Here is a 112,859-nt window from a genome sequence, read left to right as displayed (position 1 = left end):
GCATCGTCCACGCCGGCGTGGGCGACGGCAGCCTGGCCGCTCCCGTCAAGGCGGCGCTGATGGCGGCCCGCAAGCAGGGCGTGCTGATCGTGCGCGCCAGCCGGGTCGGCCAGGGCATCGTGGCGCGCAATGGCGAAGCCAACGACGATGAGCTGGACTTCGTGGCTTCCGACACGCTGAACCCGCAAAAAGCCCGTATCCTGCTGATGCTGGCCCTGACCAAAACCAGCGACACCAGCCAAATCCAGCGCATCTTCGCCACTTACTGATTTGTTAAGGCCAGCTGGGCCGCGTCATGCGGAACAGCTCGCCGATCTCGAAGTAGTCGGCCGGGCCGCCGCCCCGCAGTATGGGGTGCGCGGCCGCCGTATCATATACGCCATCGACCAGCAGTTCGTGCGCGATGTGCACCCCCACCACCTCCCCCAGCACCAGCCAGGCGCCCACGCCATGGCCGGACCAGCCTTGCAGTTCGATGATCTGGGTGCGCCGGCATTCGAAGGACACAGGACTTTCCGCCACCCTCGGCACTTCGACTACCCGGGACGGCGCCGGCGTCAGTCCGGCCAGAGCAAACTCATCGACCTCGGGCGGCGCCGCCGCGCAGCTGGCATTCATGGCTGCGGCCAGGGGCCGGGTGGCCAGGTTCCATACGAACTCGCCGTTATCCTCGATATTACGCAGGGTATCCTTGCGGCCCAGGCTGGCGAAGCCTATCAGCGGCGGCGTGTAGTTAAAGGCGTTGAAAAAACTGTACGGCGCGAGGTTCAGCACGCCATCGGCGGCGCGGGTGGCGATCCAGCCTATCGGGCGCGGCCCCACAATGGCATTGAATGGGTCATGCGGCAGGCCGTGGCCCTTTGCAGGCTCATAAAAATAGCGTTCATCCATGATGAAATATCATTAAAAAGCAGATAACTGTCTTTATTTTCGGGAAATTTGATACAAATTCGACCTTGTAGTTCAACCGTGCGCGCCATATGCTGGGCTTTGCGCCGTGGCCCCGCCCCTGTCACGGCATGTTCAACCCTGACCCATCCCCTGTCAGACATGCCCATAGAATCAACGCTTTCCTTCCGGCCGCTGCCCGGCCCCCTTCCGCCCAAGAAATTGCTGGCTTACCGCAAGGATGCAGGCTGGTCCGCCTCATCGCCCAACGATAACACGCCACACCATCCGCTCGGCAAAGTCCAGTGGGTCAGTGTGGAATCGGGCAAACAGCAAGTCGGCATCGCCAGGCTGGAGCTGGCTCCGCCGGAGTTTTGCTGCGTCGCCGACCTCATCATCAACAGCAAATACCGCGGGCGCGGCATAGGCAGCTGGTTCCTGCGGCACATCGAACAGTACTGCGCCGATTTTGGCATCCGCCGCCTGCTGCTGCAGCCCGAACGCGGCACGCAGTCGTTCTATGCGGCGCACGCCTACCAGAGCGATCCCATGGTACCGTCTTTCGTGAAGAAAGATCTCAACCCGTTCCAGCGCAAGCTGTTTTTGCGCCAGGCATAAAAAAACGCGCCGTAGCGCGTTTTTTGCACAGCCCGGGTATCAAGCCTGTTTGCGTTTGCGGCGGGCCAGGAAACCAACCACGCCCATGCCGGCCAGCATCATGCCGTAAGTTTCGGGTTCCGGCACGGCGGCCATCACGCCCAGGTCGGTGGTGTAGCTGCCGCCGGCGTTGCCCAGCACATTGCCGGTGACTTGTACGTAGTAGGAGCCTGCCGACAGGCCGGTGGCGTCCAGGCTCCAGGTATCCTTGGCGCCTATGCCCGAGCCGCCGGTGTTGACACCGTTGTAGGTGGCCAGCACGGTGCTGCTGGACGGATCGTATTTGACCAGGCTGTAGCCGGTGATTTCCAGGTCCTTGACCCTGGTGGTGGACTGGAACAGGGAGGTCAGCGAGCCCGACGAGTCGAAGGGGTTGCCCACGTCGAACTTGAAGGTGTCGATGAAGGACTGGCCGGTGTAGCTGCTGCTGAAGATGTTGCCGAAAGTGGCGCTGCCGCCGCCCACGCCATCATCTTCCAGGACCACGGTGACCGACTTGGTCACGGGAGCAGCGTAGGAAGCTTGTGCGACCATGCTCGCACCCACGATCATCGAAGCCAGCAGCAGAGATTTGAATTTCATTTTATTTCCCAATAGGTTATAAGTTTGAGTGGCAGGCAAGTCAGATATCGATCCGACAACACTGACTATAGGGAAACAATCTGGGATTGAATGTGCGATACCTAACACAGGTCGAAGTTATCTCTTTTTTACTACGTATTTTCATCTTGCCAACCCGCTCCGGCGATACATCGCTGATTTTTAATGGGATTTGTCCAGAACAAATCAGCGGCAGCGATGGGTTAAACTGTCTAATCTGCAATTTTTTCCAAACAGGAGTATTCATGTCCCCGTTCCCCTTGCGCAAGCTCGCCCTGGCGCTGCTGCTCGCAGCTTGCGTGCAACCCGCCCTGCAAGCCGCCGATGCTGCGCCGGCCGCCAGATACAGCCTGCGAGAGCACTACACCAAGTACGAATTCCGCATCCCCATGCGCGACGGCGTGCGCCTGTTCACCGCCGTCTATGTGCCCAAGGACAACTCGAAAACGTATCCTTTCCTCGTCACCCGCACGCCCTACAGCGCCGGCGTCAGCGTGCAGGGCGAACTGCACTACGGCGTGGACTTCTACCCGGAACAGATCGGCCCCTCGCGCGAGTTCGAGAACGCCGGTTACATCTTCGTCAAGCAGGATGTGCGCGGCCGCTATATGTCGGAAGGCAAATGGCAGGAAATGACGCCGCACGCCAAACGCGAGCGTGCCCAGGGGGAAGGCAACGAGAGCGAGGACATGCACGACACGGTGGAGTGGCTGCTCAAGCATGTGCCTGGCAATAACGGCAAGGTCGGCATCCTGGGTACCTCCTACCCGGGCTTCTACACCTCGGCCAGCATCATCGATTCCCACCCCGCCATCAAGGCCGCCTCGCCGCAGGCCCCGGTGACCGACCTGTACATGAACGACGACTCCTACCACGGCGGCGCCTTCATGCTGGCGGCGAACTTCGATTTCTACGCCGCCTTCACGGAAGCGCAGAATCCCACGCCGCTGCCCAAGACCTGGAACAACTTCGAGTATGGGGTGGCGGACGGCTACGACTTCTTCCTCAAGCACCTGACCCTGTCCAATATCACCGCCACGATGACGGACAAGCAGCGCGCCCTGCTGATGCCGACCATCGAGCACAGCACCTACGACGAGTTCTGGCAGAGCCGCGACATCTCGCGCCACCTGAAGAACATCAAGGCGGCCGTGCTGACCGTGGGCGGCTGGTACGACGCCGAAGACCTGCAAGGTCCGCTGACCACCTACCATGCCATCAAGCGCAACAATCCGGGCACCTACAGCGGCCTGGTGATGGGTCCGTGGTCACACGGCGCCTGGAACCGCGCCGACGGCAAGAGCCTGGGCCACGTGAAGTTCGATACGAAAACCGGCGACTACTTCCGCACCAACATCCTGTTCCCCTTCTTCGAGCAGCACCTCAAGGGCGCCGCCAACAAGGGCGCGTCGGAAGTGTATGCCTTCGAGACCGGGACCAACGCGTGGCGCACCCTGCCCGCCTGGCCGCCGAAACAGGCGCAGGCCAGGACCCTGTACTTCGGCGCCAACGGCACGCTGGGCTGGAAGCAGCCTTCCGGCGGCGCCGCGTTCGACGAATACGTGAGCGACCCGCGCAAGCCGGTGCCCTACACGGCTTATCCGGTCACCGGGGTACCCAAGGAATACATGGTGGGCGACCAGCGTTTCGCCGCCAGCCGTCCGGACGTGCTGACCTACACCAGCGACGTATTGGAAGACGATGTGACCCTGGCCGGGCCGGTCAAGCCGCGCTTGTTCGTGTCCACCTCGGGCACGGACTCGGATTGGGTGGTCAAGCTGATCGATGTCTACCCGGCCGAGTACCCGGGCGCCGGCGGCGACGACGAGGACCGCCCCTCGGACGTGCCGCCGCCCAAGCTGACCATGGCCGGCTACCAGCAGCTGGTGCGCGGCGATCCGATACGAGGCAAGTTCCGCAACGGCTTTGAAACGCCCCAGCCCTTCACTCCGGGCAAGGTGGAGGCGGTCAACTACAGCATGAGCGACGTCTACCACACCTTCCGGCGCGGCCACCGCATCATGGTGCAGGTGCAGAGCAGCTGGTTCCCGCTGGTGGACCTGAATCCGCAGACCTTCGCGGACATCCCCAAGGCCAGGCCGGAGGACTTCCAGAAGGCCACCCAGCGCGTGTATCACGCGCCATCGAACTATTCGGGGGTGGAGGTGCTGGTGATGCCCACGCCCTGACGGGCGCGTTCCAGCAGCTGGCGGAACGCGCCGAACACCTTGCGCATGGCCGGCTTCTTGTAGCTGAACATGGGTTCCGGGTCCATGCCGTGCACGATCATGGCGTTGTCGACCTCGAAGATCAGCAAATCGCCATTGGGCAGTTCGCCACAGTCCATGCCGAGGTAGGGCAGCTGCATGCGCTGCGCGATGGCGCGCAGCGCGGCCGCATGGCGCAGCGCGAAGCCCTGCTCGAAGCCGGCCATGCAGGCCGCCTCCTCATCGCGCTTGTGCTGGTCCTCGGTCATGCCGGCGTTCAGGTAGTGGATCATCCAGCGCTGCGAGATCGCGTAGTGGCAGATATAGGCCGCGCCATCGATCAGCACCACGCGGTACTTGCGGAACAGGCCATCGGCGCTGCGGTAATCGACAAAGCGCGAAATATAGTACTGCCCGCCCGGCACCTGCTGCAGGTAGGCGGCCAGGGGCGCCAGGTCGTCCACCTTTTCCAGGTTGGTGCCGGCGTGCGAGCCGAGCGGACGCACGATCAGCGGGAACACGCCGTCGGCCAACAGCGCAACCAGTTCAACCCGGCCATCGGCCAGCGCCTCCAGGTCGGCGCGCTGCACGCGCGCCGTCAGCGGCATGGCCACGCCGGGCAGGCCGCGCAGGGCGGCGCAGGCGCCATCGCGCGACAGCACGGCTATGTGCTCGGGACGGTTGATCACCGGACGCGGCCAATCCTTCACATATTCCACCAGACGGCGCAGCAGCTCGCGGTTGGCGTCCGATTCGGCCACGCCCACCAGCAGCACGTCGTGCTCCGGCACTTCGGTGGGGAAAGGCCGGTCGGCCGTCAGGTACAGCAGCTCCAGCGTCACATCCGAGTCCTCGACCAGGAATTCCACCGGCGTGTTGGACATCAGGTCGCCCGGCCCCATCAGCACCAGCAGGCGCAGGCCCGGCCCTTGGCCCAGGGCCGGCAGCGTGTAGTGCGGCTGCACGGCAATGGCCTCGGCCTGCACCGCCAGCGCGTTGTCGCGGTTGCCCGTCAGCTGCAGCACGGTGGAAAAATCCAGCAGCGCGTGGGCGTCGTCCGGGTTGGCGGTGGCGCGCCGCAGCAGCGCCTCGCCGATGGGCACCATGTCCTCGCCGGCGAAGGCCTTGCGCATCAGGGGCGCCACGCCGATCAGGGGCGGCAGGTCGGAGACATGGGTCATGGCAGCCTCGCTAGGGTTGGGGGCCGGCCGCGGCTCGGGCCGCGCCCAGGCGCAGCACGGCCTCCAGCAGCGCGTCCAGCTCGGCCTCGCTGCTACGGTGGTTGACGATGGCGCAGCGTATCGCCAGCTTGCCGGCCACCGTGGTGACGGAGGGCGCGGCGATGCCGGATTCCTGCAGGTCGGCCGCCAGTTCGGCGTTCAGTGCGTCCAGATCGGCATCCAGGTCGCCGTCCTCGCTGCGGTAGCGGAAGCACACGATGTTGAGCGACACCGGCGCCAGCAGCTCCAGCTCCGGGCGCGCCGCCACCTTCGCTTCCAGGTAGCGCGCCAGTTCGCAGGTGCGGGCGATGACCTGGCCCAGCTTGTCCGCGCCGTAGACCTGGATGGTGAACCAGGTCTTCAGGGCGCGGAAGCCGCGCGACAAGTCCGGCCCGAAATCATGCGGCCATGGCGAGTTGCCGGCCATGCCACGCTCGTCGCGCCGCAGGTAGGCGGCCGGCGACACGAAGGTGGAGCGGTGCAGCTCGCCGTCGCGCACCAGCACGAAGCCGGCGTCGTACGGCACCTGCGCCCACTTGTGGAAATCGAAAGCAATCGAGTCGGCCAGTTCGATGCCGGCCAGGCGCGGCGCCAGTTGCGGCGACAGCATGGCCAGCGCGCCAAAGGCGCCGTCGATGTGGAACCAGGCGCCGTTCCGGCGCGCGATGTCGCCGATGGCCTGCAGGTCGTCGATGGCGCCCACATCCACCGTGCCGGCCGTGCCGGCCACGAAGAAGGGCCGCAGGCCGGCCGCCAGGTCCGCCTCGATGGCTTGCTCCAGGGCGGCAGGATCCATGCGGAATTGCGCATCGACGGCGATGCGTCGCAGCCTGGCGCGGCCCATGCCGCCCAGGTCCAGGGTCTGGGCCACGCAGCCGTGCGCGCCCACCGAAGTGTAGGCCACCAGGCGCGCGCCCTCCTCGCCCAGGCCGTGTTCGCGCACCTCCGGCCCCAGGGCGCGGCGGCGCGCCACCAGCATGGCGATGAAATTGGCCATGGAAGTGCCGGTCACCAGCACCCCGCTGGCGCCTTCCGGGAAGGAGAACAGTTCGCGCATCCATTCCACGATCTGGCGCTCGACCTCGACCGGGGCCTGCTGGCGCCCGCCCACGTTGGAATTGAGGCCGGCCGCCAGCATCTCGGCCAGCATGCCGACCGGATTGCCGCCGCCCTGCACCCAGCCGAAGAAGCCGGGATGGGCGTTGCCTATCGAGTAAGGCAGCACTTCGCGCATGAAAGTGTCATGGGCCTCGGCCAGCGGCGAACCTTCCCTGGGCAGGGGCCGGCGGAAGCTGGCGCGCACCGATTCCGGCGGTTTTTGCCACACCGGCCGCTCGCGCAGGCCGCTCAGGTAATCAATCATATCGTCGAGCATGCGATGGCCCTGGGCCCGCAGCTCGTCCCAATTATCGGGATCTAGGGAGGTGTGTTGAGACATGTGCGCAGCATACTGCAAAAGTGGCGCGGGCACAAAAATGCGGGCGCCCCCCTCATCTTTTCCGAAATGCTGCCGTTACCGTGGATAACGGGGCCATCCGTCCAAGCGCGGCCCGGGACAAGGACGAACATATGAATATCAATCCGACAACCAGCAAGACGAGCGCCACGCCAGATTACCTGACGGCTGTGCAGACGCGCGCCGCGCGCACGCCGGCCGAGCCGGCGGTCCAGACCGAGACGGTGCAGTCGGTCACGCCTGGCAAGCAGGCGCAGGATGTCAACAAGACTGACTTGAAGAATTCCGTTGATGCTATCAACAAATTTCTTAAAGTCAATAGCCAAGTCCAGTTCAGCATAGACGACGACACCGGCGGCACCGTGGTCAAGGTGGTCGATACCGAAACCAAACAGGTGTTGCGCCAATTCCCGTCCGAGCAGGCGCTGGAAATCAGCAAGGATTTGCAAAAGCAGGAAGCCTCCGCCATGAAAGGCCTGCTGATCAAGGGCGAGGCCTGAAGATCTTCACTGTCTGATTCAGACCGGCCGGGAGGCGCGCGGCTGCAAGTTCAGTGCGGGCGCAGCGGCGCGCGCCGGCGGCCTGACAGCTTCTTCCGCCCGGGGCGCACGCTCCACCAGCACGTGATAAGCCGGGCTGCTGGCAGCCACCCCCATCTCCTCGATAGACTCCATGGCCGCCAGCAGGATCGCCTGCTGCACGTCCATGTAGTCCAGATAGGATGAATTCAGCACGAAATACACCACCTCGAACTCCAGCGCATCCTGGGCCACGGCCTTCAGGTGGGCGCGGTCGAAGCGCACCTGGTCCTGGCGCTCGATGATCTGGCGCAGGGCGCCCGGCACGCGCGCCGCCAGCGCGGGCGGGGTGGCTGGATTGACCTTCAGCGAAAACTGCACTCGGCGGTTCTGCATGCGCTTGTAGTTGCGCAGGGTGTTCTTCAGCATCTCGGTATTGGAAATGACGATCTGTTCGCCGCTGTCGGCGCGGATGCGGGTGGTTTTCAGGCCCACGTGCTCGACGCTGCCCGACACGCCCGCCACCGCGATCGCATCGCCCACCTCGAACGGCTTGTCGACCGCGATAGACAGCGAAGCAAACAGGTCGCCCAGGATGTTCTGCACCGCCAGCGCCACGGCGATGCCGCCTATGCCCAGGCTGGCCACAAAAGTGGTCACGTTGATGCCCAGGTTGGACAGCATGGCCAGCAGGAAGATCACCCACAGCACGGTCTTGACGGCCCAGACGATCAGGGTGTGCGCCATGGGCGCGGGCGTGTGCGCGTCAGTGGCATGGCGCTGGAAATAGCGTCCGGCGCCGACCGCCACCGCGCGGTCCAGGTACAGCACCAGCTGCAGGCCCAGGGCGATGAACCACAGGTGGCGCACCCGCTCGTCCCAGGGCGAGGGCAGGTCCAGCAGCGTCAGTCCGATCAGGAGCGCCAGCATGAAGACGGCCAGGTTGCTGGTGCGGCCCAGGACGGCCTTGGCCATCTGTGCGGCCGGGCTGCGGGTGTGCCCCTGCTCTTCCACGCGGTCGAGACGGCGGCGCACGAAGGCCACGCAGGCATGCACGGCGACGAAGGTGAGGACGGCGGCGGCGATGGCCAGGAGCCAGTTTTCGCCATCGATGGACGAGAGCATACTGCTGAAGTGTTGGGAATTCATTCCATCTCCTTTCTACGGCGGAGCCGCCACCGTGCCACGGCGCGACCGGCCTGTCGGCGCGCCAGCTAACAGAAAGGCCGCACTTCCGGGTGCTATGTGAGCCAGCGCACCACGGTCGCCCGCCGCGCTTGCTACCTTGGCGGCTACACCCACGCCACCAGGATGTCCCATGGATACGCCCGTCCCCCATTACCCGGTCACGCTGACCGTCAACGGCCGCCAGCACCAGCTGCAGGTGGCGGCCTGGGTCAGCCTGCTCGACCTGCTGCGCGAGCAGCTGGCCCTGACCGGCACCAAGAAAGGCTGCGACCACGGCCAGTGCGGGGCCTGCACCGTGCTGGTGGACGGGCGCCGCATCAACGCCTGCCTGACCCTGGCCGTGATGCAGGATGGCCGCAGCATCACCACCGTAGAGGGCCTGGCGCAAGATGGACAGCTGCACCCGCTGCAGCGCGCCTTTATCGAATGCGACGCCTTCCAGTGCGGCTACTGCACGCCGGGCCAGCTGTGTTCCGCCATCGGCATGCTGCACGAAGGCCATGCGCACGATGCAGATCAGGTGCGTGAACTCATGAGCGGCAATGTGTGCCGCTGCGGCGCCTATCCGCAAATCGTGGAAGCCATCAGCCAGGTGATGGGCATCTCCCCTGCCGGCGATGAACGGGCCGTGGTCGGCACGGTGCCGGCATGAGGCCCATGACCTTTGCCGCGCCGGACAGCGCGCGTGCGGCCCTTGATGAGCTATCGGGATTGTCCACCCCTGGGCGCCTGGTGCGCCTGGTGGCCGGCGGCACCAACCTGATCGACCTGATGAAGGAAAACGTGATACGCCCGGCGCACCTGGTGGACATCAACCGCCTGCCGCTGGACGCCATCGCCGAACAGGCCGATGGCGGGCTGCAGCTGGGCGCCCTGGCGCGCAACGCCGACACCGCCTACCATCCGCTGGTGCGCGCGCGCTATCCGCTGCTGACTGCCGCCATCCTGGCCGGCGCCTCGCCGCAGATACGCAACATGGCCAGCAATGGCGGCAACCTGCTGCAGCGCACCCGCTGCGTCTACTTCTACGACACCGGCGTACCATGCAACAAACGCGCGCCGGGCAGCGGCTGCTCCGCCATCGGCGGCGTGACGCGCGCGCACGCCATCCTGGGCGCCAGCGAACTGTGCATCGCCACCCATCCATCGGACATGTGCGTGGGCCTGGCGGCGCTGGACGCCTGCGTGCACGTGGCCAGCCGGGACGGCGAACGCACCATCCCGTTTGCGGACTTCCACCGCCTGCCCGGCATGACGCCGGAACTGGACACCAACCTGGCTGGCGATGAACTGATCACCCATATCAGCCTGCCGCCCGCGCCGCACTACGCCGGACACAGCGCCTACCTCAAGATACGCGACCGCGCCTCGTATGCATTTGCGCTGGTGTCGGTGGCGGCCGCGCTCGATCTGGGCGAGGATGGCACGGTGCGTTCGGCGCGGGTGGCGCTGGGCGGCGTGGCCCACAAGCCCTGGCGCGATCCGGCCGCCGAAGCGCTGCTGCAAGGCGCGCCGGCCGGCCCCGCCAGCTTCCAGCGCTTGGCGGACGCGCTGCTGCAGGGCGCGGTCGGACAGGGCGAAAACGACTTCAAGATCAACCTGGCGCGGCGCGCCATCGTGCGCGCCCTGCAGACCGCGCAGGCGGGAACAATGGACAACACAGGAGAACGGCATGACTGAGCTGATACCGGAACTGCGCGCCCCGCGCGCCGACGCGGGTACAGGACCGGTCAGCATAGGCACGCCGCAGCCGCGCATCGACGGCCGCGCCAAGGTCACCGGCGAGGCGCGCTACGCCGCCGAGTACTTTGCCGATGGCCTGGTGTACGGCGTGGTGGTCAGCAGCACCATCGCGCGCGGCCGCATCAGCGGTTTCGAGCAGCAGGACACGCTGGCCGCACCGGGCGTGATCGCCATCCTGACGCACGAGAACCGCCCGCGCCTGCGCTCCTTCGACATCTTCTACAAGGACATGACGGCGCCGGCCGGCTCGCCGTTCCGGGTGCTGTACGACGACCAGGTTCACTACAGCGGCCAGCCGGTGGCGCTGGTGCTGGGCGAGACTTTCGAGGCCGCCCGCAACGGCGCCGCCCTGCTGCGCGTGCGCTACGACGCCGAGGCCCATGCCACCGATCTGCGGGCGCACCTGGCCGGCGCGCACGAACCCAGCCACCTGAAGGCCGGCTACACGCCGCCGCCGGGAGAGCGCGGCCATCCGGACCCGGTCTGGCACGACGCCGCCGCCAGGATACAGGCCGACTACTACAGCGGAGTCGAACACCACAATCCGCTGGAGCTGTTCGCCTCCACCGTCATACGCGGCGAGGATGGCCATCTCACCATCTACGACAAGACCCAGAGTTCGCAGAACAGCCGCTGGTACGTGTCGCACGTGTTCGGCATCGCCAAGGACAAGGTCACGGTGCGCAATCCCTACGTGGGCGGCGCCTTCGGTTCCGGCCTGCGCCCCAACTACCAGCTGCCGCTGGCGGTGATGGCGGCGCTGCAGCTGGAGCGCTCGGTGCGGGTGGTGCTGACGCGCCAGCAGATGTTCACCTTCGGTCACCGCCCCGAGACCCTGCAGCGCCTGCGCCTGGCGGCCGACGCCGACGGCCGCCTGCGCAGCATGGTGCACGAGGCGGTGGCGGAAACCTCGCGCAACGAGGATTACGTGGAAGTGGTGGTCAACTGGGGCGCCCAGCTGTACCAGTGCGACAACGCCCGCTTCGGCTACAAGCTGGTGTCGCTGGACCGCTACAGCCCCATGGACATGCGCGCTCCCGGCGCCGCCCACGGCGTGTTCGCGCTGGAGACGGCCATGGATGAACTGGCGTGGGAGCTGGGCATGGACCCGCTGGCACTGCGCCTGAAAAATTATGCGGACTACAATCCCAACGACGGCCTGCCCTACTCCAGCAAGGAACTGCGCGCCTGCTACACGCTGGCCGCCGAGCGCTTCGGCTGGAGCGCGCGCGATCCGCGTCCGCGCGCCCGCCGCGAGGGCACGGAATGGGTGGGCTGGGGCATGGCCACCGGCATCTGGGACGCGCTGCAGATGTTCGCCCGCGCCAGCGCCGTGCTGCATGCGGACGGCCGCCTGGTGGTCAGCAGCGCCGCTTCCGACATCGGCACCGGCACTTATACCGTGATGGCCATGATCGCGGCCGACGCGCTGGGACTGCCGCTGGAACGGGTCACTTTCCAGCTGGGCGACTCCACCCTGCCGGTGGCGCCCATCGAGGGCGGTTCCTCGCACGTGGCGACGGTCGGCTCGGCCGTGCAGGGCGCCTGCGACAAGCTCAGGAAACGGCTGCTGCGCCTGGCCCGGCGCGCGCCCGGTTCGCCGCTGGCCGGCGCCAAGGCGCACGAGGTCGAATTCGCCGAAGGCTATATCCGCCTGCGCAAGCGGCCCGCCGCCAGCCTGGCCCTGTCCGAGCTGGCGGGGCTGGAGGACGGCCGCATCGAGGAAAAATACCTGATGCTGCCGAATATGCTCAAGCAGCGCAAGTACACGCGCCTGACCCATTCCGCCGTGTTCTGCGAAGTGCGGGTGGACGAGGAACTGGGCACGGTGCGCGTGACGCGCGTGGTGAGCGCGGTGGCTGCCGGACGCATCATCAATCCGCAGACGGCGCGCAGCCAGGTCAGCGGCGGCATCGTGTGGGGCATCAGCCAGGCCCTGCACGAGGAAACCCATACCGACCACCGGCTGGGCCGCTTCATGAACCACAACCTGTCCGAATACCATGTGGCGGTGCAGACCGACATCCACGATATCGACGTGATCTTCGCCGACGAACATGACGAGGTGGTCAGCCGCCTGGGCGCCAAGGGCGTGGGCGAAATCGGCATCGTGGGCGTGCCGGCGGCCATCGGCAACGCCATCTACCACGCCACCGGCCGCCGCCTGCGGGCCACGCCATTCACCCCGGACAAGGTGATGGCACCCTAGACCGCATTCATGTTGAACCTCCGTCCGCGTCTTTTTCGTTCTTGAAGATGCCACGCACGTTGGTCACCCCCAGCAGCGTGTTGAGCACGATCAGGGCCCAGGCCCCGTCGTGCACGCCCCACACGATCCAGCCCACGTTACTGGCCAGGAAAACCCAGAACCCGGCCAGGCGCCGGCGCGCGTCGCGCGAGCCCACCAGCCAGGCCGCCAGCAGCGAGGCCGCCATGGCCGGCCATTGCAGCAATGCTATCCAGTCATCCATCATGCGCCTCCTTTACAGGCCAATGTAGCGGCGTTGCGCAGCGCGCTATGTAAGCGCACGTACATACCGGCGCGGCGCGCGGTAGGATGATGAGTCCGACCATACAACCTCGACCATACCACCTGGACCAGCACCGCACCATGAGCAAAGCATCCAGCCACTCCGGCTACGTACACGTGCGCGGCGCGCGCGAGCACAACCTGCGCAACGTCGACCTCGATATTCCGCGCGATGCGCTGGTGGTGTTTACCGGCGTGTCCGGCTCCGGCAAATCCTCGCTGGCCTTCGGCACCCTGTATGCCGAGGCGCAGCGGCGCTACCTGGAATCCGTGTCGCCCTACGCGCGCCGGCTGTTCCACCAGATGGCGGTGCCGGAAGTGGACGCGATAGACGGCCTGCCGCCGGCCGTGGCCCTGCAGCAGCAGCGCGGCGGGACCAGCACGCGCTCCTCGGTGGGCAGCGTCACCACGCTGTCCAACCTGCTGCGCATGCTGTATTCGCGCGCCGGCGACTATCCGGCCGGCCAGTCCTTGCTGTACGCGGAATCGTTCTCGCCCAACACGCCGGAGGGCGCCTGCCCGGAATGCCACGGCCTGGGCCGCATCTACACCGTGACGGAACAGTCCATGGTGCCGGACGACAGACTGACCATACGCGAGCGCGCCGTGGCCGCCTGGCCGCCGGCCTGGCATGGCCAGAACCTGCGCGAGATCCTCATGACCCTGGGCCACGATGTCGACACGCCCTGGCGCGAGCTGCCGAAAAAGACGCGCGACTGGATCCTGTTCACCGACGAGCAGCCCACGGTGCCCGTGTATTCCGGCTTCACCATGGCCGAGGTGCGCGCCGCGCTCAAGCGCAAGGCCGCGCCCAGCTACCAGGGCACTTTCACCAGCGCGCGCAAGTATGTCATGCAGACGTTTGCCACCACCCAGAGCGCGCAAATGAAAAAGCGCGTGGCGCAGTACATGATAGGGGCCGACTGCCCGGTATGCGCGGGCAAGCGCCTGCGGCCGGAAGCACTGTCGGTCAAGTTCGCCGGCCACGACATCACCTCGCTGGCGCGCCTGCCACTCAAGCAGCTGGCCGCCACCGTGCAGCCCTACGCCGACGGCGGCAAACAGCCGCGCGACCATCGCAAGCACCCGGAAAAAGCCGTGGTGGCGCAGCGCATCGCAGCCGACCTGGCGGGCCGGCTGGCAGTGCTGCTGGAGCTGGGCCTGGGATACCTGACCCTGGAGCGCAGCACGCCCACCCTGTCGCCCGGCGAGCTGCAGCGCCTGCGGCTGGCGACCCAGGTGCGCTCCAACCTGTTCGGCGTCGTGTACGTGCTGGACGAGCCGTCCGCCGGCCTGCACCCGGCCGACACCGAGGCCCTGCTGGACGCGCTGCAGCGCTTGAAGGCAGGTGGCAACAGCCTGTTCGTGGTCGAGCACGACCTGGATGTGATAGCCCGCGCCGACTGGATCGTGGACGTGGGACCCGGCGCCGGCGAGCTGGGCGGCCAGGTGCTGTACAGCGGTCCGCCGCAGGGACTCAAGAAGGTCGAGGCCTCGCTCACCCGGCGCTACCTGCACCACGAGGCCGAGGCGCCGGCATCCCGTGCGCGCCAGCCGCGCGCCTGGCTCACGCTCAAGGGCGTCACCCGCAACAACCTGCGCAAGCTGGACGCCAGTTTTCCGCTGGGCGTGCTGGCCAGCGTGACCGGTGTCTCCGGGTCCGGCAAATCCACGCTGGTGAGCCAGGCCCTGGTCGAGCTGGTGGGCGCCGCCCTGGGCCAGCCGGCCGCCAGCGAGGAGCAGGACGATACGCTGGAACAGCCGGCGCAGCCCACCGGGGGCCGCATCGCGTGCGGTATCGAACACCTGCGGCGGCTGGTGCAGGTTGACCAGAAACCCATAGGCCGCACGCCGCGCTCCAACCTGGCCACCTACACCGGCTTGTTAGACCACGTGCGCAAGCTGTTTGCCGCCACCCCGGCCGCGCGCAAGCAGCGCTACGACGCCGGACGCTTTTCCTTCAACGTGGCCAAGGGCCGCTGCCCGGCCTGCGAGGGTGAGGGCCAGGTGATGGTGGAACTGCTGTTCCTGCCCAGCGTGTACACGCCCTGCCCGTCCTGCCACGGCGCGCGCTACAACGACGCCACCCTGGCGGTGCGCTACCGCGAGCGCAATATCGCCGAGGTGCTGGGCATGACGGTGGACGCGGCCCATGATTTCTTCGACGGCGAGGCGGCCGTGCAGCGTCCGCTGGCGGTGCTGCGCGACGTCGGCCTGGGCTATTTGCGCCTGGGCCAGTCGGCCACCGAGTTGTCCGGCGGCGAGGCCCAGCGCGTCAAGCTGGCCACCGAGCTGCAGCGTCCCCAGCACGGCGACACCTTGTACATCCTGGATGAACCCACCACCGGCCTGCACCCGTCCGACATCGACCGCCTGCTGGCCCAGCTGCAGGTGCTGGTGGACGCGGGCAACACGGTTATTGCTGTTGAGCACGACATGCGGGTGGTGGCCGCCAGCGACTGGGTGCTGGACATCGGCCCCGGCGCCGGCGACGAGGGCGGCCAGGTGGTGGCCAGCGGTACGCCTGCGGAAGTGGCCGCCAGCGCGGCCAGCCGCACCGCGCCCTACCTGACGCGGCAGCTTGCAGGACGCTAGTGTTGTATCCGTGTGGTGGCGCACCACATTTTCAAGCGCTCGCTGGCAAACTTCAAAACACGGTCTATATTGGAGTGGTAGCAAGGAGATTGATTATGTTCAGCAAGCGCACGCACCGTCCCGACTTCGCTTCATCCGAAGTGGTGGAAACCGGCATTTCGTTGGCAGACCGTCTAGGCATCGCCAGCGCGGTGGCCTACCTCAGCGGGCGGGGCATCCCTGAACGCATCATCGCCCGGGTCCTCACGGCCCCTTGGCGCCGCCGCAATCCCGGCCGCCTGCGCAGCCGCGAAGAGCACCTGTGCGAGGAAGCCTCGCGCTTCAAGTTCCTGCTGTAGCCCGATCACACGCGCTCATGGCGCCTCGCGCGCGCCGCCGCGCTGGCGCACGGCTGGCGGCACGGCGCCTAGTCCTGGCCGGGTTCGACACGGGTGAGCAGCGACGCATACTTGCGGCAGTGCTCCAGGTAACCTGCCTCATGGCTGGCCAGCAGCTGCACCACGCTGCTCCACAGCCAGGCCGGCGCGCCATGCGACTTGCTGGCGCTGGCGCGCAGGGCCGTCAGCCATTCGCGCCGGGTCTCCGCATCCATTTGCCGGGCATGGGCCTGGCCGACCACCGCCGCCAGGTAGCGCGCCGTGCGCGTGGCTTCGTCGACACTGAGCAGGTCGATCTCCAGCTTCAGGTCCTGCGGCAATAGCTCGCGCGCGAACACGCCATGGCCCAGGAAGCGCGCCGCGAACATGCGCTGGCCCAGGGCTGGCGCCAAATTCAGCGCGCCCGTATGCACCCGGCGCGCATTGTCGCGCGGGATGCTGACCCGCTGGTAGCGCGGCGCCGAGGCCTGCACTGCTTCCTTGATGTCGACCAGGCACACATCCGTTTCACCCACGCCCACCAGCAGCGCATAGCGCAGCAGCCCGAGCGAGCTGCAGCCCTTGACCCAGTAGGCGGCGTCCAGCAGCCTGATATCGGCGTCGCGGTTGCGGCCCTTGAGCTGCGTCACCAGCTCGGCCATGGCGGGCGTTTTGCACAGCTCCTTGATGGCCTGCGATTCCTCCCGGGACAGCGGCCAGAAATTCTTCCCCAGCGGGATGGCCGGCGTGGTGCCGGCGATGCGCTCCTGCGCCAGCTGCTTCCACGAGCGCTTGCTGGCGCGCCGCACGGCCGCCTGCGCCACCTCCGGAATGGGAACGCCGACCGGCATGTCCTGGGGATGGAAGGCGCTGGTGTAGCCGTCCAGCAGGTGCTCCAGCATTTGCGCCGTCACCACGCCGGGCAGCAGCGAATTGCGCGCCGCCGTCGCCAGCGACAGGGCCAGCCGCACCAGGTCGTGCACCGGATTGCCGATGGTGGTCTGGTCGAAGTCGCGCATGCGCAGGCTGACATGGCCCTCGCCATCGGCCAGGGGCCCCAGATTGCCCAGGTGGCAGTCGCCGCATATCCACACCGGCGGTCCCTTGGGCAACGCATGGCCGCGATGGCTGTGCAGCCATTCGTAATAGCGGATGGTGTTGCCGCGCACGTAGGCGTGCGGCGAGCGCGCCATTTTTTCGTTGCGCCGCTGTATCAGCAATTCATGGCGCTGGTCGGGACTGGGATGGGAACTGGAACCGGGCTTTTTCACGTGGCGCTACCTCCTGTGCAGCAACCTTAGCGCGCCACGCCTTGCCCCATGGTGCGCTGGCGTACCAAGTACACCGGCATGCCGTAAGGCAATGACAAATCTAAATGAGAAGTGTTATCATTCCCTCCCTTTTAAGCACGTTTCCAAGGATAGCCATGTCCCGCATCGCCACGCCCACCCTGAACACTTGCGCCGCCGCAGTAGCGGCCGCCCTGCTGGCGCTGCCCGCCATTGCGCAAGAGGCGGCGCCGCAGGAGCAGCAGGTACTGGAAAGCATACAGGTGACGGGCAGCTGGCTGGGCAGCGGCCTGCAGAACAGCGTCAAGAACTTTGCCGGCGCCCGCACCGTGGTGCAGAAGCAGGATATCGAGGATACCGGCGCCGCCACCATCGGCGACGTGATGCGCCGCATCCCCGGCGTGCAAAGCACGGACAACTCGGGCACGGCCGGCAGCGCCATTTCGCTCAACATCGGCGTGCGCGGGTTGAGCGGGCGCTACTCGCCGCGCTCCACCGTGCTGCTGGACGGGATACCCATGGCGGTCGCGCCGTATGGCCAGCCGCAGCTGTCGTTCGCGCCGGTCAGCCTGAACAACATCGAATCGGTGGACGTGGTGCGTGGCGGCGGCGCGGTGCGCTACGGCCCGCAGAACGTGGGCGGCATCATCAACTTCAGCACCCGCGCGATACCGGATACGCCGGGCCTCCACGGCGACGCCTCGGTACGCTACAACGACTTCGGCGGCAACGGTGGCCACAACACCCAGTACAGCGCCTTCGTCGGCAGCCAGCTGGACAATGGCCTCGGCATCGCCCTGCTGTATGCCGGCATCGACGGCGGCGAGTGGCGCGTGGGCAGCAATGAGCGCGTCAACGACGTGGCGCTGAAACTGCGCTACCAGCTCAGCCCGACAAGCCAGGTGTATGGCAAGCTGTCCTATTACGACGTGCTGTCGCGCACCCCTGGCGGCCTGACCGTGGCCCAGTACCAGGCCAACCCGTTCCAGAACACCCGCCCCACCGACTTCTGGAGCGGCGACCGCAAGGGAGCCGACATCGGCTACCTGAATACCCTGTCAGCCACGCAGGAAGTCGAAATCAAGGCCTATTACAACGAGAGCTTCCGCCAGAGCGCCCTGGTGAACACGGCCAGGACCCAGCTCACCTGGCAGCCGCGCAATTACCAGGTGCTGGGCATAGAGCCGCGCTACACCCAGCGCCTGGCGCTGGGCCCGGCCACGCACGACATCACGGTCGGCTACCGCTACCTGCGCGAACGCGGCGACGACAACAACTATGTGCAAACCCTGGCCACGGGCGTGAAAGGCGCGGTCACCACCTTCGACAACGCCACCGACGCCCACGCAGTCTACATCGACGACCGCATCGCGCTGGGCGCGTGGCGCATCACGCCGGGCGTGCGCTACGAGCGCATTGCCTCGGACCGCAACGATGCTGCGGCCGGCAAGACCTACAGCACCGACAACAACAAGGCCCTGCCCTCGCTCAACGTGGCCTATCTGCTGACGCCGGCGCTGACCGTGTTCGCCAACTACGGCACCTCGTTCGGCCCGGTACAGAACACCCAGCTCAATTCGCAGACCGCCGCCAACCCGCTGCAGCCGGAACTGGCCAAGACCACCGAGCTGGGCGCACGCTGGAAATCACGTACGCTCAGCGCCGAGCTGACCGCCTTCCAGCTGCGCTTCGACAACCAGATCCTGCAGATCGCCGGCAGCAATCCGCCCGTGTTCCAGAACATAGGCGCGACCAAGCATGACGGCATCGAGAGCGCGCTGGACTACCGCTTTGCCGACGACAGCCTGCTGGCCGGGCTGGGCCTGTACGCCAACTACAACTACACGCGCGCCATCCAGGAATCCGGCAGCACGGCCGGCCTGGACGTGCCCTTCTATTCACGCAACACCGGCACCCTGGGGGCGCGCTACCGCGTGAGGAACTGGAGCTTCAACGCCTCGGCCACGCAGCAGAGCGCGCAATTCTCGGACACCGCCAACACGGTGGCGGAAAACGCGGCGGCCGCCGTGGGACGCATACCCGGCTACCGGCTGGTCAACCTGCAGGCCGGCTACAAGCTGCCGGGCAGGCCGGGGGTCGAAGTACTGGCCGGCGTGAACAACGCCAGCGACAAGCGCTACTACACCCGCAACGTGGATGGCAACGCCGGCCGCATGGTGGGCGCGCCGCGCCTGGCTTACCTGCAGCTGCGCTCCACTTTCTGAGGCGCCGCAGGCGCATGGGTGCACACCAGCGTCAGCAACGCTGGGCAGCTGCGTGCATCAACCCTGGGCAGTGCGGCGGCGCACCAGCGCCGCCACCAGGCCCAGGCCGCCCAGTAGCATGCCGTAGGTGGCTGGCTCCGGCACCGCCGTCACGCTCCAGCGCGCCGTGCTGTATGCCGAGCCGGAGAAAGGCTCGAAATCATAATAGACAGCACTCGAAGAGGGCGTGGTCCCCACCAGCGCAGCCGTTGCCGCTTCGGAGGCGGAAAATACGCCAAATATCGCGGTGCCTGGCGTGCTGTTTCCCCACAATGCCGAGTTAGAAAAGATGAAGCTGCTAGCCGTACCGGAGATCGAGACGACCGCCGTGCCTGCGATAGGTGGATCGTCGGCGCTGTCGCCCTCGCCATAGGCAACAATGGTGCCGCCGATCGCCGTACCGCCTATGCTCAAGCTGATATTGGTGATGCCGGTGATCAGGTCACCGCTGGCGTTGCCGTCAAATGTACCCGTTACCGTGTGGCTGTCGGCAAACGAGTATGAAAAAGTGTAAGTGGCGGCGTGGGCGCCGCCACTTGCCGCCATCAGTGCGGCTAAAACCGTCGCGCGTAGGAATTTGTTCATGTCCCCAGTCCCCTTGATAATAAATTCGCAGTATATTTTTATCATGGGAACTTGTCTGTCGCACAAATGTGCTACACGGCGCCCAGCCAGTCCAGTAGCGCGGCTGCCTCCAGCGGCCGGCTGTACAAATAGCCCTGGCCCTTGTCGCAGCCCTGGCGCCGCACCACCGCGGCCTGGTCTTCGGTTTCTATGCCTTCGGCCACGGTCTTCATGCCCAGGCTGCGCGCCACCTTGACCGTGGCCTCGATCAGCACCTCGTGGTGCGGGCTGGTGTCGGCCAGGCTGACGAAGGAGCGGTCGATCTTGACCGTGTCCACCGGCAGCAGGTGCAGGCTGGACAACGATGAATAACCGGTGCCGAAGTCGTCCAGCGCCAGCTTCACCCCCAGCGCCTTGAGGCGGCGTAGCTGCTCCTGCACGTCGGCGCCCTGGGCTGCCAGGCTTTCCGTGATTTCCAGCTGCAGCTGGGCGGCCGCCATGCCGTGTTCATCCAGGATGGCTTGCACCGTGTTGCACAAGCCCGGTTGCGCCAGCTGGGCACGCGACAGGTTGACCGCCAGCAGGCGCGGCGCGCGCTTGCCGAGCCCGGCCTGCCACTGCATGAAATCGCGGCAGCCCACGCGCAGCATGTGCTCGCCCAATGCGCCTATCAGGCCGCTTTCCTCGGCTATCGCGATGAACTCGCCCGGCCCCACCACGCCGCGCTCGGGATGGCGCCAGCGCACCAGCGCTTCCACTCCGGCGGCGCGATCGAGTCCGCCGCCCTGCACGCCCACCACCGGCTGGTACACCGGGAACAGCTGCCCCAGCTCCAGCGCCGCACGCAGCTCGGCCTCGATGCCGGCGCGGCGCGCGGCTTGCTCACGCATGTGCGGCTCGAACACCACGCACTGGCCCCCGCCCGCCGCCTTGGCTGCCGTCATGGCGATGCTGGCGTCGCGCAGGGCGTCGTCGGCATCGGGCGGCAGGTGCGCGGGCGGCACCAGGCCGATGCTGAAGGTGCAGTTGATATCGTGCGCGCCGATGCGGTAGGGTTCACCCAGCACCTGCAGCAGGCGCGCCGCGATCACGCCGGCCACGCCAGGGCCGTCCACGCCGTCCAGCAGTACGGCGAATTCGTCGCCGCCCACGCGCGCCGGCAGTTCGCCCAGCGCATTGGGTGCGCCGCGCCCGGCGCCGCGCAGGGCCAGGCGCAAACGGCCCGCCACCATGCAGATCACCTGGTCGCCGGCCGCGTTGCCCAGTGTGTCGTTGACCTGCTTGAAGCGGTCCAGGTTGATGAACAGCAGCGCGCAATCGTCGCCTTGCGGCGCGCGCTCGCGGCTGGCGGCGCGCTGCAGCAGCTCATGCATGGCGGCGCGGTTGGGCAAGCGGGTCAGGTTGTCGGTGCGGGCCGCGCTGCCCAGGCGGCGCGCCAGGGTGCGCTGCTCGCGTTCGACTTCCCCGGTGGCGTCTGCCAGCACCGCCATCAGGCGGTCCGCTCCGGCTTTCATGAGCCCCAGCGACAGCACCGCCGGCGCGCCCGGACGGTTGGCCACGGCCGGCGGCAGCGCGATGCGCAGGGCCTCGCAAATCACGCCGTGCGGTGCGGAATAGCGGGCGCACAGCTCACGCAACTGCGGCGCGCAGGCCTCCAGCACGGTGAACAGGTTGGACAGGCCGCCGTCGGACGACAGCGGCATCAGCAGCTGCGACGACATGGGATTGATCATCTCGATCTCGCCATCGGCGCGCATCTCGATCAGTCCCACCGGCGCACGGTACAGGAACTGGATCAGGGCCTGGTAGGCATCTTCGGCGTCCGCCATCTCAGGGCGTCCCCGGCCAGCTGGCCACCTGGTTGCGGCCGGCGCGCTTGGCCGCGTACAAGGCCTGGTCGGCGTGCTTGAGCAGCCGCTCCAGCGCGTCGGCGCCTTCCATCTCGGGCGCCATGGCGGCCACCCCTATGCTCAGGGTGCAGGCGATGGCCTGGTCCTCGTAGCGCGCCGGATGGGCCTCCACATGCTCGCGCAGGCGGTGCGCCACCGCTTCCGCGTCGCCCAGGCCGACGCCGGGGAGGATCACCGCGAACTCCTCGCCGCCCACGCGCGCTACCACGTCCACCTGGCGGAATACGGCCCGCATGGTGGCAGCCAGGTGGCGCAGCACGGCGTCGCCGCCCGGATGGCCGTGGCGGTCGTTGATGGCCTTGAAGTGGTCGGCATCGACCATCAGCAGCGACAGCGGGCGCGCCGCAGGCTGGCGCAGGCGGCGCCGCAGCTCCAGCTCGGCCGCCTCGTAGAAGGCGCGGCGGTTGGCCAGCCCGGTCAGGTGGTCGGTGTAGGTAGCCTGGCGCAGGCTGTCGCGGGCTTCCTGGCGGTCGCTCATGTCGCGGATGATCATACAGTAGGCCGGATCACCGTCCGACTCGCGGTGCGGCAGCGGCGCAATCATGGAGCTGCCCCAGAAATGGCTGCCGTCGGTGCGCAGGCGGCTGCCCTCGTCCAGGCTCCAGCCATTGTCGTCGGCCTCGCGCAGCCGCTCGCGCTGGCGCTGCGGCGAGATGGCGCCATCCGGATAGAACAGGCCGTAGGGCTGGCCGACCACGGCGGCCGCGTCGAAACCGGTGACCCGGCCTATGCTCTCGTTCCAGGCCCGCACCCTGCCCTCGCCGTCCAGGCTGACCAGGGCATAGTCGGCGATGTTGGCCATGATGGCGTTCATCCAGGCATCCATGGTGCGCAGCTCGCGTTCGCGCCGCTCCTGTTCGGTGATGTCGCTCAGCACCGCCATCAGGCGCGACTGGTCTAGCTTGAGCACGGTCAGGGACAGCACGCGCGCCTCGCGCTGGCCAGGCTCCCCGGGCGCATGCAGGCGCAGGGCGTCGCACACGGTGCCGTGTGCGGCCGCGTGTGCGGCGCAGCGCTGGCGCAGGTCGGGCGCCAGGCCGGACAAGGCGTCAAACAGGTTGTCCAGGCCGCCGTCCCGGCTGACGGGCAGCAGCAGCTGGGCCGAGACCGGATTGAGCATGGTGATGGCGCCATCCATGCCGGCCTGGATCAGGCCGACCGGGGCCAGGTACAGGAACTGCAGCAGCGCCTGGTGCTCGCCCTCGGCGGGCGCGTCTACCAGTCCGTTCATGCGCGCCGCACCAGCACGTAGCGCAGCGCGGCGCCGGGCTGCGCCAGCAGGCGCAAGGCCACCTTGGTGGGCCGCATGCGCAGGGTCAGCACGTAATCGATGGTGACGTCCAGCGCGCCGCCCTGCTCCTGTGCATCCTCGAAGCGCTGCGCCACCAGGTAGTTGTTCATGCACGGCGCCACGTGGGTGAACACCGGCTGGCCCAGCACGCGCTCGGGTGCCAGGCCGGCGGCCTGCGATTCGTAGGCGTTGTAGCGGCGCACGATGGTGTCGTCGTCGAAGGCGATCACGCCGAACATCAACGCGTCCAGCGCCGCCTCATCCAGGCCGGCCAGGCGCAGCGCCAGGTCTGGCTGGTCAAAGGTCAATCCGGGTTGTTCGCTCATGCTGGGCTCCTGTGGTACGTAGCCGGTATTGTAGCGAGGATTTTGGTGCGCACGATAAATATTTTTCCACAGAGAAATATTTATCGTGCCTAGGCGGCCGGCTGCAACAGCGTCTGGCGCAAGCCTTCCTCCATCTGGCCGACACCCCCTGCGGCGCCGCACCAGGCGGCAAACACCTCGGCCTCCAGCGGCCGCGCGTACAGATAGCCCTGGGCCTCGTCGCAGCCGGCCGCGCGCAGCAGGTCCTGGACGACGGAGGTTTCCACGCCTTCGGCCACGACCCGGAAGCCCAGGTCCTGAGACAGGCTGATCATGGCTTGAACCAGGGCCTGCTTGCGGCCGTCGCGCATCAGCTCGCGGATGAAGGACTGGTCGATCTTGACCACGTCTGCCGGCATGGTCTGCAGGTAGGATAGGCTGCTGTGTCCGGTACCGAAGTCGTCGATGGCCAGCCGCACGCCGGTGGCGGCAATGGCTTCCAGCATGGCGTGGGCCCGGGCCGGATGGGACATGATGGCGCTTTCCGTGATCTCCAGCTCAAGGCTGGCGGCAGGCACGCCGTACTGTTCCAGGCCGGCAGCCAGGCGCACGGCGAAGTCCGGCTCCAGCAGATTGGCGGCCGACACGTTGACCGACAGCTGCAGCGCCAGCCCGGCTGCACGCCAGGCGCGCAGCTGGGCCAGGGCCGCGTCCAGCACCCAGGCTGTGGTCGCCTGGGCCAGGCTGGTGCGCTCGACCACCGGCATGAACTCTCCCGGCGAAACCGCCCCCAGCACGGGATGGTTCCAGCGCAGCAGGGCCTCGGCGCCGACGCAGCCGCCGCTGGCCAGGTCCACGCGCGGCTGGTACACCAGGCGCAGCTGGCCACCCTGCTCCAGGGCCGCGCCAAAGTCGTTGACCAACTGGAAGCGGCGCCGGTAGCGGGCGTCGGCCGCTTCCGAATACACGGCCACGTGGCTGGCACTGTCGATGGCGTCATGGGCCGCGCTCTGGGCCTGGCGCAGCACGTCCAGGCTGTCGGCCTGGCCCGGTTCGAAAGGCGCCACCCCGGCCGAGGGCGTGGCCACATAGCGCGACTTGGCGATGCGGGCGGCGCGCACCATCTTGCCCTCCACCAGCGGCAGGTAGGACGCCAGTTCCGCGCCGGCCGGCGCGAAGAGGGCGAACTGGGCGGCGGCCACATGGTAGACCTTGCGGCCGCTGCCGATTTCCTTGCGTATCCAGCGCGCGGAGTCGCTGACCAGCTCATCCAGGTAGGAGGAACTCATCACGCGGACGGCGTTGCTGAGCTGCTCGGGCGTGGCCAGGTTGATCAGCACGGCCAGGCGCTGGCCGCCAGCACTGTCGCGCTGCAGGTCCTGGAAATCCTCCAGGAACTGGTTGCGGTTGGGCAGCCCGCTGATGGGGTCGATGCGGCCCAGGGCGTGCTGCATTTCAATTTGCGCCATCACCATGCCGGCCAGGTCGGCCAGCATGGCCAGTTCCTCGTCCGACACCGCGCGCGGCTCGGTGCCCAGCACGCACATCGCGCCCAGGCAATGTCCGTCCTTGGTGATCAGCGGTGCGCCGGCGTAGAAACGGATACCGCTGGCCGCCAGCGGACTGTCGCGGAAGAATTCATCATGGAGCAAATCGGTCACCACCAGCACGTCGCTGCTGTCAGCCACCTGGCCGCAGGGAGCGCGCAGGCGCGGGATGGACCAGTGCTCCACGCCCACGCGCGACTTGAACCACTGGCGATCCACATCGGTCAGCGATACCGCCGCGATCGGCAATGAAAACAATCGCGCGGCCATGCGCGTGATGCGGTCGAAAGCCTCGCTGGGCGGCGTATCGAGAATATTGAGCTTGTAAAGCGCGTCAAGACGGCGCGCCTCGCCTAACTGGCAAGTGGTAGTCATGGAGTCCTCAGTGCGTTAACCGAAAGTAGCTGGACAATGCGTGGGTTGGGCACTGGGCGGGCCCTCGGACAGGCCCCGGAAAAAGTTAATACAGGATAACATGGCTCATCGTGCCGTCACGCAACAAAACTTTCTATCCTGCGCATGAGGTTTTTTTATGACAGCCTTGGCCTGCGCCGCGAAGGTGTCACATCCGCAACAGCCGACGGCCGGCCCGAGGCAATCTCGCAACCCCGTCAATCCGGATTGCCGGCTTCAAGCTACCGGTCGGCGCCGCTGCACGGCGGCCTGATGCTCAATTGTGGCGCCAGGCGCCGCGTCGCGAGGTGATGGGCAGCTCGGCCACCGGGGCGCCATTGTCCAGGGCCTCCTGGTCGGCGGCGCGGATCTTGGCGTCCGGCGCCAGCACGCGGGCAATCACCTGAGGACTGATGCCGCTGCTTTGCATGAATTCCACGGCGCCGGGTGTACCAACATCGCGCTGCACCTCTAGCGCCTGGCGCACCAGGAATTCCAGCGAATGCCAGCCTGCGGTATCGGAAGTAGCCGGCTCAGTCCGGCGTCGGTCTAGCTCTGGAGTCATGTCCGTAATCCTCGCGAGTAAGTTGGATAAGCAAGCGGATAAGCAAATGGAAAATAATATCCTTGTCTTGATATTAGCACATGGTGCACGGACTTTTGAGGCCGGTCAAAGACGATATTGTTATCTGTCCGGTTCCCCACCAAGGTTCATTTGCGACTAGCTCTTGGGCTTGTCGCCCCCCTGCCGCTCGGACGTTTCTTGTTGCATGCTGGCCGAGAACGTGCTGCTGGAATTGGCCGGCAGGGTCCAGCTGCCGCCCGAGATTTCGGACGCGCTCTCCACGGTCTGGCCAAGCTGCACGCCAAAGCTGTAGCGCAAGTCAGGATTGCGCAGCGACAGCCGTTCCAGCGCCTCGAAGATGATCTTGATATCGAGTTCATTGGAACTTTCCGTCAGGCTGCGCTCCAGCCGGCCGACCAGTTCGGCATTGACGCTGCGGCCGGACTTGCCGGCCTCCGCCTTCAGCTTTTCGAACAGCTTGAAGGGCATACGGAATTGACTGCGGTAAATTTCTGACATGCCGCTATCTTGGCATCAACACTGCAACGTGGCTAGTGACAGAAAAACTGGGGGTAGTGACAAAGACGCGAAAATGGTGAAATACATTGGCCTGCCCAGCTGGGTTCGAACCAGCGACCCTCGGCTTAGAAGGCCGATGCTCTATCCAACTGAGCTATGGGCAGTAGGAGCGCCGGGACGAAGGTCCGGCGGGCATAAAAAAACGGGTTGTCACAGACAACCCGTTTTTACATTCTTGGTCGGAGTACAAGGATTCGAACCTTGGACCCTCTGGTCCCAAACCAGATGCGCTACCGGGCTGCGCTACACTCCGATACCGTCATTATAGCCGCCGCGAGCAGGTGGGTCAAATTAAGCCCTTTCAGGCGGCCAGCTGGGCGTCGACCTTGGCGGCAATGCGGTGCGCCATGGCCGCAGCGGCCTCGGCGTTGCGCGCTTCCACCATCACCCGTATCAGCGGCTCGGTGCCGGAAGCGCGTATCAGCACCCGGCCGCTGCCGCCCAGCTCGGCCTCGACCTTTTCCTTCTCGGCCACCATGGCGGCGTTGCGGGTCCAGTCGAAACCTGCCGGCACCCGCACGTTGACCAGGGTTTGCGGGAACAGCACCAGTTCCTCGCCATACTGCTCCAGGCTCTTGCCGCTGCGCTGGAAGGCCGACAGCACCTGCAGCGCCGAGATGATGCCGTCGCCCGTGGTGTGCTTGTCCAGCGCCAGCAGGTGGCCGGAGCCCTCCCCGCCCAGTATCCAGCCGCGCTCCTGCATCACTTCCAGCACGTAGCGGTCGCCCACCTTGGCGCGCGCGAAGCCGATGCCCTTCTCCTTGAACGCCACTTCCAGCGCCATGTTGGTCATCAGGGTGCCCACTGCGCCCGCTACCGGGCCGGTGGCCAGGCGGTCCAGCACCATTACGTACAGCAGCTCGTCGCCGTTGTACAAACGGCCGGTGGAATCGCACATGATGAGGCGGTCGGCGTCTCCGTCCAGCGCGATGCCAAGGTCGGCGCCATGGGCGCGCACGGCGGCGGCCATGGCGTCCGGTGCGGTGGCGCCGTGGCCGGCGTTGATGTTGAAGCCGTCCGGCTTGTTGCCGATGGCGATGACTTCGGCGCCCAGCTCGTGGAACACGTGCGGCGCGATGTTGTAGGCGGCGCCGTGGGCGCAATCGACCACCAATTTCAGGCCACGCAGATCCAGTTCGTTGGGGAAGGTGCTCTTGCAGAATTCGATGTAGCGGCCCTGGGCGTCGTCCAGGCGCTTGGCGCGGCCCAGCTTTTCCGAGGGCACGCAAGCCATGGGCAAGTCCAGCGCCGCCTCGATGTCGAGCTCGACGGCGTCCGGCAGCTTGGTGCCCTGGCTGGAGAAGAACTTGATGCCATTGTCCTGGAACGGGTTGTGCGAGGCCGAAATGACCACGCCAGCCGACAGCCGCAGCGCGCGCGTCAGATAGGCAATGGCGGGCGTGGGCATGGGGCCGGCCAGCATCACGTCCACCCCGGCCGCCGAGAAACCGGCTTCCAGCGCCGCTTCCAGCATGTAGCCGGAAATGCGCGTGTCCTTGCCGATCAGGACGGTGGGACGGGCATTGCCGCTGCGGCTGCCGGCCAGCACCTTACCGGCCGCATAGCCCAGGCGCATGACGAAGTCGGGGGTGATCGGCGCCTCGCCAACCAGGCCGCGGATACCATCGGTACCGAAATATTTACGTGCCATAATGCTCTCTCATGTCTTTATAGTGGGTGGGCCGCCTGCCATACGGCCAGGGCGTCCACGGTCTCCGCGACGTCGTGTACGCGCACGATCAGGGCGCCGTGCGAGACCGCCGCCAGCGCGCCGCCCAGGCTCGCCGCCAGGCGCTGCTCGACCGGCTTGCCGGTCACCGCACCCAGCATGGACTTGCGCGACAGGCCGGCCAGCAGCGGCTGCTGCAACTCGGCAACCAGCTGGCGCCCGGCGCGCAGCAAAGCATAATTATGCTCCACCGTCTTGCCGAACCCAAAGCCGGGATCGATGCAGATTCGACGCGTATCAATGCCGGCGCTGGTCAGGGCGTCTATCCGTTCGCGCAGGAAATCGCGCACCTCGGCCACCACGTCGGTATAGGCCGGCGCCTGCTGCATGGTTTCCGGCTGGCGCTGCATGTGCATGATGCACAGGGCGCAGTCGCTGTCGCGCACGGCCTCGATGGCGCCGGGGACGCGAAAACCGTTGATATCGTTGATCATGTCGACCCCGGCAATGACCGCCTCGCGCATCACCTGCGGCTTGTAAGTGTCGACCGAAATGGCCTTGCCGCAGTCGCGCAGCGCATACAGCACCGGCATCACGCGCTGCAACTCTTGCTCGAGCGGCAGCGGCGGCGCGCCGGGGCGGGTCGATTCGCCGCCCACGTCTATGATGTCCACGCCGTCGCGCATCATCTGCTCGGCGTGGGCCAGCGCGAATTCCAGGCCGGCATGCTGGCCGCCGTCGGAAAAGGAATCGGGGGTGACGTTCAGGATGCCCATCACGCGCGGGCGTCCGTTCAGCGGATAGTTGAAACGGCCGAATTGTAGTGTCTGTCGCATGCAATCGTAGAAATAAAAAGGGCGAGGATTGCTCCTCACCCTAGTGGGCCTTGCCTTCCGCCGCCGTTTAAGCTGGAGCGGTCACGCTGGGGGTCACACCCGGGCCGCCATCGCTGGGATGCTTGCGCAGGCTGACGCCGGCCTTGGGCGGACGCGGCTCCAGGCCGGCCATGATGTCGTTGATCTGGTCGGCGTCTATGGTTTCCCAATCCATCAGGGCCTTGGTCATCATTTCGACCTTGTCGCGGTTTTCCTCGAGCAGCTTGCGGGCCAGCTGGTATTGCGTATCCAGGATGTTGCGGATTTCCGCATCCACCTTCTGCTGGGTCGCTTCCGAGATGGTCTTGTTGGTGCCGCCCATGAAGCCTTCGTTCTGGCTGTCCTCGTACACCATCACGCCCATCGCATCGGACATGCCGAAGCGGGTCACCATGGAGCGGGCCAGCTTGGTGGCGCGCGAGAAGTCGTTGGAGGCGCCGGTGGACATCTGGCCAACGAAGATTTCCTCGGCGATGCGGCCGCCGAACAGGATGGAGATTTCCTCCAGCATCTTGTCCTTGTAGCCCGAGATATTGTCGTGCTCAGGCAGTTGCCAGGTCAGGCCCAGGGCCCAGCCACGCGGCATGATGGTGACCTTGTGCACCGGATCGGCCTTGGGCAGCAGCTTGGCCACCACCGCGTGACCCGACTCGTGGTAGGCCGTGTTGCGGCGCTCTTCTTCGCGGATGACCAGCGACTTGCGCTCCGGACCCATGAAGATCTTGTCCTTGGCGTCCTCGAAGTCCTGCATGTCCACCAGGCGCTTGCTGCGGCGGGCGGCAAACAGGGCGGCCTCGTTGACCAGGTTGGCCAGGTCGGCGCCGGAGAAGCCGGGGGTGCCGCGCGCCAGGATGTCCGCTTTCACGTCGGTGCCGATCGGCACTTTGCGCATGTGCACGTTCAGGATCTGTTCGCGGCCACGGATGTCCGGCAGGCCCACCGAGACTTGGCGGTCGAAGCGGCCCGGACGCAGCAGCGCCTTGTCCAGCACGTCGGCGCGGTTGGTGGCGGCAATCACGATCACGCCGGACTGGGCTTCGAAGCCGTCCATTTCCACCAGCAGCTGGTTCAGGGTCTGTTCGCGCTCGTCGTTGCCGCCGCCCATGCCGGCGCCACGGTGGCGGCCGACGGCGTCGATCTCGTCGATGAAGATGATGCAGGGCGAATGCTTCTTGGCGTTCTCGAACATGTCGCGCACGCGGGAGGCGCCCACGCCGACGAACATTTCCACGAAGTCGGAACCGGAAATCGAGAAGAACGGCACCTTGGCTTCGCCGGCAATGGCGCGCGCCAGCAGGGTTTTACCGGTACCCGGGGGGCCGACCATCAGCACGCCGCGCGGGATGCGGCCACCCAGCTTCTGGAACTTGGTGGGGTCTTTCAGGAAGTCGACGATCTCGGCGACCTCTTCCTTGGCTTCGTCGCAGCCGGCGACGTCGGCAAAGGTGACGTTGTTGTTGGTTTCATCCATCATGCGCGCCTTCGATTTGCCGAAGGAGAAGGCGCCACCCTTGCCGCCACCCTGCATCTGGCGCATGAAGAAGATCCACACGCCAATCAGCAGCAGCATGGGGAACCAGGACACGAACACCTGCTGCAGGAACGAGGGCTCTTCCGGCGGACGCACGTCGAAGCGCACGCCGTTGTCGCGCAGGTCGCCGATCAGGCCACGGTCCAGGATGGTGGCGGTGGTGCGCACCTTGGTGTCGTCGGTACGGGTGGCCGTGATGTTGCCGCCTTCGATGATCACATCCTTGATGCGCTTGGCCTTGACGTCATCGAGCAGCTCGGAATAAGCGATCGGTTTGCTGCCGCCCGCGATGCCATGGTTGTCGAATTGCTTGAACAGCATGAATAAGAGCAGTGCGACGACCACCCAGATGGCAGATTTGGAAAACATGTTATTCACGAAAACTCCTTGGATGCGGGGGCGCATCTTTACCAATAGGCTAAGAACCCGTTTCAAAATGACCATGGCGTCGTTACGGCTCCTCGCCGTGCAGTCGCACTGCCTTCGTCGCCGTGCCTTGCCCTGCTCATTTTGAAACAGGTTCTGAGAACCCGATTTTACTCGCATTAGGCAGGCGGTGCCACAAACCTGCCGTGCGCCAGCGGTGCAACGGGCCGGCGCACGGGTTAAAGCACATTATTTGACCAAAAAAACGGTACGATCAAGTCAAATGTGGTTTTCCTAGGCTGAAAATGCGGTCTGGATGCTAAATATCAAGGGGAAAATCGCCAAAGTTGTCTTTTTGGCCCGTCAGCATGCTCGGCGCGTCAACCGGATGTTTCACGCCCCGCCCCAGCAGGAAGATTTCCGAGGATTTATCCCGGCTGGCCTTGGGCTTTTTCTGCACCACGGTCTTGAATTCCTGGCGAAAACGTTCGACCAGCTGGGTGAACCCCATATCCTTGAAGCATTTGACCAGCAGCGCGCCGCCCGGTTTCAAATGCACCTGGGAAAATTCAATCGCGATTTCAATCAGGTGCTCCATGCGCGCCGCGTCGGCGTCGGCGATACCGGACAGGTTGGGCGCCATGTCCGACAAAACAAGGTCGGCCTTGCGGCCCTGCAGCACTTCCTCCAGCTGGGCCAGCACGCTGTCCTCGCGGAAGTCGCCCTGGATGAAGTGGAAGTCGGCGATCGGTTCCATGGGCAGCATGTCCAGCCCGATCAGCGTGCCGTTGATGCCGCCGCCCTCCTTGCCGGCCAGCTTGCGCCGGGTGTACTGGGCCCAGCTGCCCGGGGTGCAGCCGAGGTCGACAATGACCTGGCCCGGCTTGATCAATTTCTCGTCCTCGTCTATCTCTTTCAGCTTGAAAGCCGCGCGGGCGCGGTAACCTTCGCGCTGTGCCAGCTTGACGTAGGGATCGTTGATATGGTCGTGCAGCCAGTTTTTGTTTAATTTGTTCTTAGCCATTCGCGTAGAATACTGCTTTTAAGAGAACCACCAAAGTTATTATGATCAAACTTACCCCTGTCGAGCGCGCCGCCCTGCGCGCCGAGGCGCATGGCCTCAAGCCCGTCGTCATGATCGGCGAATCCGGCCTGAGCGCCAACGTCCTGAAGGAAATCGAACTGGGCCTCGATGCGCACGGCCTGATCAAGGTGCGTGTGTTCGGCGACGACCGCGAAGCGCGCGCCGCCATGTACGACACCATCTGCGAACAGCTGGGCGCGGCGCCGGTGCAACACATCGGCAAGCTGCTGGTGCTGTACCGTCCCAAGAAGGAAGCCGTCAAGGAGCGCAGCGGCAAGGCCGGCAAGGGCTTGCGCGAAGTCACCATCGTCAAGCCCAGCGCCAGCGGCACCAAGAAGCCGAGCGTGACCAAGGTACTGCTGAAAGGGAACGAGCGCGTGACCGAAGGCGGCACCATCAAGCGCGCCAAGCCGCGCCAGACTTCGGCCAAGAAAAGCGCCCTGGGTAACTAAGCGGGCAGGTTCGCGGCCGGGCCGCGAACCTGAAGCGAAGCTCGGTTATTGCTTGAGAAGCAGCCAGCCTGCGAGCAGGCTCTGCACCAGGTAGATGCCGCTCGATATCCCATGCAGCATGCCAAAACGGCCCTTGGCGGCCGATTCCATCACCCCGCCCGGACCGGCCGCCTCGCGCAGCGCCGCCATCTGCGGCTGCAATCCGAAGTGCGACACCACGGTGCACAAGGCCATCGCCAGCACCAGCCACAGCAGCGTCCTGCGGCGCTGGCTATCATAGTCGCGCGCCTGCAGCACCAGCACCACCAGCGCCGCCGCGCAGCCCAGCGACAGCCAGGCTTGCACCGCGAACAGGCTGCCGGCAATGGTGCCGGCCAGCACCCGGTCGCTCAGGGTGGCGAACAGGGTGGGCGCCACCAGGTAGCCGATCGTCCACAGGCTGCCGGCCCACAGCGCGGCCACCAGCAAGCGTAACCGCGCCAGCTGCATCAGATGTAGCGTACGTCGAGGATTTCGTACTCGCGCGGGCCGGACGGCGCCTGCACTTCCACCACGTCGCCGGCCGACTTGCCGATCAGGGCGCGGGCGATGGGCGAGGTGACGGAGATCTTGCCCAGCTTGAGGTCAGCTTCGTCTATGCCGACGATCTGGTACGTGGCGCGGGTGCCGTTTTCCAGGTCTTCCACGTCCACGGTGGCGGCGAACACCACGCGGCCGTCGGCGTCCAGGGTGGTGGGGTCGATGATCTGCGCCGAGCTCAGCTTACCTTCCAGTTCCGCGATGCGGCCTTCGACGAAGGCCTGGCGCTCCTTGGCGGCATCGTATTCAGCGTTTTCCGACAGGTCGCCGTGCGAACGCGCCTCGGCGATCGCGTCGATCACGATGCGGCGCTCTTTGGTCTTCAACTGGTGCAGCTCTTCCTTGAGGAGTTCTGCGCCGAATTTGGTCAGTGGAACTGAAGTCATATGTCTCTACTCGGTTATTACAATGGAAAACCACAGAGGCCGCGCCATTGCTGCCGGCGCGAGCTCTGTGGTTGAGGTGTTGCGGACTACTGTTAAGGCTTAGTGTAAGGTTTTATGCAGCCCTTGTAAATCGTACACTTGCAATTCGTCCAGATGGCGTATGCCTTCCACCGCCGCCTCGGCGCCGGCAATGGTGGTGTAGGTGGTCACGCGCGCGGCCAGCGACGAAGTGCGGATGGCGCGCGAATCGACGATGGCGTTGCGCTTTTCCTCGACCGTGTTGATGACCAGGACGATTTCGTGGTTCTTGATCATGTCCACGATGTGGGGACGGCCCTCGACCACCTTGTTGACCGCGGTCACCGGCAGGCCAGCTGCGGAGATCACGGCGGCCGTGCCCTTGGTGGCGGCCAGGGTGAAGCCCATCTCGACCAGGTCGCGCGCCACCTTCACGGCGCGCGGCTTGTCCGACGCTTTCACGGATAGGAACACCTTGCCCGACTTGGGCAGCTTGACGCCGGCGCCCAGCTGCGACTTGACGAAGGCTTCGCCGAAGGTCTTGCCGACACCCATGACTTCACCAGTGGATTTCATCTCGGGGCCGAGGATGGTGTCCACGCCCGGGAATTTCACGAACGGGAACACGGCTTCCTTGACGCTGTAGTAAGGCGGCACCACTTCGGTGGTGATGCCCTGCTCGGCCAGCTTCTGGCCCACCATGCAGCGCGCCGCGATCTTGGCCAGCTGCAGGCCGGTGGCCTTGGATACGTAAGGCACGGTGCGCGAAGCGCGCGGGTTCACTTCCAGCACGTACACGACGTCCCGCAGTTGACCATCGATATCCTGTTTTTGTATCGCGAACTGCACGTTCATCAGGCCGACCACGTTCAGGCCCTTGGCCATCAGCGAAGTCTGGCGTTTCAGTTCGGCGATGGTGTCCTGCGACAGCGAATACGGCGGCAGCGAGCAGGCCGAGTCGCCCGAGTGCACGCCGGCCTGTTCGATGTGCTCCATCACGCCGCCAATGAAGGTGGTCTCGCCATCGCTGATGCAATCGACGTCGCACTCGATGGCGTCGTTCAGGAAGCGATCCAGCAGCACCGGCGAATCGTTGGACACTTTCACCGCTTCGCGCATGTAGCGTTCCAGGTCTCGCTGCTCGTGCACGATTTCCATGGCGCGGCCGCCCAGCACGTAGGAAGGACGGACCACCAGCGGGTAGCCGATTTCCTGCGCCAGCGCCAGCGCTTCCGGCTCGGTGCGGGCGGTGCGGTTGGGCGGCTGGCGCAGGCCCAGGTCCTGCAGCAGCTTCTGGAAGCGCTCGCGGTCTTCGGCCGCGTCTATCATGTCGGGCGAGGTGCCGATGATGGGCACGCCGTTGGCCTCCAGGTCCAGCGCCAGTTTCAGCGGGGTCTGGCCGCCGTACTGCACGATCACGCCTACCGGTTTTTCCAGCTCGACGATTTCCAGCACGTCTTCCAGGGTCAGCGACTCGAAGTACAGGCGGTCGGAGGTGTCATAGTCGGTCGACACGGTTTCGGGATTGCAGTTGACCATGATGGTCTCATAGCCATCCTCGCGCATGGCCAGCGCGGCGTGCACGCAGCAGTAGTCGAATTCGATACCCTGGCCGATGCGGTTGGGGCCACCGCCCAGCACCATGATCTTCTTCTTGTCGGTCGGGTTGGACTCGCATTCCTCGTCGTAGGTCGAGTACATGTAGGCCGTGTTGGTGGCAAATTCGGCGGCGCAGGTGTCGACCCGCTTGTAGACCGGACGGATGCCCAGCGCGTGGCGGTACTTGCGCACCTCGGCCGGCGTGGTCTGCAGCAGGAAGGCCAGGCGGCGGTCCGAGAAGCCCTTCTGTTTCAGCTTGTACAGGGTGGTCTTGTCCAGCTGCTCCAGCTTCTGGGTGTCCATCCACAGTTCCAGGTCCACGATCTCCTTGATCTGGATCAGGAACCAGATATCGATCTTGGTCAGCTGGTGCACTTCCTCCAGGGTGAAGCCCTGGGCGAAGGCGTCGCCCACGTACCAGATGCGCTCCGGACCCGGCTCGCCCAGTTCTTCCTCGATTTTTTCGCGGTCCTTGGTTTTTTCGTTCAGGCCGTCCACGCCCACTTCCAGGCCGCGCAGGGCTTTCTGGAACGATTCCTGGAAGGTGCGGCCGATCGCCATCACCTCGCCCACGGATTTCATCTGGGTGGTCAGGTGGTGGTCGGCGGTCGGGAATTTTTCAAACGTGAAGCGCGGGATCTTGGTGACCACGTAGTCGATCGACGGTTCGAACGAGGCCGGGGTCTGGCCGCCGGTGATCTCGTTGCGCAGCTCGTCCAGGGTGAAGCCCACGGCCAGCTTGGCCGCCACCTTGGCGATAGGGAAGCCGGTGGCTTTCGAGGCCAGCGCCGAGGAACGCGACACGCGCGGATTCATCTCGATCACGATCATGCGGCCGTCTTTCGGGTTGATCGAGAACTGCACGTTGGAGCCGCCGGTGTCCACGCCGATCTCGCGCAGCACCGCCAGCGAGGCGTTGCGCATGATCTGGTATTCCTTGTCGGTCAGGGTCTGCGCCGGGGCCACGGTGATGGAGTCGCCGGTGTGCACGCCCATCGGGTCCAGGTTCTCGATCGAGCAGATGATGATGCAGTTGTCCGCCTTGTCGCGCACCACTTCCATCTCGTACTCTTTCCAGCCCAGCAGCGATTCCTCGATCAGCAGCTCATTGGTGGGCGAGGCTTCCAGGCCGCGCTTGCAGATGGCTTCGAATTCTTCCTCGTTGTAGGCGATGCCGCCGCCGCTGCCGCCCATGGTGAAGGACGGGCGGATGATGGTCGGGAAGCCGACGTCGCGCTGCACGGCCCAGGCCTCGTCCATCGAGTGGGCGATGCCGGAACGGGCCGAACCCAGGCCGATCTTGGTCATGGCGTCCTTGAACTTGGCGCGGTCCTCGGCCTTGTCGATGGCTTCCGGGGTGGCGCCGATCAGCTCGACCTTGTACTTGTCCAGCACGCCGTTGCGGTGCAGGTCCAGCGCGCAGTTCAGCGCGGTCTGGCCGCCCATGGTGGGCAGGATGGCGTCCGGCTGCTCCTTGGCGATGATCTTCTCGACCACTTGCCAGGTGATGGGCTCGATGTAGGTGACATCGGCCATCTCGGGGTCGGTCATGATGGTGGCCGGATTGCTGTTGACCAGGATGACCTTGTAGCCTTCCTCGCGCAGGGCCTTGCAGGCCTGGGCGCCGGAATAGTCGAACTCGCAGGCCTGGCCGATGATGATGGGGCCGGCGCCGATAATCAGAATACTTTTAATGTCAGAACGTTTTGGCATCTTATTTTTTCTCCGTTGCTTCCATCAGGCCGATGAAGCGGTCAAACAGGTAAGCGACGTCAGTCGGGCCGGGCGAGGCTTCCGGGTGGCCCTGGAAGCAGAAGGCCGGGGTGTCGGTGCGGGCGAAGCCCTGCAGCGAACCGTCGAACAGCGATACGTGGGTCACGCGGCAGTTGGCCGGCAGGGTGGCGGGATCGACCGCGAAACCGTGGTTCTGCGAAGTGATCATCACCTTTTTCGAGTCCAGGTCCTGCACCGGGTGGTTGGCGCCGTGGTGGCCGAATTTCATCTTCAGGGTCTTGGCGCCCGAGGCCAGGCCCATGATCTGGTGGCCCAGGCAGATGCCGAACAGCGGGATGCGCTTTTCCATGAAGACCTTGGCGGCGGCAATCGCGTAGTCGCACGGTTCCGGGTCGCCGGGGCCGTTGGACAGGAACACGCCGTCCGGATTGAGGGCCAGCACTTCCTCTGCCGTGGTCTGGGCCGGCACCACGGTGACCTTGCAGCCGCGCTCGGTCAGCATGCGCAGGATGTTGCGCTTGACGCCGTAGTCATAGGCCACCACGTGGAATTTCACGTCCGCGTCGGCCAGCTTGCCGTAGCCCTCGCCCAGCTTCCACTCAGTTTCCGTGAATGCGTATTTGTCCTTGACCGTCACCACCTTGGCCAGGTCCATGCCGGACAGGCCGGGGAAGGAGCGCGCCAGTTCCAGCGCCTGCGCGGTGGACGGCTCGTTGCCCTGGGTGCCGACCAGGATGGCGCCGGACTGGGCGCCCTTCTCGCGCAGGATGCGGGTCAGCTTGCGCGTGTCGATGCCAGCGATGGCCACGATGTTTTCGGCCTTCAGGTAGTCCGACAGCGATTGGGTGGAGCGGAAATTCGAGGCGATCAGCGGCAGGTCGCGGATGATCAGGCCGGCGGCGTGCACCCTGGACGCTTCCACGTCTTCCGGGTTGATGCCGTAGTTGCCGATGTGCGGATAGGTCAGGGTGACGATCTGGCGGCTGTAGCTGGGATCGGTCAGGATCTCCTGGTAGCCGGTAATGGACGTGTTAAACACCACCTCGCCAGTCGTATGACCGGCGGCGCCGATGGAAACACCTTTGAAGACGGTGCCGTCAGCGAGCACGAGGATGGCTGGAACGGCAGGGCCAGAAAAAAATGGCGGCAAGGGCAACTCCTGATAAAGTTACCGTAGCTGCGCCACGTCAGACGAACGCCGCGAGCGGCCGGGCGGTTTGCTGCGCCCGGGTGCGGAGATCAGATTGAAGATGGGATGAGGTGGTAGTCGCTACGGTAGATGTGATTTGGCTAAACCTTTGAATTATAACCAAATCTGCCCCGCTTGGCAATAGATCCGCGCCTTAAAACAGCGCCGCGATGCCGGCCTTGGCGATCTGCGCATCCTCGGCCGATTTCACGCCCGACACGCCCACCGCGCCGACCACGTGGCCGTCGACGATGATGGGCACGCCGCCTTCCAGCATGCCGTCGGCCATGGGCGACGGCGCCGTCAGGAAGGCGGTGCGGCCATTGTTGATGATGTCTTCATAGATCTTGGATTCGCGCCGGCCCAGGGCCGACACGCGCGCCTTGGCCGGCGCGATGTGCGAGGACAACGGCGCGGCGCCATCCTGGCGCTGCAGCCACAGCAGGTGGCCGCCATCGTCCACGATGGCGATCACCACCGCCCACTTGTTGGCCACGGCTTCCGCTTCGGCGGCGGCGGCAATTTTCTTCACGTCTTCCAAGGTCAGTACTGGTTTGGTTTGCATGGTGGTTCCCGGGTTAAGAGGTGCACATTGTAAGTTACTGGCGGCGCAGGGCTTCGAGTTTTTGTTTCAGCTGCGGCATCACGGCGAAAGCGGCCTGCTCGCCGGCCAGGATGGCCTGGTTGCGGCCATTGAAATCGTTGCTGGCCATCTTGCCCAGGGCCGGCTGTATCACCACGTCGGCCTCTTTCAGCTCGTACTGGTTGATGCGCTGGCCCATGATGCTGAAGGTTTGCATCAGCACGTCCAGCGAACTGACCGTGGCCTGCACGTCAGCCTGGGTCGAAATATTCACCGCAATGACGAATTCGGCGCCCATTTCGCGCGTGTAGCGCACCGGCACCGGCGCCACCAGGCCGCCATCGACATAGCTCTTGCCGTTGATGACCACCGGCTGGAACACGCTGGGCACGGCCGAGGAGGCGCGCACCGCCATCCCGGTATTGCCGCGCTGAAACAGGATGGCCTGGCCGGTTTTCAGGTCGGTGGCCACCGCGCCGAACGGGATCTTCAGCTTTTCCATGGGCTGGTTGTTGACCACCTTGTTGACCCAGGCCTGCAGCGCCTCGCCCTTGAGAACGCCGGTGCTCTTGCCGAACAGCGGCAGGGCCCAGTCGGAAATCGAGGCCTCGTCCATTTCCATGGCCATTTTTTGCAGCTGGAAGCCGGAATTGCCGGCCGCGTACATGGCGCCCACCACGCTGCCGGCCGAGGTGCCGACCACGTAGTCCGGGTAGATGCCTTGCGACTCCAGCGCCTTGATCACGCCGATGTGGGCAAAGCCGCGCGCGGCGCCGCCGCCCAGCGCCAGGCCGATCTTCACCTTGCGCGGCGGCAGAGGGGCGGCGCTCACCGGCGTGGCGGCCGGGGTTTCGTTGACGGGAACGGTTTTACAGCCTGCCAGGGCGGCGCCCAGGGCTGCCAGCAGGATCAGGGAACGGCGGCGTGCTTGCATGACGATAAGGTAGTGGGAAGTCGCCAGCGATTGTAACTGAATTGCCGGGCCGGCCTGGAGGCACAGGCAATGTAACCTTTTGTATCATTGTGTAAAAGACTCAACGCCTTCGCGCGCAACGCTAAAATGCTCGTTTTTGTCCCGCCGCCCACCGCAGATGAAAACCGCGCCACGCCTGAGTTGCCTGCTGATTTGCCTGCCGAGCTGCCTGGCCGGCGTAGCTGCGCTGGCCGCGCCGGTCACCGTGGTGACGCCGGTCTTCAGCCAGGTGGTGGCCTATACCCTGCCGCCCGGCTTCAAGACCGTGTTCGAAAGCACAAGCGGGCCCAACTACGTGCGTGAATCGGTGCCGGTGGGCGAAAGCGAGAAGCGCTGGACCCAGATGATCACCCTGACCGGGGCCCGCAACGGCACGGCGGCCGGGGGCGTCACGCCGCGCAAGTTCGCCGAATTCCTGGGCGCCGGCTTCCAGCGCGCCTGCCCGTCCAGCTACAGCGGGCGCGGCGTGGGCGAGCTGAAACTGGCCGGACGCGATGCTTACGCCCTCTTGGTCAGCTGCGGCACCGCGCCGGGCGGCGACAGCGAGACCGCCATCATCGCCGCCATCAAGGGCGACAAGGATTACTACACCCTGCAGTGGGCCGAGCGCGGCCCGGCCTCCGCCACCCCGCTGGAGCTGGACCCCGCCAAATGGAGCGAGCGCCTGGGCAAGCTGGCGCCGGTCAAGCTGTGCCCCATCGTCCCGGGCGAAAACCAGCCCTACCCCAGCTGCCTGAAGAGCAAATAAAGGCGGCAACAAGGGCCAACAACGCTGATTGACAGGCTGGCAAGAAGCAAGCAAGATCATCCGCTATCCAACACAACAGGGGCGCGGAACATGATGAAACGACTGCTTTTGCTGGCGGCGCTGCTGTGCGCGGCGGCGGCCCAATCCCAGGTACTGCCCGTACGCGAACAGGCGCGCGTCGTCAACGAACTGCTGGACGAGCGGCTGAACACCCTGCTGCCCGCGCTGATGGAGCAGACCGGCATCGACATGTGGGTAGTGGTCTCGCGCGAGTACAACGAAGATCCCGTCATGAAGACGCTGCTGCCGGCCGAATGGCTGGGCGCACGGCGCCGTACCATCCTGGTCTTCTATCGCGGCAAGGACCAATTCGAGAAGCTGGCCGTGGCGCGCTACGCGGTCGGCAAATCCATCGCCCCGGCCTGGGATATCAAGGCATTCCCCAACCAGTGGGACGCCCTGGCGGACCTGGTCCGTACGCGCCAACCGCACCGGATAGGCGTCAACATCTCGCGCCACTTCAACCACGCCGACGGCCTCGATCACACCGACTACACCGAACTGCTGGCCGCGCTGCCGGCCGAGTACCGGGACAAGGTGGAGTCGGCCGAGCCGCTGGCGGTGCGCTGGCTGGAAACGCGCACCGCGCGCGAGATGCAGATCTACCCCCAGCTGGTGCGCGCCACCCACGCCATCATTGCCGAGGGCTTTTCGGAACGGGTCATCACGCCCGGCGTCACCACCGCCGACGACGTGGTGTGGTGGTTCCGCCAGAAGATACGCGACCTGGGCTACGACACCTGGTTCCATCCCTCGGTGGAGATCCAGCGCCAGGGCGGCGCAGCCTCGCAGGTAATACAGCCGGGCGACCTGCTCCATGTGGACATCGGCATCACCTACCTGCGCCTGAACACCGATGTGCAGCAGCACGCCTACGTCCTCAAGCCCGGCGAGACCGAGGCCCCGGCCGATCTGCGCGCCGCCCTGGCACAGGCCAACCGCCTGCAGGACATCCTGACCGCCCAGTTCCGGCAGGGCCGCAGCGGCAACCAGGTCCTGGCGGCGGCGCTGGCGCAGGCCCGCGCCGAGGGCATCGCGCCCACCATCTACACCCATCCCATCGGCTACCACGGCCATGCGGCCGGTCCCGCCATCGGCATGTGGGACATGCAGGGCGGGGTGCCAGGCGCCGGCGACGAGCTGCTGCGCCCGCGCACCGCCTATTCTATAGAGCTGAACGCCGCCACCACCCTGCCCGGCTGGCAGGAACCGCTGCGCATCATGCTGGAGGAGGATGCGTATTTCGACGGCGCCGCCGTGCGCTATATCGGCGGACGGCAACAACAGCTGCTGCTGGTGCCGCGCGCCCGCGCCGAAGTCCGATAGGACGGCACCGGACATCGCGCACGGCGGTACTTCGGAGGCGGCGGTGGTGAAACTGGCTTAATATTGCGACACTGCGCAGCGTTCAACGCTGGGCTATTGATAAAGCGCCAGCGGAACCCGGTCCCACCACTACAAGGATAACCGCATGCGCCGCTCCCACTTGCCTGCCGCCCTCGCCATGGGCGTGCTTGCCCTGCCCTTCCTGTCCTTCCTGCCCGCCCACGCCGCCGATGCGCCCGAGGCCACCGACACCACGGTGGCCGGCCTGGGCCTGGCCTACCTGCCGGAGTATGCCGGCGCCGACAAGTCGCGCCTAGTGCCGGTGCCCATGCTGGAGAAAAGCTATGCCAACGGCTTCTTCCTCAGCACCATGCGCGGCATAGGCTACCAGGCCAGGGTGGATGGCTTCAACCTGAGCGCCGCGCTGGCGTACGGCGGCGTACGCGAGGACCACAAGCGCAGCTACCTGTCCGGCTCGGACGCCCTGCGCGGCATGGGCAAGGTGGAGGGCGCGGCGCAGCTGGTGCTGAACGCCAGCTACCAGGCAGGCCCGCTGGAGCTGAGCCTGGGCACCACCCAGAACATCAACCACAGGGAGAACGGCGCCACCTACAGCGCCGGCCTGTCGGCGCCGCTGTACCGCAGCGCCACCGACCAGGTGGGCGTCGGGTTGTCGGCGCTGTACGGCGACGGCAAGCACGCGCAAACCTACTTCGGCGTGACGGCCGCGCAAAGCGCCCGCTCCGGCTACCGCGCCTACAGCGCCGGCGGCGGCCTGGAAAACCTCACGCTGGCGCTGAACTGGGATCACGCCATCGACAAGAACTGGTCGCTGCGCGGCGCCGCCGGAGTGACGCACCTCACCGGCGACGCCGCCGACAGCCCGCTCACCAAGCGCAAGACCTCGCCCCTGGTGATGCTGGGCTTCGGCTACAAGTTCTGATCCTGACGGGAATGGCATCGGCTATCATGTGAGCCCTGCGGCGCCGCGCGGCGCCGACCTCACCCAAGGAAGCCATGAGTACCCCGGAAGCACACGCCATCTCGGCCCATATCGAAAGCCATCTCGGGCCGATTTCCACTGTTTTATACGAGACCGCGTCGGACACCATCGTGCTCGATGTGCACGTGGTCGCGCCCAACGAACGCTCGCCGCACCTACGGCTGGTCACCTGCGGCATGAGTTCGCAGAAAATGGCGGTGCCGGACGGCTCCGATGCCCCGGCCTATGCGGAATTGATGATCACCCTGCCCGGCGACTGGCGCACCGACCCCGTATCGCTCGAGGACGAGCGCTGGGCCTGGCCGCTGGCGCTGATCAAGAACCTGGCGCGCCTGCCGCACCGCCACCAGGCCTGGATGGGCATAGGCCACGACATCCCCAACGGCGAGCCGCCCCGGCCCTACAGCCCCGACACCGCGCTGTGCGGCGCGCTGGTGCTGCCGGCCGCCTCGGCCCCGGCGCCGTTCCAGGCGCTGGAGCTGGAAGACGGCAAGCGCATCGCGTTCTACGCCGTGGTGCCGCTGCACGCGGCCGAGATGGAACTGAAGCGCCGCGCCGGCACCGCCAGGCTGCTGCAAGCCTTCGACGCCAAGGGCGTGACCGACCTGGCCGATCCGCAACGCGCCGACGCCAGCGTGAAGAAGAAATGGAGCTTGTGGTGATCCTGGCTTTTGCGCTGCTGGCGCTGGCCCTGTGCGCGCTGTGGCTGCCGCCACTCAAGCTGCGCGGGGCCACGCTGGCGCCGTGGGCGCTGCTGTTCCAGGCCGCCTGCGCAGCGGGCCTGGTGGCAGGCGTGCTCGCTCCGGTGGCGCTGGCCTGGCTGGCCCTGCTGGCCTGCGCCGCCTGGCTGGCCGCGCACAGCGCACAGCAGGCGGTGCGCGTGGCAGCCGGCATCCTTACCGCCGTGCTGGCGCTGGCCCTGGCCATGCACCTGGCGCCCGGCTTCCGCAACCCCATCGTCATCGCCTCCACCGTGCTGTCGCCGGGCGCGGCGCCGTTCCAGCAGTATGCGAACTTCGACAAGGGAGCGGTCGGACTGATCCTGCTGGCCTTCCTGTGCCGGCGCTGCACCTCGGCCGCCGAACTGGCGGGCGTGCTCAAACGCAGCCTGCCGCTGCTGGTCGCCACCCTGCTCGCGGTACTGGGCTTTGCCATGGCCATCGGCTACGTGCGGCCGGACTTCAAGCTTGGCCAGTCGGCCGCCATCTTCCTGGCCACCAACCTGTTCTTCACCGTGATGGCCGAGGAAGCCTTCTTCCGTGGCCTGGTGCAAGGCAGCCTGGCCACCGCCCTGGGCCGCTGGCGCCATGGCGGCCTGCTGGCCGTGGCCTGCTCCGCCCTGCTGTTCGGCCTCGCCCACGCGGGCGGCGGCGCGGCCCTGGTGGCGCTGGCCGGCATCGCGGGCCTGGGCTATGGCTGGGCCGTGCACAAGACCGGGCGCATCGAGGCCGGCATCTTGCTGCACTTCGGCGTCAATGCGCTACACTTCATCTGTTTCACCTATCCCTACCTCGCGCATTAGGAGAGCCGCCGCGCAGCGCCTGCACGACTACGCGACGGCGGCGGACACGGCTTCGCAGCTGATCGCCGGCTGCCGCGCCTGAACCGGATCAGTTCAGCTGCAATTCCGGCTGGCGCGCCGCGATGGCGCTGGGCGGCATGCAGACGATGAAGCTGCTGCCCTGGTCCGGCTCGGACTTGATCTGCAGGGTGCCGCCATGGCGCAGCAGCACGTGCTTGACGATGGCCAGGCCCAGGCCGGTGCCCTGGGTTTCACGCGAACGGCTCTTGTCGACCCGGTAGAAGCGCTCGGTCAGGCGCGAGATGTGCTCCGGGCTGATGCCGATGCCGGTATCCTGCACCACGAACTTGACGCCGCCATCGGGCGCCTTCTTCCACACCAGATGGATCTTGCCGCCGGCCGGCGTGTAGCGCACCGCATTGGACGCCAGGTTGCCGAAGGCCGAATGCAGTTCCTCGAAGTTGCCGGTGATGTCGGGACCGTCGACCTCCAGGGTGATCTCGTGCTTGCCGGCCGACAGGGCCTGGGCGTCGCGGTGCACCTGGCCGACCAGGCGCACCACGTCGACCCGCTCCGGCCGCATGGGGTGGTCCACCGACTCCAGCCGCGACAGGGTCAGCATGTCCTCGATCAGGTGCTGCATGCGGTGGCCCTGCTCCGTCATCAGCTTGAGGTGGGCGCTGCGGGTGGCGGCGTCCAGGTGCTCGGAGGCGGCGATTTCGAGGAAGCCGACGATCACGGTCAGCGGCGTGCGCAGCTCGTGCGAGGCGTTGGCGATGAAGTCGCGCCGCATTTCCTCGATGCGCTGGGTCTCGGTGACGTCGTGCGTGACCAGGATCTGGCGCCGGTTCTCGAACGGGATGATGTGCACGATCAGCTTGCGCTCGCGGAAGCTGATGGTCAGGGGCTGGTCGTAGCGGCCCAGGATGATGTAATCCATGAACTCGGGATTGCGCACCAGGTTGGTCACGCGCATGCCCTTGTCGCGCTCGTTGCTGAGGCCCAGGTGTTTCTCGGCGGCCGGGTTGCACCACTCCAGGAACAGCACGTCGTCCATGATGGCCACGCCGTCCGGCAGCAAATGCATGGCCTGGCGGAAGCGCGCCAGCCATTCGGTCAGCTCGGCCTGGTTTTTCTCGTCGTCGCGACGCATGCGGTACAGGCGCGAGAAGATATTGGTCCATTCGCCCCAGCCGTCCGGCAACTTGGCGCTCTGGGGGTCGTCCAGCCAGCTGGACAGCTGGTACAGATAGGACAGCTGCACCAGCACCAGGCCGCCCATGGCCAGCAGGCCGACCGCCAGCGCCGAGGTCACGCCGAACATCCAGCCCAGCACGGCCACGCCGCCCAGGATCAGTCCCATGCGCAGGGCCACGGGTACCCAGAACACCAGTTTTGGATTCATCTTACTTTTCAGACAGCATGTAGCCCACGCTGCGCACGGTCTTGATCAGGTGCTCGGCCTCCTTCAGGGCCTTGCGCAGGCGCAGCACGTGCACGTCCACCGTGCGTTCCTCGATCACCACGTGATCGCCCCACACCTTGTCCAGCAGCTGGCTGCGCGAGAACACCCGCTCCGGATGGGCCAGCAGGAATTTCAGCAGCTTGTACTCGGCATGGCCGATGTCTATCTTCTGGTCGTTCATGGACACCGTGCAGCTGACCGGATCCAGCGTGATGTTGGCGGCGCGCATGACCGACTGCGCATGCTCCGGGCTCTTGCGCCGCAGCAGGGCCTTGGCGCGCGCCAGCAGCTCGCGCGGCGAGAACGGCTTGGTCACATAGTCGTCGGCGCCGTTGTTCAGGCCCGCCAGCTTGTCCTCTTCCATGCTCTTGGCGGTCAGCATGATGACGGGGATTTCATTGAACTGGCGGTCGCCGCGGATGCGCGCCAGCAGGCGCAGGCCGGTCTGGTCGGGCAGCATCCAGTCCAGGAAGATCAGCTGCGGGGTGCGGGTCTGGATGAAATCCCAGGCTTCGCCGGCGCTGCCGACGGCGCAGCAGTTCCAGCCCGCCTCGCGCAGGGAGAACGTCACCAGCTCGACAATCGCCGGCTCATCTTCAACTATCAGTACTGTGGTTTTATCGGATGCCATGTTGTTTCATACTGCGTTGTTTCTTGTATTTTACTGCTCGGCCTGCTCTTCTTCGGCTGGCGGCGCCGTCTTGGTGTGGCGGATGTCCTTGCCTTCCACCACGTAGATCACGTACTCGGCGATGTTTTTCGCATGGTCGCCGATGCGTTCGATGGCCTTGGCCACCCACAGCGTGTCCAGCGCGGTGGAGATTGTACGCGGATCTTCCATCATGAAGGTGATCAGGTTGCGCATGATGGAGCGGAATTCGTGGTCGATCACGGCGTCCTGGGCGATCAGCTGCAAGGCCTGCTTGCCGTCGTTGCGGGCGAAGGCGTCCAGCGCGTCGTGCAGCAGGTCGCTGGTGTTGGTGGCGATGTTGCGCACCATTTCATAGTGGTTGACGGTGACGGCGCCGCGCGCGTGCAGCTGCTTGGCGGTGCGGGCGATCTTGGTGGCCTCGTCGCCGATGCGCTCCAGGTCGGTGATCACCTTGATGGTGGCCATGATGGTGCGCAGGTCGTTGGCGGCCGGTTGGCGGCGCACGATCAGGTGGCTGCAGGCGTCGTCCAGCGACACTTCCAGCTGGTTGACGGCGTCGTCCTCGCGCATGACGCGGTCGGCGCGCTCGGAATTACCGATGCGGAAGCAGGTCATGGCGTCCAGGAACTGGGTTTCCACGATACCGCCCATCAGCAGCACCTTGGAGCGGATGGCTTCCAGTTCGTTGTCGTATTGTTTGGATGAGTGTTCACCGATCATGCTGCTCTCCGTATTCATTTCAATATTGTGAGAGGTTGTCCCAACTTGAGCGTGGCTAGGCGCTGCGCCGAAGACAGTGCGCCTGCACGGCGAGGCGCTGCAACGACGCCACGGTCATGTTGGGGCGGCCTCGTTTAGCCGAAGCGGCCGGTGATGTAGTCCTGGGTTTCCTTGCGGGCCGGATTCATGAAGATCTGGTCGGTCTCGCCGAATTCCACCAGCTCGCCCAGGTACATATAGGCGGTGTAGTCCGAGCAGCGCGCTGCCTGCTGCATGTTGTGGGTCACAATGGCGATGGTGTAATCCTGCTTCAGTTCGCTGATCAGCTCTTCCACCTTGGAGGTCGAGATCGGGTCCAGCGCCGAGGTCGGCTCGTCCAGCAGCAGCACGTCGGGCTTGACTGCCACGCCGCGCGCGATGCACAGGCGTTGCTGCTGACCGCCGGACAGCGACAGGCCGCTCTTGGTCAGCTTGTCCTTGACTTCGGTCCACAGCGCGGCCTTTTTCAGGGCCCATTCCACGCGCTCGTCCATCTCGCCCTTGGACAGGTCTTCGTACAGGCGCACGCCGAAGGCGATGTTGTCGTAGATCGACATCGGGAACGGGGTGGGCTTCTGGAACACCATGCCGACCTTGGCGCGCAGCATGTTCAAATCCTGGCCGTCGTCCAGGATGTTACGGCCGTGGTACAGGATGGAACCTTCGGCGCGCTGGCCGGGGTACAGGTCGTACATGCGGTTCAGGGTGCGCAGCAGGGTCGACTTGCCGCAGCCGGACGGACCGATAAAGGCCGTCACCTGCTTGTCGTGGATGTCCAGGCTGACGTTGTGCAGGCTCTGGGTCTTGCCGTAGTAGAAGTTCAATCCCGAGATTTCGATGGTCTTGCGTTTGGCCATGGCAGTCGTGCTCTCTTGGGTCAGTTGCGTATTCATGTAAGGGTTCGCTTTGCGGTATTTAGTGCGGGGCTTTCTGGGTGAACACGGTGCGCGACAGGATGTTCAGGCCCAGCACGCTGAAGGTGACCAGCAGGGCGCCGCCCCAGGCCAGTTCGCGCCAGTTGTCGTAGGGGCTCATGGCGAAGCCGTAGATCACCACCGGCAGGTTGGCCATGGGCGCGTTCATGTCGGCGCTGAAGAACTGGTTGTTCAGGGCGGTGAACAGCAGCGGCGCGGTCTCGCCCGAGATGCGGGCCACGGCCAGCAGCACCCCGGTGATGACGCCGGCCTTGACGGCGCGCAGGCGCACCATCATCGCCACCTTCCAGTGCGGGGCGCCCAGGGCGAAAGCGGCTTCCAGCAGGCTGTTGGGCACCAGGCGCAGCATGTTGTCGGTGGTGCGCACCACCACCGGCACCGCGATCAGGGCCAGGGCCAGCGAGCCGGCGTAGCCCGAGTAATGCTTGCTGGTGGCGACCCAGGCCGCCCACACGAACATGCCGATCACGATGGAGGGCGCGGACAGCATGATGTCGGTCACGAAGCGGGTCACGGCGGCGATCTTGTTGTTCTCGCCGTATTCGGCCAGGTAGATGCCGGCCAGGATGCCGATCGGAGTGCTGATCAGGGTCGACAGGCCGACGATCATCAGCGAGCCGACGATGGCGTTCATCAGGCCGCCGCCTTCGCTGCCGGGGGCCGGCGTGGTCTGGGTGAACATGTTCAGGCTGAGGGCGCCGAAGCCCTTCACGGCCAGGGTGATCAGGATCCAGGCCAGCACCAGCAGGCCGACCGACATGGCGGCCACCGACAGCGCGATGCCTATGCGGTGCGTCAGCAGCCGCTTGCGGTAGACCGGGTTGATGGCCGGCTTGGCGCCGTTGCCTTGGGTTGCAGCGATACTCATTTCACGCCTTCCTTGCGGGACATGCCAGCCAGCATCAGCTTGGCGGACGACAGTACGATAAAGGTGATCACGAACAGGATCAGGGCCAGCGCGAACAGCGACGAGGTATGCAGCGGATTGTCGGCTTCGGCGAATTCGTTGGCCAGGGTGGAGGCGATCGAGTTACCGGGAGCGAACAGCGACATCGACAGCTTGTTGGCGTTGCCGATCACGAAGGTCACGGCCATGGTCTCGCCCAGGGCGCGGCCCAGGCCCAGCATGACGCCGCCGACCACGCCGGTCTTGGTGTAGGGCAGCACGATCTTGCGCACCACTTCCCAGCGCGTGCAGCCCAGTCCGTAGGCAGATTCCTTCAGCACGGCCGGCACGATCTCGAACACGTCGCGCATCACCGAGGAAATGAAGGGGATGATCATGACGGCCAGGATCAGGGCGGCGGTCAGGATGCCGATGCCCATGGTCGGGCCCTGGAAGAACTGGCCGAGCAGCGGCACCTGGCCGATGGTGGATTTGAGCAGCGGCTGCACGTAGTCGCCGAACAGCGGCGCGAACACGAACAGGCCCCACATGCCGTAGATGATGGACGGCACGCCGGCCAGCAGTTCCACGGCCGTGCCCAGCGGGCGGCGCAGCGAGGCCGGGCAGATCTCGGTCAGGAACAGGGCGATGCCGAAGCTGACCGGGAAGGCGATCAGCAGCGCGATGCCGGAAGTGACCAGGGTGCCGACGATGGCGATGGCGGCGCCATACTGGTCGTTGACCGGATCCCACTCCACGGTGGTGATGAAGGCCGGGCCGAACTCCTTGAAGGCCGGCCAGGCGCCCACCATCAGCGAGATGATGATGCCGAGCAGCACCGCCAGCACGGACAGGGCGAACAGCAGGGTGGTCTTGTGGAAGAAGAAATCCTGGATACGCTGCTTGCGCATGGTGCGCTGCAGGGCCTGCAGCGCGGCCTGTTCGGCGGCCGTGGCCTGGGCGGTGCTTACATGCATGGCCGGTTCCGGTTTGGGTAGGGGCGTGGAAGTGATATCAGCGCTCATGGGGTGGTCTCGTGGAGGTAGGCTAGCCTGCGACGTCCGTGCGGGCATCGCAGGCTAACCCCCTCGCCTGCCAGGCTGCGGCAGGCGAAGGGAAGCGGGATTAGTAGATGGCCTTGCCCGAGGCGTCTTTCAGGTTGGCTTTCCAGCTATCCTGCACCAGTTTCACGACCGACGGCGGCAGCGGCACGTAGTCCAGTTCGGTGGCAGCGGCGCCGCCGTTCTTGAAGGCCCAGTCGAAGAATTTCACGACTTCCTTGCCTTTGGCGGCGTCAGCCTGCTGCTTGTGCATCAGGATGTAGGACACGCCGGTGATGGGCCAGGAGTTTTTGCCGGCCTGGTCGGTCAGCACCACCGCGAAGCCGGGGGTCTTGGTCCATTCGGCGCTGGCGGCGGCGGCCTTGAAGAACTCGTCATCAGGCTGCAGGAAGTTGCCGTCCTTGTTTTTCAGCTGGGTGTGCGACATCTTGTTTTTCTTGGCATAGGCCCACTCGACGTAGCCGATCGAACCCTTGATGCGCTGCACGTTGGCGGCCACGCCTTCGTTGCCCTTGCCGCCCACGCCCACGGCCCATTTCACGGCGGCGTCGGCGCCGATCTTGGTCTTGAATTCAGGGCTGGTCTTGGACAGGAAGTCGGTGAACAGGAAGGTGGTGCCGGAACCGTCGGCGCGGTGCACCACGGTGATTTCTTCGCCAGGCAGCTTGACGCCAGGGTTCAGGGCGGTGATGGCGGGATCGTTCCACTTGGTGATCTTGCCCAGGTAGATGTCGGCCACGACCGGGCCGGTCAGCTTCAGCTGGCCGGGGGTGACGCCGTCCACGTTGACCACGGTGACCACGCCGCCCATGATGGCGGGGAATTGCATCAGGCCTTCGGCGTCCAGTTCAGCGGCGGGCAGCGGCTTGTCCGAGGCGCCGAAATCGACGGTCTTGGCCTTGATCTGCTTGATGCCGGCGCCCGAGCCCACGGATTGGTAGTTCAGGCCGTTGCCGGTGGCAGCCTTGTAGGTTTCCGCCCATTTCGCGTACACGGGGTACGGGAAGGTAGCGCCGGCGCCCGTCATATCGGCGGCGATGGCGGCCGACGACATGGCCATGACGGCGGTCGCGCTGACTACCAGGGTGGTGAACAGATGTTTCAGTCGCATATCAAGTCCTCTATGTTGACAGGTTAGGATGCTGCGCAGTCTACAACCCGAATATGACATGTTTATGACATGGCCTGAAATTTGACGAAATACCCCGCAAGTCCTTTGTTTACAGCAGTTTAGCCCTGCCTTTGTCATATTCCAGACGTTTGTGACGGCATTTATGACAAGGGTTGTCACCAAGCTGTCATAAATGACCGCTACACTGCGCCCAGCATGAGCAGGACAAACATGCCGGCAGGAAGCGGCTAAAATGACAATATCTGCAACAGTGAACAAGAACACCATGAAGCCTGAGTTACCCGCGGACACAAGTAAACACCACGCTTTTCTGGACCGGGAAATCTCCCAGCTGATGTTCAACCGCCGCGTACTGGCACAAGCGGAAGACCGCACCATCCCCCTGCTGGAACGGCTGCGCTACCTGTGCATCGCCAGCAGCAACCTCGATGAATTCTTTGAAGTGCGCGTGGCCAGCCTGCTGGCGGCCGGCCAGGTGGACGGCGCCCTGGCCACCCACCCTGCCCTGGTGTCCACACTGGCCCGCATTAGCGAGGAATGCCATGCGCTGGTGGCGCACCAGTATGACATCCTGAACCGCGAAATCCTGCCCCAGCTGCAAGCCAACGGCGTGCACCTGGTGCGCCATACCGACCGCAACGAGGCGCAGCGGGCCTGGGTCAAGGAGTATTTCGAGCGCGAGGTGCGCCCGCTGCTCACCCCCATCGGCCTGGACCCGGCCCACCCCTTCCCGCAGGTGATCAACAAGAGCCTGAATTTCATCGTCTCGCTGTCGGGCAAGGACGCCTTCGGGCGCGGCACCGCCATCGCCATCGTCAAGGCGCCGCGCGTGCTGCCGCGCGTGATACGCCTGCCGGACCACTTGTCGAAAAATGGCGGCATTTCCTTTTGCCTGCTGACCTCCATCATCCACGCCCACATTTCCGACCTGTTCTCCGGGCGCGAGGTGATCGGCTATTCGCAATTCCGCGTGACCCGCGACAGCGACCTGTGGGTGGACGAGGATGAGGTGAAAAACCTGCGCCAGGCCTTGAAGGGCGAGCTGCAGGGCCGCCAGTACGGCGCCTCGGTGCGGCTGGAGGTGGCCAAGAATTGCCCGCCCGAGCTGTCTCAATTCCTGCTCGACCAGTTCGGCCTGCACCAGAGCCGCCTGTATGCGGTGGACGGCCCGGTCAACCTGGTGCGGCTGTCGGAAGTCACTGATTACGTCAACAATCCGGCCCTGCGCTTCCCGCCCTTCTTCCCCGGCTCGGCCCAGAAGGCGCCCAGCCAGGATATCTTCGCCGCCCTGCGCGAGAGCGACATCCTGCTGCACCACCCCTACCAGTCGTTCCAGACCGTAATCGACTTCATCCGCGGCGCGGCGCTGGACCCGGCCGTGGTGGCCATCAAGCAGACCATCTACCGCACCGGCATGAACTCGGACCTGATGGAAGCCCTGATCGCGGCCGCCCGCCAGGGCAAGGAAGTGACCGTGATCGTGGAACTGAAGGCGCGCTTCGATGAGGAAGCCAATATCAACTGGGCCGACAAGCTGGAACAGGCCGGCGCCCAGGTGGTGTACGGCGTGGTGGGCCTGAAGACGCACGCCAAGCTGGCCCTGGTGATACGCCGCGAGGAAGGCAGGCTGCGCTGCTACGCCCACCTGGGCACCGGCAACTACCACCCCACCACCACCAAGTTCTACACCGACTTCGGCCTGCTGACCTGCCACCCGCAGCTGAGCCAGGAAGTGAACGAAGTGTTCATCCACCTGACCAGCCTGACCAAGCCGCACAAGCTGACCCATCTCTGGCTGGCGCCGTTCGCGCTGCAAAGCGAGATCATCAAGGCGATCCGCAATGAGGCGCGTATCGCGCGCGCCGGACGCCCGGGACGGATTATTGTTAAAATAAATGCACTGGTGGACGAGTCGGTGATCAAGGCCCTGTACGCCGCCTCCAGGGATGGGGTCAAGATCGACCTGATCGTACGCGGCGCCTGCACCCTGCGTCCCGGCGTGCCCGGCCTGTCGGAGAACATCAAGGTGCGCTCCGTGATCGGGCGCTTCCTGGAACACAGCCGCATTTATTACTTCCGCAATGACCTGGCGCACGACGTGTACCTGGCCAGCGCGGACTGGATGAGCCGCAATCTGTTCCGCCGCATCGAAGTCGCCTTCCCCATCCTGGACAAGGCGCTCAAGCGGCGCGTGATTTCGGAAGGCCTCAACCCTTACCTGAAGGACAACACCAACGCCTGGGAGCTGGAACCGGACGGCCACTACCAGCGCCGCAAGGCGCGCGGCAAGCAGGCCGCCTTCAGCGCCCAGCAGCACCTGATGCAGACCCTGGGCCTGCCCGGGACCGGCATCAGCTGAGCGGGATCTGTTTTCAATGTCAGCCGGGAGAAAAAAGATGGATCTCATACTGTGGCGCCACGCCGAGGCCGAGGAAGTCCAGCCTGGCATGTCGGACCTGGAGCGCGCCCTGACCGCCAAGGGCCAGAAGCAGGCCAGGCGCATGGGGCAGTGGCTCGACAGCCAGCTGCCGGACAGCTGCAAGGTGCTGTGCAGCCCCGCCGTGCGCACCCTGCAGACGGTGGAAGCCCTGGGCCGCAAGTTCAAGATCCATACCGACCTCGCACCCGGTGCCGATCCGCACGACATCCTCAAGGCCGCCAACTGGCCGGGCGGCAAGGATACCGTGCTGATCGTCGGCCACCAGCCCACCCTGGGCCTGACCGCCGCCCTGCTGCTGACCGGCGACGACCTGGAATTCGATATCCGCAAGGCCAGCGCCTGGTGGTTCACCCAGCGCGAACCGGGCAACGCCATGAGCATCTATCTCAAGGCCGTGATGGCGGCAGACCTTGTCGTCAAATAGGCACGGGGCCGCAGGCTGAGCTTGCAAAGAGGCAAGCAGGTGCTAGAGTGAAAGGGTAACAACTCCCGGGGCGGCCACGCTAACGGTGGCCGGATAGTCATGTTCACCTTGCTTACGATGGGTATTTTTGGCGGGATGATCGCACTGGTGGTGTACGAACTGGTGCAGGAAGCCCAAGGCAGCAAACACCGTCTCACCGACCGCTATCACGAATAGCGAACTGCTACGCAAACGTAGCAACGGCGCCTTGCGGGGCGCCGTTGTCGTTTACAGCGGCATCTTATACCCCGGTCTTGAACTTGGTGAAGATACGTGTGATGTTGCGGCGTATGTCGGCCGGCACCGCTTCCGGCGCGGCCATGCGCTGCTTGTCGGCGTCCGGCAGGAACACTTTCTTGTTCTCGGCGATATCCTTGCGCACGTACTTCAGGCTGGCCGAGTTCGGATTGGCATAGAACACCTTGTTGGTCAGGCTGGCGTGCACCTGCGGACGCAGGATGTAGTTGATGAACAGGTGGGCGTTGTTCGGGTGCGGCGCGTCGGCCGGGATGGCCATGGTATCGAACATCAGCGGCGCGCTGGTCTTGGGCACCAGCACCTCGATCACATTGCCATTCTTGGCGTCGATGGCGCGCTGGCGGGCGATGTTGATGTCGCCCGACCAGCCCAGCGCCACGCACACGGCGCCGTTGGCCATGTCATTGATGTAGCCGGAGGAGCTGAACAGGGTGATGTAGGGCCGTACCGACTGCAGCAGCTTGGCCGCCTCCGTGTAGTCGGCCGCCGTTTTCGAATAGGCCGGCTTGCCCAGGTAGAGCAGCGCGGCCGGCAGCACCTCGGACGGCGAATCGAGGAAGGACACGCCGCAGGATTTCACCTTGGCGGCGTACTTGGGATCGAACACCAGGTCCCAGGCATTGTCCGGCATGGGCATATTGCCCAGCGCGGCCTTGACCTTGTTCACGTTGATGCCCACGGTGGTGTAGCCCCACAGCCAGTCGACCAGGTAATCGTTGCTGGGGTCTATCTTGGACAGCTTGGCCTGGATGGTGGGATCGAGGTTGCCCAGGTTGGACAGCTTGGACTTGTCCAGCTTGCGCAGCAGCTTGGCGTCGATCTGCAGCCGGGCCCACGGCGCACTGGGGACCACGATGTCGTAGCCGGACTTGCCCGCCACCAGCTTGGAATTGAGGATCTCGTTGTTGTCAAACAGGTCGTAGCGGACCTTGATCCCGGTTTCCTTCTCGAAGTTCTTGATGGTGTCGTCGGCGATGTAGTCCGACCAGTTGTAGATGTTCAGGACCTTCTCTTCCTGTGCCTGGGCGCCGGCCGACAGGCCCGCCACCATCAGCACCGCAACCAGCAACCTGCCCACACGCTTGCCCGACATAGTCTCTCCCGTATAAGGTTAAATCATCACAGGCGAGATAATCAGGCAAAGCCGCCAGGTTGGCAAGCGCCAGCGCTTTTTTTGAACCCGCTTCACAATGAGCAGGGCTAGGCGTAGCGACGAAGACAGTGCGCCTGCACGGCAAGGAGCTGCAACGACGCCATGGTCATTTTGAAGCGGGTTCTCAGCCTATCATGTCGAATAATGAGCTTACTCCACCGCTGCCACTGGAGCCGCTCTGCGCTTGCTGGGTGTACAGCGCCACCAGGGCGTTGGCCTGGGCCGTCAGGGCCTTGCTCATGGCGGCGCGCTTGGTGGTCAGGGTAGCCAGCTCCTTGCTGGTCGAGGTTTTCTCGCGGCTGATGATGCTGTTATCGGCCGTGAACGCCGCCACCTTGCTGCCCAGCTGGTCGGCCAGGCCCTTGCCGTTGTTGACGAACAAGGTGGCCACCGCCGGCGCGTCGGCTGCCAGCGCGCCCTGCAGCTTTTTCTCGTCCAGCGCCAGGGCGCCGCTGGCGTCCACCGTCACGCCCACCTTGGCCAGGGCCGTCGCATTGGACTTGACCAGCAGGTTCAGCTGGTTGCCGACCTGGTTCAGCGCCGTGTCCGATTGCAGATCGCCCTTCTTCAGGGCCTGCAGCTTGGTGTTCAGTGTATTGTAGGCCGCGATGAAGGATTTCACGCCGTCTCCGGTCTTGCCGCTGTCCTGGCCGATGGCGACCGTGCTCTTGCCGGCAGACGCCAGGGCCAGGGTGACGCCTTCGATGGCGCTGCTGACGGTATTGGTGCCCGAGATGACGGTCTTGCCGTCCACCGTCAGCAGCGCATCCCGGGCGGCCTGCGACTGGACCATGTTCTGTTTGCCGTCCGGGTTATAGGCAAGCGCGTCCTTCAGGGCGGCGTCGCCGCTGACCGTGATGCGCATGCTGTTGTCGGCGCCGCTGGCGCCGGCCAGGGTGAGGGCGTAGCCGTCGCCGCTCTTGACCACGGCCGCGTCCACCCCGGCCGCCTTGAAGGCCGCCGCGATGCCTTCCAGCGTATTGTTGCCGCTATCGAGGGTGATGGTCTTGGCGCTGCCGTTGGGGTCGAAGCTCTTGCCGGCCGTGCCGAATTCGATTTTCACGGTGGTGGCGGTGCCGGCGCCGATGGCGGCATCCTTGGCCGCGAAGCCGTCGCTGGTGAGGAACTGGCCCTGGGCCAGTTGCTGCACGTCCACCGCATAGCTGCCGGCTTTGGCGCTGCCGGTCACCGATGGCGTCAGCACGCTGGCCGCCGAACTGGAGGCGGTGGTGGACAGGCCGCTACCGCTCAAGCCCGCCGCCAGCGACTGGAAGCTGGACAGCGCGCTTTGCAACTGGCCCAGGCCTGACAGCCTGGTCTGGTCGCGTGTGTAGGCCGCGTTCAGCTTGGTGGCGCCGGCGCTTTGCTTGACCAGCTGGGCCTGGACGCGGTTGTAGATCTCGGTGGTGGTGGCCGAGCTGGCGGTGCTGCCGCTGGTGCTGCCGCTGGTGCTGCCGATGATGCTGGTGGTGGCCATGATCTGTCCTTGGAAACGTATCCCTGATTATCTCAACGTTGCCATTTATCCAAAGCACCGAACAGCGCGGTATTTAGCGCAGATATTTGTTGATGGTGGCTGCCGTCGCCAGATCCAGGTTAACGAACAATACACCGATCTTGAACGCGTCGCCGCTGAAGATGCAATAGTTGACCTTGGAACGGCAGGTCAGTATCTGGGCTTTACCCTCAGTAAACAATTCAAACGAAATATTGAGCACCTGTCCCACTTCCAGCTTGTGGTCGAAGCTGATGGACATGCCGCTGGCGCCCAGGTCCAGGGTACGCGCCGGAAACGGTTTCATGCCATCGACGACGATGACAGCCTTGGTGCGCACGATCTTGCGTGCGCCTGACCTTTGATCGACTAACACTTTCCTAACCTCGGTTAAACAATGCGGTGACTATAACCATATTATTCTACCGGGCAATTCATCTTGTTGCAGATCAGAATTTTTGCCCTGGTATCAATCTTACCAAAATATGATTACTGGTGCTCCCGCATGCGGGCAAAGGCATCGTCGATGCGCTCGACCGCGATGATGGTCATGCCCTCGATGGGCTGCTTGGGCGCGTTGGCCTTGGGGATCATGGCCAGCGAGAAGCCCAGCTTGGCGGCCTCGCGCAGCCGCTCCTGGCCGCGCGGCGCCGGGCGTATCTCGCCGGCCAGGCCGACTTCGCCAAACACCACGAAGCCGCGCGGCAGCGCCTTGTTGCGCATCGAGGAATTAATCGCCAGCAGCACCGCCAGGTCGGCCGCCGGTTCCGTGATCTTGACCCCGCCCACCGCATTGATGAACACATCCTGGTCGAAGGCGGCAATGCCGGCGTGGCGGTGCAGCACGGCCAGCAGCATGGCCAGGCGGTTCTGTTCCAGGCCCACCGACAGCCGGCGCGCGTTCGGCAAATGGCTGGCGTCCACCAGGGCCTGGATTTCCACCAGCAGCGGCCGGGTACCCTCCTGGGTCACCATCACGCACGAGCCGGGCACCTGGTTGTCGTGCTGGGACAAGAACAGGGCCGAAGGGTTCGACACCCCTTTCAGCCCGCGCTCGGACATGGCGAACACGCCGATTTCATTGACCGCGCCAAAGCGGTTCTTGATGGCGCGCACCAGCCGGAAACTGGAATGGCTGTCGCCCTCGAAGTACAGCACCGTGTCGACGATGTGCTCCAGCACGCGCGGCCCGGCCAGCGCGCCCTCCTTGGTGACGTGGCCGACCAGGATGATGGTCACCCCGGTCTGCTTGGCGACCCGGGTCAGCTGGGCCGCGCACTCGCGTACCTGGGCCACCGACCCGGGCGCCGAGGTCAGGGCGTCCGAATAAATGGTCTGGATGGAGTCGATCACGGCCACTTCCGGCTTCAGGTCGGCCAGGGTGGCGAGGATTTTCTCCAGCTGGATCTCGGCCTGCAGCTTCAGTTCGCGGGCGTCGATCTGCAGGCGCTTGGCGCGCAGGGCGATCTGGGCGCCGGACTCCTCGCCGCTCACATACAGCGTCTTTTTCAGGTTGGACACATTGGCCAGCGCCTGCAGCAGCAGGGTCGACTTGCCGATGCCGGGGTCGCCGCCGATCAGCACCACGCCGCCTGCCACCAGGCCGCCGCCCAGCACGCGGTCGAATTCCTCGATGCCGGTGCCGAAGCGCGGCACGTCGACCGCCTCGATATCGGCCAGCGACAGCACCGGCGCAGTCTGCGCCAGCGACAAATGCTGGGGCGAGGTGTAGCGGTTGTTGGCGGCCGTCTCGATGGCCGTCTCCAGCATGGTGTTCCACTGCTGGCAGGACGAACACTGGCCGGTCCACTTGCTGCTGATGGCGCCGCACTCGCTGCAGGTGTAATTGGTCTTGGCCTTGGCCATGCGCTCAGCCCTCCACCACGGCCACGCGCGGCGCCAGCGCGCACATCAGCTCGTAGCCTATGGTGCCGGCCGCCTCGGCCACCTCGTCGATGGGCATGCCGCGCCCCCACAGCACCACCTTGCTGCCCACGGTGGCCTGCGGTATGTCGGTCAGGTCCACGGTCAGCATGTCCATGGACACGCGGCCGACCAGGCGGGTGCGCACGCCGTCCACCAGGATGGGCGTACCCAGCGGGGCGTGGCGCGGATAGCCGTCCGCATAGCCGCAGGCCACCACGCCCACCCGCATGGGCGCGTCGGCCTGGAAGCGGCTGCCGTAGCCGACACAATCGCCCGCCACCAGTTCCTGTACGCCGATAATCTCGCTGGCCAGGGTCATGGTGGGCTGCAGGCCGAATTCCTCGGCCGGCTGGCCGCCCGGCGAGCCGCCGTACAGCATGATGCCGGGGCGCACCCAGTCGTTGCGCAGCAAACCGTCCAGTTCGCGCTCGTGCAGCACGCCGGCCGAATTGGACAGGCTGCGCGCGCCGGGCAGGCCGGCCGCGCCTTGCTCAAAGCGGCGGATCTGCTCGCGCAGCGGCAGCAGCGGATGGGCGGCGGCGTCGGCGTTGGCGAAGTGGGTCATCAGGGTGATCTCGCCGACGCAGGGGATGGCGCGCAGGCGGGCGTGGGCGGCGGCAAACCCGGACGGCAGAAAGCCCAGCCGGTTCATGCCGGTATTCATTTTCAGGTGCAGGTCCAGCTTGATGCCGCGCGCGGTAAAGTCGGCCGCCACCGCATCCAGCCAGTCCATTTGCTGGTAGCAATGAACGGCGGCCTGGATGCGGTGTGCCGCCATGTCCTGCAAATCGTGGGTATCGAAGAAACCCTCTAATAATAAGATGGGCTTGGTCCAGCCCAGTTCGCGCAGGCGCACGGCGCTGTCGGGCTCGACCAGGGCCAAGCCATCGGCGTCGGCAAAGCCGCGCATGGCGCGCTCCAGTCCATGGCCATAGCCGTTGGCCTTGACCACGGCCCACGCCCTGGCGCCCGGCGAGCAGGCGCGCACCCGGGCCAGGTTGCGTTGCATGGAGTCGAGATGGATGGTTGCAAATATCGGCCGTGGCATAAGGTTACTCGATGAAGACAGGAAGCGGGTATTTTACCGGAGCGCCCACGGCTGGCGCAGGCTGGTCCAGCGCATTGAGGCACATCAATGGAACCACTTGAGCTTAATTGAGTTTGACTGGGCCACGGCACATGATGAATGGATGGAAGCACGCATAGAAAAACTTGAAGAATTCGCGGTCGACGCCAAAAAACGGCTGGAGCGGCTGGAAGAATTCGCCACCGATACCCGCGAGCGCCTTGTGAGGATAGAAACTCGCCTGGACCAGATGGCGACCAAGGCTGACTTGCATGAACTGGCGTCCACCATGGTCAAATGGATAGTCGGCTCCGTGTCCGGCATGGCGGTGGCCGCCATTACGGTCGTGACTTTCGTGCTGAACAACGCGGTTCCCAAGGCTCCCGCCGCCCCCATCATCATCTACGCCCGGCCGGCGCCCGCCATCCAGCAGCCAGCCCCCGCAACCCCTGCGCCCGCAGCCAAGAAGTAGCCTCCAAGCCGCCTGTTTGTTGGGGCATCTCAAGAGAGTGTGGTATAAAGCATGCCAGATATGTTTTCAGGCATCCCAGAATGAATCGTGGTTTTTATACCATCATGGCGGCGCAGTTCTTTTCGTCGCTGGCCGACAGCGCCCTGCTCTACGTGGCCATCGACCTGCTCATCACGATGAAGTCGCCGGGGTGGATCACCCCATTGCTGAAGCTGTCTTTTGTCCTGTTTTACGTGTTGTTGGCTGCATTTGTCGGCGCTTTCGCCGATTCCCGCCCCAAGGGGCAGGTCATGTTCATCTCCAACACGATCAAGATCGTGGGCTGCCTGATGATCTTTGCCCATGTCCATCCGCTGGCGGCCTACGCCGTGGTGGGCTTCGGCGCCGCCGTGTATTCCCCCGCCAAGTACGGCATCCTGACCGAGCTGCTGCCGGCCGAAAAGCTGGTGGTGGCCAACGCCTGGGTCGAGGGCCTGACCGTGCTGTCGATTATCTTCGGCACCGTGATGGGCGGCGCCCTGGTCAGCCCGCGCGCCTCGGGCATGCTGCTGTCCTTTGATTTCCCCGTGATCGAGACCGGGGTCGATACGCCCACCGAAGCCGCCCTGTGCGTGGTCACCGGCACCTACATCCTGGCCGCCCTGTTCAATCTGCGCATTCCCGACACCGGCTGCAAATATGGCCACCAGCAGCACAGCCCGATCAAGCTGATCACCGATTTCGCCGAGTGCAACGCCCTGCTGTGGAAGGACAAGCTGGGCCAGATTTCACTGGCCGTCACCACCCTGTTCTGGGGCGCCGCCGCCACCCTGCAGTTCATCGTGCTGGAATGGGCCAAGCGCAGCCTGAACCTGAATTACGAGAAAGCCACCACCCTGGTCGGCGTGGTCGCCATCGGCGTGGCCCTGGGCGCCGTGCTGTCGGCGCGCTTCATCTCGCTGCGCAAGTCGCTCAAGGTGATACCGCTGGGCGTGCTGATGGGCGTGATCGTCATGAGCATGACGATGGTGACGTCGGTCCCCATGGCCTATCCGCTGCTGATCCTGGTCGGCCTGCTGACCGGCTTCTTCCTGGTGCCCATGAACGCCCTGCTGCAGCACCGCGGCCATGTGCTGATGAGCGCCGGCCACTCGATCGCGGTGCAGAATTTCAATGAAAACCTGTCCATCCTCACCATGCTGGCCATGTATTCGCTGATGCTGCGCCTGCACCTGCACCTGGATGTCATCATCGCCTTGTTCGGCCTGTTCGTGGCCGGCACCATGCTGCTCATCATCCGGCGCCACAAGGCCAACCAGCGCGAGTTCGATTCCGTGGCGCTGATCGGCGAAATGAAACACTGAGCGGCGCTTCAAACCGGACCAAGGGCCGTCGCGGCGCCTCCTGCCAGAGAGCTGCTAGACAGGCAACGCGCCCGACGCCCGGCGCGCGGCAGCCTGTTCGCGCCAGCCGTCCGGCACGATGAAACCGCGCCGCTGCTCCACCAGCCAGCCATCCTGCTCCGCCACCACCGCCGTCATGATGGGCGTGGCGGCGCTGGCCATGTGCTCGTCCAGCGCCTGCAGCCATGCCTGTTTATCCATCTCCACGGAATCCGGCGCGCCCTTCCACGGCGCCAGCCATTGCATGCGCGGCAGCAGCACGTAGCGCCCGCCGGGCAGCGTGGCGGCTTCACCGTGCGTCATCCAGAAGCCGTGGCAGTGCGGCGCCGCGATGCCCTCCATGCGCGGCTGCGCGCCGGCCGGATAGAACAGCCAGCCTTTCACCAGCGCCTGGGCGCGCCGCACGGGACGCGCCAGCAGCGCCTGCGCGGCCGGATGGTCCGCCAGCGCCAGCTGCTGGTCGAAGATTTTGCGCATCTTGTAGCCCAGGGTGTCGGCCAGGTTGGGACCGACCAGGCCACCGAAACCGGCAGTGACGCCGTCCAGCAGGTAGAACTTGGTGGCGAATTCCAGGTGGACCAGGGCGCCGTCCTCATCGAGCAGGAAATCGAACTCGCCCACCGTGTCCTTGTGGTCGCGCACCTGCAGGCCGTGGGCGTGCAGCACGCCCTGCTGCCGGAAGTAATATGCCATCAGCTGTTCCGCGTACAGGCCAAGGCGGGTGTGGCTGCGCTGGCCGAGCGCGGCCTCCAGCGCCGACGGATCGTGCTCCTGCTCCTGCAGCCAGGCAGCGGTGCGCGCCGTGGCCGGGCCGCAACTGGCAATGCGGCCTTGCCATAGTGACGCGGCCGGGTCCAGCAGGCCGGGCGCATCCAGCAACCAGGCCAGGGCGCGCACGTGCGGGTGGTGCAAATGCGGCCAGCGCTGCGCGTAGCCGGCCTGGTAAGGATCGAAGGCGGATGCCGGACTAGTCACGGGCAGCGCGCGCCAGGCACAGGTCGGCCCAGGCCTTGGCCTTGTCTTCCGGCCGCTTCAGCAGGTCGTCGGGATGGTAGGTGGCCACCACCGGCAGCGCGCCGTAGCGGTGCACCTTGCCGCGCGAGGACAGGTTCAAGCCTTTGGCGGCAGCCTGGCCCAGAGTCAACAGCTGGGTGGCGCCAGTCAGGGCCAGTTCGCGCTCCAGGTAGGGGCGGCAGGCCTCCAGCTCGGCGGCGCTGGGTGCGCGGCTGGCGCCGTCCGGGCTGCCGGGACGGCATTTCACCAGGCTGGTGACGTAGACGTCTTCCTCCGGCGCCAGGGCGATGGCCTTGAGCATATTGTCCAGCAGGACTCCGCCCTGGCCGGTGATGGCGCGCGCCTCGTCCTCGTCCTGCACCGTGGGGGCGGCGGCGATGGCCATGAAACGCGCGCCCTCCGCGCCCCGTCCCGGCACCGCGTTGCGGCGGGTGGCGCACAGCTCGCAGCGCGTGCAGTTCTTGACGGCGGCGCGCAGCTCGGTCCAGCCCATGGCGGCGATGGACGGCTGGCGGGCCTCTGCCGGCGCTGCCTCCGGCACGGGGGCGTCGTCGAACCAGGCGGTGGACTCGTCCAGGTCCCGCGCGGCTGCGGGCGGTGGTGCGGCAGGCACGGGACGAGCGATAGGCGGCGCGGCCGCCGGCGTGTCATCCCACGCAGACGCGTTCAGCGCCGCGTGATCGGATGGCATCGCGTCGGCGGCGGCGCCGGAAGGCGGCGCCTGGTCTACTGCGCCGGATGGCGGCGTCTCGGCCACTACGCTGCCCGCAAGGCGCGGCTCCCCGGCCGACACAAGCTCGACTGCTGGCGCATGGCCTGCAGACTGCTCTGCCAGCCCGCTGTCCGCATGCACGGCCGGCTCCGGCGCCGGATGGCGCAGCTTCCACTGCACCCCGACGCCCATTTCGTTCAAAAAGATGTCGCTGCGGTTCATAGCGTAAAGCGCATCACGATGGCGTCCTCGCGCAGGCCGTTGGCGGCCGGGTAGTAAGCCTTGCGCCGGCCTATGGTCTGGAAGCCGTAGCGTTGATAGATATTCAGCGCCCGCGTGTTGGACGGGCGCACCTCCAGCAGCACCGACGCCATGCCCAGCCCGCGCGCGCAGGCCACCGCCTGGTTCAGCAGGGCGCGCCCCAGCCCCTGGCCCTGGCGTCCGGCCGCCACCGCCACGTTCAGCAGATGCGCCTCGTCGACCGCCGTCATCAGCAGGAAATAGCCCATTAGCTGGGCATCGGTATCACGCAGCACCCAGGCCTGGTAGCCGCTGGCCAGCGAATCGGCGAAATTGGCCAGGGTCCACGGATGCGGATACACCGCCTGTTCCACCTCGAACACCTCGGCCAGGTCCGACTCGCGCATGGGCTCATAGTGGAGCCGGGCCAGATCCCATACCTGCGTCATGCGCCGGCCTCCCCCTGGGCCGCCGCTTCAGCCATGCTACGGCGCTCGGCCTGGGTATAGGCGACCTTGTTGCGCAGGTAGAGCGGCTGGGCCTCGGCCGCCGTCACGGTGCGGCCCTCGGCAAAGGCGATGGCCGCCAGCTGCGCGACCTGGGCCGCGTGCGGCATGATGTCCGCATGGCCGCCCTGGGCATAGGGCTGCCCGGCATAGGCCTCGGCATAGGCGGACAAGCCATTGCCGCAGGCCGTCACCGTGCCCTGCGGCGCCACCGCCTGGGGCGCGGACAGCACCGGCGGCTGCACGGCTACCGGCGCCAGTCCGGCGCCGAAACGGTACTGGGCCCAATAGACTTCGCCCATGCGCGCGTCGAGCACGGCCAGCACCTCGCCGGCGCCATGGCGCTGACGGCAGGCCAGCGCCATGGCAGCTAGCGTCACCACCGGCACGGCCGGCAGCCCCGCCCCGAAAGCCAGGCCCTGGGCGATGCCGCAGGCGGTGCGCACGCCGGTAAAGGAACCGGGACCGGAGCCGAAGGCGATGGCGTCGCAATCCTTGAGCGCGATGCCGGCCTCGGCCAGCAGCTCCTGTACCATGGGCAGCACGGACTGGGAATGGGTGCGCACGCCGGACGACTCACGGACGATAAGGGTCTCGTCCCGCAGCAGGGCGCAGGAAGCGAGCTCGGACGAGGTTTCAATGGCAAGAATGATAGGCATCCCGTATTTTAACCTGTGGGGCGGCGCCGGCGCGACTGCGCGCCGCCATGTAGAATACGCCTGACCGGCGCCGCGAGCGCTGTTTTTGCCGACAACCCATGCACAGCCTGACCCTGAACCATGACAACCGCGACCAGCTGCAAGCCGCCCTGGCGGACGGCCGCTGGATCGTCGCCTGCCTGTGCGCCGGCTGGTGCGGTACCTGCGCCAGCTACCGCGCCACCTTCGAGCAGCTGGCCGAGCGCCATCCCGATAAATGCTTCGTCTGGATAGACATCGAAGACCAGGCCGACCTGGTGGGCGACATGGACGTGGAAAACTTCCCCACCCTGCTGCTGCAGCGCGGCGGCCAGGTGGCCTTCTTCGGCACCATGGTGCCGGACGGCGGCGTGGCCCAGCGCCTGATCGTCGCCACCACCGAACACAGCGAGGAAGAACTGGCGCGCCTGGCCGCCGGCAGCGAGGAACGCCGCACCTGGCAAGAGGAATGCAATCTGCGCGTCCTGCTGGACGCAGCCTAGTTAGGACAGGACCAGCGGCAGGCTGCGTAATCGCTGCCCGGTCAGCTTGAACACGGCGTTGGCCACGGCCGGCGCCAGCGGCGGCACGGCCGGTTCGCCCATGCCTTCGGGCGGCTGGTCGCTGGGCAGGATGACGGTTTCCACCTCGGGCGCCTGGGCCAGCCGCAGCACCGGGTAATCGTGGAAATTGGACTGTTCCACCTTTCCATCCCTGATGCTGATATTGCCGTACAGCGCCGCCGACAGCCCGAACACCACCGATGACTCGACCTGCTGCGCTATCAGGCTGGGATTGACCGCGATGCCGCAATCGAGCGCGCACACCACGCGGTGCACGCGGATCTCCCTGCCCTGCACCGACACTTCCGCCACCTGGGCCACGATGGTGCCATACGACTGGTGCAGGGCCACGCCATGCGCCCTGCCCTCGGGCGCGCTGCCGGCGCGGGCCAGCGCCGCGTCCAGCACGGCCAGCTGGCGCGGATGGCGGCGCAGCAGGCCGCGCCGGTAGGCGGCGCCGTCCTGGCCCGCCGCATGGGCCAGCTCGTCGATGAAGCACTCCTTGAAGAAAGCGTTGTGCGAGTGTCCGACCGAGCGCCAGTTACCCAGCGGGACGGCGCTATCCACCACCAAGTAGCTGAGCCGCTGGCTGGGGAATTCATAGGGATGGTCGAACTGCCCCTCGGCCAGGGCCTTTTCCGGCCCGGCCACCGGCAGCGCCAGGTAGCGCCGCCCGAAATGCTGCGACACCGAACCGCTGGCCGCCTTGCATACATAGGCCAGCACGGCGCCCGCGCCATCGAGCAAGGCGCTGTAGCGGGCCAGCGCGGCCGGACGGTACACATCATGCGCCAGGTCGTCCTCGCGCGACCAGATCATCTGCACCGGCGCGCCGGCGCACTGGCGGGCGATGGCCACCGCCTGCGCCACCATGTCCACCTCCAGCCGCCGGCCGAAGCCGCCGCCCAGCAAGGTCACGGTCAATTCGACCTCGGATTCCGGCACCCCGGCCGCCCTGGCCGCCGCCTGAATAGCGAAGGTGGGCGACTGGGTGGCGGCCCACACATGGCATTTGCCGTTGACCACCTGCGCCGTGCAGCTGATGGGCTCCATGGCGGCGTGCGCCAGGAAAGGCGCCCGGTATTCGGCGCTCACGGCGCGCGCCGCGCCCTGGACCGCCTCCACGTCGCCCACCGCGTGGTAAACGTGGCCGGAGTCGCGCTCCATGGCGGCCGCCAGCTCCTTCCACACCGCGTCCGAGGCCAGCCTGCCATTGGCGCCCTCGGCCCAGGACAATTCCAGCGCCTGGGCCGCGCTTTTCGCCTGCCACCAGGTGGAAGCCACCACGGCGACACCGGCGCCGGCGCCCGCGTTGGGGATCAGCGCGGAAGAAAAATCCATCACGCGCTGCACGCCCGGCATCTTCAGCACCGGCGCCGCGTCCATGCCCGCCAGCGTACCGCCGATAATGGGCGACATGCGCACCGCCGCATACAGCATGCCGGGCAGGCGCACATCGATGCCGAACACGGCGCTGCCATTGACCTTGGACGGCGTGTCCAGGCGCGCGACCGGCTGGCCGATCAGGCGGAAGTCCGCTGGCGCCTTGAGCACCACCTCGCCCGGCGCGGCGCCGACGGCCTGCGCCGCCAGGCTGCCGTAGGAGGCGCGCCGCTGGCCGTAAATCACGTGCCCGGCTTCGGTGCGGCAAGCCGCTGGCGCCACCTTCCAGGCCTGGGCCGCGGCCGCCACCAGCTGGGCGCGGGCCGTGGCCCCGGCCTCGCGCATGGGCTGCCAGGCATCCTTGATGCTGGTCGAGCCGCCTGTCAGGGACAGGCCCATTTCGCGCGCCACCTTGCCCAGGGTCCAGAGCGTGGCCGCTTTCAGCCTGCCCTGGTCGTCGGGATGGAAAGGCAGCCCATCCTGGATCACGGCCACGTTACCGTAGATATGGTCCGGCGGCGCCTGCACCACGCGCACCGCAGACAGCGGCACGTCCAGCTCCTCGGCCACCAGCATGGGCAAGGCCGTGTGCACGCCCTGCCCCATTTCGCTGCGAGGGACGGCGATGCTGACCGTGCCATCCGGCGCGATCGCCACCCAGCCATTCAACTGGATGGCGCCGTCGCGCAGCGGCAACGGGCGGCTGCCATGCAGGCGCTGGCGCGCCGGATACACACCCCAGCCCACCAGCAGCGCCCCGGCCCCGGCCACGCCGCTGAGGATGAAACGGCGCCGCGAACCCTTGACCGCGCCGTCAGCCACGCCAGCGCTCCAGCATGTCTGCCGCCAGCAGCGGGCGGCTGTACAGATAGCCCTGCGCCAGGTTGCAGCCGTGGCGCAGCAGGAAGGCGGCCTGCTCCGCGGTTTCCACGCCTTCCGCGACCACGGACAAGTTCATGCTCTTGCCCAGCTGGATGATGGCAATCGCAATGGCCTCGTCGTTGACGTCGGTCGAGATATCCTTGATGAAGGAACGGTCTATCTTCAGGGTCTGCACCGGCATCTGCTTCAAGTAGGCCAGCGAGGAATAGCCGGTGCCGAAATCGTCGATCGCCAGGCTGACGCCGATGGCGTGCAGGTCGTTGATGAAGGCCAGCGCGTCGCCGGTATTCATGATAACGGACTCGGTCACCTCCAGCTGCAAACGGTGCGGCTCCAGCCCGGTCTCGCGCAGGATGTCGGCCACCACGCCCACCATGCTGCCGCGCTCGAACTGCTTGACCGACAGGTTGACCGCGATCTTGGGCACGTACAGGCCGGCCTCCTGCCAGCGCACCATCTGGCGGCAGGCCTCGAACAGCACCCACTTGCCGAGCTGGTTGATGAAACCGGTGTCCTCGGCCAGCGGGATGAAGCGGAACGGCGGGATCAAGCCCAGCTCCGGATGGTTCCAGCGCACCAGCGCCTCCACGCCCATCAGGCGGCCGCTGTCGATTTCCACTTGCGGCTGGTAGTTGAGGAAGATCTCGTCCTTCTCGATCGAGCGGCGCAGGAAGGTCTCCAGGCGCAGGCGCTCCACGCCCTCGCCGGTCATGGACGGGGCATAGAAGCTGTAGCCGTTGCGGCCGCGCGCCTTGGCCTGGTACATGGCCACGTCGGCGTTACGTATCAGCATATTCAGGTCGGCGGCGTCGCTGGGGAACAGGCTGATGCCCACGCTGCAGGTGACGAACAGCTCATGGCCGGCCACCATGAAGGGCTGCTCGAACATGGACACCAGCTTTTCCGCCACCTGGCTGGCGGCAAACGGATTCTCCACATTCTCCAGCAGCACGATGAATTCGTCGCCGCCCAGCCGCGCCAGGGTGTCGCCCTCGCGCAGCTTGTCGTGCAAGGCGCGCGCCACCTGTTTCAGCAGCTCGTCGCCGATGTGATGGCCCAGGGTGTCGTTGACGTTCTTGAAGCGGTCCAGGTCGATGAACAGCAGGGCCAGTTGCTCGCCGTCGCGCCCCGCGCGCTGCAGCGCGTGCTGCAGGCGGTCGTTGAACAGCAGGCGGTTGGGGAGCGCCGTGAGCGGATCGTGGTGCGCCAGGTGGTCCAGCTTTTCCTGCGATTCCTTGGCCTTGGTGATGTCGCTGAACACCCCCACGTAATGGGTGGTGCGGCCCTTGGCGTCGCGCACCGCGCTCACCGTCAGCCATTCCAGGTACTGCTCGCCGTTCTTGCGCAAGTTCCACAGTTCGCCCTGCCAGAAGCCCTGCTCGACCTGCTCGCGCCACATGGCCTCGTAGAAGCCGGGTTCGTGGCGGCCGGAGCGGGTCAGGGTGCGGTCCTTGCCCAGCGCTTCCTCTTCGCTGTAGCCGGTGATGCGGGTGAAGGCGGGGTTGACGGCCACGATCACGCCCTCGTTGTCCAGCACCACCACGCCGTCGGCGATGTGCTCGATCACGGTGGCCGACAGGCTGAGTTTTTCCTCCGCTTCCTTGCGCGCCGTGATGTCGGCGTACACCCAGATGCTGCCTTCATTGGCGCGGTGATGGTCGAGCGCGTAGCCGCTCACCATGCACCAGAACAGGCTGCCGTCGCGGCGCCGGTACTGGCGCTCCTCGTTGAAGTAGTCGCCCTGCGACAGCGAGGGATACTGGCGCACCCCGGCGGACTCGAAGTCGGCCGTGCTGGGGAACACGATGGCGGTGGAGGCCCCCGTCATCCCGCCCGCCGTGTAGCCGAACAGTTCCTCGCAGCGGCGGTTGGCCGAGACGATGGTGCGGTTGCGTACGAACATGACCCCGAACATGACGTTGTCCAGGATGGCGCTCTGCTCGGCCAGCAGGGCTTCGATGCGCATCTCATTGTGCTTGCGCTGGCTGATGTCGGAAATGATGCCATCCACCCAGGGCGCCTCGCCGCCATCGGCTTCGCGCGCCTGCGGCTGGCCGTTTTCCGCCACCCAGCGCTGGGCGCCGTTGGCGTCCACGATGCGGTATTCGATGGCGTAGGGCTGGCCGGTGCGTATCGCCTCGCTCACGCAGCGGCGCTGGCGCTTGCGGTCTTCCGGCGCGATCAGGTTGGCCCAGGCATGGGTGGTGCTGCGCATGAACTGGGCGGCGGAATAGCCGGAAATCTCCTCGATGGCGTCCGAGACGAAATCGATGGCGCCGTCCGGGCGGAAGCGGAACACCGCGCCCGGCACCTGGGTCACGATGGTGCGGAAGCGCTCCTCGCGCCGGCCGATATCCTCGAACAGGCGCTTGACGGCGACCCGCATCTGCTCCATCTGCTGCGCCAGGCGGCCCAGCTCGTCGCTGCCCACCAGGTCCAGCCTGGTCTCGAAATCACCGTGCGAGAGGCGGTCGGAAAAGCGCATCAGCTTGCGCAGCGGTTTCAGCAGGCGGGCGTTCAGGAACAGTACGATCAGGATCAGCGACACCATGATCTGGCTGGCCAGTACGAATACATAGGACAGCTGCTTCTCGCGCAGCTCCTGCTGGCTGCGGGCATCGTCCATCTCGACCATGATGCGGCCGATGCGCTCGCCGCGCACCAGGATCTCGCGCTCGGCGCGGTAAACGTTGCCGGTGGGACGACGTGGCGAATGCAAGCTCATGAACTGGGTATCGGCCTGGCCCATGACCTGCACCTGCAGCACCGAACGGTCGCGCATGACCGACTCGACCAGCGACTGGGCCGATTCGGCATTCATGTTCCACAGTGATTCCTGCATGCCCAGGGCCAGGATGTCGGCATTGCGCTGCAACGCCTCGTTCAGGGCCACGCGCGCCGACTGCTGCTCATGTACGCCGATCAGCAGATAGCTGCCGATAATGGCGGGAATCACCAGCCCGCCGAACACCACCAGCAGCAGCGCGCCGTAGATCGACAGCCCGTACAGGGCGCTGAGGCGCGCGCGCAGCCTTTCATAGAGCGTGCTAGCCATGCGCTGCGAATTGATAAGTTTGCATCATCGAGGTAAAAATGGGACAGGCATGCACCCAGGCGGCGCAAACTCTTGCTATGTAGAATTATGCACGTAAACCTGGTTTAAAAGTCACCCGAATTGGCCGCTGGGCAAAAAACCCACAGAGCGGCTATGATCGCGCTTCCATTCGTTCAAAGAGAAACCGCCATGACCACGTTTTCCATGTACACCGCTTCCATTCCCGTGTTCAAGCAGATCCTGAACAGCTTGCACGCCATCCTGGAAAAGGCCGAAGTGTACGCGGCCGAGAAAAAGATCGCGCCCGAAGCCCTGCTGCAATTCCGCCTGTTCCCCGACATGCTGCCCTTCACGCGCCAGATCCAGATCGCCTGCGACTTCGCCAAGGGCGCGGCAGCGCGCCTGGGCGGCCAGGAAGTGCCGGCCTACGAGGACAAGGAACAAAGCTTCGAGGAACTCAAGGCCCGCATCGCCAAGACCCTGGCCTACATCGACAGCGTGCCGCAGGGCGCCATCGAAGGCAGCGAAACGCGCGCCATCACCACCGGCAGCGGCGACAAGACCAAGCACTTCACCGGCCAGACCTATCTGTTCCACTACGCCCTGCCGCACTTCTATTTCCACGCCACCACGGCGTATGACATCCTGCGGCATAATGGTTTAGAAATCGGCAAGAAAGACTACATCGGGAGCTATTGAACGTCCCGTTCCAGGGCCAGGCTCAGGTGCTGCGACGCGGGTAGCCCTGCGCCAGGATGCGCACCCATACCGCTTCCTTCTGCTCGGGCGTCATGGACACCCAGTGCGCCACCTCGACCACGGTGCGGCCGCAGCCGCGGCACACCTCGTCGAAGGTGGTCGAGCAGACCGCCACGCAGGGCGTGTCCGGGCGTATGGGCAAATCGCTCATTGGCCCTCCATCAGCTTGTCCCAGCCCTCGTGCCCCAGGGCGCGCAGGGTGTCCATGTTCTTTTCGAAGATCTCGGCCGCATCCGGGAAGGCCTGGACCGCGCGGTCTATGCTGTCCTCGCGCAGCAGGTGCAGGGTCGGGTAGGGCGAACGGTTGGTATAGTTCTCGATATCGTTGCGGTCGGTATCGGCGAACTGGTAGTCGGGGTGGAAACTGGCCACCTGCAGCACGCCGTCCAGGTCCATGTCTTCCAGGGCGGCATCGGCCACGTCCAGGAATTCGTTGTAATCCTCGAAATCGTTCAGCACCTGCGGGTGGATCAGCAGGGTCGTGTCGACCTTGTCCGTATCGGCGTCGGCCAGATATTGCAACTCATCCATCAGTTGCTCCAGCAGCGCTTCCGGCGTGGTGGCCTCGCTGACCACGTAGCGGACTTGCTGCTTGACGTGCACAGCCTTGGCAAAAGGACACAGGTTGAGGCCGATCACGGCCTTTTCCAGCCAGGCGGCAGTGGCGGCAATGGCCTGGCGGGCAACTGGGGTACTCATTGGTGCGATTCCTTGAAACTCAAAAGCAGAATTGTACGCACTCTTTGCGCTATCTCATACTTTGTAGCCGTCCTTCTGGACAAACGCTTGATCCTGGCCGAACCTGAGCCGCACCGGATGGCAAGTTCTGCCAACTTGCACGCATCTTCTTTTTACTATCGCGTAACTATTTCCAAAAAGCACTAAACAAATATTTTGTCATGGAATCGACATATTTCTTGACTCAAGATATCGACCTTCGTACACTCCCCGTTTAAATCGTAATCCGTCCGATGTTTCTTTGTCGAAATGGAAAACTATGCAAGCAAGCAACGCTAAAACCGCAGCACTGGCCGCAATGTTCCTGCTACTGGCGCCCATCGCCGGTCAGGCAGCCGATACGGCGGCAGGCCTGGCCCAGGCTCCCCTCGCCGCCACAGCCAGCCTCGGCAATACCAGCAAGTCCCCCTCCTCCGACCTCACACCCACCAAAGTTGCAGACAAAGCGGCTAAACCGGCCGGCGACGAACTGTTCAAGGAAACCGACCTGTGGGGCCGCATCCGTTCCGGCTACGCCATCCCCGATGTGAACAACCAGCTGGTCGCCAAGCACGTCACTTGGTACAGCACCCGTCCCGACTATATTGCCCGCACCACGGCGCGCGCCTCGCTGTACCTGTACCACGTGGTCAGCGAGCTGGAAAAGCGTGGCATGCCGACCGAGCTGGCGCTGCTGCCCTTCATCGAATCGGCCTTCAACCCGAACGCCCTGTCCAGCGCCAACGCGGCCGGCATGTGGCAGTTCGTGCCCGGCACCGGCCGCGACTTCAACCTCAAGCAGGATGCCTTCAAGGATGAGCGGCGCGGCGTGCTGGCCTCGACCGACGCCGCCCTTACCTATCTGCAGCGCCTTTACGACATGTTTGGCGACTGGCAGCTGGCCCTGGCCGCCTACAACTGGGGCGAAGGCTCGGTACAGAAAGCCATCAAGCGCAACCAGGCCGCCGGCAAACCAACCGACTTTGAGAGCCTGGCCGAACTGATGCCGGCCGAGACCCGCAACTACGTACCCAAGCTGCAGGCCGTGAAAAACATCGTCGCCAACCCGGGCCAGTATGGCCTGTCGCTGCCGCCTATTAATAATCAGCCGTATTTCACGGCCGTGGACAAGACCAGCGATATCGACCTGACCATTGCCGCCCACCTGGCCGAGCTGTCGGTGGATGAGTTCAAGGCCCTGAATCCCCAGTTCAACCGCCCCGTGATCACCGGCGGCGAACAGACCAAGATCCTGCTGCCCAAGGAAAACGCCGAGAAATTCCACCTCAACCTGGCGCAGTGGACCAAGGAACTCTCGACCTGGACCACGCACAAGATCAGCAGCGCCCGTGAAAGCATCAGCTCGCTGGCCTCGCGCTTCCACACCACCCCGGAAGTCATCCGCCAGGCCAACAACATTCCCCAGCGTTCCGTCCTGAAAGCCGGCTCCACCATCCTGGTGCCGAAAATGTCGGCCTCGGTGGGCGACATCGCCCCGGAAGTGGCGGACAATGCCAGCGTCAGCTACGAAGCGGAACGCAGCGGCAAGAGCGCCAAGGGTTATAAGTTGGCCAAGAGCAATGGCAAAGCCGTCAAGGATGCTCCAGTCTCCCTGGTCAAGGCCCGCGTGCCCCGCAACAAGTCCAAGCACCGCGACGACTGATGCCGCCGCCGCGGCTGGAACAGGTTGCAGTCGCGGCGCACTCCCCCTACAATCTCGGTCTTGCGGTAGCCAGCCCCGCCACGCACACCGCGCGACCAACCGGCCAACTACTAATAACACAAACCCAACCGACCGCGCCGGACTTTCCATAAAGAAATGCCCGCGCGCGTCGCACGCAATTGGAGTCCTATAATGGCGTTCTTGCAAGGCAAAAAAATCCTCATCACCGGTTTGCTGTCCAACCGTTCCATCGCCTACGGCATTGCCAAAGCCTGCCACCGCGAAGGCGCCGAACTGGCCTTCACCTATGTGGGCGAACGCTTCAAGGACCGCATCACCGAGTTCGCCGCCGAGTTCGGCAGCAGCCTGGTGTACGACTGCGACGTGACCAGCGACGAGCAGATCGCCGCCCTGTTCACCGGCCTGGCACAGAGCTGGGACCGCCTGGACGGTCTGGTGCACGCCATAGGCTTTGCCCCGCGCGAAGCCATCGCCGGCGAATTCCTGGACGGCCTGACCCGCGAGAATTTCCGCGTTGCACACGATATTTCGGCATACAGCTTCCCGGCCCTGGCCAAGGCCGCGCTGCCGCTGCTGAAAGAAGGTTCGTCGCTGTTGACCTTGTCTTATCTGGGCGCCATCCGCGCTATTCCTTATTACAACACCATGGGCCTGGCCAAAGCCTCGCTGGAAGCTTCGGTACGTTATCTGGCCGAGAATCTGGGCAAGCACGGCATTCGCTCCAATGGTATTTCGGCCGGCCCGATTAAAACCCTGGCCGCTTCCGGCATTAAAGACTTCGGTAAATTGCTGGGCTTTGCTTCTTCGCATGCACCGCTGCGCCGCAATGTAACGATCGAGGAAGTCGGCAATACCGCCGCTTTCCTGCTGTCCGATCTGGCTTCCGGTATTACCGGCGAAATCACTTATGTCGATGGCGGTTTCTCGCACGTCATGGGCTTGAATGCGGAAGACTACGCGTAAATCATCCGCGTAATCCGCGCCGTCATGCAAAGCCGCCTTCGGGCGGCTTTTTTTCGTCCTTTCATAGGGAAGATATGCTAAAAATTGGCGTGATTGCACCAATTTTCAGCGCGCAGCGCAAGAACTGATGCATAATGGATATTCAAAGGAGAACGTATGCTGAAAACATGGATAACCACCGCCGCCATCGCTGTATTATCGGCCGGCTGTGTGGTCGCGGTACCGGGCAATAACACCACAGACATTAAAACCGGGAATAAGCAGGGTGCGAATTTCTGCCAGGTTTCAACAGACGGAAAACAAGTGGCTTGTGGCGGGCAGGCCAATTTCTGCCAAAACTCCACGGATGGTAAAAATGTCGCTTGCGGCGGTCAGGCGAATTTCTGCCAGCGCTCCCCGGACGGCAGTTCCGTCGCTTGCGGCGGCAAGGCCAATTTCTGCGATACCTCCGGCGATGGAAAACAAATCGCCTGCGGCGGCCACGCCAATTTCTGCCAGGTTTCCGGCGATGGCAAACAGGTCGCCTGCGGCGGAGCCCAATAACTCGCGGGCCCCTTTCCCGCGCACGGCAGCGACGGCCTGTACAAAACAGGCTGTTTCCGGTATAGTCCTCCTTGTGCGCTGCAATATGCGCGTCGCTCCAGCCTGAAGCCGGAGCATCCAAGCAGCACCGCAAGCCTTTCCGCATCGTTTCCGATGCAGCTTATCTGAAGCCCTCCGCCCTGTGTGTCGCACCTGACACCGTCCCGGCGCAAAGCTTTTGTGCCGAAATTTCTATCGATTTTGATTGAGTCATTTCGTTTTGGTTGGCGTTGCTATGTTGCGTTCGGTCGTGTGGCCGGATGCTGATTTTTACGAAAGAAAAGAATGACATTTGAAGCACTAGGTCTCAACACGTCCATCATCAAAGCCCTGACCGACGCCGGCTACACCAAGCCCACCCCGGTCCAGGAGCAAGCGATACCGGCCGCTATCCAGGGCCAGGACCTGTTGGTATCCTCGCAAACCGGCTCCGGCAAGACCGCGGCCTTCATGCTGCCTTCGCTGCACCGCCTGGCCGCCATGGAACCCGCAGCGGCCGGCAAAACTCCGGCCCAGGAAGCGCAGTCGGCGCGCGCCCGTGGCGAACGCCCCCGTTTCAAGGCAGCCCAGCCGAAAATGCTGGTCCTGACCCCGACCCGCGAGCTGGCCCTGCAGGTCACCACCAATACCGATAAATACAGCGTCAACCTGCGCCGCCTGAAAGCTGTCTCCATCCTGGGCGGCATGCCTTACCCCAAGCAGATGCAGCTGCTGGCCAAGAACCCGGAAATCCTGGTCGCCACCCCCGGCCGTTTGATCGACCACATGGAATCGGGCAAGATCGACTTCTCGCAGCTGGAAATCCTGGTGCTGGACGAAGCCGACCGCATGCTGGACATGGGCTTCATCGAGGATATCGAAAAAATCGTGGAAGCCACCCCGGACAGCCGCCAGACCATGCTGTTCTCGGCCACCCTGGACGGCGTGGTGGGCAACATGGCGCGCCGCATCACCAAGAATCCGCAAGTGATCCAGATCATGTCGGCGGCCAACAAGCACGAGAACATCACCCAGCGCGTGCACTTCGTGGACGACCTGTCGCACAAGAACCGCCTGCTGGACCACCTGCTGCGCGACGACAGCATGGACCAGGCTGTTGTCTTCACGGCAACCAAGCGCGACGCCGACACCATCGCCGACCGCCTGAACATCGCCGGTTTCTCGGCTGCCGCCCTGCACGGCGACATGCACCAGGGCGCCCGCAACCGCACCCTGGACAGCCTGCGCCGTGGCCAGGTGAAAGTGCTGGTGGCCACGGACGTGGCAGCGCGCGGCATCGACGTGCCGACCATCACCCACGTGTTCAACTACGACCTGCCCAAGTTCCCCGAGGACTACGTGCACCGCATCGGCCGCACCGGCCGCGCCGGCCGCAACGGCCTGGCCATCTCGCTGGTCAACCACGCCGAAGGCATGAACGTGAAGCGCATCGAGCGTTTCACCAAGCAGCTGATCCCGGTCAACGTGGTGGAAGGCTACGAGCCCAAGAAAACCGCCCCGGCGCGCAGCTCGCGTCCGGGCGGCTGGAAGCCGGGCGACAACCGTGGCGGCGCCAAGCCGGGCCAACGCAGCTTCAGCAAACCGGGCGCCCCGCGCAAGGAAGGCGGCGGCTATCGTAGCGAAGGCGGCTACCGCGGCGAAGGCAGCAGCCACCGTGAAGGCGGCGGCTACCGCGAAGGCGGCAACGGCGGCGGCTACAAGGGCGCGCGCAGCAACGACGGCGCCCGCCGCAGCTACGGCGACCGTTAATCGTTAAGTTATACCGTTAAAAAGCCACTGGAGCGATCCAGTGGCTTTTTGCTTTTGGCGCCATCGATTCAATAGTAAATCGCCATATTGGCGTTTTGGTTAATATCCATAAATGAACTATTGATGAGGAGCCAACATGGCAACACCAGGTATCTCGCCGCAGCGGCGGCGCTTCCTGCGCCAGGCCCTGGGCAGCGCGCCCGCCGTGGCCCTGCTGGCCGGCGGCGCCGGCGTGGTCTCGGTGGCCGCGCCCACCGCCGCCTATCAACCCAGCTATTTCACCAGCGAGGAATGGGGCGTGCTGTGCGCCGCCGTCGACCGCCTGATCCCGCCCAGCGAGGACGGCCCGGGCGCCCTGCAGGCCGGCGTGCACGAATTCATCGACCGCCAGATGAACACCCCCTACGCCCACGGCGCCCTGTGGTACATGCAGCCGCCCTTCGTGGCGGCGGCGCCGGAATTCGGCTACCAGTTCCACATGAATCCGCGCCAGCTGTACCGCAGCGCCCTGCCCGGCCTGAACCAGGCGGCGCGCCGCCTGCACGGCAAACCGTACGCCGAACTGGAAGCGGACCTGCGCGACGCCATGATAGTCCAACTGGAAAAAAACACGCTGGACATCGGCCCGGTGCCCGCCCAACTGCTGTTCGGCCAGCTGCTGCAGAACACCCACGAAGGCTATTTCTGCGATCCCAGGCATGGCGGCAACAAGGACATGGCGGCCTGGCGCATGATAGGCTTTCCCGGCGCCCGCGCCGACTACATGGACTGGGTCGAGCAATACGGCGTGAAGTATCCGCTGCCGCCCGCCGCCATCGCTTGAGGTCCCCATGACGGACATCACCATGAAAGCGGTGGACGTGGTCATCGTCGGCTTCGGCTGGACCGGCGCCATCATGGCCAAGGAATTGACCGAAGCCGGACTGAACGTCCTGGCCCTGGAGCGCGGCAGCTACCGCGACACCTACCCGGACGGCGCCTACCCCGACAGCATCGACGAGCTCAGCTATCTGCAGCGGGCCAAGCTGTTCCAGGACCTGTCCAAGGGCAGCTTCACCTTCCGCCACGCCGTCAAGGACACGGCCGTGCCCTACCGCCAGATCGGCGCCTTCAAGCCGGGCGCGGGCGTGGGTGGGGCCGGGCTGCACTGGTCCGGCCAGCACTGGCGCGTGCTGCCCGAGGAGCTGAAGCTCAAATCGCACTACGAACAGCGCTACGGCAAGAAATTCATCCCGGAAGGCATGACCATCCAGGACTTCGGCGTCAGCTACGAGGAACTGGAACCGCATTTCGACTTCGTGGAAAAAGTGTTCGGCACTTCCGGCGCCGCCTACCGCATCCAGGGCAAGACCACCGGCACTGGCAATGTGTTCGAGGCCGACCGTTCCAGCGAGTATCCGCTGCCGCCGCAAAAAGTGCCGTACACCGCCCACCTGTTCCAGCAGGCGGCGCTGGAGGTGGGCCTGCATCCCTTTGTTGAACCGTCGGCCAATGCCTCCCAGCCCTACACCAACCCGTATGGCTGCCAGATGGGGCCCTGCAATTTCTGCGGCTTCTGTTCCGGCTTCGCCTGCTACAACTATTCCAAGGCTTCGCCCAACGTCAACATCATGCCGGCCCTGCGCGACAAGGCCAATTTCGAGCTGCGCCCCAACTGCAATGTGCTGCGCATCGACCTGGACGGCAGCAAGCGCACGGCCACCGGCGTCACCTACGTCAACGCGGACGGCAAGACCGTCCAGCAGCCGGCCGCGCTGGTGATCGCCAGCACCTTTGCCTACAACAATGCGCATTTGTTCCTGGTGTCCGGCATAGGCCAGCCCTACGATCCGGTGGCCAACGAGGGCGTGGTGGGCCGCAATATCGCCTACCAGACCATGTCCACCGTGCAGATGTTTTTCCCGCCCGGGACCAACACCAATCCCTTCATCGGCGCCGGCGGCACCGGGGTGGCGCTGGACGACTACAACGGCGACCACTATGACCATGGCCCGCTGGGCTTTGTGGGCGGCGCGCCGGTGTGGTGCAATCCGGCCGGGGTCAAGCCGATTTCCGGCATCCCGGTGCCGCCCGGCACGCCCAGCTGGGGCCTGGCCTGGAAAAAGGCCGCCAGGGACAGCTACCTGAACACGGTCTCGTTCGACGTGCACGGCTCCAACATGGTGTACCGCGACTGCTATGTGGACCTCGATCCCACCTACACCGACCAGTTCGGCCAAAAGCTGCTGCGCTTCACCTTCGACTGGAAGGACAACGATATCCGCATGAGCCGCTACGTGACCACCCACATGCTGGAGGTGGCCAAGGCCATGAAGCCGCAGGCCATCAACGTCAGCCTGAAGAACTTCGGCGACCACTTTGACCTGCGCAACTACCAGACCACGCACTGGGCCGGCGGCACCGCCATGGGCACCGACCGCCGCACCAGCGTGCTGAACCGCTACCTGCAAAGCTGGGACGTGCACAATGTGTTCGCGGTCGGCTCCAGCGTGTTCCCGGTCGGCATAGGCTACAACCCGACCGGGCTGGCGACCGCGCTCACCTACTGGTCGGCCAAGGCCATCCGCGAGCTGTACCTGCGCGATCCACGTCCGCTGGTGCCGGCATGAGGCGCGCCATGCACACCATATGGCTGTCCGCGCTGCTGACGGCGGTGGCGGCATGGGCCGCGCCGGCTCCGGCCGCTGCAACGGCCGCTACAACGGCCGCAACAACGGCCGATACCCAGCTGATACGGCAAGGCGCATACCTGGCCCGCGCCGGCGACTGCGCGGCCTGCCACACGGCTGCCGGCGGACAGCCGTTCGCCGGCGGTCTGGGGCTGGCCACGCCCATCGGCAAGGTGTACTCGACCAATATCACGCCGGACCGGGAGGCCGGCATCGGCAAGTGGAGCTTCCAGGACTTCGACCGGCTGATGCGAACCGGCGTCACGCCGGCCGGCTACACCGTGTATCCGGCCATGCCCTATCCGTCCTACTCGCGCCTGAGCGAGGCCGACATGAAGGCCCTGTACGCCTACTTCATGCAGGGCGTGGCGCCGGCCGCCACCAGCAACCGCAAGTCCGACATCCCATGGCCGCTGTCGCTGCGCTTCCCCCTGGCCGTGTGGCGCTGGATGTTCGCGCCCACGCCGCAGCCGCACACGGTGGCGGCCGGCGGCGACCAGCCCCTGCAGCGTGGCGCCTACCTGGTCGAAGGCCTGGGCCATTGCGGCGCCTGCCATACGGAACGCGGCCTGGCCATGCAGGAAAAGGCCCTGACCGGCCTGGGCAACAAGGATTACCTGGCAGGCGGCAGCGTGGTCGATGGCTGGAACGTGCCCTCGCTGCGCAACGAGCATGGCGGCGGCCTGGGCGGCTGGAGCGAGGCCGACATCGTGGCCTTCCTCAAGACCGGACGCAATGGCCACACGGCGGCGTTTGGCGGCATGAGCGACGTGGTGCGCCATTCCACCCAGTACCTGAGCGACGCCGACCTGGGCGCCATGGCGCGCTACCTGAAGTCGCTCCGGGCCAGCAACGGCGCGCCGCCGTTCCAGGGCGATCCGGCGGTGGCGCAGGCGCTGTACCACGGAAAGCCCGGTTCGGAGGGCGCGCTGCTGTACCTGAACAAATGCGCCGGCTGCCACCGCTCGGACGGCAAGGGCTACCAGCGCGCCTTCCCCGCGCTGGCGGGCAACGCCATCCTGCAGTCGCAGGACCCGACCTCGGCCATCAACATCGTGCTGTCCGGCAGCGCGGTGCCGGCCACGCATGGGGCGCCATCCTCGCTGGCCATGGCGCCGTATGCCGACCAGCTCAGCGACGAGCAGGTGGCGCAGGTGGTGAACTTCATCCAGCAAAGCTGGGGCAACCGGGGCGGCGCCACCAGCGCGCGCCAGGTCGCCAAGATCCGCAAGACCATCACGCCGTTGAAGCCGGCCGGCGCTGCGGCTTACGCGGCGGGACGGGCCGGCACGCTGCACCCGCCCGCGACGAAGTGAACCGCAACACCAACCGCCGTCCTGGCGGTTTTTTTCAGTCCAGTATCCACTCTCCATGGCGCGATATTTGTTCGTGCATCGCATCCGGCGCCAAATCAAGATCGCCGGGCCATGCAACCACGCCATCCATCACTGATACCCGGGCAAACTCCACCGGATCACTCAAGCGCGCAAAAACGCCACGGAATGCAGAAGGCAGGAATTTGACCACGCCCTCGGCACCGTCCCTGAATCGCACCCGGAAAGCATGCCTGCCTTCCAGCCTGACCTCGGTCACGTCCCAGTTCATCATTCACTCCAATGGCGGAACAGGATTCGGCGCCTGCATGTACTCGCACAAGCGCCAGTTTTCCAACAATTCGTCCTGATGCAGTTTAGCCCAGGCGGTGACCAGGCGCAGTTCCCTGCGCGGCAAGCGACCCTCCAGCAGGATCAGCTTCCTGATATCAAAGGTGGCTTTGCTGCCCGCATAATGGATATGGAAGTGCGGCGGCAAATGGTCGCGGAAAAACATTTGAATCACGATGCCATAAAAGACACTGATCGTAGGCATGGGTTCTCCCGAAAACTTTTCAACGGAACACAATATTCCGGACCGAGTAACGTCTACCAGTCTATGAGCGCATCAAGAACAACATCTGAGCAGGATCAGGACATCACCGCGACCGTGTTACAGGAACGCTCGCGGCTGGGCAGCTTCATCCGGCGCCGCGTCAGCGATCCGGGCGAGGCGGAAGATATCCTGCAGGAGGTGTTCTACGAGTTCGTGCAAGCCTACCGCTTGCCCGAGCCTATCGAGCAAGCCAGCGCCTGGCTGTTCCGCGTCGCGCGCAACCGCATCATCGACCGCTTCCGCAAGAAAAAGGAGGCGCCGCTGCCCGAACCATCCGGCGACGACGAGGACTACCACCTCGGCCTGCCCCTGCCGGCCGAGGATGGCAGCCCGGAACGCGCCTACGCCCGCACCTGCCTGCTGGACGCGCTGCAGGCCGCGCTGGACGAACTGCCGGCCAGCCAGCGCGAGGTCTTCATCGCCCACGAGCTGGAAGGCATGAGCTTCAAGGACATGGCCGCCGCCAGCGGCGTGCCCCTCAATACCCTGCTGGCCCGCAAGCGCTATGCCGTGCTGCATTTGCGCGGACGGCTCATCCACTTTTACCTAGATTGAAAGGAGCTTAGACATGAAACGCAAACTGTGGTTCATTCCCATCGCCCTGGCCGCCATCGCCATCCTGGGCGCCATCGTCATGCAGTTGTGGAACTGGGTGGTGCCCGCGCTGTTTGCCGGCGCCTCCCCACTCGACTACTGGCGCGCGCTCGGCTTGCTGGTACTATGCCGCATCCTGTTCGGCGGTTTCAAGGGACGGGGCGGCCACCGCGACTGGCAGCGCTGGAATGCGCTGACGCCCGAAGAACGCGAGCAATTCCGCAGCCGCTGGCGCGGACGCTTCCATCCATCCAAGGAACAACCTCATGTTTAAAAAAACCGGCGCCCCGGCGGCGCCCTTCTCGCCTTACCAGAAAAGCGTGGTGGCCATGCTGGCCTTCCTGCAATTCGCCGTGATCCTGGACTTCATGCTGATGTCGCCGCTGGGCGCCGTCATCATGCCCGATTTGCGCATCACGCCCACCCAGTTCGGCCTGGTGGTGTCGGCCTACGCGTTCAGCGCCGGCGCCTCCGGCCTGCTGACGGCCGGTTTCGCCGACCGCTACGACCGCAAGAAGCTGCTGCTGTTCTTTTACGGCGGCTTCATCGTCGGCACCCTGTGGTGCGGCCTGGCGCAAAGCTTCGAAAGCCTGCTGGCGGCGCGCATCTTCACCGGCCTGTTCGGCGGCGTGATCGGCTCCATCGTGCTGGCCATCTGCACCGATTTGTTCCCGCCCGAGATGCGCGGCCGCGTCATGGGCTCCATCCAGAGCGCTTTCGCGGCCAGCCAGGTGCTGGGCATCCCGGCCGGCATTTACCTGTCCAACCACTGGGGCTGGCACCTGCCCTTCATCGCCATGGCCGTGTTCGCGGCCGCCGGCGGGCTGGTGGTGGCGTGGAAGCTGGAGCCCGTCAACGCCCACCTGGGCAAGCCGCAGGAACACAGCGCGTTCATGCACCTGTTCCATACCGTGACCGAGCGGCGCTACCTGCTGGCCTTCGCCATCACCATGCTGCTGGCCACCGGCGGCTTCATGCTGATGCCCTTCAGCAGCGCATACATCGTCAACAACATGGGCATAGACTTGCACCACCTGCCCACGGTGTACCTGGTCACCGGCCTGTGCACCATTTTCGTCGGCCCCGTGATAGGCCGCGCCGCCGACGCCTACGGCAAGTTCCGCGTGTTCGTGGCCGGCACCATCCTGTCCATGACCATGGTGGTGATCTACACCCATCTGGGCGTGATCCCGCTGGCGCTGCTGGTGGTGGTCAACGCGCTGATGTTCGTCGGTATCTTCTCGCGCATGATACCGTTCCAGGCCATGATGGCTGGCGTGCCCACGCCCGGCCAGCGCGGCGCCTTCAGCGCCATCAGCGCCTCGCTGCAGCAGATCTCGGGCGGCGTGGCCTCGGTGCTGGCCGGCCACATCGTGCTGCAGGGCGCGGACGGCAAGCTGCAGCACTTCGACACCGTGGGCTATGTGGTGGTGGCCAGCGCCGTGGTATCGCTGGCCATGCTGTGGCGATTGCAGCGCCGCGCCGTGCCGGCGGCCCCCACCAAGCCTGCCTGACCAGGGCACGGTGCGGCGCACGTCGCCGTGCGCTGTAGCGTATATCCCACAGCCGGGCTTGCGCCCGGCTTTCTTATCAAGATATACTTGCGCACTCAAGCATTTATCAAACACCATACAAGGGAGACGCCATGAGCGAGATACGCGACACCGCCGCCGGCCCCAGCCTGGAATTCACCCTGCGCCTGGCGCGCGCGCAAGCGACGCTGGTGCGGCGCCTGGACCAGGTGCTGGGCGGCTACCACGGCATCAGCTTCAACGATTTCATGCTGCTGTATTACCTGAACCGCGCGCCCGGCGGCCGCCTGCGCCGGGTCGACCTGGCCGAGCGCCTGGCCCTGACCGCCTCCGGCGTCACCCGCTCCCTGCTGCCGCTGGAGAAAATCGGCCTGGTCGAGCGCCAGCAGGATCCGCGCGACGCGCGCGTCGGCTACGCGGCCATCACGGCCACCGGCCAGGAATTGCTGCTCAACGCCCTCACCGTGGCCGACCAGATCAGCAAGGACTTGCTGCGCAGCTGCCCGCCCGCCCAATTCGATGCGCTGAGCCAGGCCCTGGGCCTGATCGCCGGCATGAACGCCGCCAACAGCTGAGGACCACATGAGCGATACCCAACCGGCCGCGCGCCCCGATCTCAAGCGCGACGCCAACTTCCAGTGGCTGATGCGCGGCGGCGTGGTCTCCATGCTGGGCGACCAGCTGACCATGGTGGCCCTGCCCTGGCTGGTGCTCAGGCTGACCGGCGATCCGCTGGCCCTGGGCCTGGCGGTGGCGCTGATGGCCATCCCGCGCGCCGTCTTCATCCTGATCGGCGGCGCCCTGGTGGACCGCTATTCGCCCAAGCGCGTGCTGATGCTGTCCAAGTACGCCAGCGCCGTGCTGCTGGCCATTCTGGCCGCGCTGCTGCTGGCCAACCGGCCGGGCGCCGAATACCCGCTGGGCGGCGCCGCCACCATCTCGCTGGCCCTGTCGCCGCACGGCATGCTGCTGGCCGTGTATGCGCTGGCCCTGGCGCTGGGACTGGCGCAGGCCTTCGGCATCCCGTCCGGCACCTCCATCCTGCCGCGCGCCGTGGCGCCGGCGAACCTGCAGGCCGCCAACGGCATGCTGATGGGCATGCGCCAGTTGACCATGCTGGCCGGTCCGCTGCTGGCGGCCGCCCTGCTGGCCGTCGCCGGCGACGGCAGCGGCGCAGGCGCTGGCACCGGTGGCGACCTGCGCGGCCTGGCCTGGGCTTTTGCCCTGGACTGCCTGAGCTTCGTGGTCTCGGCCTGGACCCTGTCCAAGGTGACGGTGCCCGAACTGGCCGCGAAACCGCAGGATACGCCCTCCGTGCTGCGCTCGGTGGGCGCCGGGCTGCGCATGGTGTGGGACGATGCCGCCATGCGCCTGTGCTTCATCTACTGGGGCACGGTCACGCTGTTCATCGGCGGCGCCATGCAGGTGGCCCTGCCCATCCTGGCCAGCGAGCGCTTGGGCGGGGCCTCGGCGCTGGGCATGCTGATGGGCGCGCACGGCGCCGGCACCCTGCTGGGCATGGCGCTGGCGTCGCAGGGGGCGGGACTGCAGCGCGCCCTGGGCTTCGGCACCATGATACTGGCGGTGGACGCCGTGGCCGGCCTCCTGGTGATGCCGCTGGGCGCCATCCATGCGGCCTGGCAGGGCATGGCGCTGCTGCTGGCGCTGGGCCTGCTGACCGGCTTCGTGCAGGTGGCCGTGTTCACCTGGCTGCAGCAGCGCGTGCCGCCCCACATGATGGGCCGCGCCATGAGCATCTTCATGTTCATCTTCATGGGCATGGCGCCGTTGTCGTCCGCGCTGGCCGGCTGGGTGCTGACCCGTGTATCGCTGGAGCAGCTGTTTGCCGGCGGCGGCGTGATCCTGGTGCTGCTGTCGCTGTCGGCCTATCTGTTCACGCCCATGCGCGCCATCCGCGCGGGCCAGGCGCAATAAGGAGGCGCGCATGGAAACCAAATGGCTGGAAGACTTCATCTCGCTGGCCGAGACCAACAACTTCAGCCGCTCGGCGGCGCTGCGCCACGTGACCCAGCCAGCCTTCTCGCGCCGCATCCAGTCGCTGGAGAGCTGGCTGGGCACCGACCTGGTGGACCGCACCTCCTATCCCACCAAGCTGACCCCGGCCGGGGTGGTGTTCTACGAGCAGGCGCTGGAAATGCTGGCCCAGATCAACGGCGCGCGCGACATGCTGCGCAACAAGCGCGCGGCGGCCCAGACCAGCATCGACATCGCCGTGCCGCACACGCTGTCGCTGACCTTCGTGCCGAAATGGCTGACCGCGCTGGAACGCGACTTCGCCCCCATCAGCTGCCGCCTGATGGCGCTCAACGTGCACGACGCCGTCATGCAGCTGGTCGATGGCGGTTGCGACCTGGTGCTGTGCTACCACCATCCACGCCAGCCGGTGCAGCTCGATCCGGGCCGCTACGACATGCTGGTGCTGGGCCATGAATCGCTGCGCGCCTACGCCCGCTGCGGCCGCAACCGCGTGCCGGAATATACGCTGCCCGGCACCAAACGCGCCCCGCTGCCCTTCCTCTCGTACACCCACAGCGCCTACCTGGGCCGCATGGTGGACCTGATCCTGGCCGACACCAAGACCCAGCTGCACCTGGAGCCGCTGTACGAAACCGACATGGCCGAAGGCTTGAAGATGATGGCGCTGGAGGGCCACGGCATCGCCTTCCTGCCCGAATCGGCGGTGCTGCGCGAGCTGAAGGCGAAACAGCTGGCGCGCGCCGACGAGCGCACCCCGGGCTGCGAAATCGAGATGGAAATCCGGCTCTACCGCGAGCGCGCCAGCGAACAGCGCCGCGCCAAGCCCATCGTCGACCAGTTGTGGAAGTTTCTTAGCTCGAAGACAAACTATGCAGGAAATGCATAGTTGGATGCGCACACAGCATTGGCGGTGAAAATGGCTCCCGGCCTATGATTCGGCTCACCACGGCGCGGCCACGAGCCGCGCGGGTCCACGTATCCAAGGAGCCATAGCATGACCACCCAACACGCACTGCCTTCCTACCTCAACGCCGACGATCTCGGCCCATGGGGCGTCTACCTGCAGCAAATCGACCGCGTCACGCCGCACCTGGGCGCCCTGTCGCGCTGGGTCGAAACCCTGAAGCGGCCCAAGCGCATCCTGACCGTGGACGTGCCGATCGAGCGCGACGACGGCAGCATCGCCCACTACGAGGGCTACCGCGTGCAGCACAACATGTCGCGCGGCCCGGGCAAGGGCGGCGTGCGCTTCCACCAGGACGTGACCCTGTCCGAAGTGATGGCGCTGTCGGCCTGGATGACGGTCAAGAACGCGGCCGTGAACGTGCCCTACGGCGGCGCCAAGGGCGGCATCCGGGTCGATCCCAAGACCCTGTCGCGCGGCGAACTGCAGCGTTTGACCCGCCGCTACACCAGCGAGATCAGCCTGATCATCGGCCCCAACAAGGACATCCCGGCGCCGGACGTGAATACCAACGAGCAGGTGATGGCCTGGATGATGGATTCCTACGCCATGATAGAAGGTAACCTGTCGACCGGGGTGGTGACCGGCAAGCCGATCTCGCTGGGCGGCTCGCTGGGCCGGCGCGAAGCCACCGGCCGCGGGGTGTTCGTGGTGGGTCGCGAAGCCGCCGCCAAGCGCGGCGTGGCGATCCAGGGTGCGCGTGTTTGCGTGCAAGGCTTCGGCAACGTGGGCGGCGTGGCCGCCACCATGTTCGCCGAGGCCGGCGCCAAGGTGATCGCGGTGCAGGACCACACCGGCACCGTGGTGCACCAGGGCGGCCTGGACATCGCCCGCCTGCACCGGCACGTGGCCGAGTGCGGCAGCGTGACCGGCTTTGCCGGCGCCGAAGCCTTCCTGGGCCGCGACGCCTTCTGGGACGTGGAATCGGACATCCTGATTCCGGCCGCGCTGGAACAGCAGATCACGGCCGCCAACGCGCCGCGCATCCGCACCAGGATCATCCTGGAAGGCGCCAACGGCCCGACCACGCCGCAGGCGGACGACATCCTGACCGACAAGGACGTGCTGATCGTGCCCGACGTGCTGGCCAACGCCGGCGGCGTGACGGTCAGCTATTTCGAGTGGGTGCAGGACTTCTCCAGCTTCTTCTGGAGCGAGGACGAAATCAACGCCCGCCTGACCCGCATCATGCAGGACGCCTTCAACGCGGTGTGGGACGTGGCGCAGGACAAGAAGGTCACGCTGCGCACCGCCACCTTCATCCTCGCTTGCACGCGCGTGTTGCAGGCGCGCGAAGTCCGCGGCCTCTACCCCTAAGCGGCCCTTGCCCGGTGACCGTGGCGCCGTAGCAGCGCTTCGCCTTGCGGGCGCAACCTCTTCGGCGCCCCGGCCTGCGCCCGGCCACGATTTTCAACCAGCGGCTTAAAGTATCTTACAATGTGTTGTTTTCAGCGCTCGCCCCGGCCGCTGCCGGGGCGGGCGTTGTCGTATCAGCAGCTACCAAAAAGAACAGCGAGGACCATCAATGAGCAGCATCGAACAAAAAGCACTGGCCTATCACCGCGCCGGCGCACCGGGCAAGATCGCCATCGAAGTGACCAAGTCGGTCGCCACCCAGGACGACCTGGCGCTGGCCTATTCGCCCGGCGTGGCCGCGCCCTGCGTGGAGATCAACCGCGAACCCGCGCGCGCCTACGACTACACTGCCAAGGGCAACCTGGTGGGTGTGATCACCAACGGCAGCGCGGTGCTGGGACTGGGCAATATCGGCGCCCTGGCCGGCAAGCCCGTCATGGAAGGCAAGGTAGTCCTGTTCAAGAAGTTCGCCGGCATCGACGCCTTCGACATCGAGATCGACGAGAGCGATCCGGACAAGCTGGTCGACATCATCGCCTCGCTGCACCCTACCTTCGGCGGCATCAACCTGGAAGACATCAAGGCGCCCGAGTGCTTCTACATCGAACGCAAGCTGCGCGAACGCCTGGCCATCCCGGTGTTCCATGACGACCAGCACGGCACCGCCATCGTGGTCGGCGCCGGCCTGCTGAACGCGGTCGAGATGAGCGGGCGCGATATCTCCACCGTGAAAATCGTGTGCTCGGGCGCCGGCGCCGCCGCCATCGCCTGCCTGGAACTGATGCTGGACCTGGGCGCGCGCCGCGACAATATCTACGTCTGCGACAGCCGTGGCGTGCTGACCCGCGCGCGCCAGCTGGACGGCGAAAAAGCCGCATGGGCGCAGGACACCGAGGCCACCACCCTGTCCCAGGTGATGGAAGGCGCCGACGTGTTCCTGGGCGTGTCCGGCCCCGGCGTGCTGTCGCAGGCCGACGTGCAGAAAATGAAGCCTCAGCCCATCGTGTTCACCCTGGCCAATCCGGAACCGGAGCTGCGCCCGGAACTGGTGCGCGAAGTAGCGCCGGACGCCATCATCGCCACCGGCCGTTCCGACTACCCGAACCAGATCAACAACGCGCTGTGCTTCCCCTACCTGTTCCGCGCCGCGCTCGACAGCGGCGCCCGCGCCATCAACCAGGAAATGAAGCGCGCCTGCGTGGTGGCGCTGGCCGACATGGCGCGCAGCGACGCCCGCTTCGGCAAGGACTACATCGTGCCCGGCCTGCTAGACCCGCGCCTGCTGGGCGGCGTCACGCCCAAGATCGCCACCGCCGCCTGGCGCAGCGGGGTGGCGCGGCGCGAGCTGGTGGAGGCCGAATACGCGGCCGACCTGGCAGAGCGCGCCGAATCGCTGCTCTGATCCAGCGTTCCCGGCCACTCAGGCCGGACCGGACACCTTGCGCAGCGAGCACACGGTGTCGTACCAGGCCTGCATGCCCACCAGCGGCTGCGGGTTGATCGGCAGGATGGCGTTGATGTTGTAGCCATTACCGCGTCCGCCCCGGGCGCGGTCCCACCAGACTCCCGCGTTCAGGTCGTCGTCCGGCTGCTCGCCGCCGTAGGCCTGCGCGGCCGAGGGGGACAGGCCGTGCGCCGCCGCCTCGGCGCGCCGGCCGGCGCGGCCCTCGGCCGAGCGCCCGCCGCTGATCCAGCCCAGCGAATTGGACACCGCCAGCACGCGTGGATGAATGCCGTCGGTGACCAGCACGCGCAGGCGCGCCGATCCGATCGCCTCCCCGCTGCCCCGGTAGGCCTGCTGGCCGGCGCCGGCGCCGGAGCGCGGCCGGTAGGTCGTCACTTCCACCCAGTCGCCATTGTTCAGGCGCAGCTTGCGGGCGGTGGCGCTGTTGATCCACATCGGGTTGTCATGCACGATCTCGGCCAGGTACTTCTGCGACGCCGTGCGGCCCTGCGTATGCACATTCCATTTGAACGACGTCAGGATGTAGCGGTCGTCAGGCAGGTCGCGGTGCGACGGGATGGCCTGGTAGGAGGGCATGCCGTCATCCTCGATGGACAGCTTGCGCGCCACAGCGCTGACCTCGGGCGCCAGGATTTCGAAGCGGCGCGAGGGCGTGGCGAAGCCGCGCACCGCCGTCCCGCCAGCCATCAGGCCGATGGCCACTTCCTTGCCCTTGTCGTTGGCGCGGTAGATCACGCCGCTGGCGGCGTCGGTGCGCGCGCCCTCCAGCGCCCGGGCCGGCAGCGGCCTGGCAAACACCTCGAAGGCCTTGGGCGCGGAGCGGTCCACGTGCACCCCGTAGTGCTTCATGTACTCGAAGCCATCCTTGAACTGCCTGCCATCGGGACCGCTGGTGGGCAGCCTGGAACACTGGGTGCGCACGAAGTCCTGGTGGCTGCCGAACTGGAAATACCTGGCCTGGTCCGGCCCCAGGCGGCGGCCGATCTCGAACAGGCTGTCGGCGAAGCTGACCGCCTCGCCCGGCGGCGCCACCACCGGCTGGCGCAGCGTGACGTAGTGCTGCAGTTCCAGGTTGTTGCGGATGTCCATGCCCCAGCGCTCCAGGAAGGCGGCGTCCGGCAATATCAGGTCGGCGTAGTGCGCGGTTTCCGAATAAATGATGTCCGAGCAGGCGTGGAAGGGGATCAGCTTCTCGTCCTTGAGCACCTCCACCGTGGTGGAGCGCCCTTCCGGCCAGGTCATGGGCGAAGCCAGCGTGTAGCTGAGGTAGACCTCCAGCCTGGCGCGCCCCTGGCGCAGGTAATCGTACACCACCTGCCCCACCTTCATCTTCTGCCAGCGGTTGGCCAGCGGCCATTCCGGCGGGTCTTCCAGGTCGGTGCGCACCTTGGGCGCCGGCGGCGCCGGCTGCGGCAGCGGATAGCGCTCGGCCGACAGCTTCTCGTCCAGGCCGTAGCAATAGCCGCCCGGACGCCCCACCGATCCCACCAGCGCGTTGAGCATCACCACCGCGCGTTCGGCGTTGAAGCCGTTGTAGTGGGCGCCCGTGCCACGGTTGCTGAAGGCGGCCACCGCAGGGCGGCGCGCGGCGAACTCCAGCGCCAGCCGCTCGATGTCGGCGGCGGCGATGCCCGACAGGCCGGCCGCCCAGGCTGGCGTATAGTCCTTCAGCCAGGCGCGTATGGTGTCCAGCCCCGGCTGCACGTAGCGCTCGATGAATTCGCGGTCCACCTGGTTCTCGCGCACGATCACATGCGCCATGGCCAGCGCCAGCGCGCCCTCCGTGCCGGGGAAGGGCTGGTGCCATTCGTCGCTGCGGCCGGCCGTGTTGGACAGGCGCACGTCGAAGGTGACCAGCTTGGCGCCATGGTCGAAGCGCGCCTTGACCACGCGGCTGGCCAGGTGCAGGCCGCCCTGGTGGGCCTCGTAGAAATTGGAGCCGAAGTTGAGGAAGTAGCGGCAGCGCTCGGCGTCGATGGATTCCCAGTCGGTGTCGCCCAGCGACACGTAGTTGGCGGCGCGCTTGTTGGACGAGCACAGCGCCCGGTGGTTCAGCTGCACCGGCGACCCGATGGCGGACAGGAAGCGGTTGATCTCGGCGTCGATGCGCGAACGGCCCTGGTGCAGCGCCACCCACTCCGGGTGCCCGGCCTCCACGCAGGCGCGGATGCGGGCCGCGATGTCATCATAGGCCTCGTCCCAGCTGATGCGCTTCCACAGGCCCTGGCCACGCGCCCCGGCCCGCTTGAGCGGATACAGCAGCCGCTCCGGATAATCGTTGATGGTGGGCGCCGACTGGCCCTTGGCGCAGGTCATGTGGCTGCCCATGTTGGGGTCGAGCGGATTGCCGCGTATCTTGATCACCTTGCCATTGTCGACGAAGGCCTCGATGCCGCACACGGTGGAGCAGTTCAGGCACACGGTGGCGACCCGGCGCGCCTTGCGGTAGTCATTGCGCACCTTGCGCCGGACGCCGTCCGGCAGCGCGCGGTAGTTCATGGCGGCGGCCGGCGCCAGCGAGATCAGCTCCCCCAGCCCCAGGCCGGCCATGGCGGCCATGCCGCTCCTGAAAAAAGTCCTGCGGTCCATGTCAGCGCCCCTTCCCTGCGGGCAGCCGCGTCCAGGTATCGGCCTCGTAGGATTCCGGCTCGTGGTTGCGGCCCTTGGGGAGCTTGCGTTCCATCTCGCGCGGGACCACGCCGCCCAGGCCGCGGTACTGCACCTGCGGCAGGGTCTTTTCCTCCGGCTTGAGCACCGACAGCTGGCCGCGGCTGCGCGCCAGGAAGGTGCTGACCGGGCTATCCGGGACGTTCAGGTCGCCGAAGGCGAACACGCCGCCGGGACAGGCTTCCACGCAGGCCGGCTCCATGCCGGCGTCCAGCCGGTGGCTGCAGAAATCGCACTTGTCGGCGATTTGCGCCACCGGATCGATATGAATGGCGCCATAGGGACAGGCCTTGATGCAATCCCTGCTACGGTCGCATTCGGATTCCAGGATGCGCAGCACGCCATCGGGGCCGCGTTCGATGGCGTCATTGGGACAGGCCTCCAGGCAGGGCGCGTCCGCGCACTGCATACACAGGGCGGGCAGGAAGGCGCGCCGCGTGGTCGGCTTGTGGTTGTACGGATTGAGCGCAGGGTAGTCGTAGTAATAGACCTTGGTACGGAAATGGCCCAGCGAGACCGAGTTTTCGACCTTGCAGGCTACGGAACAGGCGTGGCAGCCTATGCAGCGCTCCAGGTCCAGTGCCATGCCCCAGCGCGGGGTGGTGCGTGTGTTATCCATATGCGGCGGCTCCAGGAAAGTAGCCTGCCATGCTACCCATGCCTGGGCCGCGCGGCAAGCGCCAGGCTGCCGATAGTCAGCGCCGCACCACGGGCGCCGTAGCAGACTCCCCCTCCGGACTACTCCTGCGCACTACTCTTGCCGACTCCCCTTGCGGGCGCGGCCGCCATCCTTGGCTAGCCGTTGGCGCCCAGCCGCAGCTGCCCGCGCGGTGCGGCGCGGGCCGGCCCGGAGGCATCCAGCTTGAACACGCCCACCAGTCCGGCCAGGCCGGCGGCCTGGTCCTGCAATTCCTGCGCAGCGGCCGTGGCCTGTTCCACCAGCGCCGTGTTCTGCTGGGTCATGCTGTCCATTTCCACCAGCGCACCGTTGACGTCCTCGATACCCCGGGTCTGCTCGACGCTGGCCGAGCTGATCTCCCCCATGATGCCGGTGACGCGCTTGACGCTGTCCACCACGGCATGCATGGTGGTCCCGGCCTGCGCCACCAGCTCGGCGCCGGTGCCGACCTGGCGTACCGAATCGTCGATCAGCAACTTGATTTCCTTGGCGGCCGTGGCCGACCGCTGCGCCAGGGTGCGGACCTCGGAAGCGACCACGGCGAAGCCGCGTCCCTGCTCGCCGGCCCGCGCCGCCTCCACGGCCGCGTTCAGGGCCAGGATATTGGTCTGGAAGGCGATCCCGTCGATGACGGAAATAATGTCGGTGATTTTCTTCGAGGAGGCATTGATCGAGTCCATGGTTTCGGTCACCTGAGCCATCACGCGGCCGCCCTGTTCCGACACCTGGGACGCCGTCTGCGCCAGGCCGTTGGCCTGCTGTGCATTGCCGGTGTTCTGGCGCACCGCGGAGGTCAGCTCTTCCATGGCGGCCGCCACGCGCGACAGCGCCTGCCCCTGGTGCTCGGTGCGGTCCGACAGTTCCTGGTTGCCGCCGGCGATCTCGGCGGAGGCCGACGCCATGGAGTCCGTGCCCTGGCGCACCTGGCCGACGATACGGGCCAGGTTGTCGCGCATGGTCTTGATTGCCTGCAGCAGGCTGCCCTGGTCGTTGTCCTTGAGCTGCACCTCGACCGCCAGATCGCCCTGGGCGATGCGGCCGGCGATGTCGGCCGCGTAGGCCGGTTCGCCGCCCAGCTGGCGCAGCAGCATGCGGGTAAACAGCGTGGCGATCAGCAGGCAGGCCAGCAGCGTGATGCCAGCCAGGGCCACGATCCAGCGCTGGGCGCTCTCGGCGTTGGCGTCGGCCAGCGCGCTGGCCTGGTCCGACTCCTTCTGCAAATGCGCCACCATGCCGCCGATGTCGGCAACGATGCGGCGCCGCAGCGGGCTGCACTCATTGACGAGGAAATGGCCGAAGGCCTCCATCTGGCCGGACTCGCGCAGCTGGCGCGGGCGCTTGAGCGCCTCGGCCATCTCCAGCAGGCCGGCACGCACCTTGGCAAAGGCCGGGTCATTGCCAAAATCAGGCGTCATTTTTTCCAGCGCCGCCAGATAGATGCCTTTTTGTTCATCGAGGATGGCCAGTTCGCGGCGCGCATCGGCGGCATCGCTGAAGATATAGGCATTGCGCGCGGCCAGACCGGTCTGGTCCAGCGCCTCCCGCGCCACGTACAGCGGCGCCAGCTTGGTGTCGACCAGCTTGTCCTGCGCCTTGAAAGTGTCTGCAATCGACGACATGCGGCCCACCGCAAAGCTGGCCACGACCAGCATGAGCAGCACCAGCGCGCCAAAACTGAGGGACAACTGGGTGCCCACCTTTAATTTCCTGAACCAATCCATGATTTTCCTAACTATGGGGCGCCATGCGGCGCCTGCGGCGAGCATCGCGTACAACTGTTAATGGGAGAGGAAAGCGGGAGGCAATGAGCCGGCAGGTTAAGCGGGCTGATCGGGAAAGTGATGCGCGGGGCGGCCGGCGGGGGATTGAGGCGGCGATTTCTTTACCTGCTTTCGATGTGAGGAATTATCCATGACTTATTTCAGCAAGGCAATTTAAATCTGCGAGATTCTCACCAAATATCACTATCGGGCCGATAGCGCCGCCCTAAGAACCCGTTTCAAAATGACCATGGCGTCGTTACGGCTCCTAGCCGTGCAGGCGCACTGTCTTCGTCGCCGTGCCTAGCCCTGCTCATTTTGAAACGGGTTCTAAGGCCCTTCAACGGCGTATCACCGTGCCGCCTTTCATGACGAAACTCACCCTGGTCAATTCGCTGACGTCGGCCAGAGGGTCGCCCTGCACCGCGATGATGTCGGCGAACTTGCCGGCCGCAATGGAGCCCACTTTATCCTTCCAGCCCAGCAGGTCGGCGGCGTTGACGGTGGCGGCCTGGATGGCCTGCATGGGCGTCATGCCGTACTTGACCATGTAGGCGAACTGGCGCGCATTGTCGCCGTGCGGATAGACGCCGGAATCGGTGCCGAAGGCCATTTTCACGCCGCCCTTGTAGGCCTTGCGGAAGTTATCGCGCTGCAGCTGGCCGATCACCTTTTCCTTGTCTATGGTTTCCTGCAGCATGCCGGCCTTGATGCCTTCCTGCAGGATGTAGTCATCGTTATAGATGTCCATCACCAGGTAGGTGCCCTTCTCGCGCGCCAGCTTGATGCCCTCGTCGTCGATCAGGCTGGCGTGTTCCACCGAGTCCACACCGGCCAGGATGGCGTCGCGGATGGCGCTGGCGCCGTGCGCGTGGGCCGCCACCTTGCGTCCCAGCTTGTGGGCCTCGCCGACCAGGGCCTGCATCTCCTCCAGCGTGTACTGCTGCGCGCCCGGCTCGTCGCCCTTGGACATGACGCCGCCCGAGGCGCACACCTTGATCACGTCGGCGCCGTACTTGGCCATCTCGCGTACCTTGGCGCGCGCTTCCCACGGGCCGTCGGCCACGCCGCGACCGGTGACGTTCATTTCCGGCGGCAGCAGGTTCTCGTCGCAGTGGCCGCCCTTGATGCCGATGGCGTAGCCGGCGGTGCGCATGCGCGGGCCGGGGAAGTCGCCGTCGTTGATGGCGTCGCGCAGGGCCACGTCGCCGAAGCCGCTGGCGCCCACGTTGCGCACCGTGGTGAAGCCCGCCTCCAGCGTCAGGCGCGCGGCGCGCACGCCGTACAGGGCGGCGCGGGTGTCGGAGACGCCCAGGCCGTTGTAGCCGTGGATGGCGGCGTCGCCGGTCAGGTGGGTGTGCATGTCGATCAGGCCGGGCAGCACGGTGGCGCCGGACAGGTCGATCAGCTGCGCACCGGCCGGGACCACGGCCTGGGCGCTGGGGCCGACCGAGACGATACGCTCGCCGCGGATGACGATGGTCTGGTCGTTCAGCACGGCGGCGCCGGCCACGTCCACCAGTTTGCCGGCGCGGATGGCGACCACCTGCTCCGCCGCCAGCGCCGCGCTGGCGGCGCACAGGAAGGAAATGGCCGTTACAAGAGACTTCAATTTCATGGAGATGCGCCTTCAGTGAGTGTGGATGACCCTCCGAGCATAGCAGAACGCCATGCGCCAGCGCTACTCAGCCCGGCCAGGCGCAGGTGCGGAAACCTGCATAGATATCGTCGCGTTCCGGGACCAGGAAACGGCGCATGGCAGCGTCCCGCAAGCGGGCCGGCGTGGCCCAGGACGCGCCACGCAGCACCTGGTGGCTGCCGAAGTGCGGCACCGAATATTCGCGCCAGCGGTCCGGCGCGAAGCCCGGATAAGGCTCGAATGGCGACGAAGTCCATTCCCACAATGCGCCCCAGCGCCAGGCGGCGTGGCCGGAACGGGCCGCGTATTCCCACTCGGCCTCGGTGGGCAGGCGGCGGTTGGCCCACATGCAATAAGCCTGGGCCTCGTACAGGCTGATATGGCGCACCGGGGCGGAGCCGGCCAGGGTATGCGGGCGGCCGAAGCGCAAGGTGCGCCACTGGCCGCCCTCGCGCTGCCAGTAGCGCGGCGCCGAGCGCTCCTGGGTCATCAGCCAGCTGGCCCCGGCCTGGCTCCACCAGCGGCGCTGCTGGTAGCCGCCATCGGCGACGAAATCGGCATACTGCTCGTTGCTGACCAGGGCCGTGGCGATGGCAAATGGCGCGACGCGGACAGTGTGCGCCGGACGCTCGTTGTCGAAACTGAAGCCGGGGCCCGCGCCGCCCAGCTGCACGGCGCCGCCGGGGAAGGCGACATCGCCAGGCGCCGCCAGCGCCAGCTCCGCCTCGCCGCTGCGCACCGGCGCTTCCAGGCCCAGCTCCTGCAGGATGCACAGCAGCGCCTCGCCGCGCATGTCCTCATGCGCCAGCGCCAGCCGGTAGGGATACAGGGCGTCATCGCTGTCCGCCTCGCGCGCCAGGCGGTCCAGCACCCGGTCCAGCACCTCGCCGGCATAGGTGCGCAGGGCGCCGGGCGTAGGCAGGTCCAGGTTCCAGCGGCTGCGATGCGGCACGGTGTTGGCGTCGAACCAGTCGTCGCCCTTGGCCAGCAGCGAGTGGCCGTCGGCGTCGGCAGGATGGCTGGACGCGGCCTGGCGCAGGATGAACCACTCGGCGAACCAGGCCACCCGGCCCAGCTCCCACAGCGGCGGATCATAGTGCGGCAGGCGCGTCAAGCCGCGCGGGGCGTCCAGGCCGGCGGCGGCAAAACAGTCCAGCAGGGCCAGCGTATAATCTCGCGCATGCCGCAGCGCCTGTGCCAGCTGCCGCGGCCCTGCGGTCCGGAACGACGCCTGATGGGTGGAATGAGGATCATGCATGGCCCATTGTAGCTTTTCTTCCGAGGATACCGAACATGAGTAGTGGACCGATCAAACTGACCTCTTTTTCCCACGGCGGCGGCTGCGGCTGCAAGATCGCGCCCGGCGTGCTGTCGGAGATATTGAAAAGCTCCAGCGGCTTCCCGGTGCCCAGGGAACTGCTGGTCGGGATCGAAACCTCGGACGATGCGGCCGTGTACCAGCTCAATGACGAGCAAGCCCTGATCGCCACCACGGACTTCTTCATGCCCATCGTGGACGACCCCTACGACTTCGGCCGCATTGCCGCCACCAACGCCATCTCCGACGTGTACGCCATGGGCGGCACGCCCATCATGGCGCTGGCCCTGGTCGGCATGCCGATCAACAAGCTGCCGATCGACACCATAGGCCAGATCATCAAGGGCGGGGAATCGATCTGCGCCGAAGCCGGGATACCGATTGCGGGCGGCCACACCATCGATTCCGTGGAACCCATTTATGGCCTGGTGGTGATGGGGCTGATCCATCCGTCCAAGGTCAAGCGCAACGCCGACGCCCGGGCCGGCGACGTGTTGGTGCTGGGCAAGCCGCTGGGCGTGGGCGTACTGTCGGCGGCATTGAAAAAAGGCCAGCTGGACGCGGACGGCTACGCCGCCATGGTGGCCAGCACCACCAAGCTGAACAAGCCGGGACAGGGCTTGTCGCAGCTGGCGGGCGTGCATGCGCTGACCGACGTCACCGGTTTCGGGCTGCTGGGCCATTTGCTGGAAATCGCGCGCGGTTCCGGGCTGCGGGCGCGGCTGGAGATGTCGCGCATCCCGCTGCTGCCGGGCGTGGAGCAGCTGGCGCGCGACGGCTTTTTCACCGGCGCTTCCGGCCGCAACTGGGAGGCCTACGGCAAGGACGTCACGCTCGCTCCGGAGATCAGCGCGGCGCAGCACGCCCTGCTGACCGACCCGCAAACCTCGGGCGGCCTGCTGGTCTCCTGCGACGCCGCCAGCGTGGAAGACGTGCTGGCCCTGTTCAGGCGCGAAGGCTTCGAGGCCGCCGCCGTGATCGGCCACCTCGAACCAGGCACACCCGGCATCGACGTCACCCCCTGAGCCCTCCGGTATCTCCACCGGTGTCTACCCGTGGGTGCCCCCCCTGGGTGTCCACCCCCGGGTGTCCCCCCGGGTGTCAGATCTGCCATTGGTACATGAGTCCGCCTTCCGCAGGCAGGCCCATGTACCAATGGCAGATCTGACACCGGGGGTGTGGACACTGTTTTTTCATTTCGGCAGCAGGTGGCGGAAGGTGGGTTCGATGTTCCTGGAATGCAGGTGGCGGATGATGTCTTCCAGCGTGGCGTCCTTGAGCAGCAAGCCGTCCGGCGCCACGGCCGCAACGGCCGCGAGCGGCGCCGGCGCGGCGGCCTGGGGACGCAGCTGATTCAAGGCTTGCGCTAACTGCGCCGCCGTGATGCTGTCCAGGCCTTCAAGGAATCCCAACTGGCCTGCCTCAGGCGGTTCCATGTCCAGTCCGGCCACATCGGCAAACGATGCACCCATGCCGGGGTGGATAAACGCCGCCCACAGGCCGGTGGATGGATGCAGGCGCGGCGGCAGCTGGTCCGCCGCGGGCATGTCCACATCCACGCCATAGCACTGGCGCAGCAGGCGCGCCAGCTCGTCCGCCTGCGGCGCCGCCAGCGGCTCGGCCAGCGACAGCCACAGCCCATAGCTGCTGGCGCCGTCGATGCTGACCGCCGGCGCGGGCCAGCCCAGTTCATGCTGCAAGGCGTTGGCCACCTCGCACAGCTGCTCCCAGTGCGCCCCTTCCTCCGCCTCGCTACGACGGCGAAAGGCCAGGCGCAGCACGCGCGTGCCGGCCGCGGGGACGTCGGTCATGTATAACCTGCGCAATTCCGCGAGTAGTTTCTGCATGTCTAAGTATTCCATGGTGTGCGTTGCGATCCGGCCGATATTATGCATGAAAGCAAAGATTAGCTTGACACCCGGCACCGCCATCTCTTACATTTCATGGACTATGATCTCGCATCTGCACCTATCCACTTTCCTGCTACCGTCTGCCGGCGCCCTATCGCTAGCAGCGCGTCCCCTAGCACGCGCCTGATCCGCGCTCCAGCTGTACCCCCTGCCCGGCCACAAGCCCGGCGAGTCTTCAAAATCAGGAAAGTTTGCAACGATGTCCACGCTTATCCGTGCCACGCCGCGCACCATGCGCACCCTGCTGCTACAACTACCGATCGGTTGCCTGGCCTAGTGTCCCGTGGCCGCCCGGCAGCCTGTAGCCACATCGTACGCGCCACCGCCGCGCCCCTATTTTGAATCGACCCAGGAGTACCCCATGATGCTGCAGAACCCTTCCACCAAGTACCGCGCCTTCCCCGCCGTCCAGTTGTCCGACCGCCAATGGCCGAACAACATCATCACCAAGCCGCCTATCTGGATGAGCACCGACCTGCGCGACGGTAACCAGGCCCTGATCGAGCCCATGAGCGTGGAAAAGAAACTGCGCTTCTTCGACCTGCTGGTCAAGATCGGCCTGAAGGAAATCGAAGTGGGCTTCCCCTCGGCCTCGCAGACCGACTTCGACTTCGTGCGCAAGCTGGTGGACGAGGGCCGCATTCCGGACGACGTGACCATCATCGTGCTGACCCAGTCCCGCGATGAACTGATACGCCGCACCGTGGCTTCGGTGGCCGGCGCCAAGCGCGCCATCGTCCACCTGTACAACTCGGTGGCCCCGGTGTTCCGCAAGGTGGTGTTCGGCATGTCGCGCGAGGAAATCACCAACATCGCCACCACCGGCACCCGGCTGGTGAAAGAGCTGACCAAACAGCACCCGGAAACCGACTGGCATTTCGAATACACCCCCGAGTCCTTCTCCACCACGGAACTGGACTTCTCCAAGCATATCTGCGACGCCGTGATCGCCATCTGGGAACCGACCCCGCAGAAGAAAATGATCATCAACCTGCCCTCCACCGTGGAGTGCAGCACCCCCAATGTGTACGCCGACCAGATCGAATGGATGTCGCGCAAGCTGTCACGCCGCGATTCGCTGATCATCAGCGTGCACCCGCACAATGACCGCGGCACCGCCGTGGCCTCGGCCGAACTGGCCGTGATGGCCGGCGCCGACCGCGTCGAGGGCTGCCTGTTCGGCAACGGCGAACGCACCGGCAACGTCGACCTGGTAACCCTGGCGCTCAACCTGTACACCCAGGGCGTGCACCCGGGCCTGGACTTCTCCGACATCGATGAAGTGCGCAAGGTGGTCGAGGAATGCAACCAGTTGCCGGTGCACCCGCGCCACCCCTACGTGGGCGACCTGGTGTTCACGGCCTTCTCCGGCTCGCACCAGGATGCGATCAAGAAGGGCTTCGCCCAGCAGCAGCCGAACGCGATCTGGGAAATCCCCTACCTGCCGATCGACCCGCAGGACCTGGGCCGCAGCTACGACGCCGTGATCCGCGTGAACAGCCAGTCCGGCAAGGGCGGCATGTCCTACCTGCTGGAACAGGAATACGGCCTGGTGCTGCCGCGCCGCCTGCAGATCGAATTCAGCCGCGCGGTGCAGGCCGAGACCGACGCCACCGGCCTGGAAATCAACGCCGAGGGCATACACCGCATCTTCAGCCGCGAATACTTCGAGCAAACCGTGCCCTACGCCTACAGCGCGCACAAGCTGACCGAGGACACCAGCGCCGACGAAACCGTGCAGATCGACGTCACCCTGAATCACCGCGGCGCCCCGCTGGCCCTGCAGGGCGGCGGCAACGGCCCGATCGACGCCTTCGTCAACGCGCTCGGCCTGGACGTGCGCCTGATGGACTACCACGAGCATTCGATCGGCTCCGGCGCCAACGCCAAGGCCGCCTGCTACGTGGAACTGCGCCTGGACAACGGCCCCACACTGTTTGGCGCCGCCATCGACAGCAACATCGTGACCGCCTCCTTCAAGGCCGTGCTGAGCGCCGTGAACCGCCAGCTCAAGGCCAAGGAAGCTGCGGGCGCCCAGCAGCAGGCCGCCACCGCCGCCTGATCCGCAGCCAGGCCGGCAAGCTGCGCAGCGGCCTGGCCAGCCGCTTGCCCCGCAACCTGGCCGGCAACTTGGCGAGAACCCTGGCCGGTAAGCTGTTCAGCCGCCTGGTGAGCAGCCTGGCCTGCATCCTGGCCAGCCGCCCGGCCAGCGGCGATTGCCGCCGTAGCGCCACGTGCGGTGCGGCGGCTGGCGCCACGCCACAGCTTTTTCTCCCGCCAGCCGCGATTGGACTTACAATCGTGGCATGTCAAATCACCACCATCCCCTGCCCTGGCTGACGCGCAACCGGCGTCTGGCGGCGGCGCTTGCCATCGGCATCGCGCTGCGTTTCGTGGTGGGACTCGATCCCGTCTGGTGGATGGCCTGGCTGGCCCCGGTTCCGCTACTGGCCCTGGCGCTGCGCTCCAGCACCGTGCAGGCGCGCCGCACCACGCTGCTGGCGGCCCTGGTCGGCGCCAGCGCCAACCTGCCCTACTTCCTGGTCGTGATGCCGGTCCACTACGCCGTGCTGGCCATGCTGGGCCAGGCCGCGCTGTGGCTGGTGGTGGTGATGCAAACGCGGCGCTTCGTGCTGCGCCACCAGGCCTGGTGGACCGTGTTCGCCTACCCGGTGCTGTGGACCGCCATCGACACCCTGCTGGCGGCCCTGCTCCCGGACGGCAACTGGGGCGGCCTGGGTTACACGCAGGCCGGCTTCCTGCCGGTGCTGCAGCTGGGCGCCCTGGCCGGCACGGCGGGACTGATATTCGCCATGTCGCTGTTCGCCTCGTCCATGGCGTTCGGGATCGCCTTCAGCCCGCGCGGCGGCGCAGGCGGGGCCATCCCGCACAGCTGGGCCGCGCGCATGCTGGCGCTGTTGGTCGTAATGGCCACCCTGGGCTATGGCGTGCAGCGCCTGAAAGCCCCCACCGACGGCCACACCATCGTGTACGGCCTGGCCGCCATCGACGACCCGATCGGCATGCGCGCCACCCCGGCCTACACGGCGCCCATCTGGCAGCAGTATGAACGCCACATCGAACAGCTGGCGGCGCAGGGGGCGCAAGTCATCCTGCTGCCCGAGAAAATCGCCCTGATGACGCCGCAAAAAGCCGTGGAAGCGCGGCGCCACTTCGAATCGGTGGCGGCGCGCCTGCATGTGTGGATCGCCATGGGCGTGGGCACCGAGGATGGCGCCACGCGCCTGAACCTGGCCTGGCTGCTGTCGCCGCAGGGCGGCATCGCGGCCGACTACCAGAAGCATTTCCTGGCGCCGCCCGAGCGCGACTCGGGGCACAACTTCCTGCCCGGCTCCGGCTACGCCCAGCACACCATGGGCGGCATCAGCCACGGCCTCGCCATCTGCAAGGACATGCACTTCGCCACCCTGGGCCGCGACTACGGCCAGCGCGGCGCCGAGGCCATGCTGGTGCCGGCCTGGGACTTCGGCATCGACGGCAGGCTGGCCACCGCCATCACCCTGCTGCGCGGCGTGGAAAACGGCTATACCGTGGTGCGCAACGCGCGCGAGGGCGAGCTGGCCGTGACCGATCCCTACGGCCGGGTGCTGGCGCGCCGGGACAGCGCCTTCATGCCGGGCAGCGCGCTGCTGGCGCGCGTGACGGTGCCGCCCCAGGTGGACACCGTGTACACCCGCTACGGCAACGTGCTGGGCTGGCTGTGCGTGCTGCTGGCGGCGCTGGCCCTGGTCTGCCCTCAGCTGTGGGCGGCCTGGCGCGCCAGCCGGATGCCGGTGAACTGCCAGCGCGCCGAGGCCGGGAAGAAATTGCGGTAAGTGGCGCGCGCATGCCCGGCCGGGGTGGCGCAGGATGAGCCGCGCAGCACGTACTGGTTGACCATGAACTTGCCGTTGTACTCGCCCAGGGCGCCGGCGGCGGCCTGGAAACCGGGATACGGCGCGTAGCTGCTGCTGGTCCACTGCCAGCACTGGCCGAACAGCTGGCGCAAGCCTTCTCCACTGGCCCCGGCCGGATGCAGTCCGCCCACCTCGCACGGCAGGCCGGAATCCAGCGTTTGCCCGGCCACTTCCCATTCCGCCTCGGTCGGCAGGCGCGCGCCGCGCCATTGCGCATAGGCGGCCGCCTCGAACAGGGAAATATGGGTGACGGGCCGGTTCGCGTCCAGTGGCCCGGCGCCGTGCAGCGTGAATTCGCTCCAGGCGCCGTCCGCGCCCCGCAGCCAGTAGATGGGCGCCTGCAGGGCTTGCGTGCGTATCCAGTCCCAGCCCTCGGCCAGCCACAGGTCGGCGTTGGTATAGCCGCCGGCCTCGATGAATTCCAGGTATTCGCCATTGGTCACCAGGCGCGAGGCCAGCTCGAACGGCGCCACGTACTGGCGGTGGCGCGGCTGCTCGTTATCGAAGCAGAAGCCCTTGCCGCCGTAGCCGATGTCCACCAGGCCGCCCTCGAACGGCAGCCATTCCAGCGCCGGCGCGGCGGCGGCGCGGGGCAGCGGTGTATCCAGGTAGGCCGGCAGCAGCTCGCTTTGCGCCAGCAGGTGCTTGACGTCGGTCAGCATCAACTCCTGGTGCTGCTGCTCGTGCTGCAGGCCCAGGGTGACCAAGGTATGCAGTCCGGCGTCCGGCCCGTGCGCCAGCAGGCGGGCGATGCGGGCGTCGACATCGGCGCGGTAGGCCTTCACTTCGGCCAGCGAGGGCCGCGTCAGCAGGCCGCGCTTGGGGCGCGGATGCTTCTCGCCTATGCCGTTGTAATAGGAATTGAACAGCACCCGGAAAGCCGGATGGAAGGGCCGGAAATCCGGCTCCATGCGCTCCAGGATGAAGGTCTCGAAGAACCACGTGGTGTGCGCCAAATGCCACTTGATCGGGCTGGCGTCCGGCATGGACTGCGCGCAGCAATCCTCGTCGCTCAGGGGTTCGGCCAGCGCCAGCGAACGGCGGCGCACGGTCTGGTACAGCGGCGCCAGGCCGCCCAGGGGATGCATGTCCATGGTGTTCAGTCCTGCATGGCGTGGGCGTGGATGACGGCAAACCAGCCCTGCGGATCGGTCCACACCTTGTTGGCGGCAAAGCCGCCGCGCTCCAGCAGGCCAAGGAACGACGAGCGGGTGTACTTGTAGCTGTCCTCGGTGTGGATACGTTCGCCGCGCGCAAAACGGCGTTCGCCGCCCACCCAGCGCACCGTCAGCGCCTCGCGCGCTTCCAGGTGCATCTCGATACGGCTTTCCACCTCGTTGAAATACGCGTGGTGCTTCCACTGGCGCACCTCGAAGTCCGCGCCGGCCAGGTGGTTCAGGTGGCGCAGCAAATTCAGGTTGAAGGCGGCCGTCACGCCGATGGCGTCGTCGTAGGCCGCATCCAGTACCTCGCTGTCCTTGATCAGGTCCACGCCGATCAGCAGGCCGCCGCCCTCGCCCGCGTTGGCGCGCAGGCCGCCCAGGAAGGCGATCGCGTCCCGGGGGGCGAAATTGCCGATCGATGAACCGGGGTAGAAGAACAGGCGGCGCTTGCCGCGCACACTGTCCGGCAATTCGAAGCCGTTGGAAAAATCCAGGCCCAGCGCCGTCATCTCGATGTCAGGGAAGCGCTGCTGCAGGCGCTCCACGGCGTCGGTGAGGAAATCGCGCGAGATATCGACCGGCACATATTGCGCGGGTCGGAGCAGCGGGAACAGGCTGGCGGCCTTGGCGCAATTGCCCGCGCCCAGGTCGATCAGCGCGCTGCCGGCGCCGATTTCGCGCACCATGTCGGCGCCGTTGCGCCTGAAAATACCGGCTTCAGTGCGTGTGGGATAATACTCGGGCAGTTCGCAAATGGCTTCGAACAGTTTCGAGCCCAGGCTGTCGTACAAATACTTGGGCGAGGTATGGGCCGAGGGCGCCAGCAGGCCGGCGCTGATTTCGGCAATGACGGCGGCGCTACCATGGGCCGCGCGCGGCTCCGGTGGCAAGGTCGTGCGCGAGGGCTGGCCATGTGCGGCTGGCGAAACGGCACGAGTCGCCACGGAGCTGGTCATCTGCATAAAGTCCCCTGTATAGGTAGTAATGGCGGCAATTGCGCTGACGGCAAGAACGGCCGCGGCCGCCCTGCTGTGGATGCCAATTTTGTTATCATAGCTGAATATCCGTTTTCACAGAGGTGCGCCAGCTAACCGTGCGCCCACGGAAAACTGGTGCTGCGTTCAAGATTCACAATTCCAAACCAAGAATAAGGATTACACCCTCATGACTATCTCCTTCCTGCGCAAACTGGTAACGGCGGGCTGCGGCGCCGCCCTGATGCTGGCCGCCGCGCACAGCCAGGCCCAATCGTCGTCCGGCGTGTTCCGCGTGACCGCCATCCCCGACGAGGCCCCGACCGAACTGCAGCGCAAGTTCAAGCCGCTGGGCGAATACCTGGAGAAGAAGATAGGCATGAAGGTGGAGTTTACGCCGGTGACCGACTATGCCGCCTCTGTCGAAGGCCTGATCACGCGCAAGGTCGACATGGTCTGGTTCGGCGGCTTCACCTTCGTGCAGGCCAAGGAACGCAGCAAGGGCACAGTGACGCCGCTGGTGCAGCGCGCCGAGGACGAAAAATTCCGCTCCGTGTTCATCACCACCAACAAGGACATCCACAAGCTGGAAGACTTGAAGGGCCGCACCCTGAGCTTCGGTTCCGAGTCATCCACCTCCGGCCACCTGATGCCGCGCTCCTTCCTGCTGGCCGCGAAAATCAATCCGGACACCGACCTGAAACGCATCGCCTTCTCCGGCGCGCATGACGCCACCGTGGCCGCCGTGGCCGGCGGCAAGGTGGACGCGGGCGCCCTGAACATCTCGGTGTGGGAAAAGCTGGTGGCCGAGAAAAAGGTCGATCCCAACGTGGTGCGCGTGTTCTACACCACCCCGCCCTACTACGATTACAACTGGACCGTGCGCAGCGACATCAATCCCGAGTTGAAGAAAAAGCTGACCGACGCCTTCCTGGCCCTGGATCCCAAGAAGCCTGAGGACAAGGCGATCATGGACCTGCAGCGCGCCTCCAAATTCATCCCCACCAAGCCCGAGAACTACACCGCTATCGAGGCAGCCGCCAAGAACGCCGGCCTGCTGAAGTAAGTTCCGATGTCCGCAGTCCGCACCACCGGCAGCTCGCCGTCCTACCACTTGCACAACCTGACGGTGCGCCACGCGGCCGGTGGCGCCGCCTCGGCGCCCGCGCTGGAGCAGCTCGACCTGCTGGTCCAGCCGGGCGAACAGATCGCCCTGATCGGCCCTTCCGGGGCCGGCAAGACCACGCTGCTGTCCACCCTGGCGCTGGCCCAGCGTCCGCACAGCGGCGCTTTCCAGGCGTTCGGCCTCGATCCCTGGGACCTGGCCGAGAGCGAGCGGCACCGCCTGCGCGCACGCCTGTTCCTGGCGCCGCAATCGCCGCCGCTGCCGCCGCGCCAGCGCGTGGTGACGGCCGTGCTGGCCGCGCGCCTGCCGCAATGGGGCTTCTGGCGCGCCTTTGCCTCGCTGCTGAAACCGGCCGATCCGCAGGCGGCGTTTGACGCCCTGTCGCGCTTCAACCTGGGCGACAAGCTGTATGCGCGCGTGGACCGCCTGTCCGGCGGCGAACGCCAGCGCTGCGGCCTGGCGCGCCTGCTGCTGTCGCAGGCTGAAACCATGCTGGTGGACGAGCCGCTGTCGGCGCTCGATCCAGCCCTGTCGGAACTGACCCTGGCCACCCTGCGCCAGGAAGCCGCGGCCCGCAACGCCACCCTGGTGTGCAGCCTGCACCAGGTGGAGCTGGCGCTGGCGCACTTCCCGCGCATCGTCGCGCTCAAGGGCGGCCGCATCGCCTTCGACCTGCCGCGCGCCCAGGTCACGCCGGAGCTGATCGCCACGCTGTACCAGGGCGCCGGCGCCGCTTCGCCGCAGCCGGCGATGCAGGAACACGCGCAGGAGCACACGCAAGATCGCGCGCACATTCCCAACCTCGACGTCGGCGCCTGCCTGTGAGCACCTCCACCATCGCATACGGGGCCGGCCATCCCGATCCCGCCTGGCGCGGCCGCGTGGCCATGGCAGCCGTGGCACTGCTGCTGCTGTGGCCCACGCTGGTGCTGAGCGAATTCAAGCCGTGGATTCTGCTGGACTGGCAAAGCCTGTCCGCCACCGGACGCTTCCTGGCCGATTTCCTCCAGCCCGCGCACGACGCCGAATTCCTGGCCATGCTGGCGCAGCAGACCTGGCAAACCGTGGCCATCGCCACCGCCGGCCTGGCGCTGGCCCTGCTGGGCGCGGTGCCGGCCACGCTGCTGATCACCGAGCGCCTGTCCATCTCGCGCCTCGCTTCCGGCCGCATGCGCCCCGCCGCCGCGCTGCCGCGCCATGCGGTGCGCTGGCTGCTGGTGCTGCTGCGCAGCGTGCCGGAACTGGTGTGGGCCCTGATCTTCGTGCGCATCATCGGCTTCGGCCCCACCGCCGGCGTGCTGGCCATTGCGCTGACCTACTGCGGCATGCTGGGCAAGGTGTATGCGGAAATCCTGGAATCGTCCGACGCCCACGCCAGCGACACCCTGCTGCGCAACGGCGCCGGGCGCCTGCCGGCCCTGCTGTACGGCGGGCTGCCGGAAGCGGCGTCGGAACTGGTGTCCTACACCATCTACCGCTGGGAATGCGCGATACGCGGCTCGGTGGTGATGGGCTTTGTCGGCGCCGGCGGCCTGGGGCAGCGCATGGATGAATCGATGAAGATGCTGGCCGGCGGCGAGGTGGCGTCCATGCTGCTGGTGTTCGTGCTGCTGGTGGCGCTGGCCGACCTGGTTTCCAAAATCCTGAGGAAGCGTCTCGGATGACCATCACCACGAAATCCACCCTGCCGCCCCCGCCGCCGCGCGACTGGACCGTGCGCCTGCTGCTGGCCGCCGTGCTGCTGCTGGTGGCCGCCAGCTTCTGGACCCTGCCCCTGAAATGGGCCGAATTCTTCACCGTGGAAGCCGTCACCAGCACGCTGGAACTGCTGGGCGGCTTCGCGCCGCCCACGCTGTCGGCGCCCTTCCTCGCCAAGGTGGGCTGGGCCACGCTGGAGACCTTGTCCATGTCCGCCCTCGGCACCCTGCTGGCCGTGCTGGCCGGGCTGGTGCTGGCGCTGCCGGCGTCGGGCCGCCTGGGCCGCCCCTTGCGCGGGCCGCTGCGCCTGGTCCTGAACGTGCTGCGCTCGATACCGGAACTGGTGTGGGCTTCCATCATGCTGATCGCGGCCGGGCTCGGTCCCTTCGGCGGCACCCTGGCGCTGGCCGCCCACACTGCCGGGGTGCTCGGCCGCCTATTTGCCGACGCCCTGGAAAACGCCGCGCCGCTGCCGGAACGCAGCCTGCGTATCAACGGCGCCACAGCCATTTCCGCCTTCTTTTATGCTACCCTGCCCCAGATACTGCCCCAGGTTTTGTCCTACACACTGTACCGCTGGGAGAACAATATCCGTGCCGCCGCCATCCTCGGCGTGGTCGGCGCCGGAGGCCTGGGGCAGATGCTGAAATACCACCTGTCGCTGTTCCAGATGCAGCCGGCCGCCACCGTCATCCTCGCCATGCTGCTGCTGGTGGGCCTGGTGGATGCGGCGAGTTTCTGGCTGCGCCGGCTCCTTACCCGTTAAGAGGGCATTTCAAAATGAGCATAGCGTCGTTGCAACTCCTCGCCGTGCAGGCGCACTGTCTTCGTCGTTGCGCCTAGCCCTGCTCCTTTTGAAACACCCTCCAAACACTAGAACACAACGATGCTAGAACTGCGCCAGCTCTCCAAATCCTACGCAGGCCGTACCGTGCTGGCCAATTTGTCCTGGACCTTCCAGGCCGGCGAATTCACTGCCATCATGGGCGACTCCGGGGTCGGCAAGTCCACCCTGCTGAATTTGATCGCCGGCCTGGATACGCCGGATGCCGCCCCCGGCGCCACGCCCATCGTCATCGACGGCGTCGCCATGGCGGCCCTGGATGATGCGGCCGCCACCCGGCTGCGGCGCGAACGCATGGGTTTCATCTTCCAGGCCTTCCACGTGCTGCCGCACCTCACCCTGCTGCAGAACGTGGCGCTGCCGCTGCTGCTCAACGGCCGCCCGCAGCAGCGCGCCGCCGAGATGCTGGCCGCGGTCGGCTTGGCCGGGCGCGAGGCCGACTTCCCGCACCAGCTGTCCGGCGGCGAACTGCAGCGCGTGGCCATCGCGCGCGCCCTGGTGCACCAGCCGGCCCTGGTCCTGGCCGATGAACCCACCGGCAACCTGGATCCCGAAACCGCCTTGAATATCATGCAAATGTTACATCGCGAACTGAAGCGTACCGGCGCCTGCGCCATCATGGTCACGCACTCCCAGGCGGCGGCGGCCGTGACAGACAAAATCCTACAATTGACCAAATCCGGGTTGCAGAAATCACTATAAGTCAACCCGTTTGAGCAAAGAACAAAGTAATTTTTTTGTTAAACGCGCCCTCTTTTTTCTTCTAGTAGTATTATTGAGATCAACTTGCTTGGTTACTAAGAATGTTGAGTCGCGCACCACATTCACCAAGAATGTGTGCCGATGAATGTGTAACTAACCAGCTGGGAGAGCTTTTTTCGACGACATATACCGCAAAGGAGGAGAGAATGAGCGTCAGGCAAAAAAAGCTGGAATTGATCGAGGCCATGAACCGGGCGCGCGCACTGGAACCTTCCAGTTTCGTGCCCAACAAGCTGCTTGACACCTTGATCGAGAAAATGAACTTGAAGAACGACGCGGAATTGTGCCGGGTGCTGGAAGTGCAGCCCCCCATTATCAGCAAGATCCGCCACCGCAAGCTGGCAGTGGGAGCCACCATCCTGCTGCGCATGCATGAAAAATCGGAGATCCCGATCAAGGAACTGAAAGACCTGTCCACCGCATCGATGCACTAAGCGACTGTGCCATGCCAGGCGCCGGCATGCGGTAACCGGCGCCCTTCAACGCTTTGCCTGTGATCGGTCGATCCGCAAGCAACAGCAACAGCTTTCACGATCAGCCCAAGCCCCGCTGACCGTTTTTATCTCCCCCTCATTTCTCGTATTTCCAGTTGCGCGATTTGCCTTCGGCTATCCATTCCATGGCTTGCGCCAGCCCCTCGACCGTATAGCGCGGCAACGGAACGCCCAGCACCAATGCGCACTCGAGGCGCTCCACTTGCCTTTTCAGCCACCCATTTTTACAACCTTTTCAACGCTCAGGCTGCGCTGCGCAGGCGCTTGGCCGCTGGTGCGGGCTGCGCCGCCTGGGCCGCGAAATGGCGGTCGATGGCGTCGCGCCCGGACTGGCGCGCCTGGGCGATGCCGTAGGCCGAAAAGTCCGAGGCGCCGGTGATCACCGGCTCGGGCGCCTGCACCACCTGCAGGTTGCGCAGCGCGCGGCGGCGCAGCAGCCACTGGTAGTCGGGCCGCTGGCGCACCGGGCTGCCGGGCGGCAGTTCCTCCTCCAGCGCGTCCAGGGTGGCGGCGAAGGCGGCGATATCGCCATGGGCGCCATACTGGGCCCAGAAGCGGTTCTGGTACTGCAGCATGGTGGCGCGTGATTGCACGTCCATCAGGTTGTCCGGCGCCGGCAGTCCGGCGCTGGGGAACAGGTCCAGCGTGAAAATGGGCAGGCTGCCGATTTCATCCGGAAGCAGCAGGTCGATCAGGGCGTCGATGGGCGTGTTGCTGAACAAGCCGCCGTCCCAGTACTGGCGGCCCTCGATTTCGGTGCCGGCAAAGCCGGGCGGCAGGCTGCCGCTGGCCATGATGTGGGACGGCGTCAGGCGCTGCGGCTGCAGCCGGTGCTCGCGTTCCGGTGCGTGGTTGGAAAATGTGGCCAGGGCGCCGGTGTGCAGGTCGGTGGCGGTGACGCCCAGGCGCATATGGGCGGCGTCGTTGATCTGCCCGAAGTCGCACAGGCGGCCCAGGGTGTCCAGCATGGGACTGGTGTCGTACAGGCTGGTCCACTTGGGCAGGTTCAGGTAGTCATGGCGCGGATGATAGAAATTTGGATTGCCAAACGCGGACAGGAAGCCTTGCTTGCTGGGCGGCAGCAGCGGCGCGTACGGCATCGTGATGGCGCCCCATAGCGCGTCCAGGCTGGCGACGATGTCGCCGCCGCGCGCCCCGGCCACGGCGGCGGCGTTGATGGCGCCTATCGACACGCCGGTCACGGCGCGCGGGGTCCAGCCCAGTTCCACCAGGCGCGTCACAGCGCCATATTCGAACGCGCCCAGCGCGCCGCCGCCTTGCAGTATCAAAGCCATTTCTTTCATGTCGACTCCAATTGATTGAGGAAAGGAAAGAAAAAGCATACGCAGCGGCCACTGCTTGATGTTGATCTACAACAACTTAACGTGCTGTTACATCCGATACAAACTCATACGGCACAGTGCGCCGCTTCGGCCTATACTGAGCCGCACCTCCACCACCGAAACGTGTGTAGCCATGCATGCACCGATGATATCCGGCCGCCGCTGGATGGCCGCCTGCGCCGCCGCGCTGCTGGCCGGCTGCGCCGGGACCGCCCCCCGGACCGCGCAGACCGTGCCGCCGGCCGAGCTGGCGCCGGCCCTGAACCGCCTCACCTGGGGCGTCAACTACAGCACCTGGCAACAGGCCCAGCAGCAGGGCTACCAGGCCTGGCTGGAGCGCCAGCTGCGGCCCGCGCCAGCCGTGCTGCCGCCCGCCGTGCAAAGCCAGATCGACGCCATGACCATCTCCCAGCGTCCCCTGGACCAGCTGGTGGAAGACCTGGAACAACGGCGCAAGGAAGCCGACAAGACCGCGCCCACCGACGAGCAGCGCAAGGCCGCGCAGCAGGCCTACCAGCAGGAACTGAACCGGCTGGCCAAGGAAGCCGCCAGCCGCTCGCTGCTGCGCGCCGTGTACTCGCCCAACCAGTTGCAGGAGCAGATGACCTGGTTCTGGATGAACCACTTCACGGTCAGCAAGGACAAGAGCAATATCCGGGGCCTGG

Annotated in this window: 103 protein-coding genes and 2 tRNA genes (2 of these 105 cut by a window edge); 47 read left to right on the top strand and 58 right to left on the bottom strand. The window is 65.8% G+C overall.

What is annotated here, in order from left to right; translation table 11 throughout:
• Positions 1-269 carry the 3' end of a type II asparaginase gene (locus ACLB1G_RS26585; RefSeq protein ID WP_491630278.1) on the top strand. It extends 808 nt beyond the left edge of the window, so only the last 269 of its 1,077 coding nucleotides appear in the window; the start codon falls outside the window, past its left edge; it ends in the stop codon at positions 267-269.
• 4 nt (positions 270-273) lie between these two features.
• On the opposite strand, the gene ACLB1G_RS26580 is transcribed toward ACLB1G_RS26585, so the two are convergent.
• The gene (locus ACLB1G_RS26580) at positions 274-891 is read right to left on the bottom strand and encodes a flavin reductase family protein (RefSeq protein WP_491630277.1); all 618 of its coding nucleotides are present in this window, start codon (positions 889-891) and stop codon (positions 274-276) included.
• Between the two features lie 159 nt (positions 892-1,050).
• Between ACLB1G_RS26580 and ACLB1G_RS26575 the strand changes: the two genes are divergently transcribed.
• Positions 1,051-1,506: a GNAT family N-acetyltransferase gene (locus ACLB1G_RS26575; protein WP_491630276.1), complete on the top strand. Its 456-nt coding sequence runs from the start codon at positions 1,051-1,053 to the stop codon at positions 1,504-1,506.
• Between the two features lie 39 nt (positions 1,507-1,545).
• On the opposite strand, the gene ACLB1G_RS26570 is transcribed toward ACLB1G_RS26575, so the two are convergent.
• Entirely contained in the window at positions 1,546-2,127 is a 582-nt protein-coding gene (locus ACLB1G_RS26570; RefSeq protein WP_491630275.1) for an FxDxF family PEP-CTERM protein, read from the bottom strand.
• 263 nt (positions 2,128-2,390) lie between these two features.
• Here ACLB1G_RS26570 and ACLB1G_RS26565 point away from each other — a divergent pair, with 263 nt between their 5' ends.
• Positions 2,391-4,334 carry a CocE/NonD family hydrolase gene (locus ACLB1G_RS26565; protein ID WP_491630274.1) on the top strand — a complete coding sequence of 648 codons (1,944 nt, stop codon included), beginning with the start codon at positions 2,391-2,393 and terminating at the stop codon, positions 4,332-4,334.
• Here ACLB1G_RS26565 and ACLB1G_RS26560 read toward each other — a convergent pair.
• On the bottom strand, positions 4,295-5,533 hold the full coding sequence (locus ACLB1G_RS26560; protein ID WP_491630273.1) for an ATP-grasp domain-containing protein: 1,239 nt from the start codon (positions 5,531-5,533) through the stop codon (positions 4,295-4,297). The two genes, ACLB1G_RS26565 and ACLB1G_RS26560, sit on opposite strands and share 40 nt — an antisense overlap.
• Positions 5,534-5,543: 10 nt before the next feature.
• Positions 5,544-7,010: a pyridoxal phosphate-dependent decarboxylase family protein gene (locus ACLB1G_RS26555; protein WP_491630272.1), complete on the bottom strand. Its 1,467-nt coding sequence runs from the start codon at positions 7,008-7,010 to the stop codon at positions 5,544-5,546.
• An 80-nt stretch (positions 7,011-7,090) separates the two neighbouring features.
• On the opposite strand from ACLB1G_RS26555, the gene ACLB1G_RS26550 reads away from it, so the two are divergent.
• A complete protein-coding gene (locus ACLB1G_RS26550; RefSeq protein ID WP_491630271.1) occupies positions 7,091-7,528 on the top strand; it encodes a flagellar protein FlaG in 438 nt (145 codons plus the stop codon).
• Between the two features lie 18 nt (positions 7,529-7,546).
• On the opposite strand, the gene ACLB1G_RS26545 is transcribed toward ACLB1G_RS26550, so the two are convergent.
• Positions 7,547-8,695: a mechanosensitive ion channel family protein gene (locus ACLB1G_RS26545; RefSeq protein WP_491630270.1), complete on the bottom strand. Its 1,149-nt coding sequence runs from the start codon at positions 8,693-8,695 to the stop codon at positions 7,547-7,549.
• A 169-nt stretch (positions 8,696-8,864) separates the two neighbouring features.
• Between ACLB1G_RS26545 and ACLB1G_RS26540 the strand changes: the two genes are divergently transcribed.
• From ACLB1G_RS26540 to ACLB1G_RS26530, 3 genes are read left to right on the top strand one after another with little or no spacing between them, the layout of a single operon-like run.
• Positions 8,865-9,386, top strand: coding sequence for a (2Fe-2S)-binding protein (locus tag ACLB1G_RS26540; RefSeq protein ID WP_491630269.1), 522 nt, complete (start codon positions 8,865-8,867; stop codon positions 9,384-9,386).
• Complete coding sequence (locus ACLB1G_RS26535; RefSeq protein WP_491630268.1) at positions 9,383-10,414, top strand: FAD binding domain-containing protein; 1,032 nt, start codon at positions 9,383-9,385, stop codon at positions 10,412-10,414. Before ACLB1G_RS26540 ends, ACLB1G_RS26535 begins: the two co-directional genes overlap by 4 nt.
• On the top strand, positions 10,407-12,686 hold the full coding sequence (locus ACLB1G_RS26530) for a xanthine dehydrogenase family protein molybdopterin-binding subunit (protein WP_491630267.1): 2,280 nt from the start codon (positions 10,407-10,409) through the stop codon (positions 12,684-12,686). Before ACLB1G_RS26535 ends, ACLB1G_RS26530 begins: the two co-directional genes overlap by 8 nt.
• A gap of 7 nt (positions 12,687-12,693) precedes the next feature.
• On the opposite strand, the gene ACLB1G_RS26525 is transcribed toward ACLB1G_RS26530, so the two are convergent.
• The gene (locus ACLB1G_RS26525) at positions 12,694-12,951 is read right to left on the bottom strand and encodes a hypothetical protein (RefSeq protein ID WP_491630266.1); all 258 of its coding nucleotides are present in this window, start codon (positions 12,949-12,951) and stop codon (positions 12,694-12,696) included.
• 137 nt (positions 12,952-13,088) lie between these two features.
• On the opposite strand from ACLB1G_RS26525, the gene uvrA reads away from it, so the two are divergent.
• Positions 13,089-15,602, top strand: coding sequence for an excinuclease ABC subunit UvrA (gene uvrA, locus ACLB1G_RS26520; protein ID WP_491630265.1), 2,514 nt, complete (start codon positions 13,089-13,091; stop codon positions 15,600-15,602).
• Between the two features lie 95 nt (positions 15,603-15,697).
• On the top strand, positions 15,698-15,940 hold the full coding sequence (locus tag ACLB1G_RS26515) for a hypothetical protein (protein WP_491630264.1): 243 nt from the start codon (positions 15,698-15,700) through the stop codon (positions 15,938-15,940).
• A gap of 68 nt (positions 15,941-16,008) precedes the next feature.
• Here ACLB1G_RS26515 and ACLB1G_RS26510 read toward each other — a convergent pair whose 3' ends face one another.
• The gene (locus tag ACLB1G_RS26510; RefSeq protein WP_491630263.1) at positions 16,009-17,229 is read right to left on the bottom strand and encodes a DUF2252 family protein; all 1,221 of its coding nucleotides are present in this window, start codon (positions 17,227-17,229) and stop codon (positions 16,009-16,011) included.
• A gap of 155 nt (positions 17,230-17,384) precedes the next feature.
• Here ACLB1G_RS26510 and ACLB1G_RS26505 point away from each other — a divergent pair, with 155 nt between their 5' ends.
• Positions 17,385-19,472 carry a TonB-dependent receptor family protein gene (locus ACLB1G_RS26505; RefSeq protein ID WP_491630262.1) on the top strand — a complete coding sequence of 696 codons (2,088 nt, stop codon included), beginning with the start codon at positions 17,385-17,387 and terminating at the stop codon, positions 19,470-19,472.
• A 57-nt stretch (positions 19,473-19,529) separates the two neighbouring features.
• Here ACLB1G_RS26505 and ACLB1G_RS26500 read toward each other — a convergent pair whose 3' ends face one another.
• From ACLB1G_RS26500 to ACLB1G_RS26440, 13 genes are all read right to left on the bottom strand, one after another.
• Complete coding sequence (locus ACLB1G_RS26500) at positions 19,530-20,096, bottom strand: PEP-CTERM sorting domain-containing protein (protein WP_491630261.1); 567 nt, start codon at positions 20,094-20,096, stop codon at positions 19,530-19,532.
• 71 nt (positions 20,097-20,167) lie between these two features.
• Positions 20,168-21,904 (bottom strand): putative bifunctional diguanylate cyclase/phosphodiesterase, encoded by a 1,737-nt coding sequence (locus ACLB1G_RS26495; RefSeq protein ID WP_491630260.1) that lies wholly within the window; start codon positions 21,902-21,904, stop codon positions 20,168-20,170.
• A 1-nt stretch (position 21,905) separates the two neighbouring features.
• Complete coding sequence (locus tag ACLB1G_RS26490; protein WP_491630259.1) at positions 21,906-23,216, bottom strand: sensor domain-containing diguanylate cyclase; 1,311 nt, start codon at positions 23,214-23,216, stop codon at positions 21,906-21,908.
• On the bottom strand, positions 23,213-23,602 hold the full coding sequence (locus tag ACLB1G_RS26485) for a phosphonate transporter (protein ID WP_491630258.1): 390 nt from the start codon (positions 23,600-23,602) through the stop codon (positions 23,213-23,215). Before ACLB1G_RS26485 ends, ACLB1G_RS26490 begins: the two co-directional genes overlap by 4 nt.
• Positions 23,603-23,691: 89 nt before the next feature.
• On the bottom strand, positions 23,692-25,503 hold the full coding sequence (locus tag ACLB1G_RS26480) for a sensor domain-containing phosphodiesterase (RefSeq protein ID WP_491630257.1): 1,812 nt from the start codon (positions 25,501-25,503) through the stop codon (positions 23,692-23,694).
• Between the two features lie 295 nt (positions 25,504-25,798).
• Positions 25,799-26,086 carry a hypothetical protein gene (locus tag ACLB1G_RS26475; RefSeq protein ID WP_491630256.1) on the bottom strand — a complete coding sequence of 96 codons (288 nt, stop codon included), beginning with the start codon at positions 26,084-26,086 and terminating at the stop codon, positions 25,799-25,801.
• Positions 26,087-26,242: 156 nt separating this feature from the next.
• On the bottom strand, positions 26,243-26,605 hold the full coding sequence (locus tag ACLB1G_RS26470) for an Arc family DNA-binding protein (protein WP_491630255.1): 363 nt from the start codon (positions 26,603-26,605) through the stop codon (positions 26,243-26,245).
• 87 nt (positions 26,606-26,692) lie between these two features.
• Positions 26,693-26,769, bottom strand: a tRNA-Arg gene (locus tag ACLB1G_RS26465).
• Positions 26,770-26,841: 72 nt separating this feature from the next.
• Positions 26,842-26,918, bottom strand: a tRNA-Pro gene (locus ACLB1G_RS26460).
• 48 nt (positions 26,919-26,966) lie between these two features.
• Positions 26,967-28,316: a phosphoglucosamine mutase gene (glmM, locus tag ACLB1G_RS26455; protein ID WP_491630254.1), complete on the bottom strand. Its 1,350-nt coding sequence runs from the start codon at positions 28,314-28,316 to the stop codon at positions 26,967-26,969.
• A gap of 17 nt (positions 28,317-28,333) precedes the next feature.
• Positions 28,334-29,170: a dihydropteroate synthase gene (gene folP / locus ACLB1G_RS26450; protein ID WP_491630253.1), complete on the bottom strand. Its 837-nt coding sequence runs from the start codon at positions 29,168-29,170 to the stop codon at positions 28,334-28,336.
• Between the two features lie 67 nt (positions 29,171-29,237).
• Entirely contained in the window at positions 29,238-31,118 is a 1,881-nt protein-coding gene (ftsH, locus tag ACLB1G_RS26445; RefSeq protein ID WP_491630252.1) for an ATP-dependent zinc metalloprotease FtsH, read from the bottom strand.
• A 307-nt stretch (positions 31,119-31,425) separates the two neighbouring features.
• On the bottom strand, positions 31,426-32,130 hold the full coding sequence (locus tag ACLB1G_RS26440) for an RlmE family RNA methyltransferase (RefSeq protein WP_491630251.1): 705 nt from the start codon (positions 32,128-32,130) through the stop codon (positions 31,426-31,428).
• A 41-nt stretch (positions 32,131-32,171) separates the two neighbouring features.
• On the opposite strand from ACLB1G_RS26440, the gene yhbY reads away from it, so the two are divergent.
• Positions 32,172-32,642: a ribosome assembly RNA-binding protein YhbY gene (gene yhbY / locus ACLB1G_RS26435; protein ID WP_491630250.1), complete on the top strand. Its 471-nt coding sequence runs from the start codon at positions 32,172-32,174 to the stop codon at positions 32,640-32,642.
• A 45-nt stretch (positions 32,643-32,687) separates the two neighbouring features.
• Here the strand turns inward: yhbY and ACLB1G_RS26430 are convergent, their stop codons facing one another.
• The 6 genes from ACLB1G_RS26430 to ACLB1G_RS26405 all read right to left on the bottom strand — a co-directional run bounded on the left by ACLB1G_RS26430 (position 32,688) and on the right by ACLB1G_RS26405 (position 39,664).
• A complete protein-coding gene (locus ACLB1G_RS26430; protein ID WP_491630249.1) occupies positions 32,688-33,131 on the bottom strand; it encodes a DUF4149 domain-containing protein in 444 nt (147 codons plus the stop codon).
• On the bottom strand, positions 33,131-33,607 hold the full coding sequence (gene greA / locus ACLB1G_RS26425) for a transcription elongation factor GreA (protein ID WP_491630248.1): 477 nt from the start codon (positions 33,605-33,607) through the stop codon (positions 33,131-33,133). Before greA ends, ACLB1G_RS26430 begins: the two co-directional genes overlap by 1 nt.
• Positions 33,608-33,706: 99 nt before the next feature.
• Positions 33,707-36,937 (bottom strand): carbamoyl-phosphate synthase large subunit, encoded by a 3,231-nt coding sequence (gene carB / locus ACLB1G_RS26420; protein WP_491630247.1) that lies wholly within the window; start codon positions 36,935-36,937, stop codon positions 33,707-33,709.
• A gap of 1 nt (position 36,938) precedes the next feature.
• On the bottom strand, positions 36,939-38,108 hold the full coding sequence (gene carA / locus ACLB1G_RS26415) for a glutamine-hydrolyzing carbamoyl-phosphate synthase small subunit (protein ID WP_491630246.1): 1,170 nt from the start codon (positions 38,106-38,108) through the stop codon (positions 36,939-36,941).
• 193 nt (positions 38,109-38,301) lie between these two features.
• Positions 38,302-38,712: a heme-binding protein gene (locus ACLB1G_RS26410; RefSeq protein ID WP_491630245.1), complete on the bottom strand. Its 411-nt coding sequence runs from the start codon at positions 38,710-38,712 to the stop codon at positions 38,302-38,304.
• 34 nt (positions 38,713-38,746) lie between these two features.
• Entirely contained in the window at positions 38,747-39,664 is a 918-nt protein-coding gene (locus ACLB1G_RS26405; protein ID WP_491630244.1) for a patatin-like phospholipase family protein, read from the bottom strand.
• A 157-nt stretch (positions 39,665-39,821) separates the two neighbouring features.
• Here ACLB1G_RS26405 and ACLB1G_RS26400 point away from each other — a divergent pair, with 157 nt between their 5' ends.
• The 5 genes from ACLB1G_RS26400 (at position 39,822) to ACLB1G_RS26380 (ending at position 44,362) form a co-directional block, all read left to right on the top strand.
• A complete protein-coding gene (locus tag ACLB1G_RS26400) occupies positions 39,822-40,451 on the top strand; it encodes a hypothetical protein (protein WP_491630243.1) in 630 nt (209 codons plus the stop codon).
• Positions 40,452-40,541: 90 nt separating this feature from the next.
• Positions 40,542-41,837: a M24 family metallopeptidase gene (locus ACLB1G_RS26395; protein ID WP_491630242.1), complete on the top strand. Its 1,296-nt coding sequence runs from the start codon at positions 40,542-40,544 to the stop codon at positions 41,835-41,837.
• Positions 41,838-41,982: 145 nt separating this feature from the next.
• Positions 41,983-42,780, top strand: coding sequence for a MipA/OmpV family protein (locus tag ACLB1G_RS26390; protein WP_491630241.1), 798 nt, complete (start codon positions 41,983-41,985; stop codon positions 42,778-42,780).
• Between the two features lie 74 nt (positions 42,781-42,854).
• The gene (locus ACLB1G_RS26385) at positions 42,855-43,502 is read left to right on the top strand and encodes a suppressor of fused domain protein (protein ID WP_491630240.1); all 648 of its coding nucleotides are present in this window, start codon (positions 42,855-42,857) and stop codon (positions 43,500-43,502) included.
• Positions 43,499-44,362: a CPBP family intramembrane glutamic endopeptidase gene (locus tag ACLB1G_RS26380; RefSeq protein ID WP_491630239.1), complete on the top strand. Its 864-nt coding sequence runs from the start codon at positions 43,499-43,501 to the stop codon at positions 44,360-44,362. The genes ACLB1G_RS26385 and ACLB1G_RS26380 overlap by 4 nt, the downstream gene beginning before the upstream one ends.
• Before the next feature lie 88 nt (positions 44,363-44,450).
• Here the strand turns inward: ACLB1G_RS26380 and phoR are convergent, their stop codons facing one another.
• From phoR to pstS, 7 genes are all read right to left on the bottom strand, one after another.
• The gene (phoR, locus tag ACLB1G_RS26375; protein WP_491630238.1) at positions 44,451-45,767 is read right to left on the bottom strand and encodes a phosphate regulon sensor histidine kinase PhoR; all 1,317 of its coding nucleotides are present in this window, start codon (positions 45,765-45,767) and stop codon (positions 44,451-44,453) included.
• A 1-nt stretch (position 45,768) separates the two neighbouring features.
• Positions 45,769-46,458 (bottom strand): response regulator, encoded by a 690-nt coding sequence (locus tag ACLB1G_RS26370; protein ID WP_491630237.1) that lies wholly within the window; start codon positions 46,456-46,458, stop codon positions 45,769-45,771.
• A gap of 30 nt (positions 46,459-46,488) precedes the next feature.
• Positions 46,489-47,199, bottom strand: a complete 711-nt coding sequence (phoU, locus tag ACLB1G_RS26365) for a phosphate signaling complex protein PhoU (protein ID WP_491630236.1) — start codon at positions 47,197-47,199, stop codon at positions 46,489-46,491.
• 134 nt (positions 47,200-47,333) lie between these two features.
• The gene (pstB, locus tag ACLB1G_RS26360) at positions 47,334-48,131 is read right to left on the bottom strand and encodes a phosphate ABC transporter ATP-binding protein PstB (protein WP_491630235.1); all 798 of its coding nucleotides are present in this window, start codon (positions 48,129-48,131) and stop codon (positions 47,334-47,336) included.
• A 22-nt stretch (positions 48,132-48,153) separates the two neighbouring features.
• Positions 48,154-49,041 carry a phosphate ABC transporter permease PstA gene (gene pstA, locus ACLB1G_RS26355; RefSeq protein ID WP_491630234.1) on the bottom strand — a complete coding sequence of 296 codons (888 nt, stop codon included), beginning with the start codon at positions 49,039-49,041 and terminating at the stop codon, positions 48,154-48,156.
• Positions 49,038-50,036, bottom strand: a complete 999-nt coding sequence (gene pstC, locus ACLB1G_RS26350; RefSeq protein ID WP_491630233.1) for a phosphate ABC transporter permease subunit PstC — start codon at positions 50,034-50,036, stop codon at positions 49,038-49,040. The genes pstA and pstC overlap by 4 nt, the downstream gene beginning before the upstream one ends.
• Before the next feature lie 148 nt (positions 50,037-50,184).
• Positions 50,185-51,231, bottom strand: a complete 1,047-nt coding sequence (gene pstS / locus ACLB1G_RS26345) for a phosphate ABC transporter substrate-binding protein PstS (RefSeq protein ID WP_491630232.1) — start codon at positions 51,229-51,231, stop codon at positions 50,185-50,187.
• A 286-nt stretch (positions 51,232-51,517) separates the two neighbouring features.
• On the opposite strand from pstS, the gene ppk1 reads away from it, so the two are divergent.
• Positions 51,518-53,611: a polyphosphate kinase 1 gene (gene ppk1 / locus ACLB1G_RS26340; RefSeq protein WP_491630231.1), complete on the top strand. Its 2,094-nt coding sequence runs from the start codon at positions 51,518-51,520 to the stop codon at positions 53,609-53,611.
• A 37-nt stretch (positions 53,612-53,648) separates the two neighbouring features.
• On the top strand, positions 53,649-54,116 hold the full coding sequence (locus ACLB1G_RS26335) for a SixA phosphatase family protein (protein WP_491630230.1): 468 nt from the start codon (positions 53,649-53,651) through the stop codon (positions 54,114-54,116).
• 280 nt (positions 54,117-54,396) lie between these two features.
• Here the strand turns inward: ACLB1G_RS26335 and ACLB1G_RS26330 are convergent, their stop codons facing one another.
• The 5 genes from ACLB1G_RS26330 to alr all read right to left on the bottom strand — a co-directional run bounded on the left by ACLB1G_RS26330 (position 54,397) and on the right by alr (position 60,035).
• Positions 54,397-55,506: a polyamine ABC transporter substrate-binding protein gene (locus tag ACLB1G_RS26330; protein WP_491630229.1), complete on the bottom strand. Its 1,110-nt coding sequence runs from the start codon at positions 55,504-55,506 to the stop codon at positions 54,397-54,399.
• 184 nt (positions 55,507-55,690) lie between these two features.
• A complete protein-coding gene (gene fliD, locus ACLB1G_RS26325; RefSeq protein ID WP_491630228.1) occupies positions 55,691-57,043 on the bottom strand; it encodes a flagellar filament capping protein FliD in 1,353 nt (450 codons plus the stop codon).
• Between the two features lie 73 nt (positions 57,044-57,116).
• A complete protein-coding gene (locus ACLB1G_RS26320) occupies positions 57,117-57,437 on the bottom strand; it encodes a PilZ domain-containing protein (protein ID WP_491630227.1) in 321 nt (106 codons plus the stop codon).
• A gap of 113 nt (positions 57,438-57,550) precedes the next feature.
• Positions 57,551-58,927, bottom strand: a complete 1,377-nt coding sequence (gene radA / locus ACLB1G_RS26315) for a DNA repair protein RadA (protein WP_491630226.1) — start codon at positions 58,925-58,927, stop codon at positions 57,551-57,553.
• Between the two features lie 4 nt (positions 58,928-58,931).
• Positions 58,932-60,035 carry an alanine racemase gene (alr, locus tag ACLB1G_RS26310; protein ID WP_491630225.1) on the bottom strand — a complete coding sequence of 368 codons (1,104 nt, stop codon included), beginning with the start codon at positions 60,033-60,035 and terminating at the stop codon, positions 58,932-58,934.
• A 142-nt stretch (positions 60,036-60,177) separates the two neighbouring features.
• On the opposite strand from alr, the gene ACLB1G_RS26305 reads away from it, so the two are divergent.
• Complete coding sequence (locus tag ACLB1G_RS26305; RefSeq protein ID WP_491630224.1) at positions 60,178-60,525, top strand: hypothetical protein; 348 nt, start codon at positions 60,178-60,180, stop codon at positions 60,523-60,525.
• Positions 60,526-60,605: 80 nt separating this feature from the next.
• Positions 60,606-61,868: a lysophospholipid transporter LplT gene (gene lplT / locus ACLB1G_RS26300; RefSeq protein ID WP_491630223.1), complete on the top strand. Its 1,263-nt coding sequence runs from the start codon at positions 60,606-60,608 to the stop codon at positions 61,866-61,868.
• Positions 61,869-61,922: 54 nt separating this feature from the next.
• Here lplT and ACLB1G_RS26295 read toward each other — a convergent pair whose 3' ends face one another.
• From ACLB1G_RS26295 to tsaB, 4 genes are read right to left on the bottom strand one after another with little or no spacing between them, the layout of a single operon-like run.
• Positions 61,923-62,882: a DUF1853 family protein gene (locus ACLB1G_RS26295; RefSeq protein WP_491630222.1), complete on the bottom strand. Its 960-nt coding sequence runs from the start codon at positions 62,880-62,882 to the stop codon at positions 61,923-61,925.
• Positions 62,875-63,855, bottom strand: a complete 981-nt coding sequence (locus tag ACLB1G_RS26290; RefSeq protein WP_491630221.1) for a uracil-DNA glycosylase — start codon at positions 63,853-63,855, stop codon at positions 62,875-62,877. The genes ACLB1G_RS26295 and ACLB1G_RS26290 overlap by 8 nt, the downstream gene beginning before the upstream one ends.
• Positions 63,852-64,322, bottom strand: a complete 471-nt coding sequence (rimI, locus tag ACLB1G_RS26285; RefSeq protein WP_491630220.1) for a ribosomal protein S18-alanine N-acetyltransferase — start codon at positions 64,320-64,322, stop codon at positions 63,852-63,854. Before rimI ends, ACLB1G_RS26290 begins: the two co-directional genes overlap by 4 nt.
• Positions 64,319-65,038 (bottom strand): tRNA (adenosine(37)-N6)-threonylcarbamoyltransferase complex dimerization subunit type 1 TsaB, encoded by a 720-nt coding sequence (gene tsaB, locus ACLB1G_RS26280; RefSeq protein ID WP_491630219.1) that lies wholly within the window; start codon positions 65,036-65,038, stop codon positions 64,319-64,321. The genes rimI and tsaB overlap by 4 nt, the downstream gene beginning before the upstream one ends.
• A 98-nt stretch (positions 65,039-65,136) precedes the next feature.
• Here tsaB and ACLB1G_RS26275 point away from each other — a divergent pair, with 98 nt between their 5' ends.
• A complete protein-coding gene (locus tag ACLB1G_RS26275) occupies positions 65,137-65,559 on the top strand; it encodes a thioredoxin family protein (RefSeq protein ID WP_491630218.1) in 423 nt (140 codons plus the stop codon).
• Here the strand turns inward: ACLB1G_RS26275 and ACLB1G_RS26270 are convergent, their stop codons facing one another.
• On the bottom strand, positions 65,560-67,824 hold the full coding sequence (locus ACLB1G_RS26270) for a xanthine dehydrogenase family protein molybdopterin-binding subunit (protein WP_491630217.1): 2,265 nt from the start codon (positions 67,822-67,824) through the stop codon (positions 65,560-65,562).
• Entirely contained in the window at positions 67,817-70,939 is a 3,123-nt protein-coding gene (locus ACLB1G_RS26265; protein WP_491630216.1) for an EAL domain-containing protein, read from the bottom strand. The genes ACLB1G_RS26270 and ACLB1G_RS26265 overlap by 8 nt, the downstream gene beginning before the upstream one ends.
• Before the next feature lie 189 nt (positions 70,940-71,128).
• Between ACLB1G_RS26265 and ACLB1G_RS26260 the strand changes: the two genes are divergently transcribed.
• Complete coding sequence (locus tag ACLB1G_RS26260; RefSeq protein ID WP_491630215.1) at positions 71,129-71,638, top strand: DUF1993 domain-containing protein; 510 nt, start codon at positions 71,129-71,131, stop codon at positions 71,636-71,638.
• A 22-nt stretch (positions 71,639-71,660) separates the two neighbouring features.
• Here ACLB1G_RS26260 and ACLB1G_RS26255 read toward each other — a convergent pair whose 3' ends face one another.
• Together ACLB1G_RS26255 and ACLB1G_RS26250 are read right to left on the bottom strand one after the other, a co-directional pair.
• Positions 71,661-71,849, bottom strand: coding sequence for a DUF1289 domain-containing protein (locus tag ACLB1G_RS26255; RefSeq protein WP_491630214.1), 189 nt, complete (start codon positions 71,847-71,849; stop codon positions 71,661-71,663).
• A complete protein-coding gene (locus tag ACLB1G_RS26250; RefSeq protein WP_491630213.1) occupies positions 71,846-72,397 on the bottom strand; it encodes a DUF1415 domain-containing protein in 552 nt (183 codons plus the stop codon). Before ACLB1G_RS26250 ends, ACLB1G_RS26255 begins: the two co-directional genes overlap by 4 nt.
• 298 nt (positions 72,398-72,695) lie before the next feature.
• Here ACLB1G_RS26250 and ACLB1G_RS26245 point away from each other — a divergent pair, with 298 nt between their 5' ends.
• The 7 genes from ACLB1G_RS26245 to ACLB1G_RS26215 all read left to right on the top strand — a co-directional run bounded on the left by ACLB1G_RS26245 (position 72,696) and on the right by ACLB1G_RS26215 (position 81,378).
• Positions 72,696-74,078 (top strand): transglycosylase SLT domain-containing protein, encoded by a 1,383-nt coding sequence (locus ACLB1G_RS26245; protein WP_491630212.1) that lies wholly within the window; start codon positions 72,696-72,698, stop codon positions 74,076-74,078.
• A 192-nt stretch (positions 74,079-74,270) separates the two neighbouring features.
• Positions 74,271-75,062: an enoyl-ACP reductase FabI gene (fabI, locus tag ACLB1G_RS26240; protein WP_491630211.1), complete on the top strand. Its 792-nt coding sequence runs from the start codon at positions 74,271-74,273 to the stop codon at positions 75,060-75,062.
• Between the two features lie 156 nt (positions 75,063-75,218).
• Positions 75,219-75,605 (top strand): hypothetical protein, encoded by a 387-nt coding sequence (locus ACLB1G_RS26235; RefSeq protein WP_491630210.1) that lies wholly within the window; start codon positions 75,219-75,221, stop codon positions 75,603-75,605.
• 324 nt (positions 75,606-75,929) lie between these two features.
• The gene (locus ACLB1G_RS26230) at positions 75,930-77,393 is read left to right on the top strand and encodes a DEAD/DEAH box helicase (protein ID WP_491630209.1); all 1,464 of its coding nucleotides are present in this window, start codon (positions 75,930-75,932) and stop codon (positions 77,391-77,393) included.
• 136 nt (positions 77,394-77,529) lie between these two features.
• Positions 77,530-78,216 (top strand): gluconate 2-dehydrogenase subunit 3 family protein, encoded by a 687-nt coding sequence (locus tag ACLB1G_RS26225; protein WP_491630208.1) that lies wholly within the window; start codon positions 77,530-77,532, stop codon positions 78,214-78,216.
• 7 nt (positions 78,217-78,223) lie between these two features.
• Positions 78,224-80,002: a GMC family oxidoreductase gene (locus ACLB1G_RS26220; protein ID WP_491630207.1), complete on the top strand. Its 1,779-nt coding sequence runs from the start codon at positions 78,224-78,226 to the stop codon at positions 80,000-80,002.
• A gap of 8 nt (positions 80,003-80,010) precedes the next feature.
• A complete protein-coding gene (locus ACLB1G_RS26215; protein ID WP_491630206.1) occupies positions 80,011-81,378 on the top strand; it encodes a cytochrome c in 1,368 nt (455 codons plus the stop codon).
• Between the two features lie 34 nt (positions 81,379-81,412).
• Here ACLB1G_RS26215 and ACLB1G_RS26210 read toward each other — a convergent pair whose 3' ends face one another.
• Entirely contained in the window at positions 81,413-81,670 is a 258-nt protein-coding gene (locus ACLB1G_RS26210; protein WP_491630205.1) for a DUF2442 domain-containing protein, read from the bottom strand.
• Positions 81,671-81,931 (bottom strand): DUF4160 domain-containing protein, encoded by a 261-nt coding sequence (locus tag ACLB1G_RS26205; RefSeq protein ID WP_491630204.1) that lies wholly within the window; start codon positions 81,929-81,931, stop codon positions 81,671-81,673.
• 63 nt (positions 81,932-81,994) lie between these two features.
• On the opposite strand from ACLB1G_RS26205, the gene ACLB1G_RS26200 reads away from it, so the two are divergent.
• The 8 genes from ACLB1G_RS26200 (at position 81,995) to ACLB1G_RS26165 (ending at position 89,837) form a co-directional block, all read left to right on the top strand.
• A complete protein-coding gene (locus ACLB1G_RS26200; protein WP_491630203.1) occupies positions 81,995-82,546 on the top strand; it encodes an RNA polymerase sigma factor in 552 nt (183 codons plus the stop codon).
• A 13-nt stretch (positions 82,547-82,559) separates the two neighbouring features.
• On the top strand, positions 82,560-82,859 hold the full coding sequence (locus tag ACLB1G_RS26195; RefSeq protein WP_491630202.1) for a hypothetical protein: 300 nt from the start codon (positions 82,560-82,562) through the stop codon (positions 82,857-82,859).
• Positions 82,852-84,099: an MFS transporter gene (locus ACLB1G_RS26190; RefSeq protein ID WP_491630201.1), complete on the top strand. Its 1,248-nt coding sequence runs from the start codon at positions 82,852-82,854 to the stop codon at positions 84,097-84,099. Before ACLB1G_RS26195 ends, ACLB1G_RS26190 begins: the two co-directional genes overlap by 8 nt.
• A 131-nt stretch (positions 84,100-84,230) precedes the next feature.
• The gene (locus tag ACLB1G_RS26185; RefSeq protein WP_491630200.1) at positions 84,231-84,692 is read left to right on the top strand and encodes a MarR family winged helix-turn-helix transcriptional regulator; all 462 of its coding nucleotides are present in this window, start codon (positions 84,231-84,233) and stop codon (positions 84,690-84,692) included.
• Between the two features lie 7 nt (positions 84,693-84,699).
• Entirely contained in the window at positions 84,700-86,052 is a 1,353-nt protein-coding gene (locus ACLB1G_RS26180) for an MFS transporter (protein ID WP_491630199.1), read from the top strand.
• A gap of 10 nt (positions 86,053-86,062) precedes the next feature.
• On the top strand, positions 86,063-87,001 hold the full coding sequence (locus ACLB1G_RS26175) for a LysR substrate-binding domain-containing protein (RefSeq protein ID WP_491630198.1): 939 nt from the start codon (positions 86,063-86,065) through the stop codon (positions 86,999-87,001).
• Between the two features lie 108 nt (positions 87,002-87,109).
• Positions 87,110-88,396, top strand: a complete 1,287-nt coding sequence (locus ACLB1G_RS26170) for a Glu/Leu/Phe/Val family dehydrogenase (protein ID WP_491630197.1) — start codon at positions 87,110-87,112, stop codon at positions 88,394-88,396.
• Positions 88,397-88,604: 208 nt separating this feature from the next.
• On the top strand, positions 88,605-89,837 hold the full coding sequence (locus tag ACLB1G_RS26165; protein ID WP_491630196.1) for a malic enzyme-like NAD(P)-binding protein: 1,233 nt from the start codon (positions 88,605-88,607) through the stop codon (positions 89,835-89,837).
• Positions 89,838-89,855: 18 nt separating this feature from the next.
• Here the strand turns inward: ACLB1G_RS26165 and ACLB1G_RS26160 are convergent, their stop codons facing one another.
• From ACLB1G_RS26160 to senA, 5 genes are all read right to left on the bottom strand, one after another.
• Positions 89,856-92,459 carry a molybdopterin-containing oxidoreductase family protein gene (locus ACLB1G_RS26160; protein WP_491630195.1) on the bottom strand — a complete coding sequence of 868 codons (2,604 nt, stop codon included), beginning with the start codon at positions 92,457-92,459 and terminating at the stop codon, positions 89,856-89,858.
• 31 nt (positions 92,460-92,490) lie between these two features.
• On the bottom strand, positions 92,491-93,186 hold the full coding sequence (locus tag ACLB1G_RS26155) for a 4Fe-4S dicluster domain-containing protein (RefSeq protein WP_491630194.1): 696 nt from the start codon (positions 93,184-93,186) through the stop codon (positions 92,491-92,493).
• A gap of 176 nt (positions 93,187-93,362) precedes the next feature.
• Positions 93,363-94,967, bottom strand: coding sequence for a methyl-accepting chemotaxis protein (locus ACLB1G_RS26150; RefSeq protein WP_491630193.1), 1,605 nt, complete (start codon positions 94,965-94,967; stop codon positions 93,363-93,365).
• A gap of 379 nt (positions 94,968-95,346) precedes the next feature.
• Positions 95,347-96,624 carry a Xaa-Pro dipeptidase gene (locus tag ACLB1G_RS26145; RefSeq protein WP_491630192.1) on the bottom strand — a complete coding sequence of 426 codons (1,278 nt, stop codon included), beginning with the start codon at positions 96,622-96,624 and terminating at the stop codon, positions 95,347-95,349.
• A 67-nt stretch (positions 96,625-96,691) separates the two neighbouring features.
• Positions 96,692-97,903, bottom strand: a complete 1,212-nt coding sequence (gene senA / locus ACLB1G_RS26140) for a selenoneine synthase SenA (RefSeq protein WP_491630191.1) — start codon at positions 97,901-97,903, stop codon at positions 96,692-96,694.
• A gap of 35 nt (positions 97,904-97,938) precedes the next feature.
• On the opposite strand from senA, the gene selD reads away from it, so the two are divergent.
• Positions 97,939-98,988, top strand: coding sequence for a selenide, water dikinase SelD (gene selD / locus ACLB1G_RS26135; protein ID WP_491630190.1), 1,050 nt, complete (start codon positions 97,939-97,941; stop codon positions 98,986-98,988).
• Between the two features lie 168 nt (positions 98,989-99,156).
• Here selD and ACLB1G_RS26130 read toward each other — a convergent pair whose 3' ends face one another.
• Complete coding sequence (locus ACLB1G_RS26130; RefSeq protein ID WP_491630189.1) at positions 99,157-99,774, bottom strand: hypothetical protein; 618 nt, start codon at positions 99,772-99,774, stop codon at positions 99,157-99,159.
• A 460-nt stretch (positions 99,775-100,234) separates the two neighbouring features.
• On the opposite strand from ACLB1G_RS26130, the gene leuA reads away from it, so the two are divergent.
• Together leuA and ACLB1G_RS26120 are read left to right on the top strand one after the other, a co-directional pair.
• Entirely contained in the window at positions 100,235-101,935 is a 1,701-nt protein-coding gene (leuA, locus tag ACLB1G_RS26125) for a 2-isopropylmalate synthase (RefSeq protein ID WP_491630188.1), read from the top strand.
• Between the two features lie 244 nt (positions 101,936-102,179).
• On the top strand, positions 102,180-103,709 hold the full coding sequence (locus ACLB1G_RS26120) for a nitrilase-related carbon-nitrogen hydrolase (protein ID WP_491630187.1): 1,530 nt from the start codon (positions 102,180-102,182) through the stop codon (positions 103,707-103,709).
• Here ACLB1G_RS26120 and egtB read toward each other — a convergent pair.
• On the bottom strand, positions 103,631-104,884 hold the full coding sequence (gene egtB, locus ACLB1G_RS26115) for an ergothioneine biosynthesis protein EgtB (protein ID WP_491630186.1): 1,254 nt from the start codon (positions 104,882-104,884) through the stop codon (positions 103,631-103,633). The genes ACLB1G_RS26120 and egtB overlap by 79 nt on opposite strands.
• Positions 104,885-104,889: 5 nt before the next feature.
• Positions 104,890-105,915 (bottom strand): L-histidine N(alpha)-methyltransferase, encoded by a 1,026-nt coding sequence (egtD, locus tag ACLB1G_RS26110; RefSeq protein WP_491630185.1) that lies wholly within the window; start codon positions 105,913-105,915, stop codon positions 104,890-104,892.
• A 202-nt stretch (positions 105,916-106,117) separates the two neighbouring features.
• Here egtD and ACLB1G_RS26105 point away from each other — a divergent pair, with 202 nt between their 5' ends.
• From ACLB1G_RS26105 to ACLB1G_RS26080, 6 genes are all read left to right on the top strand, one after another.
• On the top strand, positions 106,118-106,993 hold the full coding sequence (locus ACLB1G_RS26105; RefSeq protein WP_491630184.1) for a putative selenate ABC transporter substrate-binding protein: 876 nt from the start codon (positions 106,118-106,120) through the stop codon (positions 106,991-106,993).
• 6 nt (positions 106,994-106,999) lie between these two features.
• Complete coding sequence (locus ACLB1G_RS26100; RefSeq protein ID WP_491630183.1) at positions 107,000-107,878, top strand: phosphonate ABC transporter ATP-binding protein; 879 nt, start codon at positions 107,000-107,002, stop codon at positions 107,876-107,878.
• A 62-nt stretch (positions 107,879-107,940) separates the two neighbouring features.
• Positions 107,941-108,717: a PhnE/PtxC family ABC transporter permease gene (locus tag ACLB1G_RS26095; protein WP_491630307.1), complete on the top strand. Its 777-nt coding sequence runs from the start codon at positions 107,941-107,943 to the stop codon at positions 108,715-108,717.
• Positions 108,714-109,517 (top strand): phosphonate ABC transporter, permease protein PhnE, encoded by an 804-nt coding sequence (gene phnE, locus ACLB1G_RS26090; protein WP_491630182.1) that lies wholly within the window; start codon positions 108,714-108,716, stop codon positions 109,515-109,517. The genes ACLB1G_RS26095 and phnE overlap by 4 nt, the downstream gene beginning before the upstream one ends.
• A 120-nt stretch (positions 109,518-109,637) precedes the next feature.
• Positions 109,638-110,297: an ABC transporter ATP-binding protein gene (locus ACLB1G_RS26085; protein ID WP_491630181.1), complete on the top strand. Its 660-nt coding sequence runs from the start codon at positions 109,638-109,640 to the stop codon at positions 110,295-110,297.
• A 206-nt stretch (positions 110,298-110,503) separates the two neighbouring features.
• Positions 110,504-110,791: a hypothetical protein gene (locus tag ACLB1G_RS26080; RefSeq protein ID WP_491630180.1), complete on the top strand. Its 288-nt coding sequence runs from the start codon at positions 110,504-110,506 to the stop codon at positions 110,789-110,791.
• 136 nt (positions 110,792-110,927) lie between these two features.
• Here the strand turns inward: ACLB1G_RS26080 and ACLB1G_RS26075 are convergent, their stop codons facing one another.
• The gene (locus ACLB1G_RS26075) at positions 110,928-111,053 is read right to left on the bottom strand and encodes a hypothetical protein (protein WP_491630179.1); all 126 of its coding nucleotides are present in this window, start codon (positions 111,051-111,053) and stop codon (positions 110,928-110,930) included.
• Between the two features lie 40 nt (positions 111,054-111,093).
• On the bottom strand, positions 111,094-112,155 hold the full coding sequence (locus ACLB1G_RS26070; RefSeq protein ID WP_491630178.1) for a patatin-like phospholipase family protein: 1,062 nt from the start codon (positions 112,153-112,155) through the stop codon (positions 111,094-111,096).
• Positions 112,156-112,339: 184 nt separating this feature from the next.
• Here ACLB1G_RS26070 and ACLB1G_RS26065 point away from each other — a divergent pair, with 184 nt between their 5' ends.
• On the top strand, positions 112,340-112,859 hold the 5' end (the start) of the coding sequence (locus tag ACLB1G_RS26065) for a DUF1800 domain-containing protein (RefSeq protein WP_491630177.1). Its footprint extends 1,010 nt past the window's final position; only the first 520 of its 1,530 coding nucleotides appear in the window; its start codon is at positions 112,340-112,342; the stop codon falls past the right edge of the window.

It is taken from the genome of Duganella kummerowiae (assembly GCF_053572355.1).
The sequence above is the reverse complement of the archived record's forward strand: the minus strand, read 5'-3'. Positions and strand labels throughout refer to the sequence as shown.

What these genes read in the sequence shown, in the direction of transcription:
- ACLB1G_RS26165 (WP_491630196.1), top strand. Translation starts at nt 88,605, where the DNA reads ATGAGCAGCATCGAACAAAAAGCACTGGCCTATCACCGCGCCGGCGCA.
- alr (WP_491630225.1), bottom strand. Translation starts at nt 60,035, where the DNA reads ATGCCACGGCCGATATTTGCAACCATCCATCTCGACTCCATGCAACGC.
- ACLB1G_RS26250 (WP_491630213.1), bottom strand. Translation starts at nt 72,397, where the DNA reads ATGAGTACCCCAGTTGCCCGCCAGGCCATTGCCGCCACTGCCGCCTGG.
- ACLB1G_RS26095 (WP_491630307.1), top strand. Translation starts at nt 107,941, where the DNA reads ATGGCAGCCGTGGCACTGCTGCTGCTGTGGCCCACGCTGGTGCTGAGC.
- ACLB1G_RS26470 (WP_491630255.1), bottom strand. Translation starts at nt 26,605, where the DNA reads ATGTCAGAAATTTACCGCAGTCAATTCCGTATGCCCTTCAAGCTGTTC.
- carB (WP_491630247.1), bottom strand. Translation starts at nt 36,937, where the DNA reads ATGCCAAAACGTTCTGACATTAAAAGTATTCTGATTATCGGCGCCGGC.
- ACLB1G_RS26525 (WP_491630266.1), bottom strand. Translation starts at nt 12,951, where the DNA reads ATGATGGATGACTGGATAGCATTGCTGCAATGGCCGGCCATGGCGGCC.
- ACLB1G_RS26185 (WP_491630200.1), top strand. Translation starts at nt 84,231, where the DNA reads ATGAGCGAGATACGCGACACCGCCGCCGGCCCCAGCCTGGAATTCACC.
- ACLB1G_RS26430 (WP_491630249.1), bottom strand. Translation starts at nt 33,131, where the DNA reads ATGCAGCTGGCGCGGTTACGCTTGCTGGTGGCCGCGCTGTGGGCCGGC.
- yhbY (WP_491630250.1), top strand. Translation starts at nt 32,172, where the DNA reads ATGATCAAACTTACCCCTGTCGAGCGCGCCGCCCTGCGCGCCGAGGCG.
- ACLB1G_RS26530 (WP_491630267.1), top strand. Translation starts at nt 10,407, where the DNA reads ATGACTGAGCTGATACCGGAACTGCGCGCCCCGCGCGCCGACGCGGGT.
- ACLB1G_RS26245 (WP_491630212.1), top strand. Translation starts at nt 72,696, where the DNA reads ATGCAAGCAAGCAACGCTAAAACCGCAGCACTGGCCGCAATGTTCCTG.
- fabI (WP_491630211.1), top strand. Translation starts at nt 74,271, where the DNA reads ATGGCGTTCTTGCAAGGCAAAAAAATCCTCATCACCGGTTTGCTGTCC.
- ACLB1G_RS26305 (WP_491630224.1), top strand. Translation starts at nt 60,178, where the DNA reads ATGGAAGCACGCATAGAAAAACTTGAAGAATTCGCGGTCGACGCCAAA.
- tsaB (WP_491630219.1), bottom strand. Translation starts at nt 65,038, where the DNA reads ATGCCTATCATTCTTGCCATTGAAACCTCGTCCGAGCTCGCTTCCTGC.
- egtB (WP_491630186.1), bottom strand. Translation starts at nt 104,884, where the DNA reads ATGGACATGCATCCCCTGGGCGGCCTGGCGCCGCTGTACCAGACCGTG.
- egtD (WP_491630185.1), bottom strand. Translation starts at nt 105,915, where the DNA reads ATGCAGATGACCAGCTCCGTGGCGACTCGTGCCGTTTCGCCAGCCGCA.
- ACLB1G_RS26275 (WP_491630218.1), top strand. Translation starts at nt 65,137, where the DNA reads ATGCACAGCCTGACCCTGAACCATGACAACCGCGACCAGCTGCAAGCC.
- ACLB1G_RS26150 (WP_491630193.1), bottom strand. Translation starts at nt 94,967, where the DNA reads ATGGATTGGTTCAGGAAATTAAAGGTGGGCACCCAGTTGTCCCTCAGT.
- selD (WP_491630190.1), top strand. Translation starts at nt 97,939, where the DNA reads ATGAGTAGTGGACCGATCAAACTGACCTCTTTTTCCCACGGCGGCGGC.
- ACLB1G_RS26410 (WP_491630245.1), bottom strand. Translation starts at nt 38,712, where the DNA reads ATGCAAACCAAACCAGTACTGACCTTGGAAGACGTGAAGAAAATTGCC.
- phoR (WP_491630238.1), bottom strand. Translation starts at nt 45,767, where the DNA reads ATGAATCCAAAACTGGTGTTCTGGGTACCCGTGGCCCTGCGCATGGGA.
- phnE (WP_491630182.1), top strand. Translation starts at nt 108,714, where the DNA reads ATGACCATCACCACGAAATCCACCCTGCCGCCCCCGCCGCCGCGCGAC.
- ACLB1G_RS26540 (WP_491630269.1), top strand. Translation starts at nt 8,865, where the DNA reads ATGGATACGCCCGTCCCCCATTACCCGGTCACGCTGACCGTCAACGGC.
- ACLB1G_RS26190 (WP_491630201.1), top strand. Translation starts at nt 82,852, where the DNA reads ATGTTTAAAAAAACCGGCGCCCCGGCGGCGCCCTTCTCGCCTTACCAG.
- ACLB1G_RS26490 (WP_491630259.1), bottom strand. Translation starts at nt 23,216, where the DNA reads ATGAACGGACTGGTAGACGCGCCCGCCGAGGGCGAGCACCAGGCGCTG.
- greA (WP_491630248.1), bottom strand. Translation starts at nt 33,607, where the DNA reads ATGACTTCAGTTCCACTGACCAAATTCGGCGCAGAACTCCTCAAGGAA.
- ACLB1G_RS26495 (WP_491630260.1), bottom strand. Translation starts at nt 21,904, where the DNA reads ATGGCGGACGCCGAAGATGCCTACCAGGCCCTGATCCAGTTCCTGTAC.
- ACLB1G_RS26485 (WP_491630258.1), bottom strand. Translation starts at nt 23,602, where the DNA reads ATGAGCGAACAACCCGGATTGACCTTTGACCAGCCAGACCTGGCGCTG.
- ACLB1G_RS26255 (WP_491630214.1), bottom strand. Translation starts at nt 71,849, where the DNA reads ATGAGCGATTTGCCCATACGCCCGGACACGCCCTGCGTGGCGGTCTGC.
- ACLB1G_RS26260 (WP_491630215.1), top strand. Translation starts at nt 71,129, where the DNA reads ATGACCACGTTTTCCATGTACACCGCTTCCATTCCCGTGTTCAAGCAG.
- ACLB1G_RS26385 (WP_491630240.1), top strand. Translation starts at nt 42,855, where the DNA reads ATGAGTACCCCGGAAGCACACGCCATCTCGGCCCATATCGAAAGCCAT.
- ACLB1G_RS26235 (WP_491630210.1), top strand. Translation starts at nt 75,219, where the DNA reads ATGCTGAAAACATGGATAACCACCGCCGCCATCGCTGTATTATCGGCC.
- ACLB1G_RS26215 (WP_491630206.1), top strand. Translation starts at nt 80,011, where the DNA reads ATGCACACCATATGGCTGTCCGCGCTGCTGACGGCGGTGGCGGCATGG.
- ACLB1G_RS26205 (WP_491630204.1), bottom strand. Translation starts at nt 81,931, where the DNA reads ATGCCTACGATCAGTGTCTTTTATGGCATCGTGATTCAAATGTTTTTC.
- ppk1 (WP_491630231.1), top strand. Translation starts at nt 51,518, where the DNA reads ATGAAGCCTGAGTTACCCGCGGACACAAGTAAACACCACGCTTTTCTG.
- fliD (WP_491630228.1), bottom strand. Translation starts at nt 57,043, where the DNA reads ATGGCCACCACCAGCATCATCGGCAGCACCAGCGGCAGCACCAGCGGC.
- ACLB1G_RS26555 (WP_491630272.1), bottom strand. Translation starts at nt 7,010, where the DNA reads ATGTCTCAACACACCTCCCTAGATCCCGATAATTGGGACGAGCTGCGG.
- ACLB1G_RS26330 (WP_491630229.1), bottom strand. Translation starts at nt 55,506, where the DNA reads ATGTCGGGCAAGCGTGTGGGCAGGTTGCTGGTTGCGGTGCTGATGGTG.
- ACLB1G_RS26290 (WP_491630221.1), bottom strand. Translation starts at nt 63,855, where the DNA reads ATGAACCGCAGCGACATCTTTTTGAACGAAATGGGCGTCGGGGTGCAG.
- pstB (WP_491630235.1), bottom strand. Translation starts at nt 48,131, where the DNA reads ATGAATACGCAACTGACCCAAGAGAGCACGACTGCCATGGCCAAACGC.
- senA (WP_491630191.1), bottom strand. Translation starts at nt 97,903, where the DNA reads ATGCATGATCCTCATTCCACCCATCAGGCGTCGTTCCGGACCGCAGGG.
- folP (WP_491630253.1), bottom strand. Translation starts at nt 29,170, where the DNA reads ATGCGACAGACACTACAATTCGGCCGTTTCAACTATCCGCTGAACGGA.
- uvrA (WP_491630265.1), top strand. Translation starts at nt 13,089, where the DNA reads ATGAGCAAAGCATCCAGCCACTCCGGCTACGTACACGTGCGCGGCGCG.
- ACLB1G_RS26500 (WP_491630261.1), bottom strand. Translation starts at nt 20,096, where the DNA reads ATGAACAAATTCCTACGCGCGACGGTTTTAGCCGCACTGATGGCGGCA.
- ACLB1G_RS26535 (WP_491630268.1), top strand. Translation starts at nt 9,383, where the DNA reads ATGAGGCCCATGACCTTTGCCGCGCCGGACAGCGCGCGTGCGGCCCTT.
- ACLB1G_RS26475 (WP_491630256.1), bottom strand. Translation starts at nt 26,086, where the DNA reads ATGACTCCAGAGCTAGACCGACGCCGGACTGAGCCGGCTACTTCCGAT.
- ACLB1G_RS26200 (WP_491630203.1), top strand. Translation starts at nt 81,995, where the DNA reads ATGAGCGCATCAAGAACAACATCTGAGCAGGATCAGGACATCACCGCG.
- ACLB1G_RS26265 (WP_491630216.1), bottom strand. Translation starts at nt 70,939, where the DNA reads ATGGCTAGCACGCTCTATGAAAGGCTGCGCGCGCGCCTCAGCGCCCTG.
- ACLB1G_RS26160 (WP_491630195.1), bottom strand. Translation starts at nt 92,459, where the DNA reads ATGGCCGCCATGGCCGGCCTGGGGCTGGGGGAGCTGATCTCGCTGGCG.
- ACLB1G_RS26100 (WP_491630183.1), top strand. Translation starts at nt 107,000, where the DNA reads ATGTCCGCAGTCCGCACCACCGGCAGCTCGCCGTCCTACCACTTGCAC.
- glmM (WP_491630254.1), bottom strand. Translation starts at nt 28,316, where the DNA reads ATGGCACGTAAATATTTCGGTACCGATGGTATCCGCGGCCTGGTTGGC.
- ACLB1G_RS26220 (WP_491630207.1), top strand. Translation starts at nt 78,224, where the DNA reads ATGACGGACATCACCATGAAAGCGGTGGACGTGGTCATCGTCGGCTTC.
- ACLB1G_RS26175 (WP_491630198.1), top strand. Translation starts at nt 86,063, where the DNA reads ATGGAAACCAAATGGCTGGAAGACTTCATCTCGCTGGCCGAGACCAAC.
- ACLB1G_RS26085 (WP_491630181.1), top strand. Translation starts at nt 109,638, where the DNA reads ATGCTAGAACTGCGCCAGCTCTCCAAATCCTACGCAGGCCGTACCGTG.
- ACLB1G_RS26395 (WP_491630242.1), top strand. Translation starts at nt 40,542, where the DNA reads ATGATGAAACGACTGCTTTTGCTGGCGGCGCTGCTGTGCGCGGCGGCG.
- ACLB1G_RS26230 (WP_491630209.1), top strand. Translation starts at nt 75,930, where the DNA reads ATGACATTTGAAGCACTAGGTCTCAACACGTCCATCATCAAAGCCCTG.
- leuA (WP_491630188.1), top strand. Translation starts at nt 100,235, where the DNA reads ATGATGCTGCAGAACCCTTCCACCAAGTACCGCGCCTTCCCCGCCGTC.
- ACLB1G_RS26195 (WP_491630202.1), top strand. Translation starts at nt 82,560, where the DNA reads ATGAAACGCAAACTGTGGTTCATTCCCATCGCCCTGGCCGCCATCGCC.
- ACLB1G_RS26505 (WP_491630262.1), top strand. Translation starts at nt 17,385, where the DNA reads ATGTCCCGCATCGCCACGCCCACCCTGAACACTTGCGCCGCCGCAGTA.
- ACLB1G_RS26130 (WP_491630189.1), bottom strand. Translation starts at nt 99,774, where the DNA reads ATGACCGACGTCCCCGCGGCCGGCACGCGCGTGCTGCGCCTGGCCTTT.
- lplT (WP_491630223.1), top strand. Translation starts at nt 60,606, where the DNA reads ATGAATCGTGGTTTTTATACCATCATGGCGGCGCAGTTCTTTTCGTCG.
- ACLB1G_RS26105 (WP_491630184.1), top strand. Translation starts at nt 106,118, where the DNA reads ATGACTATCTCCTTCCTGCGCAAACTGGTAACGGCGGGCTGCGGCGCC.
- ACLB1G_RS26560 (WP_491630273.1), bottom strand. Translation starts at nt 5,533, where the DNA reads ATGACCCATGTCTCCGACCTGCCGCCCCTGATCGGCGTGGCGCCCCTG.
- ACLB1G_RS26155 (WP_491630194.1), bottom strand. Translation starts at nt 93,186, where the DNA reads ATGGATAACACACGCACCACCCCGCGCTGGGGCATGGCACTGGACCTG.
- ACLB1G_RS26570 (WP_491630275.1), bottom strand. Translation starts at nt 2,127, where the DNA reads ATGAAATTCAAATCTCTGCTGCTGGCTTCGATGATCGTGGGTGCGAGC.
- phoU (WP_491630236.1), bottom strand. Translation starts at nt 47,199, where the DNA reads ATGATCGGTGAACACTCATCCAAACAATACGACAACGAACTGGAAGCC.
- ACLB1G_RS26400 (WP_491630243.1), top strand. Translation starts at nt 39,822, where the DNA reads ATGAAAACCGCGCCACGCCTGAGTTGCCTGCTGATTTGCCTGCCGAGC.
- ACLB1G_RS26370 (WP_491630237.1), bottom strand. Translation starts at nt 46,458, where the DNA reads ATGGCATCCGATAAAACCACAGTACTGATAGTTGAAGATGAGCCGGCG.
- ACLB1G_RS26580 (WP_491630277.1), bottom strand. Translation starts at nt 891, where the DNA reads ATGGATGAACGCTATTTTTATGAGCCTGCAAAGGGCCACGGCCTGCCG.
- ACLB1G_RS26390 (WP_491630241.1), top strand. Translation starts at nt 41,983, where the DNA reads ATGCGCCGCTCCCACTTGCCTGCCGCCCTCGCCATGGGCGTGCTTGCC.
- ACLB1G_RS26480 (WP_491630257.1), bottom strand. Translation starts at nt 25,503, where the DNA reads ATGACTACCACTTGCCAGTTAGGCGAGGCGCGCCGTCTTGACGCGCTT.
- pstC (WP_491630233.1), bottom strand. Translation starts at nt 50,036, where the DNA reads ATGCATGTAAGCACCGCCCAGGCCACGGCCGCCGAACAGGCCGCGCTG.
- pstA (WP_491630234.1), bottom strand. Translation starts at nt 49,041, where the DNA reads ATGAGTATCGCTGCAACCCAAGGCAACGGCGCCAAGCCGGCCATCAAC.
- ACLB1G_RS26225 (WP_491630208.1), top strand. Translation starts at nt 77,530, where the DNA reads ATGGCAACACCAGGTATCTCGCCGCAGCGGCGGCGCTTCCTGCGCCAG.
- radA (WP_491630226.1), bottom strand. Translation starts at nt 58,927, where the DNA reads ATGGCCAAGGCCAAGACCAATTACACCTGCAGCGAGTGCGGCGCCATC.
- ACLB1G_RS26405 (WP_491630244.1), bottom strand. Translation starts at nt 39,664, where the DNA reads ATGCAAGCACGCCGCCGTTCCCTGATCCTGCTGGCAGCCCTGGGCGCC.
- pstS (WP_491630232.1), bottom strand. Translation starts at nt 51,231, where the DNA reads ATGCGACTGAAACATCTGTTCACCACCCTGGTAGTCAGCGCGACCGCC.
- ACLB1G_RS26145 (WP_491630192.1), bottom strand. Translation starts at nt 96,624, where the DNA reads ATGAAATTGAAGTCTCTTGTAACGGCCATTTCCTTCCTGTGCGCCGCC.
- ACLB1G_RS26080 (WP_491630180.1), top strand. Translation starts at nt 110,504, where the DNA reads ATGAGCGTCAGGCAAAAAAAGCTGGAATTGATCGAGGCCATGAACCGG.
- ACLB1G_RS26170 (WP_491630197.1), top strand. Translation starts at nt 87,110, where the DNA reads ATGACCACCCAACACGCACTGCCTTCCTACCTCAACGCCGACGATCTC.
- ACLB1G_RS26575 (WP_491630276.1), top strand. Translation starts at nt 1,051, where the DNA reads ATGCCCATAGAATCAACGCTTTCCTTCCGGCCGCTGCCCGGCCCCCTT.
- ACLB1G_RS26335 (WP_491630230.1), top strand. Translation starts at nt 53,649, where the DNA reads ATGGATCTCATACTGTGGCGCCACGCCGAGGCCGAGGAAGTCCAGCCT.
- ACLB1G_RS26440 (WP_491630251.1), bottom strand. Translation starts at nt 32,130, where the DNA reads ATGGCTAAGAACAAATTAAACAAAAACTGGCTGCACGACCATATCAAC.
- ACLB1G_RS26565 (WP_491630274.1), top strand. Translation starts at nt 2,391, where the DNA reads ATGTCCCCGTTCCCCTTGCGCAAGCTCGCCCTGGCGCTGCTGCTCGCA.
- rimI (WP_491630220.1), bottom strand. Translation starts at nt 64,322, where the DNA reads ATGACGCAGGTATGGGATCTGGCCCGGCTCCACTATGAGCCCATGCGC.
- ACLB1G_RS26070 (WP_491630178.1), bottom strand. Translation starts at nt 112,155, where the DNA reads ATGAAAGAAATGGCTTTGATACTGCAAGGCGGCGGCGCGCTGGGCGCG.
- ACLB1G_RS26545 (WP_491630270.1), bottom strand. Translation starts at nt 8,695, where the DNA reads ATGAATTCCCAACACTTCAGCAGTATGCTCTCGTCCATCGATGGCGAA.
- ACLB1G_RS26210 (WP_491630205.1), bottom strand. Translation starts at nt 81,670, where the DNA reads ATGATGAACTGGGACGTGACCGAGGTCAGGCTGGAAGGCAGGCATGCT.
- ACLB1G_RS26120 (WP_491630187.1), top strand. Translation starts at nt 102,180, where the DNA reads ATGTCAAATCACCACCATCCCCTGCCCTGGCTGACGCGCAACCGGCGT.
- ACLB1G_RS26515 (WP_491630264.1), top strand. Translation starts at nt 15,698, where the DNA reads ATGTTCAGCAAGCGCACGCACCGTCCCGACTTCGCTTCATCCGAAGTG.
- ACLB1G_RS26180 (WP_491630199.1), top strand. Translation starts at nt 84,700, where the DNA reads ATGAGCGATACCCAACCGGCCGCGCGCCCCGATCTCAAGCGCGACGCC.